Genomic DNA, 113,707 nt, shown 5'->3' with positions numbered 1-113,707 from the left:
TCATTTTCACCAATATCTCCCTGCGCTACAATAGTTCCTAACTCTGAAGCACTTAAATGTACATTTACATAAGCATCCAAATTACTTACATCGCTATAAGAAAAAGCAGAACCATCATCATAAGTAGTTAAATTTGTTACACTAACACCAGTGTCGCCAATTACAGGGTTAAAAGAAACTAAAATCCCACCTCCTTCTGCTGCTGTGTTTTCGTGAATATGTGCAGGATGTTCTCCTCCTGCAGGAGTTCCACTTAATTCTATGGTAGCTAAAACTTCTCCATTTACTCTTTCTGAAAAAGTAACATCACCAGAAATTCCTGCTACTGCTTTTTCGCCTAAATCATAAGTAATTGAATTTTTTATATCGTTTTGACCAATATCACCTTGGGCAACAATAGTTCCTAATTCATCTGAACTTAAGTGAACGTTAATGTAACCATCAAAATTTAGCAACTCATTGTAAGTAATTGGTGTACCATCATCTAGAGTGGTTATATTTATAGAACTGTTACCACTATCTCCATTTACAGGATCTAATGAAACTGCAATAGCACCACCTTCTGCTGCTGAATTTAAATGAATATGCGCTGGATGAATTCCACCAGAAGGAGTACCAGAAATATCTAAATTTATGTTGATAGAACCGTCTGCAATTTCTACAAATGTAGCTGTACCAAATATACCTGCTACATCTTTAGAGCCAAGGTCGTAAGTAATTGAATTTCCTGTGGGTTCATAAAATTTGTAGTCAAAATCATCATCACTACAACTAGAAAATATTAGTAGTGTTATGGTAAAGAGAATAAAGTTAATTTTTTTCATAATATTATTTGTTTAATTATTTTACCTCTAAGTTAAACAAAAATATTTACATCATTTCAATATTATTATTAAATTAACAAAATTTTAGTATAAGAAAACTATAAATTAAATAAGAATTAAGCGTAGTAATTGAAGAGAAAACTTAAAATTTAAGTTTGAATAAAAATATATTTGATTAATATAATTACTAAAAAGATAAACAATTTTAATATTAAAGAAAAACTTCTAAAGCTTTGTTATAGGCACTTTCAAAACTCATAGGTTTAATGTTGGTATCTGCGTTTTCTGCCGTAAAATAACTCAGTAATTTTTCAGTTGGCATATTGCCTGTCAATTCGTCTTTGGCCATTGGGCAACCACCAAATCCTTTCATGGCTCCATCAAAACGTAAACAACCCGCTTTATAAGCAGCATTTACTTTTTCAAACCATTTATCTGGAGTAGTGTGTAAATGTGCACCAAATTCTATTTCTGGATATTTTTGAATTAAATTCTTAAAAAGATAGTCAATTACTTCTGGTGTAGAACTACCAATAGTATCTGAAAGTGATAATATTTTTACACCCATCTTAGAAAGTTTCTCTGTCCACGCTCCAACTATTTCCACGTTCCAGGGATCTCCATAAGGATTCCCAAAACCCATAGATAAATACGCAACAACTTCTTTATTTGATTTATCAGCAATATTTAAAATTTCATTTAAAGTATCTATAGATTCTGCAATTGTTTTGTGCGTATTACGCATCTGAAAATTTTCTGATATTGAAAAAGGATATCCTAAATAATCGATTTCTTCGAATTTAGAAGCATCGTTTGCGCCTCTTAGATTCGCAATAATGGCTAATAATTTACTACTGGTTTTCGATAAATCTAATTTCGATAAAACTGCAGCAGTATCTCGCATTTGAGGTATGGCTTTTGGCGATACAAAACTACCAAAATCAATTGTATCGAAACCAACTTTTAATAAAGAATTGATATACAATGCCTTTTTTTCGGTTGATATAAAATGTGATTTTATACCTTGCATGGCATCTCTAGGACATTCTATGATTTTCACTTTTTTCATCAACTCAAATATACAATTGATATTTGATTTAATATCTTAAAGAAATGATATTCATAAATCAACTCAGTTAAAATTAGTTTTAAAATTAAATATTAGCAATATAATTACTTAAATCTACTTCTCTTTGTAGTTGCATTTTATTTTTACGATTCGTAAAAAGGATTGAGCAAAATCTAAATTCTTCTTTAGAAAATAAATATTTCTTGGATTTGGAAATGCATGAAAAAACATAAAGACAAAAGAGCGGATATTTCTGATGCAGGCATGATTTACTATTTATTTACAGGTGATGAAGATGGAAACCCAACTAAATTTCGAAACTTTTTGGGTAATAAAATTTAAAGAATATCCCCCACTTTTATATTTCTTTGAGTTTGTTGTTTATTAATGTGTTTTTGGTAAATTCGTTTTTTTTAATGAAGATACCAAAACACATTTTATTTGTAATTGTAGTTTCTCAATTTTGCTGTACATCTTTGTGGTTTGCAGGCAATGGAGTAATGAATAGCTTAGTAGAAACATTTCAATTGCAAGAAAATGCTTTAGGATATTTAACTTCTGCTGTTCAGTTTGGCTTTATTGCAGGTACTTTATTATTTGCTTTATTAACTATTGTAGATCGCTTTTCACCCTCTAAAGTTTTTTTTATAAGTGCCGTTTTAGGTGCATTATTTAATTTTGGGTTGATTTATGAAAATCAATCTTTATTAAGTTTATTGATTTTACGTTTTTTTACAGGATTTTTCTTGGCTGGCATTTATCCTGTAGGGATGAAAATAGCCACAGATTATTACAATACAGGTTTAGGAAAATCTTTAGGTTTTTTAGTGGGCGCTTTGGTTATTGGTACAGCTTTACCCCATTTATTAAAAGATCTTTTGGTAGATTATTCTTGGAAAAGTGTATTAATCTCAACGTCTACTTTAGCTACTTTTGGCGGATTAATAATGTTATTATTTGTAAAAAATGGTCCTTATAGAAAAGCAAGTAAAACTTTAGATTTAAAGGCCAGTTATGCGGTTTTTAAGAACCATAATTTTAGAAAAGCTGCTTATGGATATTTTGGACATATGTGGGAATTGTATACTTTTTGGGCTTTTGTACCTATTCTATTAAATATTTATAAAGATTTGCATCCGCAAGTACATTATAATATTTCTATTTTATCATTTATAATTATTGCTTTAGGCGGAATTTCTTGTGTTTTAGGAGGCTATATTTCAGAAAAATTCGGCGTACAAAAAACAGCATTTAATTTTCTGTTGCTTTCTTGTATTTGTTGTTTGATTTCTCCTTTTGCTTTTCAAATTTCAAACGAATATCTGTTTATTGCTTTTTTAATTTTTTGGGGATGTGTTGTTATTGCAGATTCGCCATTATTTTCGACATTGGTGGCACAAAATGCACCTCAAAAAGACAAAGGTACAGCCTTAACTATTGTAAATTGTATTGGTTTTTCGATTACAATTATAAGTATTCTAATTTTAAACAGCATTAACGCAAAAACTGATTCTAATTTTATTTTTATGATTTTGGCCATTGGTCCTATTTTCGGGTTAATTGCTTTAAGAAGAAAACAAGAAATAATTAAATTAAAAAAAAGAAAAAATATAAGCTTTTAAGGATATCAATACTCCTTTTTGTTTTCGAATATATTATATCAAAAAAATCTTATTTTAAATTAATAGTTGTTATTGATAAAGTCTAAAAAATTCTCATATTTATTTATAAAAAAACTCTTGAATTTCTTCAAGAGTTTTAAAATTATTTAATTTCTACTACAGATTAAGCATTTTGTTTTTTGATTAAGTTTAATGCAGAACCTTCTTTATACCAATCAATTTGTGCTTTATTGTATGTATGATTTAGTTTGATGGTGTCTTTACTACCATCTGCATGTACAATTTCTAAAGTCAATTGTTTATCTGGAGCAAACTCATTTAAATCGATAAAATTGAAGGTATCATCCTCTAGAATTAAATCGTAATCAGCCTCATTATCAAAGGTTAAACCTAACATACCTTGTTTTTTAAGGTTTGTTTCATGAATTCTTGCAAAAGATTTAACAATAACAGCAGCAACACCTAAATGTCTTGGTTGCATTGCAGCATGTTCTCTAGAAGAACCTTCACCATAATTATGATCTCCAACAACAATCGTTTTAATTCCCTCTTTTTTATAGGCTCTTTGTACAGCAGGTACAGCATCAAACTCACCTGTTAATTGATTTTTAACAAAGTTTGTTTTTTTATTGTACGCATTTACTGCTCCTATTAACGTGTTATTTGCAATATTATCTAAATGCCCTCTAAAACGCAACCAAGGCCCAGCCATAGAAATATGATCTGTTGTACATTTTCCAAACGCTTTAATTAACAATTTAGCACCTGTAATAGCATCTCCTAAAGGTGTAAAAGGCGTTAACAATTGCAATCTTTCTGAATCTTCTTTTACAGAAACTACTACTCCACTTCCATCTTCGTCTGGCGCTAAATAACCATTTTCTTTTACCTCAAAACCTTTTGGTGGTAACTCCCATCCAGTTGGTTCATCTAACATTACTTCTTCTCCATCTTCATTAATTAATTTATCTGTTAATGGATTAAAATCTAAACGACCAGCAATTGCAATTGCAGCAGTTAATTCTGGTGATGCCACAAATGCGTGTGTATTTGGGTTACCATCTGCTCTTTTAGCAAAGTTTCTATTAAAAGAGTGAACAATACTATTTTTAGGCGCATTTTTAGGGTCTGAATATCTTGCCCATTGTCCAATACAAGGTCCGCAAGCATTCGTAAAAATTGTTGCACCTAATTTTTCAAAAATCCCTAAAATACCATCTCTATCTGCAGTATATCTAACTTGCTCAGAACCTGGATTGATACCAAATTCAGCTTTAGTTTTTAAACCTTTATCTACAGCTTGTTGTGCAATAGATGATGCTCTTGATAAATCTTCGTAAGATGAATTTGTACAAGAACCAATTAATCCCCACTCTACAGTTAATGGCCAATCATTTGCATTGGCTTTTTCTGTCATGGCAGAACCAACAGTTGTAGATAAATCTGGCGTAAATGGTCCGTTTAATAAAGGTCCTAATTCTGATAAATTAATCTCTATTACTTGATCAAAATATTCCTCAGGATTTTCATAAACTTCTGCATCTGCTGTTAAATAATCTTTAATTTCATTGGCAGCTTCAGCAACATCAGCTCTATCAGTTGCTTTTAAATAACGTTCCATAGAAGCATCATAACCAAAAGTAGATGTTGTTGCACCAATTTCTGCACCCATATTACAAATTGTACCTTTACCAGTACAAGACATTGATGTTGCACCTGGTCCAAAATATTCTACAATGGCACCTGTACCTCCTTTAACAGTTAAGATTTCTGCAACTTTAAGAATTACATCTTTAGGAGCTGTCCAACCCGAAAGTTTACCTGTTAATTTAACACCAATTAACTTTGGAAATTTTAATTCCCAAGCCATACCAGCCATAACATCAACTGCATCTGCACCACCAACACCAATTGCAACCATTCCTAAACCACCAGCATTTACTGTGTGAGAATCTGTACCTATCATCATCCCTCCAGGGAATGCATAATTTTCTAAAACTACTTGATGAATAATACCTGCACCTGGTTTCCAAAAACCAATTCCGTATTTATTAGAAACTGATTCTAGAAAATTAAAAACCTCACTACTTGTACTATTTGCATTTTTTAAATCTTTGGCTGCACCTTCTTTTGCTTGAATTAAGTGATCACAATGTACAGTTGTAGGCACTGCAACTTTTGGTTTACCTGCTTGCATAAATTGTAACAAAGCCATCTGTGCAGTTGCATCTTGACAAGCTATTCTATCTGGAGCAAAATCTACATAATCTTTACCTCTAGTAAATGCACTTGTTGGTGTACCTTCCCATAAATGAGAATATAAAATCTTTTCTGACAATGTTAGTGGTTTGCCAGTAATTTTACGAGCTGCATCAACTCGTTCAGTCATACTTTCATAGACCTGCTTAATCATATCAATATCAAATGCCATAGGATTTCTTATTTTTTGTGTTTGTTAAAAATCTAAGATACAAAATAATGCCTTTTTATAAAAAGGTTAGGTATAAAATAGAATGATTATAATATAGGTAGGGTTTATGCAAAAAAAAGCCTAAATCATAGATTTAGGCTTTTAAAATATTTAGTTATAAACTTCTTAGTTTACCAATTGCTTTTGAGAAGGCTTAAATTTAGTTAATAAAATACCTTCTACAGCAGCTTCGTATTCTGCCATTGTTGGAGTTCTACCTAAAACTGTTGATAAAACTACAACTGGAGTAGATGATAATAAAGACTCACCTTTTTTCTCTCCTAAATCTTTTACAACTCTACCTTGAAATAAACGAGTTGATGTTGCCATAACTGTATCTCCTGGTTCTGCTTTTTCTTGATTACCCATACAAAGGTTACAACCTGGACGCTCTAAATACAACATATTTTGATATTTCGTTCTTGCTAAACCTTTTGGAGCGCTATCATCGAACTCAAAACCTGAATATCTTTGTAGAACTTCCCAATCTCCTTCTGCTTTTAATTCATCAACAATATTGTATGTTGGTGGTGCAACTACTAAAGGAGCTTTAAATTCTACTTTACCTTGTTGAGTTTCTATGTTTTTTAACATTTGAGCTAATATTTTCATATCACCTTTATGTACCATACAAGACCCTACAAATCCTAAATCTACTTTTTTAGTTCCACCATAATAAGATAATGGTCTAATATTATCATGAGTGTAACGTTTAGAAACATCTTCGTTATTAACATCAGGATCAGCAATCATTGGTTCAGCTATTTCATCTAAATCAATAACAACTTCTGCATAATACTTTGCGTTTGCGTCTGGTTTTAAAGCTGGTTTAATTCCTGTTTTAAGCTCAGTAATTCTTGTGTTAGCTTTATCAACTAAACCTTGTAGAACTTGCTTTTCATTATCCATTCCTTTATCGATCATAATCTGGATTCTACCTTTAGCTATCTCTAGAGATTCTATTAAAGTTTCATCCTCAGAAATACAAATAGAAGCTTTGGCTTTCATTTCTGCTGTCCAATCTGTAAATGTAAAGGCTTCATCAGAAGTAAGTGTCCCTATATGAACTTCGATAATTCTTCCTTGAAAAACATTTTCGCCACCAAATTGTTTTAACATTTGTTGTTGCGTTGCGTGTACCACATCTCTAAAATCCATATAAGATTTCATTGCACCTTTAAAAGTAACTTTAACAGATTGTGGAATTGGCATTGTAGCCTCACCAGTTGCTAAAGCTAAAGCTACTGTACCAGAATCTGCACCAAAAGCAACACCTTTAGACATACGAGTATGAGAATCTCCACCAATAATAATGTCCCAATCTCCTACTGTAATATCATTTAAAACTTTATGAATAACATCTGTCATTGGAAAATAAACTCCTTTTGGATCACGACCTGTGATTAATCCAAAATCGTTCATAAATTTCATTAACCTAGGAATATTCGCCTTAGATTTATCGTCCCAAACAGAAGCTGTATGACAACCAGATTGATAAGCACCATCTACAATTGGAGAAATTGTTGTGGCTGCCATCATTTCTAATTCTTGAGAAGTCATTAATCCTGTTGTATCTTGAGAACCAACAATATTAACTTCTACACGAACATCAGAACCTGCATGTAAAACTTTACCTGGAGTTGTACCTACAGCATTTTTATTAAAAATCTTTTCTACAGCAGTTAAACCTTGCCCTTCAATAGAAATTTCTTTTGATGTTGCATATACTTGTGGCGCTTCGATTCCTAAAACCTTAGCTGCAAAAGTTTGTAATTTTTTACCAAAAACCACGGCATAAGAACCACCAGCCTTAATAAACTCTTGTTTTTGAGGAGTTAAAGCCGTAGAAATATCTTTTAATACTGTTTTGCCATGATATAATTTCTTTTCTTTTGTATTGATTGTAAGCACTGTACCTGTAGCTACAGAATATACTTGTTTTAAAACTGGCTCTCCATCTTCATCTACAATTGTATTACCCTCTGCATCTTTTTGTTTTACCCAGTTTTGTAAATCTATACCAATACCACCTGTTACACCAACTGTAGTTAAGAAAATTGGAGAAATACCATTTGTACCAGCAATTACTGGAGCAATATTTATAAAAGGCACATAAGGACTAGATTTTACTCCTGTCCATAGTGCAACATTATTTACACCAGACATTCTAGAAGAGCCCACTCCCATTGTTCCTTTTTCTGCAATTAACATAACACGTTTGCCTGGGTGTTTTTCTTGCAATGCTAACAATTCATTTTGCATTTCTTTGTTATGCTCAAAAATACATTGTCCATGCAATTCACGATCAGATCTTGAATGTGCATCACCTCCTGGAGAAAGCAAGTCTGTAGAAATATCACCAACACCAGCAATGTAAGTTACCACATCTATTTCTTCTTCAATTTCTGGTAATTTGGTAAAAAACTCAGCTTTAGCATAACTTTCAATAATATCTCTAGCTATTTCGCTACCATTATTAAATGCTTCTTCTAATCTGCTTGTATCAGCATCGTACAAGAAAACTTGCGTTTTTAATACTTCTGCAGCTTCTTTTGCTTTACTGATATCATCTCCTAAAGCAATATCTAATAAAACTGCTACTGAAGGTCCACCTTTCATGTGTGATAATTGCTCTAAAGCAAAAGATGGAGAAATTTCTTTAACAACTTCTTGTTCTAATATAATTTCTTTTAAAAATTTCGATTTTACAACTGCAGCACTTGTGGTTCCAGGTAAAACATTGTATATAAAAAAGTTAAGAGAATCTTCTCTATATTCATTATCTAAATCTTTAATCTGTGTAATAATTGCACTTAGCAATTCTGCACCATCAATAGGTTTTGGGTGAAGTCCTAATTGTTTTCTTTCTTCAATCTCCTTCAGGTAGTCGTTGTAAATACTCATAAATAATATTATAGAATTCTTTTAGTTAATTTTTGTAGCTATTTATTTAATGTTTTATAAAACTAAAATTGTATCGCTGACAGTTTACAAATAAAGTTAATTTACATTAGAAAAAATAAGTTTACTCAAGCAAAATTACTGCATAAATATCGATTTTGAAAGATAAATAATAGATAGGTACAATTAATGAATAAAAAAAAACTATTTTTTTAATATGTACATATAATTCAACAAATTAGTAAGAAAGGTGAGAATTAAATAAAAAATATAAAGCAGACTAATAAGCCGAATTCTGTTCCTTTTTAAAAAAAAGGCTCTTATCATTTATCTAGTTCTAAAATTACTTTTAGAATCGATCTGCCTACCCTTTAGAATCGAGCGAGTAGCTCTCAAGCTCTAATATACATGACATTGCACCTCATAGAGTTTACCTGGTTTCACTACAGCCTAACTGTACTTGCTTTCTGTTGCACTTGTCCTCAACTTACGTTGGACGGATGTTATCCGCTATGAATACTCTTTGGTGTCCGGACTTTCCTCCTCGAAATAAATTCGAGACGATAAGATAAGTCTGCTATATATTTTTCATTTATTTTCTTTTTAACTTATAAAAAAACCCACTCAAATAGAATTTGAGTGGGAAAAATTGCTATGAAAAAGAAAAAGTGTTATTGATAAATCAACAACATTACAAATATATATTAAAAAGTTTTATAAAAAAACATTTTTAATAAAAAATGTACACTTTTTTTTTATTTTTAATACTTTTTAAGAAAACATGTCTTTTACCTTCTCAAAAAATGACTTGTCTGATTTGTTTGGGTTTGGTGAAAAATTATCATCATTTAACATTTTTTCAAAAAATTGATTTTGTTCTTTGTTCAATTCTTGTGGTGTCCAAACATTAATATGGATTAAGAAATCACCAGTTCCATAACGCTCTATGCTTGGTAATCCTTTGCCTTTTAATCTTAAAATTTTACCTGATTGCGTTCCTGGTTCAATTTTTATTTTCACTTTACCTGTAACTATTTCTACTTCTTTACTTGTTCCTAAAACAGCTTCCGAGAAGTTTATATACAAATCATAATGAATATTTGTACCTTCTCTTTTTAAAGTTTCGTGAGGTATTTCTTCAATTAAAACCAATAAATCTCCAGAAATTGAATTTTTACCAGGTGCATCATTTCCTTTGCCCCCTACTTTTAACTGAACTCCTTCTGTTACCCCTGCAGGAATATTAATTGGCACAGTTTCTTCTTTTACAACCATTCCTTGAGCATCTGCTCCATTTGGTTTAGAACTCATAATTTCTCCTGCACCAGAACAAGTTGAACACGTAGTTGCTGTTTGCATTCTACCTAAAATGGTATTTGTAACACGCATTACCTGACCTGTTCCATTACAAGTTGTACAGGTTTTATATTTTACACCATTGGCTTGTACTTTTCTACGAACTTTTACTTTTTTCTCTACTCCTTTGGCTATTTCTTCTAAAGTAAGTTTTACACGAATACGCATATTACTCCCTTTAACTCTGGCTTGTCTATGGCCTCCACCACCACCAAAACCACCAAAGCCACCACCTCCAAAGATGTCTCCAAATTGGCTAAATATGTCATCCATATTCATTCCACCACCACCAAAGCCACCACCACCTTGAGGACCATCAAAAGCAGCATGACCATATTGATCGTATCTTGCTTTTTTATTTTCATCACTCAAAATTTCGTAAGCTTCTGCAGCTTTTTTAAAGTTTTCTTCTGCAGTTGCATCACCAGGATTTTTGTCTGGATGATATTTAATTGCCATTTTTCTGTAAGCTTTCTTAATTTCTGCTTGAGATGCAGATTTAGAAATGCCTAATATTTCGTAAAAATCTTGTTTTGCCATTGTTTCTTAGTTTGCAGTTGTAGTTTTAAGTGAGCAGGCATTTTGTTGCTGCTTACTGTAAACTGAGTCCTAAATTACTGTCCTATTACTACTTTTGGATAGCGTATTACTTTATCGCCTAATTTGTATCCTTTTTCTACACAATCGATTATTTTTCCTTTTAAATCTTCTGATGGAGCAGGAATTTGTGTAATTGCTTCATGAATTTCAGCATCAAAAGTATCGCCAGCCTTAGTTTCTATTCTAGATAAACCTTTCTGCTCTAGTGTATTGTAGAATTTATTGTAAATTAATAAAACTCCTTTTCTTAATTCTTCTGCTTCTTTATCTTCTTCTATATGTGTCAGAGCTCTTTCAAAATCATCTACAACTGGCAGTAAAGATGTCATTAATTCTTGTCCTGCTGTTTTAAATAATTCAATTCTTTCTCTTGTTGTTCTTTTTTTATAGTTTTCGAATTCTGCAAAAAGGCGTAAAAACTTATCTTTTTCTGCCTGAACTAACTCTTCTGATGTTGGTTCTTCTTGCACAGATTCTGTTTCAATTTCTTGATTTTCTTCTACTTGTGCAGTTTCTTGCTCGTTTATTACTTCTTCTTCTTTTATATTTTCTTTCTTACTCATTTCTTTGTAATCGTTAAATTGTACACAATTTATTGTCAAAAATGTTGCCAACAAAAAAATAGTGTCAAATTGACACTATTAAGTTTTTCTAAATTTTAACGTGAGACCAATTCTCACCAGATTTAATTCTATGAATTTGCATATCTGAAACACCAAAACGTTTGGCTATCATTGTAATGCGTGTTCTATTATTTTTGAGTTGTTTTTTAATGATTCTAACTTTACCTTCAGTTAATTTACCAATTTTCTTACCTCTTTCTTTAACAATATTATCCCAATTTGGATGACTAAATTGATGCAGCTCTTTTTCTCTTTTTGTGGCCCATTTTAAGTTTTCTAAAACGTTATTTGTTTTATCGTAATCTAAATGAATTACATACAGTTGTTCTTCATTTTCTTTGGGTAAAAAATGTTGCGCAACTAGTTTGTGAACATATCTACTAGTAGTTTTTTTGTTAGCTTCTTGTATTAAAGATATTGTTTCATAACCATTAGTGTACGTCTGTTTCCTTAAAATTTCTTTACCACCAACACACTTTAAAATTCTACCATAGTTAGATATTTTAAATTTCATTTTCTTCGAAATCTTGTCATCAAATTTAATTTCTTTCCATTCCTCGTTCCATAAGTTTCTAATCATAATTTCTAAAGTTAAATTAAGTTAATAATAAAACTTTTTCACTTTCATTTTTTTTTATAAATCTTCTTCTAGGATTTTTAAATTTTTATAGTTTTTTATTTTAAATTCTTTCAATTTTTGCACCTATAGATTTTAAGCGTGCTTCTATGTTTTCGTAACCTCTATCTATTTGTTCTATGTTATGAATTATAGAAGTTCCTTTTGCAGATAATGCTGCTATTAACAATGAGATACCTGCTCTAATATCTGGAGATGTCATTGTAGTAGCTCTTAAACTACTTTCAAAATTTTGCCCAATTACAGTTGCTCTATGAGGATCGCAAAGAATAACTTTTGCGCCCATATCTATTAATTTATCAACAAAAAACAAACGACTTTCGAACATTTTTTGATGTATTAAAACGGTTCCTTTTGCTTGAGTTGCAATAACTAAAACTATACTCAATAAATCTGGCGTAAATCCTGGCCAAGGAGCATCTGAAACAGTTAAAACTGAGCCATCTATATAGTTCTGAATTTCGTAGGATTCTTGTTCTGGAATGAAAATATCATCACCTATTTTCTCGAATTCTATGCCTAATTTAGCAAAAACATTTGGAATTTGCCCTAAATTTTTCCAACTAACGTTTTTAATTGTTAATTCTGAACGTGTCATAACAGCCACACCTATCCAAGAACCAATCTCAATCATATCTGGTAAAACGCTATGCTCACATCCGCCTAAAGTTTTAACACCTTCTATAGTTAGCAAATTAGAACCAACTCCAGTAATTTTAGCTCCCATGGCATTCAACATTTTACACAATTGTTGAATGTAAGGCTCACAAGCAGCATTGTAAATTGTGGTTGTGCCTGTTGCTAAAACAGCTGCCATTAAAATATTTGCAGTTCCTGTAACAGAGGCTTCATCTAACAACATATCTGTACCCACTAATTCATCTGCTTCTACTCCATAAAAATGTTCTTCTTTATTATATCTGAAAATGGCACCTAAGTTTGTAAAACCCTCAAAATGTGTATCTAATCTTCTACGTCCTATTTTATCTCCTCCTGGTTTAGGAATATATCCTTTTCCAAAACGAGCCAATAAAGGGCCCACAATCATTATAGAACCTCTTAATGAGCTTCCATCTCTTTTAAAATCTGTAGATTCTAAATATGCTAAATTGATTTCATCTGCTTTAAAAGCATAAGAATTACTACTTAACTTTTCTACTTTTACACCTAATTCACCAAGTATAAAAATCAATTTATTCACATCAACAATATCAGGCACGTTATGAACTGTAACCTTTTCTGGAGTTAATAAAACAGCACAAAGTATTTGTAAAACTTCATTTTTTGCTCCTTGTGGAGTTATAGTACCTTTTAATTTATGTCCACCTTCAATTTTAAATGACGCCATTAATTAATATCTTTTTCTGTTTTTATGATTGTGATGTTGTTTCTTATTATTGGTCTTAGAATGATTTTGACCTTGAGAATTTCTTTTTCTTAATAAATTTTTACTGTCAGTTAATTCTTCTTCAGTACTTCTTAAATCTATTTTTCCATCAGACAAATCATATAAATGCTTATAAATTACAGCATCATCTACAGTATCTTTATTCCAATTAAGATAGCACTTTTTCATGTGATTGGCAATGGTAAACACTAAAGCTTCTTTTTTATCGCCTTCTTCCCAACTTAAAGCTACATCTATCATGGTTTGAATATTATTACCATAATAACGATATCTTGATGCTGATTTTGGGTAGGCTAAAGCTTCTGGTTTTTCTTGTAATTCTTCTTTTGATGGTTGAGGATAAGGAGATTCTACATCTAATTTAAACTCAGACATTATATATAATTGATCCCACAATTTGTGTTTAAAATCTGGAACATCTCTTAAATGTGGCTGTAAATTACCCATTACATCTACAATGGCTTTTGCCATTTTATCTCTTTCTTCTTTGCTTTCTAAAGCCACACAGTGATTTACCAATTTCTGAATATGTCTGCCATATTCTGGAATAATCATTAGTGTTCTTTCTGAATTGTATTCTAAATCGAATGTCATTTATATATTATTTGTGAAGATTCTTGATTAAAAACTAATGACAAGAATATACTAAATTTATTGTAGTTATTTTAATTGTTGCAAAATAACAATTTATTTTTGTTTTATAATTGATTTTTTAACCAATCACTTTTAATTTAGCAAATTGTAGCAATAATTTCTTTTTACCTACTGTACTAAACTTAATTTCTGCTTTTTTATTTGGCCCTTTACCTTCTAATGCAATTACCTCTCCAGCACCAAATCTATTATGCTCTACAATATTACCCACTGCAACAGCACTATCAAACAAATTGGTTTTAGCATTGGTAGCTTGAGTAACTTTTTTTAAGTTTTTAGGAATGATAATTTCTTTCTTTTTTGCCAAATCACGTTCCATTTTTTTACGTTGAATTGGTTTTTGAAAACGGATTCCTTTAGGAGCATCATCAAAAATACTTTTATCAACAAAACGATTTACACTTGGTTCTGGTACTTTTGGAGTAATATAATGCAAATATTGGTCGTCTATTTCTTCTAAAAAACGACTTGGTTCTGCATCTACCAATTTACCCCATCTATAACGTGTTTGTGCATAACTTAAATAAGCTACTTTTTCTGCTCTTGTTAATGCTACATAAAATAATCTGCGTTCTTCTTCTAACTCGCTTCTAGTATTCATGCTCATTGCAGAAGGAAATAAATTTTCTTCTAAACCAACAATGTATACATATAAATACTCTAAACCTTTAGATTGATGTATGGTCATTAAAGAAACGCTTGGTTTTTCTTCGTCTTTTTTAGAATCGAAATCTGTAGCCAAAGCAACATCTTCTAAAAATGTAGTTAAAGAAGCATCTGCGCCTTCTTCTATTTTATCTGTTATAAAATCTTTAATTCCGTTTAACAATTCTTGAACGTTTTCTACTTTACTAACAGCTTCTGGTGTACCATCTTTTTCTAAATCTTTAATTAATCTGGTTTCTTTTACAACAGTTTCTGCAATTTCGAAAGCATTTTTTGTTTGAGATTCTATTTGAAATCTTAAAATCATATTCATAAAATTCTGCAACTTATTCTTGGTGCTAGAATTTATTTTGATATCAATTTTATCGATATATTTTATGATTTCGAAAATGGATTTTTTGTAGTGATTTGCAGCTATAGTAAGCCTATCAATGGTTGTTGCTCCAATTCCTCTTGCAGGATAATTGATAATTCTTTTTAGTGCTTCTTCGTCATTTGGGTTGATTAAAATACGTAAATAAGATAAAATATCTTTGATTTCTTTTCTTTGATAAAATGAAATTCCACCATAAATTTTATACTCAATATTTTTCTTTCTTAATGCATCTTCTATAGCTCTAGATTGCGAATTTGTTCTATACAATACACAAAAATTATCTGGAGTTAATTGATGATTCATCATGTTTTCCCAAATGGATTGTGCTACAAAACGACCTTCTTCACCATCAGAAATAGTACGCATCACATTTATGGAATCTCCTGCATCATTAGAGGTCCAAACTTCTTTATCTAACTTGGTTTTATTTCTTGCAATTACAGAGTTAGCTGCGTTTACAATATTTTTTGTTGATCTATAATTTTGCTCTAATTTAAAGGTTTTTACATCAGGATAATCTTTTTGAAAATTTAAAATATTCTGAATATTAGCACCCCTAAAACTATAAATACTCTGAGAATCATCACCCACTACACAAATATTACCAAATTTATCTGCTAAAGCCCTAACAATGATATATTGTGAGTGATTTGTATCCTGATACTCATCAACCATAATATATCTAAATCTGTCTTGATATTTTGCTAAAACATCAGGAAAACGAGCCAGTAATTCATTGGTTCTTAACAATAAATCATCAAAATCCATGGCACCAGATTTAAAACATCTGTCTACATATTCTTTATAAATATCACCAACTTTTGGTCTGCTTGCGTGTAAATCTGCTTCTTGTAAATCAGAATTATTAAAGTATGCTCTAACTGTTATTAAGCTATTTTTGAATGATGAAATTCGTCCTAAAATTTGCTTGGCTTTGTAGCGTTCTTTATCCAAGTTCATTTCTTTAATAATTGCAGTTATTAAACGTACTGAATCTTGCGTATCGTAAATGGTAAAGTTGCTAGGAAAACCTAACTTGTCTGCTTCTGATCGTAAAATTCTAGCAAAAACCGAGTGAAAAGTTCCCATCCAAAGGTTTTTGGCTTCACTTTGGCCTACAACTCCTGCAATTCTTTCTTTCATTTCACGAGCTGCTTTATTGGTAAAAGTTAGCGATAAAATATTAAAAGAATCTACTCCAGATTGCATTAAATGCGCAATTCTATAGGTTAAAACACGTGTTTTTCCAGAACCTGCACCTGCTATAATTATCATTGGACCATCTTTTTGCAAGACAGCCTGTTTTTGCGCTTCGTTTAAAGTATTTAAATAAGTATTCAATGGTAAATTTTGAAAGAATTTAAAAACGTGAAATTAGCCAAACTATTCGTTTTTATAAAGTAACCTTGTTAGTTTTTATTCACAAATTATTTTACAAATATTCGTTCTAAAACCCGAATTAACAAGAATTCGTCTTAAAACCCGAATCTATTAAAATTCGTCTTAAAACCCGAATAATTTTGAAATTGAGGATAAAAAAAGTATTTTTACTAAAAATTTACAATGACAAGCATTTTAACCGGCGATATTATAAACTCTAGAAATGTAGCTACACAGCTGTGGTTACCGATCTTAAAAGATGCATTTAATGCTGTTGGAACATCACCTAAAACTTGGGAAATATACAGAGGAGATAGTTTTCAAATTGAAATTAATTCGATAGAAGATGCATTATTATTTGCTATAAAATTAAAAACAGCCTTAAAGAAAATTAAAAATTTGGATGTTAGAATTGCAATTGGAATTGGAGCAAAAAACGAAACTTTTAAAAACATTACAGAAGGAAATGGAGAAGCGTTTATAAATAGTGGGTTTGCTTTTGATAATCTTTTAAAAAAACAAAATTTAGCAATTAAATCTCCTTGGCCAGACTTTGATAACATCTTAAACACCTCTTTGGCTTTAGCTTTATTAACCATGGATAACTGGACCATAAATTCGGCTACTTTTGCAGAAATGTATTTAAAAAACCCAACACTTACTCAGAAAATTATCGCTAAAAAACTAAATATATCAGAAAGTAGCGCAAGTGAACGCAGAAAAAGAGCTGGTTTAGATGAAATTATGCAATTAGAACAGTTGTACAGAGATTTAATCAACAATAAAACTACAAATTAATGTTACTCTTTTTAAAATTCTTATTGGCACATATTTTGGGTGATTTTGTTTTTCAGTCAGAAAAATGGGTAACAGATAAAGAAAAAAAGAAAGTAAAATCTTTACGTTTATATTTTCATATTGGTGTGCACATTTTATCTTTATTGCTCATCCTTTTGTTTGATATACAACAATACTGGTTAGGTTTTCTGTTTATAATTACAACTCATTATAGTATAGATCTTTTAAAATTATATCTTCAGAAGAAAAAAACAAAGCGAATTTGGTTTTTTATAGATCAAATTTTACATCTTTTTATGTTGATGATTGCAGTTTCTTTTTACGAAGATTTTAATTTATCTCTAGAAAATATCATCACCAAAAAAACGTTATTACTACTAATTTTTATATTGATGGTTGTTTTTGTGTCAGCCATTATCATAAAAATAATAATAACACAATGGAATCCTGAAAAGAAAAAAGAAAACGACGATTCACTTGCCAAAGCTGGTAGATATATAGGTATTTTAGAGCGCTTATTTGTTTTTACTTTTGTAATTACAAATCATTGGGAAGGCATAGGTTTTTTATTAGCGGCAAAATCTGTTTTTAGATTTGGAGATTTAACATCATCTAAAGACCGAAAACTAACAGAATACATTTTAATTGGTACTTTATTAAGTTTTGGCTTTGCTGTCTTTTTAGGAATTTTATATTTGTATCTCTTAAATTTTATATAATTAAATGGAAGATAAAATCTTAGAAAGTATTGCATATATTTTGCCTGCAGCAGTTACAGGTTTTGTTGCTTATTATATGTTTAACGGTTTTTTAAAACAACAAAATACTGAAAAAAAATTAGCAATAATGGCAGAGAAAAAGAAAGAATCTTTGCCTATTAAATTGCAAGCTTACGAAAGAATGTTGTTGTTTTGCGAACGCATTAACCCTGTAAAAATATTGGTAAGAATTAAACCAATATCAGAAAATACCACAGATTATTTACAGTTATTAATTGCCAATATAGATCAGGAATTTGAACATAATTTGGTACAACAAATTTATATTTCTGATGAAGCTTGGACAGCCATTATTGCCACAAAAAGAGCCATAATTAATAAACTACAACAAGCAGCAGAAACATCAAATTCTGCAAATGATTTTAGAGAAAATGTATTAATTGATTATTCTAAAACATTACCACCCACAGAAACAGCCATCAGTTTTATAAAAAGTGAAGTAAAAAAACTCTTATAATCAAAAAGTCTTCTTAAATAAGAAGACTTTTCTATTTTATGATAAAAAAAACCATAAAAGAGGGGGATACTACAATACGATTCTCACTCCTATTTTTAAATTTCTACCTCTTGTAGAAAAACCTAAAATATCATCATAATCTTCGTTTAAAAGATTGGTAACTCCACCAAAAAAAGTAACAGTTTCATTTAACAACTTATAATTTGCTAAAAAATCTAACACTTGGTAACTTGGCAAAATAACATCTTCTCCAGCTGTTCCAAAACTTCCCCATCTATCAAATAGCGATCTTTCTCCTACATTTCTATAATTTAAATTAAAAAACGCATTTTTTAAAACAGAAATTCCAACTCCTAAATTCAATTTATTTGCTGCTATATAATCGTTAAAATCTTCAGTTTTATCTCTATCAACATAAGTATATGATGCGTTAATTGCTAAAAATTTAGCAGGCATAATTTTAGTATTTAGCTCAAATCCATTAGCATCAGAAGAACCATTTCCATATTTAAATGTTGTATTATCGTAAATAATTGCATCTTCTTCTTTTCTATTAAAATACACAGCATCAAACTGAATCCAATCTTGGTAATTTACTTCAAAACCCGCTTCAAAAGTTTTATTAGATTCTGGTTTTAAATCGATATTACCAGCAAAACCATCATACAATTGATACAAACTTGGTGCAATAAAAGCAGTGCTATAAGAAGTAATTAATTTTAATGAAGCTTGTTCATTTTTTAAAGCTTGATAAGCCAAATTACCATCGTAAACCAGGTGATTTCCGTACACATTATGTATATTTAATCTTGCACCAACATTAACACTTAAACCAAAATCAGCAATATAAACCACACTTGCATAAGGATCTATTGTATTAAAATTGGCTACATCTTTATCAATGGTTGCAAAAGGAGTTTCTGTTTGATTAGAGTGCTCTTGATAATTTAACCCTGAAATGAGTTGAAATTTTTCTGAAAATTCAAATTTGTTCACCAAATCTACATTAATACTTTTACCCGTAAATTGATAAAAATCTAAACTCCCAGCCCAAGAATTAAATTGATTTACTTCTCTTTTCACCTCATTTACAGAAGCTAAAAGATACAATTGCCCTTTATTATAATTAAAAGTTGGTTTAATTCCAAATCTAAATTGATTTTGATTTCCTTCGTTTACATCACTATCTGCATATGCACCAGCGTCAAAATCGTAATCAAAATCATCATAATTTAAAAAAGTTTCTACATAAAATTTATCACTAAAAGCGTAGCCCAATTTTACCAAAACGTTTTTGCTGTAAAAACCATCTTCTTCAAAAGTGGTATTTGCATCACTTTTAGCAGAAGACATACCATCTACTTTAGAAAGATTGATAGAACTTAAAAAATTAAATTTCCCTAATGTTCCATTTACAGAAATATTTTGATTGTTATCTGCAGATTTATCACCAGTATTATCAGCTGTTTTATTTGTGCCAAAACTAGTTTCTAAAGTGCCAGAAATAGAATTTTTAGAAGCTTTTTTTAAGATGATATTAATTACAGCTGTTGCAGCTCCAGAACCATATAAAGTAGATGAAGCACCTTTTAAAATTTCGATACTTTCTATTTGACTTACAGCTAACAAACGTAAATCAAACTCCTGATTAATAGCAGATTGATCTGTAACAGGCACACCATCTATTAAAACTAAAACTTGTCTACTTCTACCACCTCTAACATAAATACTTCTTGGTTCTGATGCATTAGAATTTACCCCTCTAACATCTATACCAACTACATTGTTTAGAATTTGAATTACATTTTTACCTGCATTTTGCTGCAATTCTTTTTGGGTAATTTTGGTAATTACTTTACCTGTGTTTTCTTTTTTTAACTTAAATTTAGTTGCAGTAACTACAACTTCTTCTAAAGTTTCTACGTTTTCTTTTTGCTTTTCTTTTTTTTGTGCAAAAAGAGTTGTGCTGGCAAAACTGAATGCCAAAGCACCAACAATTACTAATTGTTTTTTCATTTTAATGATTTAATTGAAACAATAAATCAGGTAAATTTTGTGTACGAATAGTTATTAGTACATAAACTTTTATCCCGAAAGTTTTTAACTCGTGATTTTTGGCAGGTCTCCTGACTTGCGTCTTGTAACAAACCTTCCCATTTTATTCTAAATACACTTTAGAAATCAAACAGTGGTTAAAGAATTGGTTACAAGCTTTATAGCTTACAGTTGCGGGTACAGTTCTGGTATTTCACCAGATTCCCTTTTAATTTGATGTAAAAATGAAGCTTACATCAAAACCAAAATCTTTGCAAATGTATAAGTATTCTTTTCAAGAATCTAATAAAATCGTTTTGAAATTTAATATCTTTAAACTTTAATAATATTTAGATTTATGAGAATTGAAAATGATTTAAAATTGGGATTTAAAGATGTAATGATTCGTCCTAAACGATCTACATTAAAATCGAGATCTCAGGTTACTTTAGAGAGAGAATTTAAGTTTTTACATAGTAATATCGTTTGGAAAGGTATACCAATAATGGCTGCAAATATGGATACTGTTGGTACTTTTGAAATGGCTAAAGAATTGGCAAAACACAAATTATTTACAGCCGTACACAAACATTATTCTTTAGAAGAATGGCGTAATTTTGCCACAAATTCATCCGAAGAAGTTTTAAAAAATATTGCTGTAAGTACAGGTACTGGAAAAGACGATTCTGAAAAAGTAAAAACCATTTTAAATGAATTTCCTCAAATAAACTTTATCTGTATTGATGTTGCGAACGGATATTCTGAACACTTTGTCAATTTTGTTCAAAAAATGCGTAAAAATCATCCGAATAAAATAATTATTGCGGGTAACGTTGTTACTGGAGAAATGGTAGAAGAATTGCTTTTATCTGGTGCAGATATTGTAAAAGTTGGTATTGGGCCAGGTTCTGTTTGTACAACTCGAGTTAAAACAGGTGTGGGTTATCCACAATTATCGGCTATTATAGAATGTGCTGATGCTGCTCATGGAATGGGAGGACAAATTATTTCTGATGGTGGTTGTAAAATTCCTGGTGATGTTGCCAAAGCTTTTGGTGGTAGTGCAGATTTTGTAATGCTTGGAGGTATGTTTGCTGGACACACAGAAAGTGGTGGTGAATTGATTGAAAAAAATGGCGAAAAATTTAGAGCTTTTTACGGAATGAGCTCAGAAACTGCTATGAATAAACATGCTGGAGGCGTTGCTAATTATAGAGCTTCTGAAGGTAAAACTGTAGAAGTTCCTTTTAAAGGTGATGTAAAAAACACAGTTATTGATATTTTAGGCGGAATAAGATCTACATGTACTTATGTAGGTGCAAAAAGATTAAAAGAATTAACCAAAAGAACTACTTTTATTCGAGTTCAAGAACAAGAAAATCAAGTATATTCTTAATGAAGAAAATTTTAGTTTTTACTATTTGGTTATTCGTTTTTGGTTCGTGTAAAAAAGAAGCTGTTAAGGTTGATGAAAATAATCAAACAGAAAGTAACATCAAATATGCAAAGGGTTTTGATATTGTTGATAAAAATGGAGTTAAAAAGTTAATTATAAAATCTGCTTATCAGAATTCTGATGAAATTTTTGAATATATCATTCAAAATAAAAAATCCAAAAAAGAGGAGATTGCAAATACACTCTCTACTCCTATTGAGAAAATTGTTGTTACTTCTACAACTCATATACCAATGGTTGAGTTGCTGAATGAAGAAACTGCAATTATTGGTTTTCCGTATTCAAAATATGTATCCTCAGAAAAAACAAGACAATTAATTGATGCTGGAAAAATTAAAGAAATTGGTAAAGAAAGTTCTTTAAACACAGAAATTCTGTTGAATTTGCAACCAGAATTGGTTGTAGGCTATAGTGTTTCTTCTGCTGATAAATCTTTAACCACCATAAAAAAAGCAGGAATAAAGGTAATTTATAATGGAGATTGGCTAGAAGAAACTCCTTTAGGAAGAGCAGAATGGATTAAGTTTTTTGGAGTTCTATTTGATAAGGAAAAACAAGCAGACAGTATTTTTAGAATTATTGAAACCAATTATATACAAGCTAAAAACATTGCTTTAAAATCAACCAAAAAACCAAGTATTTTATCTGGTGCAATAATGAGCAAAGATATTTGGAATTTGCCTGCAGGTGATAGTTTTGTAGCCCAATATTTAAAAGATGCCAATTGTAATTATTTGTGGCAAAACTCGTCTGGAAAAGGAAGCTTGTCTTTAAGTTTTGAACATGTTTTTGATAAAAGTGCAGATGCAGATTTTTGGATTGCTCCTGGCTACTTTTCATCCAAAGAACAATTACTTAGTAGCAATAAATTATACTCAAAATTTAAAGCGTTTAGACAAAATAACATCTATACTCCATCAACAAAAAAAGGAAAGACAGGTGGAGTTCTTTATTATGAATTGGCACCAACAAGACCAGATTTGGTTTTAAAAGATATTATAAAAATTACCAATCCTGATTTGTTACCAAATTATAAACTTACATTTTTTGAAAAAATGTTATAAATAAAAAACCCCAGAACTAAAAATTCTGGGGTTCTTTTCATATAAAATGGGGAACTTAAATATATACTTTTTTAAGACATACTAAATTAATGATTTCTAAAAAAACGCAGCGATTTAAGGGGGTAGTATTTGGGTAGTATTTGGGTAGTAGGCTTTATAAAGTCAATAAAAACCTAATTATTGAGATAAATTTAAAGCTTCTTTCCTGCTTTTAATATGTAATTTATCATAGATGTTTTTGATATGAAATTTTACGGTATTAATTGAAACATTAACTACTGTAGCAATTTCTTTATTTGATTTACCTTGTAATATTAAATCGAATATTTCTCTTTCTCTAACACTTAAAGACGCTAACTTTTCTTTATTTAATTGTTTGTTGCCTTTTGCCTTTTTATCTTTTAACATTTTAGAGAAATTTCTAATCTCTTTTTTCATGTAGATGTTTTTCTTTCTTAATAATTTTTCTCTTGAAAAAATGGCAAAACCAAATATTATAATTTGAAAAATACCACCAATTTTTATATTAAAACCATCTATAGAAAAAACAGTAATACCTAGATTTCTAAAAACAAAAGAATCTAAACCCGAAAACAATAAAATAGCAAAACCGAAAACAAATAACTTTGTAAAGTTATTTTTTTTAAATAAAATAAGTGCAGCTAGCCAATAGGTTAATAATAATAGAAAAACTAAAACATTTAATGCTATAAATACATTATGGTTCTTATTAAAATAGAAAACTATAACAAAAGCAATAATTAGAAAACCTAAGGTATAGGTGTAATATTTTAATTTCGGATATACCTCATCTAAATTTAAAAAATAACTGACAAATTTTGAGGAATAAAAAGAAATTAAAATATAATTTAATAAAATTAAAAGTTTAATATAACTAAAGTTAAAACCAAATAGAATTAAGCTTCCATCTAATAAAATAAACATTAATGTTATACTCATCAAAAAAAATGAATAATATAATAATGTTTTATCTTTAAAAAAAGAATAGTAAAATAACGAGTAAATTATAATTAAGAAAATGAATCCATAGAAAAACCCATTTAGTGTAATAATCAGTTTTTCTCTAAAATCTGAATCTACTTCTTTTTGCAATTCAAAAGGAAAATAAGAAACAAAATCTGAATTTACCTTAACATATAAATCATCTGTTCTTAAAAACTCAAAAGCTAAAAATCTTTCTTTTTCTAGAGCTTTAATTTCTCTAAAATTCTGATAAGCCTTAAAAAACTTAATTCTATGACTCTTAACTTTAAAAATATAAGTTTCTTTTGCTTCTGATTTCGGAATTTTAAACCAATAAGAAGCATCTGAATGTGGTTCTAGAATTAATTTTTCAATGGGTTTAAATTCTTTATCTACGATGGTTTTAGAATTTAAACTATTATCAAAGTCTTTAAAGTAAAAAACATCAGATTGAGCAAAAACCCAACTCGATACAAAGCATAAAACAATAAATATTTTAAATTTACCTAACAATTTCGACTAATTTTCTAAAACCTTATGAATAAAAAACCAATCAAATATAGTGAAACTATTGCTGTTGTTGCTCTTGTTGCTGTTGTTTTAATTTTAAAGAAAAATTAAATGCGGCCTTTGCATGTATTTTTGTAGTATCAAAAACAGGTACAGAAACATCTTCTTGCTGAATTAACAACGGGATTTCTGTACAACCTAAAATAACACCTTCTGCTCCTATTGCTATTAGTTTATCAATAATTTTTAAATAGGCTTCTTTGGATGATTTTTTTATTATTCCTGCAGACAACTCATCGTAAATAACATTATGAATTATATTTCGATCTTCTGCATCAGGTATTACAGCTGTTATTCCAAAAGACGATAAAATATCAATAAAAAAATCTTTTTCCATGGTATATTTTGTACCCAATAAAGCCACTTTTTTAAGTTTCTTTTCTATAATTTTTTTTGATGTGGCATCTGCAATATGAATTACAGGAATTTTAACCGCTTTTTGAACAGCTTCTATACACAAATGCATGGTATTTGCACAAATTAAAATACAAGTAGCACCAGATTTTTCTAGATTTCTACCAGCTTTTGCCATTTTTTCATCTAACAAATCCCATCTATTATTTTTCTGAAGATTTGCAATCTCACCAAAATCGAATGTATTAATAATAAGATCTGCAGAATGAGGTTTTCCTAAATTATTTGAATTTAAATCATTTAAAATTCTGTAATATAAAATGGTAGATTCTGGAGTAATTCCTCCTATTAATCCGATTTTTTTCATAGCTGATTTATTTAAAACAAACTTTGCTGCGTATCATCGTCAGTATTTTCCTTTTTCTTTTGAATTGCTTTCTTTAAAAGCTCGTTCTTTTTGTTTTCTTTGCTTTCTGCATCTATAGTTGCAGGTTTTTCAACAACAGGAACTTCTAATGGTAATTTATCTTCAATCACTTCTTCTTCAACCACTTCAACATCTTCCGCTTTTTCTTCTTCTGGTTCTTCGTAAGGTAATGATTCTAATAAATTTACATTTTTAATACGCTCTGTTGTTAATTGATTTCCAAGAGCTTTTATCCCTTTTACAGCAATAAATTCTTCGAAATTAACTTCTTCATTGACTAAACTTCTTTTAGAAAATTGTACTTCTGCAATTGGTCTATAATCTGTAGCAACAATTTCTAATTTAGATTTTGGATGTTCAGAAATAAAAAGTTCTTCTTTTTCTGGAGTTTCTATCAAAAAGCGTTTTACATAATATTTGGCTTTTTCACCATCAAAATAAATTGCAGAAATGGGTTTATTAGGCTTCCATTTTTCTAAAACAATCATATCATCATCAAAATGCATTGCCAAATCTGGTTTAACAGCTTTAGCTTTACCCTCTTGAGTTATGATTAACAGCTTATCTTCTGCTCTAAATTCACCCAACAAATCTCCTCTTTCATCAACATTTAAACGTTGTACAGTTTCATCGAACCAAATTTTACGTGGTTTTAAAGTTGATACTCCTGCAGATTTAAAATCGATACTTTTAATGGCAAACTTGGTAATAGTATTTCCACGAACACTTCTACCCTTTACAGCTAAATCAGCAAAATCGATGTCCCATTTTAGTTTTTTAATACTACCAACAGCTCTTAAATTTACGGTAACCACTTCTGCTTCTCCATTCGGATTTGCAGAAAAATATAACACTTTAGAACCTTTGCTGCCATTGGTTAAATCGTATTCTTTATCACGAGTTACAGCAGTAACCGCAAAACGTTTCATATAACTTGGGCCTCTTGTACCATCTTTATACATAAAATTATAAACGGTTCGTTTATCTTTCTTTTTAAAGACGGCAATGTGTATAATATCTTTACCTACAAAGGTTTTAGCATCAATTTTGGTCACCATCATTTTACCATCTCTTCTAAAAACGATAATATCATCAATATCAGAACAATCTGCTACAAATTCGTCTCTTTTTAAAGAAGTACCAATAAAACCTTCTTCTCTGTTTACGTACAATTTAGCGTTTTTCATAGCTACTTTTGATGCAACTATATCATCAAAAATTCTAATTTCAGTTTTACGCTCTTTACCTTTTCCGTATTTTTCTTTTAGGTTTTTAAAATAGTCGATTGCAAAATCAATAAGATGATCTAAATGATGCTTTACACCAGCAATTTTTTCTTCTAAACTTTCTATATGTTGTTTGGCCTTATCAATATCGAATTTTGATATTTTCTTGATTCTAATTTCTGTTAAACGAACAATATCTTCTTCAGTAATGGCTCTTTTTAAATGTTTAATATGAGGCTGTAAACCTTTATCAATCGCTTCAATTACACCTTCCCAAGTTTCTTGTTCTTCTATATCCCTATAAATCCTATTTTCTATAAAAATTCGTTCTAAAGACGAAAAATGCCATTGTTCTTCTAGTTCGTTTAACTGAATTTCTAACTCACGTTTTAACAATTCTACAGTTAAATCTGTGGAATGTTTCAACATATCAGAAACTCCTGTAAACACAGGTGTATTATTTTTAATAGTACACGCTAAAGGCGATATTGATGTTTCGCAATTGGTAAATGCATACAAAGCATCAATAGATTTATCTGGTGATACGTTTGGTGGCAAATGCACCAAAATTTCTACTTGAGCTGCAGTATTATCTTCAATCTTTTTTATTTTGATTTTACCTTTATCATTGGCTTTTAAAATGCTATCAATTAAAGAAGAAGTTGTTGTAGAAAACGGAATTTCATTAATCACCAACGTTTTTTTATCCAATTGCGAAATTTTTGCTCGAATACGCACCCTTCCTCCTCTTTTACCATCATTATAATTGGTAAAATCAGCAATTCCGCCAGTTAAAAAATCAGGCACAATTTTAAAACTTCTACCTTTTAAATATTTAATAGAAGCATCTATCAGCTCATTAAAATTGTGTGGTAATATTTTGGTTGATAAACCAACTGCAATTCCTTCTGCTCCTTGCGCTAATAATAAAGGGAATTTTACAGGTAAATCTATAGGTTCTTTTCTTCTACCATCATAAGACAATTTCCATTCTGTTGTCTTCGGATTAAATACAACTTCTAAAGCAAATTTAGACAAACGTGCCTCAATATATCTAGATGCTGCAGCTCTATCTCCTGTTAAAATGTTACCCCAGTTTCCTTGCATATCAATCAGCAATTCTTTCTGACCAATTTGTACCATAGCATCAGCAATAGAAGCATCTCCATGTGGATGATATTGCATAGTATGCCCAACAATATTGGCTACTTTGTTGTAACGTCCATCATCTAAATCTTTCATAGAATGCATAATTCTACGTTGTACAGGTTTTAATCCGTCTTCTAAAGATGGTACTGCTCTTTCTAAAATTACATACGAAGCATAATCTAAAAACCATTCTTTATACATACCAGTAACTTTGGTAATGGTTTCTTCTTGAGGCGAATCTAATTGTTCACCTTCGTTCGTTAATTCTTCTTCGTGTTCGTTCTCGTTTATTTCTTCACTCATTCTTTTTAAACGTTTAATTGTTTAATCGTTTAATTGTGTATTTGTTTCTTTGGGCATTCCCTAAAGGTCGGGCTTTACGTTATATCTTTTTTATGAAAATAAAAAAGGATGCCACTCCAATCCCTAACGCAGGCATACTTGCTAATTATTTGCAATTACGTTTATTATTTTTCTATCAATTTATTTTGTTTCTTTCAGACCTCACAGGTTTTATAAACCTGTGAGGTCTTCTAAATTTTTTATTTTTAAAACTATAAATTATAACCAAATTTATAAATTTTATGAACTACAAACTTGCTAAAACTCCTTTCCTATCGAAAGGATTTAGGATAAGACATCTAAACTTCTTCCTCAACATAATCTAGTTCCACTTTTAAATTTTGGATGATAAATTTCTGTCTGTCAGGTGTATTTTTTCCCATATAAAACTGCAGCATTTGCTCAATAGACATTTCTTTGTCTAACATTACAGGATCTAAACGAATATCATCACCAATAAAATGTACAAATTCATTAGGCGAAATCTCACCCAAACCTTTAAATCGTGTTATTTCTGGTTTTCCTCTTAGTTTTTCAATTGCCTCTCTTTTTTCTTCATCCGAATAACAGTAGAATGTTTGTTTTTTATTTCTTACTCTAAACAAAGGTGTTTCTAGAATATATAAATGTCCTTCTTTTATCAATTCTGGGAAAAACTGTAAGAAAAATGTGATTAATAACAAGCGAATGTGCATACCATCAACATCGGCATCAGTAGCAATTACAATATTGTTATAACGTAAATCCTCTAAACCATCTTCAATATTTAAAGCAGCTTGTAAAAGGTTGAATTCTTCATTTTCGTACACAATTTTTTTACTTAATCCGTAAGAGTTTAAAGGTTTTCCTTTTAAACTAAAAACCGCTTGTGTATTTACATTTCTTGATTTTGTTATAGAACCAGAAGCAGAATCTCCCTCAGTAATAAACAAGGTTGTTTCTAAATAATTTTCCTTTTTAATATCACCTAAATGAATTCTACAATCTCTTAATTTTTTGTTGTGTAAACTCGCTTTTTTTGCTCTATCTCTTGCTAATTTTCGAATTCCAGAAAGTTCTTTTCGTTCTTTTTCTGCTTGCAAAATTTTCTTTTGAAGCTTATCTGCAATTTCTGTATTTCTGTGTAAAAAGTTGTCTAGTTTTGTTTTAACAAAATCATTGATATAAGTTCTAACTGTTGGCAACTCACCTCCCATTTCTGTAGAACCTAATTTTGTTTTGGTCTGACTCTCAAACACGGGTTCCATCACTTTTATAGCAATTGCTGCTATTACTGATTTTCGAACATCAGAAGCTTCGAAATTTTTACCAAAAAAATCACGAATGGTTTTTACAATAGCTTCTCTAAACGCAGCTTGGTGTGTACCTCCTTGTGTAGTATGTTGCCCATTTACAAAAGAATAATACTCTTCTGAATATTGCGTTTTACTGTGTGTAATAGCAACTTCTATATCATCACCTTTTAAATGAATTATTGGATACAACATGTCTTCTGTGTTGTTATTATCCTCTAACAAATCTTTTAAACCATTTTTAGAAAAAAACTTTTCTCCGTTAAAAATAATGGTTAAACCCGGATTTAAATACACATAATTTTTAAGCATTTTGGCTACATATTCATTTCTGAATTTGTAATTCTTAAAAATGGTTTCATCCGGAATAAAAGAAACCTTAGTTCCTTTTCTGCGCGAGCTTTCTTCCAAAAACTCTTGGTTTTCTAAATTTCCTTGGCTAAATTCTGCTGAGGCAGATTTTCCTTCTCTAGAAGATTCTACTCTAAAATAAGAAGATAATGCGTTTACAGCCTTTGTACCTACACCATTTAATCCTACCGATTTTTTAAAGGCTTTAGAATCGTATTTACCACCTGTATTCATTTTAGAAACCACGTCAACCACTTTCCCTAAAGGAATTCCACGTCCATAATCTCGAACTGTAACCTTGTGTTCTTTAATGGAAATTTCAATGGTTTTCCCTGCCCCCATTACATATTCATCAATAGAATTGTCTAAAACTTCTTTAACAAGTATGTAAATTCCATCGTCTGCAGAAGAACCATCACCTAATTTACCAATATACATTCCAGGACGCATTCTAATGTGTTCTTTCCAATCTAAAGACCTGATATTATCTTCGGTATATTTTGTTTCTTGACTCATAAAATCTTTACTGTGATTAGGTTTGATGTACTGGACAATATAGCATTATCATCATTTAAATAAAACAGCAAAATCAATTAGTTATTAACATAATTTCAACGATTTTTTTGATATTATTTTTAAGTATTTTAACAGAAAATCCTTGGAAATAACACATCAAAAATCACAAAAAAAAACAATATGTTATATTTTTAAACAAAACATTAAATACTCAACATTTTAATTACTTTTGATGCGTAAATCAAATTAAAACAAAGTGGAAAACACACAACTTTTAGCGTTAGCAAATAAATACGGGAGTCCTTTATATGTTTACGATACAGATAAAATAGAATCGCAATACAACAGATTAACAAATGCTTTTAGTAGTGTTAAGAATCTGAAATTAAATTATGCTGTAAAAGCACTTTCAAACATAAATATTTTAAAATTCTTTAAAAATTTAGGTTCAGGTTTAGATACAGTTTCTTACCAAGAAGTGCAATTGTGTTTAACTACAGGAATAGAACCTCATGATATTATTTTTACTCCAAATGGAGTTTCTTTAAAAGAAATTGAGGAAGTTGCAAAATTAGGGGTTCAAATTAATATTGATAACCTTTCTATTTTAGAACAATTTGGTCAAAAGCATCCAGAAATTCCTGTTTGTGTACGTATCAATCCGCACATTATGGCTGGTGGAAATTCAAAAATTTCTGTAGGTCATATCGATTCTAAATTCGGAATCTCCATTCACCAAGTACCTCACATTAAACGTGTTGTAGAAAATACAGGAATGAATATTAACGGAATTCATATGCACACTGGTTCTGATATTTTAGATATCGACACTTTTTTACGTGCCTCTGATATTTTGTTTGATGTTGCTCGTCAGTTTAAAAATATCGATTTTATCGATTTCGGAAGTGGCTTTAAAGTTCCTTATAAAGAAGGAGATATTTCTACGGATATTGAGCAATTAGGTGTTCAATTATCAGAAAGATTCAACGAATTTTGTGCAGAATATGGTAAAGACATTACGTTAATGTTTGAACCTGGTAAATTCTTGGTTTCTGAAGCTGGTGTTTTCTTAGCTAAAGTAAATGTGGTGAAACAAACAACTTCTACAGTTTTTGCGCATGTAGATTCTGGTTTTAATCATTTAGTAAGGCCAATGATGTACGATTCTTATCATCACATCACAAACATTTCTAACCCAGAAGGAAGAGATCGATATTATTCTGTGGTTGGTTATATTTGCGAAACAGATACATTTGCATCTAACAGAAGAATTTCAGAAATTTCTGAAGAAGATGTTTTATGTTTCCACAATGCTGGTGCGTATTGTTTTTCTATGGCATCGAATTACAATTCTCGTTATTTGCCTGCAGAAGTAATGTTGGTTAATGGTCAAGATTATTTAATTAGAAAAAGACAAACAATTGAAGATATTTTAAACAATCAAGAAGTGGTTGAATTTTCTTCAAAAAAAAAGACTAAAAAAGCAGAAGTAACTGCTTAAATTTTATAAAATATTTTTCTATAAATCCACTAAAGAATTCATTTTTTTAGTGGATATTTTTTTACATTTACTCAACTATAAAAACCAATAACAATAATGAAAATTTTAGGAATAGGAAGTAATTATGTTACCGATTTAAAAGATATTGAAGAAAAAAAGAAAGGTAAAAAATTTATTTTCTCTAAACCAGAAACAGCATTGGCTGTAAACTGCGATGTTCCTTATCCAAGTAGTATTACCAACCAATTAATTTACGAAGTAGAATTGGTAGTAAAAATTGGCAAAGAAGGTAAAAACATCAGCAAAGAAGAAGCAAATTCTTACATTTCAGAAATTGCTGTGGGTATCGATTATACAGCTACTGATATTTTAAAAAATGCTAGAGAAACTAAACATCCTTGGGAATTTGCCAAAGGTTTTGATGGTGCTGCACCAATTTCTAGTTTTCAACCGGTTTCTGATTATAATTTAGGTGATATTGATTTTGATTTAAAAATTAATGGAGAAGAAAAACAAAAAAGCAATACAGCATATATGATTAACGATTTTGCTGATATTATTTCTTTTATTTCTGAATACATGACCTTACAACCTGGCGATTTAATTTTTACAGGAACTCCAGCTTTGGGTAAAGGAGAAATTTTTAAAGGAGATCATTTACAATGTTCTGTAAATGGAGAATTATTATTAGATTTTAAAATGATATAATTTTTTATTGATGAAAATCAGACTTTCTAAAATTGAGGATATTCCGCAAATTGCAACAATTATAAACGATGCAAAAGAACTTTTAGCATCTCTTCATATTGATCAATGGCAAAATGGCTATCCAAATGCTGAACAGGTAGAAAACGACATCAAAAATAATGAAAGTTATGTAGTTGTAAATGATGAAGGAACAGTGATAGCAACCTCAATGTTTACTTTAAGAAAAGAACCTACTTACAAAGAAGTTATTGATGGGAATTGGCTAATTTCTGAAGATGAAGTGTATGGCGTAATTCATAGAATGGCCATTAAAAAAGAATACAGAAAATTAGGTTTAGCAACTTTTCTTTTTGACGAATTCCATCAACAATTAAAAGACAAAAACATACAAAGTTTAAAGATAGACACACACGAAGATAATTTGGGTATGCAATCTTTAATCAAAAAATTGGGCTACAAATACTGTGGAATTATTTACACCAGTTACAACGCAAAACGTTTAGCTTTTGAGAAATTAATTTAAAACAATTACCAATAAAAAGACCCTTCAGCTTTTAAAAACCTGAAGGGTTTAAAGCAAAATAAAACTATATTTACAACCTCATAAATTCATTTTTATGAGGTTTCTTTTTTCAAAAAAATTAATTCAAAATGCAAATTCATCAGTATATCATTCAACAAACAAAAATTTCAGAAAAGTCTATACAAAACACCCTTTCATTATTAAACGAAGATGCTACAATTCCTTTTATATCAAGATATAGAAAGGAAATGACAGGAAATTTAGATGAAGTGCAAATTGGAGAAATTGTAAAATTTAAAGAAAGTTTTGAAGCTCTAGAAAAACGTAAAAAAGCCATTTTAAAAGCTTTAGAAGATCAAAATGTAATTACACAAGAACTAACTGAAAAAATCAATACATGTAGAGATTTAATTGCCTTAGAAGATGTGTATTTGCCTTATAAGAAAAAACGAAAAACCAAAGCCGAAACTGCACGTTTACAAGGCTTAGAACCTTTGGCTAAAATGATAATGAGTCAACGTGTAAATGATTTAGAATATACCGCTTCTAAATATATTAAAAATGATGTTGAAACTCTAGAAGATGCTATAGAAGGCGCTCGTTTTATCATTGCAGAATGGATTAACGAACGTACAGATATCAGAAACAACATCAGAAGAGAATTAGAACGTTTTGCCACCATTTCATCTAAAGTGATAAAAGCGAAAAAAGAGGATGAGAAAGCACAAAAATTTAAAGATTATTTTGATTGGAGCGAATCTTTAAACCGAATTCCATCTCATAGGTTATTGGCAATTTTAAGATCCGAAAACGAAGGTTTTATCCGAATTAAAATAGAAGTAGATTCAGAGCGATTATTGCAAAGAATTGAAAATAGAATTATCAGAACTCAAAATGAATGTGCTACACAAATTGAATTGGCAATCAAAGATGCTTATAAACGATTATTATTCCCATCTTTGGCTAACGAAGCTTTATCAAAAGCCAAAGAAAAAGCCGATGAAAATGCCATTTTAGTGTTTGCTAAAAACTTAAAACAATTGCTTTTAGGCGCTCCTTTAGGCGAGAAAAAAGTGTTAGCCATAGATCCTGGTTTTAGATCTGGTTGTAAAGTGGTGTGTTTAAATGCGCATGGTGATTTAGAACACAATGAAACTATTTTTCCTCACGAACCTCAAAATCAAAAGATTGAAGCCATAAAGAAAATTAGTTTTTTAGTAGATGCGCATAAAATTAAAGCCATTGCAATTGGTAATGGAACTGCTTCTAGAGAAACTGAACAGTTGATTAAAAAGATTCAGTTTAAAAATCCTGTGGATGTTTTTGTAGTCAGTGAAGCTGGTGCTTCAATTTATTCGGCTTCTAAAATTGCTAGAGACGAATTCCCTAATTACGATGTAACCGTTCGTGGTTCAGTTTCTATTGGTAGGCGTTTGCAAGATCCTTTAGCGGAATTGGTTAAAATTGATGCAAAATCGATTGGAGTTGGCCAATATCAGCATGATGTAGATCAAACAAAATTGAAAAAATCTTTAGACACCACAGTTGAAAGTTGTGTAAATACGGTTGGCGTAAACATAAATACTGCAAGTGAATCTTTGCTGAGTTATGTTTCTGGAATTGGGCCAAAATTGGCAGAAAATATTGTGAAATATAGAAATGAAAATGGTGCTTTTTCTACAAAAAATCAAATAAAAAAAGTGCCACGTTTAGGAGGAAAAGCTTTTGAGCAAGCTGCTGGTTTTTTACGAATTAAAAATGGGAAAAATCCTTTAGATGATTCTGCTGTGCATCCAGAAAGTTATTTTTTGGTTGATAAAATTGCGAAAGATTTAAAAACGAATGTGAATGATATTATTGGAAATAAAGAATTAATCCAACAAATTCAATTAAAAAATTATATCACAGAAACCATTGGTTTGCCTACTTTAAAAGACATTATTAGCGAGTTAGAAAAACCAGGTTTAGATCCAAGAGCAAAAGCTAAAGTGTTTTCTTTTGATGCAACTATTAAATCCATTGCTGATTTAAGAATTGGACAACTCTTACCAGGAATTGTAAATAACATTACCAATTTTGGTTGTTTTGTTGATGTAGGTATTAAAGAAAGTGGCTTAATTCACGTTTCTAATTTATCAGATTCTTTTGTAAAAGATGTAAATACAATTGTTGCTTTGCAACAACAAATTGTGGTAAAAGTATTAGAAGTAGATGTGGTTAGAAAACGAATACAATTGGCGTTGGTGAAGTAATTTTTAATATCTTTATAAAAAGAATTATAACAAATGGATTTTCAGACAACAAAAATAAAATTGGTTAAAGAAATATTGGATATTGAAACTCCTGAATTGATTGAAAAAATTATCACTCTTCTTAAAAAAGAAAAGAAAGATTTTTGGGATGATTTAACTCCTTCTCAACAAAAAGAAATAGATAAAGCTGATTTAGAAATTCTTAATGAAGAAACCACAGATTATGAAACTTTTATGGCTTCTCATAGAAAATGAATAGAAAAGTTATCATTTCTAAAACTGCTAGTAAAAAACTGGAAAAGCTTTTTAATTACTTAGTTATAAATTGGAATCTAAATGTAAAATTAAATTTTATTGAAAAACTAGATAAAAGTATTAACGCAATAAGATTAAACCCTGAAAGTTTTCCTGAATCACATAGAAAAAAAGGATTACACAAATTTGTAATTACAAAGCAGACTTCAATTTTCTATAGATTTGACACTAAAAAAATAATAATTGTAACAATTTTTGATACAAGACAAAATCCTAATAAGTTAAATAAAGATTTGTAAAAAATCTTAAATAATTCCTTATTTTCGACCTCGCAAAAAACATAAATGAAAGTCTGTATAGCCGAAAAACCAAGTGTAGCAAGAGAGATTGCTAATATTCTAGGAGCCAACACAAAACGTGATGGTTACTTTGAAGGTAATGGCTATGCTGTAACTTATACTTTTGGTCATTTATGCACACTTTTAGAGCCAAAAGATTACAAACCTCATTGGAAAAGTTGGGATTTAAATAACCTACCAATGCTTCCTGAACGTTTTGATACTAAGGTTACAGGCGATTCTGGTATTAAAAAACAATTCAATATTGTAAAATCCTTATTCGAAAAAGCAGATGTTGTTATTAATTGTGGTGATGCAGGAACAGAAGGAGAACTGATACAACGTTGGGTAATAAATCAATGCAATTACAAAGGCAAAGTACAACGTTTATGGATTTCTTCGTTAACAGAAGAAGCCATTAAAGACGGATTTAACAATTTAGAATCCGCAGAAAAATACGATAATTTATATTATGCAGGTTATTCTAGAGCAATTGGAGATTGGTTGTTAGGTTTAAATGCAACGCGTTTATACACTGTAAAATTTGGTGGGTACAAACAAGTTTTGTCTGTTGGTAGAGTGCAAACTCCTACTCTAGCCATGTTAGTAAACAGGTATTTTGAAATCAAAAATTTTAAACCACAACCTTATTGGGAATTACAAACTACCTATAGAAATACACTATTTAATTATGAAGATGGTCGTTTTCTTAAAAAAGAAGATGGTCAAGTATTGGCAAACAAAGTTGCTGAATCTGATTTTGAAATTGTTTCTGTTACCAAAAAGAAAGGTAAAGAATACGCACCTAAACTTTTTGATTTAACAGGTTTACAGGTCTATTGTAATAATAAATTCGGGTTTTCTGCGGATGAAACTTTAAAAATTGTTCAAAAATTATACGAAATGAAAGTGGTTACTTATCCAAGAGTAGACACTACTTTTTTACCTAATGATTTGTATCCTAAAATTCATGGAATTTTATCGAAATTAACCAATTATAGCGAACTTACGCAACCACTCTTAGGTAAGAAAATTAAGAAAACAAAGCGTGTTTTCGATGATAAAAAAGTCACAGATCACCATGCTATAATTCCAACAGGAATTCAAGGAAATTTGCAATACAATCAGCAACAAGTTTATGATATTATCACAAGAAGATTTATTGCTGTTTTTTATCCAGATTCTGATGTTTCTAACACATCTGTAATGGGTAAAGCTGCAGAAGTGCCTTTTAAAACTACAGGAAAGGAAATTATAAATAAAGGTTGGCGCGTTGTTTTTGAAAAGAAAGAATCTTCTATTAAAAAAGAAATAAATGTAGCTGCAACTCTACCCTCTTTTGTTAAAGGAGAAAAAGGAACTCATGAACCTTCGTTTTTAGAAAAAGAAACCAAACCACCAAGAAATTATACAGAAGCCAGTTTATTACGCGCCATGGAAACTGCTGGAAAACAAGTAGATGATGATGAAATGCGCGAATTAATGAAAGAAAATGGAATTGGAAGACCATCAACCAGAGCAAGTATTATTGAAACTTTATTTAGAAGAAAATATATTGAACGTAAGAAAAAACTTGTTTTACCAACACAAACCGGAATTGATTTAATAAATATTATTGATAACGAACTTTTAAAATCTGCTGAATTAACGGGTAGATGGGAAAAACGCTTAAAAGAAATTGAACGTGGCGAGTTTAATGCTGGAACGTTTATCAACAATATGAAAAAAATGGTTGATCAGTTGGTTTATGAAGTACGTTCTAATACTACTAAAAAACGAATTTCTTCTAATGTCAATTCGAGCGCAATAGAAAAGGTTCAAAAGATTTCTCCACAAGATCGAAATGACAAAAAAAAGAAGCAAGTAGCAGGAAAAACTTGCCCTAAATGTAAAACAGGTAAACTGTTAAAAGGTTCTACTGCTTTTGGTTGTTCTGAGTATAAAAATAATTGCGATTTAAAAATTCCTTTTAAAATTTATGATAAAAAAGTTTCTGAAAATCAGATTATAAGATTAATTGATAAAGGTTGTACTACCAATTTAAAAGGTTTTGTTTTAAATGATGAAAAAGTTGAAGGTTTAATTCGTTTTGATGATAATTTTAATCTGAAACTTGAACCTAAAAATAAGATTTCTCCACAAGGTCGAAATGACAAAAACAGTGCAGAGCAATCATCAGAAAAAATCTCTTGTCCAAAATGTGCAACAGGAACCATTTTAAAAGGTAAAACTGCTTACGGCTGTTCTGAATACAAAACAGGTTGCGATTTTGTGTTTACGTTTGAAAACATCAAAAAAATAGCCAATGGAAAACCATTGACTAAAGAATTGGTCTTACAAATATTAAAAAGTTAACTTTTTTATTTTTTGGAACTTTGTTTTTTTAATCATTTTTTAAAGGAATGAATTCCATCATATTCAGTAAAATCATTTGTTCAGAATAAGAATTCTAGTTCGCATCTTTTTCTGTAATTTGTAAAACGTTTAAAAATCCATGTACATTGCTTGTTCCAAGACCGCGAATATTTATATCGATTATTCCTTCATCATTAGGTAGAACATCAGTAATAGAAATTAATTCATATAAATTATTCTTGTGATTTACAGAAGCTGTAGCGTTATTGATACTTATTTCAGTAGCAGTTCCAATATAATTTCTAGAACAAAAAGCTATAAAATCATACGCCTTAGTTGTATCTAAATTAGAAAGCCTTAAGGTTGATGTTGATCCATTTGGTGTTTTAAAACAATCTCTTTCAGCTTCGTATGGAAAGTTTGCTAAAGGATCATCACTTGTACCAGAAAAGTGTGCATCATGGTTTTCAAACGGAGCGATAACTTCTATATCTATACCTGATTCTGAGGCTGTAGTAGTACTTAAATTTGTAAGTTTTGCTCCAGTAGATACTCCAATACCAGGATTGCTAAAGCTATTCCATGGAAAAACCAATTCGTACCCATTTACACTTCTACCAAAATCTATTTGAATTACCATTGCATTTGATACAACAATAACTTTATCAATTCTTTCTTGTAACTGCTCTTTAAAATTACCATTACTTAAAGCTGAAACCAATTGTTGTGCAATATTTAAGTCGCTTTGCGATTTAGAATTTTCTAAATTTTCTACAGCTACTTCAGCTTTTAATCTTGAAGAAATTAGACTTTCATATGCTGGATGGTATCCGACATTAATCAAAGCGTTGTTGTTGCCTAAATTTTTATAATTTATAGACTGTGAATGGTTGTCAAACCCTTGGTATTCTATACTTGAAATATTTGCATCAGCATCTATTAATAATGATAATGAATGTTCTCTAAAAGAATCATCAACATCCATAAAATCTAAAGAGAGTGTAACTATATTTTCTTTTTTAGATTGATTAATTTTAGTGTTTTTTGAACATATTAAATATTCATAAACCGAATCTATAGTTGCCATCCACATATTATCTAAGCCAGATGCACCATATCTAGAGGCTAACCCTTCCATAACCCATTTAAAAGACTCGAACCTCATAGAACCACCATTGGTAGTTTCATTTTCACCCAAGTTAACTCTGTGTGTTCCTAATGTAATCCACACGTGTTGATTATTGTCTGATTTGGCATTTGTTAATAATGTTTCTATAAAATCGAAATCGCTAGAAGTTCTGTTGATGGTATTATCTTTCCAAGTATCAAAATCTCTAGACAAACCTAAAGCAGGTTTTGTTATCCAATATTCTGCGTATCTGTTCGAACTATGACCAAATTCGTTATTAGGATTGTTGATATTATTCACCAATTTTAAATAGCCTTGTTCTGCCAATTCTATAGTTATTGGATCATAAAGCGGATCGTTACTTGGAGCTGTAAAATTTCGTAACTTTAAACCAAGTACTTCTTTTAACTTTTTGTAATTTTCGGTTATTTGAAAAAGTATTTCTTGATCTCTAATTTCAGGGTCATTATTAAAACCAGGTGATGTAAATTGATTTTGTGCAGACCAACTATGATTTGTTATTGAAAAATTTTTCACATAACTATCCTTCAACATAAATGCATTCATGTTACTAATTGGATTATCATCAAAATTAATTGAACTCATATTTACATTTAAAGTGGCCGAAAACGGAATATTATTTCCTGCCCCATCTGTATAAAATAACCCTGGATAATCAGGAATACTTCCTTCATTATGTATTATGGTTCCTCCAGTAAACATGGGTACAGCCACTCTATATTGGCCCACTAAACCATCATCTAAATCAAAACTAAACGCAAATTCTTTATCGTATTTGTAAAATGCCTTTTCAACATTTACATAGGTTGGTTCAGCATCAAAAGTGATTGTAATTTTTTTTGAATTTGTAGCATTCATCTGCGTTTCAGAAAAAAATATACCCGAATTTATACCTTGTGCATGCGCTACTGTAGTAAATAACCACAAAAAGAAAGCTATTTTTTTCATACTCTATAAAAAGTTTTTTATTGATACTACTAAAAAGTGAGTACCATCAAAAATAGTAGTAATAAGGTTTTTAGAGTTTGCATTCAAATCCATAATTGGAGTAATCTTATCAGGAAATAAAAATTGATTTCCGTAATCTAATGTCCATTGCCCAGTGGCATCTTGGTTAACCAAAAACATATAAGTTGCTCCTAATATCGGGCTTGTAGGATTCTGTAAAATGGTGTCTTCAGTTAATACAATTTTATATAGGTTACCTTCTGTACCACTCCAAGAAATACTGCCTCCACTTGAGTTTAATATGTTAATTTTATTGCTAATAACTCCTGATAATTGAGCAGTTGAACTAGCTTCTAAATAGGAATTTCCGGCGATACTATCTGCAGTTTTAGCATGCAAAGCAAAAGGTACACTTAATATTTGACTTGTTGCTGATATGCTATAATTTGCTCCACCTGTTAAATCAATTTCAGTTTTAATAAAATAAGTACCAACAGACCAGTTGATATTAGAAAAATCACCAGTTAAAACAGCCCCTTCTCCAATTTCTAAACTCACTAACCCATTATTATTGGTTGTAGGTGTTTGCGTTTCTACATATACAGGAGTACTTCCTTGTAAAATACTGATTTGCATACCTACTTGTTCACTTACAACTAAGGTATTATTGACATCTCTTAATACAGCTTGGTAACTCATTTTTTCTGGAGCTTGACCATAGGTAAATAAAGAATTTAAAATAACGATAACTACAAATACTATTTTTTTCATAATGATTTATTTCTTGATAATTTTCAGAGCTTTTAATAATAAATTAGATTTGGTAACTTTTAGCAGATAAACTCCATTAGAAATATCTTGTATTTCAATTGTTGTTTTTGTGTCAATAATTCGTCCACTCTTTAATTGTTTTCCTTGAAGATCAAAAAGAGCGTACTCCAATTTATCTTGAGGCGTATTAGATGTTTTTAAAACAAGTTCATCAGAAGTTGGATTTGGATAAGTGGTAAGCGTAAGGATCATAGATTTATCATCTAAAACACTGAGCACCTGAAATTCAAAAGGCTGTTGAACTCCTTGAGCAACTGAACCAGTATTACTAGAGGCAGTTGTATACACTAATTGACCAAGAGTAAAGGCTACAGAACCTGAATTACTACTATTAGTAATACCTGAAGATGTTATGGAAGTTTGTGAATATAAAAAAGGTGTTATACATAACAACACACCCAAAAAGATGTTTTTTTTCATAGCTTTTTCTTTTAAAATAACTTTTTTAATCTTTTCCTTAATACTAAAGAATAATGATCATTACAAAAATACTTTTTTTTAAAAAACAGGCAAATAAATAACTTTTTTAAGTTTAAAGGAATTCTATTATTTAGTTCATTCATCATTTAGATCTTTTATCTAAAAAAAATAAAAAGATAACGTCGACTTAAGTCATTTTCCATTCTACCTTAAACAAAGTAAAAATATTTTATCACAGTAAATAAATTGTACGGTTATCCGTAAAACTCAAATAAAATTCAAATAAAACTCAAATTACTAAGGGTCTCTATTGTTATTAACTTATAACAATCCATTCATCAAATAAACTTTTGAATAATTTTATGACTTGAGTGCTGCATAACTTTTCTGGTATAATATGTTGAAAATTAACTGAATCTCATTTTGAGCTATACATCATAAATTTTAAAAATAATCTCAAATAAACTACTCAAAAGCTTGATCTTTATATTACATTAGTAACTTCTTGAATAAAAAAATAATAAGCCAAACTTTTAATGGATTTTACAAACCCGCTAGTATATGGTGTTCCTTGTTTTTTAGCGCTCATTTTGGTGGAGCTAACTTACAGCAAACATCATAAAAAAAAGAAAAATATAGACCTTTATAAATGGAAAGATTTAACAGCTAGTTTAACTATGGGAATTGGCTCTACAATTATAGCTCCACTAACCAAAACCATTGCTGCTATTGTTCTTTTTAATTTTGTTTATGATGTTTTTAACCCTGTAATTGATGGTGTTAGAACTAATATTATGGGCTATGAATCTTTTGGATATGCTTGGTATATTTGGATAATTTGTCAGCTTTTAGACGATTTTAGTTATTACTGGTTTCATAGACAAAATCATAATGTTCGCTTTTTATGGGCTGCACATATTGTACATCATTCTTCAGATAATTTTAATTTAGGAACTGCTGTAAGAAATGGTTGGTTTACAATTTTCTACAAACCCTTTTTTTATATGTGGATTCCTGCTATAGGTTTTCCGCCAGAAATGTTAGTCGTTTGTTTAGGAATTGAAGCTTTATGGCAATTTCAATTGCACAGTGTGTATATTCCGAAGTTAGGTTTAATCGAAAAATTTATGAATACACATACCATGCATCAAGTGCATCATGCACAAAACATAGAATATATGGATAAAAATCATGGTGGATTTTTAAATATTTTTGATCGTGTTTTTGGCACTTGGAAACCACTTGACGAATCTATTGATATTAAATACGGAGTTACAAAACCACCAAATTCTTACAATCCGTTTGTAATTCTTACCCACGAATACAAAGATATTTGGTTAGATATGAAAAAATCTAAAAATTGGTATCATAAATTTATGTACGCTTTTGCAGCTCCTGGCTGGAGCCATGATGGAAGTACTTTAACCATAAAGCAACTACAGATGAAAATTAAAGAAGATAATAAATAGTGCTTTTTTTAAGCAAGTTTGTTGGCAAACAAGTTTAGCCCAGATTGAAACGACATCCTTTTTATGCTTAACTAAATTCAGTATAAGCTAGTGATACTAAATCTAGTGTTTATGAATAAACAGATGCTGTAATAAATTCAGCATAAAAAGATATAGTGGAAAGCTGGAAATAGCTTCTAAAAAAAATTAATCGATCATATTTTTTAAGTAAAATTTCTCTACTTTTTCTCTAGCCCAAGGTGTAGTTCTTAAAAATTTTAAGGATGATTTGTAAGTAGGATTATTTTTAAAAGCATTGATATTTAAGGCATAACCCAATTCTTCCCAACCATATTCTAAATACAATTCTTCTAAAATTGTGGCTAATTTTATGCCATGTAATGGATTGTTTGGTTGTTCTTTACTCATTATTTGTTATTCGAAATTTTTTCTATTTCATCAGAACTAAAAATATTTATAATCGGTTTTGTTTTGGCCAAAACTTGCATACAAGTTGCTATTTTTTCGGGATGAATCATTTTATATTTTTTTAATCTACCAAAAAACAAAGGATTTAAAACACGCATTATGGCTTTACCAATACTTTCTCCTAATCGAAATTCATCACGATTTCCACCAATGATAGATGGTCTTAATATATATGTATTTTGGATATTTTGATGCAAAACATCGCGCTCCATTTCTCCTTTAGTTTTGTTATAAAAAACACTGCTATTTGCATCTGCTCCCATAGAAGACATTACTACAAACGTAGGTATTTTATTTTGTTTGGCAATTTTTGCAGCAGTTACAGGAATTCCGTAATCAATTGCTTTGTACAACTTTTTATCTTTGGTTTTTGCAGCTGTGGTACCAATACAACAGAAAACTTCATCAGCAATAAAGTCTTCACTTTCTTTTTCTAAAGCTAATAAATCAACAATAAATTCTTCTATTTTTTCTGATTTATGGGCTACTGAATTTCTAGAAAATAATTTAATTTTCGAGTATTCTTTATCTGCTATTAATTTTTCTAGCAAAATAGAACCAGTTAAACCAGTTGCTCCTAAAAGAATTGCAGTTTTGCCCATTATTTATCTAAATTCGGTAAAATAAACTCATCTAAAACCGATTTTTTAGCCATCATTTTTTCAATTTCTTCTATGGTTCTTGGCGCTTCTGCAGATAAATTTACTGGTCCGTTTTTGGTAACCAAAATATCATCTTCAATTCTAATTCCTATACCCCAATATTTTTTATCACATGGACTACCCTCTGGAATATAAATTCCTGGCTCCATAGTAACCACCATATTTTCTTCAAATTCTTTATAATTTCCAGGATCATGTACATCTAAACCAATGTGATGTGAAGTTCCATGAGGAAAATAATTATGTCTTTCATCAACCGATTTTATAATTCCTAACTCAAACAAACCTTGATTGATAATTTTTCTTGCAGCTTGATTCGGAGCACTTATTTTTGCACCAATGGTATATAAAGCAATACCTGCTTCTTGGGCTTTATACACCAAATCGTAAATTTCTTTTTGGGCTTTTGTGAATTTTCCATTTGCAGGAATTGTACGTGTTACATCTGCTGTAAAACCTCTGTATTCTGCACCTAAATCCATCAAAACCAAATCATTGGCAACCTTAGTTTTATTATTTTCTATATAGTGTAAAATACAACCATTATTACCTGCACCAACAATAGACGGATATCCTTCGTATTCAGCACCGTATTTTTTGTAGACAAATTCATGAATTCCTTGCAATTCAGTTTCAGACATGTGTGGTTTCATTGCTTTCATCACCTCTATTTGTCCAACAGCAGAAATTCGCACTGCTTTGGTTAATAATTTTAATTCTGCTGCTGTTTTAATTTCACGCATTGAAGCCAAACTGGCTCCTAAAAAATTAAGATCGATATTGGTTTTAGGTTTTAAAGCCAGAGAAATTTTTTGCTTTATTTCATTTTTTAAAGCATCTGAATCTGCTGATTTATATTTATTTAACAATTCGTCATTTTTAATTTCTGATGAACGGTTTGCTAAACGATCTATTATGCTAATTACATTCGCACTACTTTCTACAGGAGTTTCAGCAACATTACTGTATGCATATTCTTTTAATCTTGATAAAAACATGTTTGGATCATATCCTGATTTTTGTTTAAAACTTTTAACCAAATCAAAAATATCTGCTCCACTTAAATCTCTGTAATCATCATTAAATTTTTCGATAAAAACTTTATCAAAATCTTTAAAGTTTAATTTGTCAGTTAAAAATTCGCTGGCATTTTTGGCAACTTTAAAACCCAATTCATTTTTTGCTCCTTCTACTCCCAAACGTTTTCCATTCCATTGCTCAGCTCTTGGATCTCTTTTTTGTACGTATAAAATTTCGTTATATGTATTTCCATTCACATCAGTTTGATCATCAGAAAACAAAACTAAAACTCCATTTGGTTCTCTATAACCTGTTAAATAGTAAAAGTTTGGATCTTGATGAAAAACATAATCTACATCATTGGCCCTATTTCTTAGCGGATTTGCAAAAACGACAGCAACAGAATTTGCTGGCATTTTAGAACGTAACAAATCACGTCTTTCTTTATGAAATTCTTTTGATAAAAAATCGGTTGGAGTTTGCGAAAATCCATGTAAGGAAATCATTAAAAAGAAAAGGAATAAAAATTTAAAAGGCTTCATGAGAACAAGTTTAATTTGGTTGTACTCTCAAATGTAATATTATTTATGATTCCGTTGAAAATATTAACAAATTATTAGTGATTGTTTATTGCGAATTTTTCAATAATTTAGCCCTTTATTAAAGAAATCTATAAATGAAAAATATTGCATTACATAAAGTTCACGAAAATTTAGGCGCAAAAATGGTACCTTTTGCTGGTTATAACATGCCAGTTTCTTACGAAGGTGTTACAGCAGAACATCTTACAGTTAGAAATGGAGTTGGTGTTTTTGATGTTAGCCATATGGGTGAATTTCTAGTTTCTGGAGAAAATGCTTTGGCTTTAATTCAGAAAATTACTTCTAATGATGCTTCTAAATTAGCCATTGGAGATGCACAATACAGCTGTTTTCCAAACACAGAAAACGGAATTGTAGACGATTTAATTTGCTACAGAATTAAAGAAGACACCTATTTATTAGTGGTAAATGCATCAAACATAGAAAAAGATTGGAACTGGATTACAAAATATAATGAAGAATTTGGTGCCGATTTAAGAGATTTATCCGAAGATTATTCCCTGTTAGCCATTCAAGGTCCTAAAGCAGTTGAAGCCATGCAATCTTTATCTTCTTTAGATTTAGCCGATATTCCTTTTTATAAATTTAAAGTTGGCGATTTTTCTGGTATTCAGCACGTTATTATTTCTGCAACTGGTTATACTGGTTCTGGCGGATTTGAAATTTATTGTAAAAACAATGAAGTTGAACAAATCTGGAACAAAGTTTTTGAAGCGGGTGCAGATTTTGGTATTAAACCCATTGGTTTGGCTGCAAGAGATACATTACGCCTAGAAATGGGATATTGTTTGTATGGTAATGATATTGATGATACAACATCTCCAATAGAAGCTGGTTTAAGTTGGATTACAAAATTTACCAAAGATTTTGTAAATGCAGAAGCTTTAGCCAAACAAAAAGCACAAAAACCTACAAAACGCTTGGTTGCTTTTGAGTTAAATGAAAGAGGAATTCCAAGACAAGGTTATGCTATTGTTGATGCTGATGGAACTGTAATTGGTAATGTAACTTCTGGTACAATGAGCCCAAGTTTAAGCAAAGGTATTGGTTTAGGCTATGTACCAACAGCATATATGAAACCTGGGACAGAAATTTTTATTCAGGTTCGTAAAAAAGCAATTTCATCTACCATTGTTAAATTACCATTTTATAAAGAAGCATAAGCTTAAAAAATATAATTTAAATTAAAAAAACTGTAAGGTTTTTACAAAGAGTTCGATTATATCATCGAACTCTTTAACATTAAAAAAACAATGAAAAAATTACTTATTCTATCAATACCCTTTTTATTTTTTATGTTTGGTTGTCAACAAAAAAAAGAAACCCCTAAAAAAGTTGTAGAAAAACCAATTGAGAAAAATCTTTCAGAAAAAATTGAAGATGCTCATCAAAAAAATACATTTTTAAAAAAAGAAGCAATTTCTTTTGATGCTGAAATCACCTTTGGTGGAAAAGAAATATTTAATGCTAATATTACTATTACAACTGGTTCTGATTTGGCAAAAATAACCTATAAAAATGGCGATGAAATCTTTGTAAAACAACAAGATATTTTTGTTTCTCCGAGTTTAAAAGAAAATCCTGGAGTTCGTTTTCATGCCTATACTTGGAACTATTTTTTCCTTTTTCCATATAAATTAAATGATGATGGAACAAAATGGGATTTCAATTACAAAACTCAAGAAACAAATACCACTTTAACAACAGCAAAATTAAGTTTTGAATCTAATGTTGGTGATGCTCCTGACGATTGGTACATTACCTATACAAATAAAGAAAATGTATTACAGCATGTTGCATATATTGTAACTTTAGGGAAAACAAAAGCTGCTGCAGAAGCAGATCCGCATGCCATAAAATACAATAATTATACTACTATTGATGGTGTTCCTTTTGCTACAAATTGGGAATTTTATGAGTGGAACAACAAAAAAGGCTTAACCAATAAAATTGGAAATGGAAATATTTCTAATATTAAATTTGTAAAAGACTTTAGAAGCAATTTTGCAGTTCCAGAAAATTACATCAAAAAATAAGTTAACTAATAGCTAGTTTAAAAACCTCACTTTGTGAGGTTTTTTTATTTTAAAAGAACTAATTTCGTTGGCAAAATTTTTCTAAATAAATTATGATAAATTGTTTATTAACGGGTGGAACAGGAATTGTTGGAAGTCATATTATTTTTGAATGGTTGCAAAAAGCCATTGTAGATAAAACTGTAAATCATCTTTTTGTGGTGATTAGAGATTCAGAAAAAACTGCTCAACAAAGATTAGAAGATATTTTACAAGATGAATCTCGTCCTAATTTTTTAAATCAATTTTCTTTAGAAGAATGTTTAGAGAAAATCACTGTTATTTCTGGTGATTTATCAACCCTAGAAAAAGAAACCTTAAATAGGTATCATTTTACGACGGTAATACATTGTGCAGGCTCTACAAACCTATTAAACACAAACGATTCTAAAGAAATTGTACACTCTCAAAATTACTTAGTTACCCAACATTTATTAGAGGTATTACCAAAATTTGTAAATCGATTTTTATACATAAGTACTGCTTTTTCTTTTGGTATACAAGATGATAAAGTAAATGATAGCATAGAAAATTATAAGGTAACCGATTTTAGAAATCCTTATGAAAAATCGAAATATGAGAGCGAACGTTTTGTAAAAGAAACCTGTAAGTTAAAACAAATTGATGCTCAAATTTTAAGACCAAGTATAATTTGTGGTCGTTTAATTGATAAACCTTTTTTTGAAACTCCTAAATATGATGTTTTTTATTCTTGGGCCATATTTTTAGATAAATATGCTAAAAAAGCCAAAGAGAATTTTAGAATTTGGGTAGATCAGAAAAGTGGATTGAATATTATTCCTGTAGATTTTGTATCAAAAGCAATATTATACGCATTTTTAACTCCAAGTATAAAGGAATTAAACATTGTAAATCCGAAGCAAATATTACATAAAAATTATGTGGGCGATGTTTTAGAGTCCTTTAACATCAACTCTTATCAATATGTAGATCAAAAACCTGAAAACCAAAATGGTTTTGAACAATTATATTACAAAAGTATTGGAGGAGTGTTCGAAAAATATGTATCCATACCAGATTTACAATTTAAATCTGAACAGATTGTTAAACTAATAGATCAATTGCAATTAGAGCTTACTTTGGGAGTGCATGAAAATTTTATGAACTTGATTAATTTTTCTGTAGAAAAGAAATTTCGAAAAAGTTATTAAAATCTAATGCTAAAAAAAGATGGAATTATAGTTTTACTTTAACTAATGCTCTTTCGCTTTCATTAGTTTTTACAACTTTTATGATTTTAGATACTAAAACATAAAAAGAAAAGAAAGCAATTGTTAATAAGGTATAATCAATAGATTGAGAAACTAAATCTTGAGAAGAAATAAAATTTGAAAGCTGCGTAAACATGAGTAGTAGTTTTTTGGTTTACTCAAAAATAGATTTAATCTAAGATGCAATTTTATTTTTTATACGAATGGTAATAAATCATCGTTAAAGTGAACTATTAAAGAGTTTTAATAAATATTACCAATTGCAAGTACTTTTTTTACAATCACCTAAAGGATTATCTACTATCCTTTAAAAGAAAATTTATAATAGTAAAAATTACATTTTAACTCTTGATAATGCTTTGTATCTATTTGCTATTTTAATAATATTGATAATTTTATCAACTAAAACAAAAAATGATACAAAAGCAATCATTAATAAAGTGTAATCTACAATTTGAGAAGTTAAAGCTTTTAAAGAAATTAGATTTATAATTTGAGTAAACATGGTAAAAAGTTTTTAAGGTTACTCAAAAGTAATATTTATCTAAATACGCTTCTCTATAAAACATATCAAGCACAATAAACTATAGATGAATGGAATTTTTATACAGTTTAAAAAAATTAAACGGTTAATCATCAATTACTTCATTCAAAAATAAGGCAGTTTAATTTGATTTTAAACGTTGAATCTGAAGTGCATAATATCACCATCATTAACAATATACTCCTTACCTTCTACTCTCATTTTACCAGCTTCTTTCACTTTCGATTCAGAACCATAGTTGGCATAATCTTCGTAAGAAATTGTTTCTGCTCTAATAAAACCTTTTTCAAAATCAGTATGAATTACTCCTGCTGCTTGTGGAGCTGTTGCACCAATAGGAATTGTCCAAGCTCTTACTTCTTTTACTCCAGCAGTAAAGTAAGTTTGTAAGTTTAATAATTTATACGCAGAACGTACCAATCTAGAAACACCAGCTTCTTCTAAACCAATATCTTCTAAAAACATTTGACGTTCTTCATAATCTTCTAATTCAGTAATATCTGCTTCTGTACCTACTGCTAAAACAATAACTTCTGCATTTTCGTCTTTAACAGCTTCTTTTACTTTATCTACATAATCATTACCAGAAACCGCTGAATTTTCATCAACATTACAAACATATAAAACCGGTTTTGCAGTAATAAATTGCAAAGATTGTACAAACTCAATCTCTTTTTCGTTAAAATCTAATGCTCTAACAGAAACACCTTGTAATAAAGTTTCTTCTATTTTTAAAAGAACAACTAATTCAGCTTGTGCTTCTTTATTTCCTGTTTTTGCTGTTCTTTTAACTCTTTCTAAACGTTTTTGAACCGTTTCTAAATCCTTTAATTGCAATTCGATATCTATCGTTTCTTTATCTCTTACAGGATCTACAGAATTATCAACATGAATAATATTATCATTATCAAAACAACGCAAAACGTGTAAGATTGCATCTGTTTCCCTAATATTTGCTAAAAACTGATTTCCTAAACCTTCTCCTTTACTAGCTCCTTTTACCAAACCAGCAATATCTACAATTTCTACAGTTGCAGGAACAACTTTTTCTGGGTTAACCAATTCTTCTAGTTTTTCCAAACGAGTATCTGGAACATTTACAACACCTAAATTTGGTTCTATAGTACAAAAAGGAAAGTTTGCACTTTGCGCTTTTGCGTTAGATAAACAGTTAAATAAAGTTGATTTTCCTACGTTTGGTAATCCTACAATTCCAGCTTTCATTTAATAATATTTTTGCGAGTGCAAATATAAACGAACTTTCATAAAACAATGAGTAATAGAAAAAAAACTGATCAATGAATTTAATAATACTCATATACTTGATTTTACATTATATGCAACAAAAACAAAATAATCAAAGCTTTAAATCACAACAAACAAACAATTCATTGTATTAAATTCATCAATTTTAACTTTTTGGTAAAAAAAATTGAATTTTAAAGAGTATATTTTTTATCACTATGTCTTTTTTAAAATAAGAACGCCTAAATTTTATTTAAAATTTAGTGTAAAACAATTCAATTTCTAATTAAAATTAAATTTTATGAAACAAAATCAAACATTAAAATTATTTACTATTATCTTATTTATGATTCCTGTAACATTCTTGGCACAGAATATTAAAGGAAAGGTTACCGACATTTCTGGTACTGGTTTACCGTTTATAAATATTATAGAAAAAGGCACTTCTAATGGTGTTGTTACAGATGATAATGGAGAATTCTCTATTAAAGTAAAAAACTTACCTACTACTTTTATAGTATCGTCTATGGGCTTTGAAACTAAAAATATTACAGTGAATAATACTTCTTTTTTATCTATTGTTATAAAAGAAGATAATGCTTTAGATGAAGTTGTAGTAGTTGGTTCTAGAAATTCTAAAAGAACTGCAGTAGATACTCCTGTACCTGTAGACATTATAGATGTACAGAAGTTAGCTACAACAAATGGAAAAGTTGAGGTAAATGATATTTTACAATTTGCTGCACCTTCTTTTAATGCAACAAAACAATCTGGTTCTGATGGAGCAGATCATATTGTACCAGCTTCTTTAAGAGGTTTAGGTCCAGATCAAACTTTGGTTTTAATTAATGGTAAAAGAAGACATCAATCTTCTTTAGTTAATATTTTTGGTACAAGAGGTCGTGGAAATTCTGGTACAGATTTAAATGCAATACCTGCAGCTGCCATTAAAAGAATAGAAGTTTTAAGAGATGGAGCTTCTGCACAATATGGTTCTGATGCCATTGCTGGGGTTATAAATATTGTTTTAAATGATAATACTGATGGTATTTCTGCAGGTGTAACTTATGGAGCTTACAGTACTGCTGTTGGCGGTAATTTTGCTCAAGAAATTTTTGATACTCAAGGTGGATGGGAACCAGAGTTATTTAATGTAGAAGGTAAAAACAGATTAGATGGTAAAGAAAAAAGTTTTGATGGTGAAACTGTTAAAATCGATTTAAACTACGGTGCTAAGATTAATGACTTAGGTGGTTTTGTAAACTTTACAACAGAATTTTTATCTAAAAACAACACTTTAAGACCAGGTTTTTCTTGGCGTAAAGGTTATGGTAGTGCAGGTTTAGATGGTTTTAATTTTATGGTTAACTCAATTATCCCTGTTTCTGATAAAACTGAAGTATATGTTTTTGGTGGTAGAAATTATAGAGATACAAATGCTTATGCATTTTCTAGAAGTAGTTTTGATGATGGTGATAATAGATCTGTACCAAGTATTTATCCTGATGGATTTACGCCAAGAATTACATCAATTATTGTAGATAATTCAATTTCTGGAGGTTTAAAACATACTTTAGATAATGGTTGGGAAGTTGATTTTAATAATACTTTTGGTATGAATAAGTTTCATTATTTTATTAAAGATTCTAATAATGCTTCTTTAGGTGATGCTTCTCCTACCGATTTTGATGCTGGTGGACACAGTTTATCTCAGAATACAACAGGAGTAGATTTTAGTAAATATTTTGAAGATTATGCTGATGGAATCAACTTTGCATTTGGTTTAGAATACAGAACCGAAAACTTTCAAATTTTTGCAGGTGAAGAATCTTCTTATGGTTTGTATGATGACAATGGAGTACTATTAACAAACCCAGCTATACAAACTGTAGCTACAGATTCTAATGGCGATGTTTTATCTGGTGGTTCACAAGGTTTTCCTGGTTATAGTCCAGATAACGAAGTAGACAGAAGTAGAACAAATTTAGGAGTGTATTTTGATACAGAAATCAACCTAAGTGAAGCTTTTTTATTAAGTGCAGCTTTACGTTATGAAAATTATAGTGATTTTGGTAGCACATTTAACTACAAACTTGCAACAAGATACAAAGTAAATGACAACCTTTCTTTTAGAGGTTCTGTTTCTAGTGGTTTTAGAGCACCATCTTTGGCACAAATTTATTACAACTTAAAATTCACAAATATTGTAGCAGGTACTTCTGTTCCTTCTTTATTATCAGCAAATAATAGTACAGTTACTAGAGCATTTGGTATTGGAGACTTACAAGAAGAAAAAGCAATTAATACTAGTATTGGTTTTACTTATAAGAAAAATGGCTTTACAGCAACAATAGATGCTTACTCTATTGCTGTTGATGATAGAATTATTTTAACAGATAACTTTACAGATCAAACTATATTAGGTCCTTTAAATGTAGATGCTGCACAATTTTTTGCAAATGGTGTAGATACTAAAACAAGCGGAGTTGATATTGTTTTAAATTACAAAACTACTTTTGGTAATGACCATAATATAAATATTGGTTTAATTGGTAATTTAAACGATCTAGAAATTAAAGAAATCCATAATGGAGATTTGAATCCGTTTACTTTTTTTAGCGGATTTTCACAAGCCTATTTAGAAGCTGCAGCACCAGATTATAAGTTTGGTTTAAACTTAGGATATTCTAAAAACAAATTCAATGCAAATGTTACTTTAACTAAATTTAGCGAAGTTCAATTACAAGATTTTCAATGGGTAGATGCACCACCAACTACACAAGCAGAAGCTGATGCTTTGTTTGCAGTTGCAACAGATACTTACGAGTCTTTAATTACAACAGATTTAAGTTTAGGATACAAAATTTCTGATAAAATTAATATAACTCTTGGTGCAAACAACCTTTTTAATATTTATCCAACACCACAATTTGATGGTTGGACAGATCAAGGTGGTTTAGCAGATTCAGTTCAAATGGGATCTGATGGAGCTTATTATTTTACAAGAATTAACTTTAGTTTGTAAGCATTTTAAATAGTCTCCCACAAAGAAGCCTGAACATAAAATGTTCAGGCTTTTTTATTTTAATACTTGCAAATTAAATTTACATGTAAGTTTTATATTTAGAAAATATAAATAGTGGCTGCCAGTTTGAATATATTATTTCACATAAACCTGAACAAGAAGCAAATAATAAAACATATATCAAAAAAAAACCTCGAAATTCATCGAGGTTTTGTTTCATATTATAAAATAATAAAATTAGTCATTATGCATAAATGCTTGTTTTTGTAATAAAAACTCTTCTGTTTCAACAACATCTTCATCTGGTACACAACAATCTACAGGACATACTGCAGCACATTGTGGCTCATCATGAAAACCTTTACACTCTGTACATTTATCTGGAACAATGTAGTAAATTTCGTCAGAAACTGGTTCTTGATCTTCATCAGCATTTGCTTCTTTTCCATTAGGTAAAACAATATTACCACTTAAATCTGTACCATCAGAATATTTCCAATCGTCTGCACCTTCGTAAATTGCTGTATTAGGACATTCTGGTTCACAAGCCCCACAATTTATGCATTCATCTGTTATTATAATTGCCATAATTTTCTTTTCTGTTTTTGTACCTTTGCTTTTGCAAAAATAAAGCCAAAATTATAGACAACCAAAATAAATGAATAGTATTCAAAATAGAATTACTGCATTTGCAAAATTAGGCCACTTTTTAAGTCAATTTTCTGTTGATACAATAAAAAAAGCTGATAATATTGAATATAATGAAATCTTTTTTGATGGATTTTTACATCAAATAAAAATAGCTCAAGAAAATAATTCTTGGTTTACCAAAGAAAACATATTATTCAGCTTAAATACCTGGTCTAAAGCACTAACAGAAAACAACTTAATTAATTTTACAAAAAACACATCATTTACAACTATTGTACCTAAAAAAGTAGCCATAATTATGGCCGGTAATATTCCTTTAGTTGGTTTTCACGACTTTTTATCGGTATTAATATCTGGTCATTCTGTGGTGGTAAAACAATCTACTAGCGACAAACATTTATTACCATTCTTAGCCAAGTATTTAGAATTTGTTGATGAAACTTTTAAAGGTAAAATTACATTTACAGAAGAAAAACTAACCAATTTCGATGCTGTTATAGCAACAGGAAGCAATAATACTGCGCGTTATTTTGAGTATTATTTTAAAAATAAACCCAATATAATTCGAAAAAGCAGAAATTCTGTGGCTGTTATTAAAGGTGATGAAACAATTGAGGATTTTACAAAACTATCTGATGATGTTTTTCAATACTTTGGTTTGGGTTGTAGATCTGTATCTAAATTATATGTACCTAAAGATTATAATTTTGAAACCTTTTTTAACGGGATGTTTGCAAAAAAAGAAATCATTAATAATGCAAAATATGCCAATAATTACGACTACAACAAAGCCGTTTATTTAATGAGCGAATTCGATTTGTTAGAAAATGGTTTTTTAATGATAAAAGAAGATGAAAGTTATGCATCACCAATTGCTACACTTTTTTACGAATATTATGATAATGAAATCGATTTAAAAATAAAATTACATCAAGAAAGAGAACAAATTCAATGTATTGTTGCTAAAAACTTTTTAGAAAATGAAGTTGCTTTTGGGCAAACTCAACATCCAAAGTTAACAGATTATGCAGATGGCATTAATACCTTAGAATTTTTATCAAATATATAATTGGTTTTTAGTTGATGGTTTTGGGGTTTTGATAATACTAATCAACCTTAAAACTTTGAAACTCGAAACTTTGAAACTTTATAACTTAAAAAAATGAAAAAACATAATTTTAGTGCAGGTCCTTGTATTTTACCACAAGAAGTATTACAAAAAGCATCTGAAGCTATATTAAATTTTAATGATGATAATTTGTCATTAATAGAAATTTCTCACAGAAGTAAACCTTTTGTAGCAGTTATGGAAAAAGCGCGTTCTTTGGCTTTAGAACTTTTAGGATTAGAAAACAAAGGATACAAAGCATTATTTTTACAAGGTGGTGCAAGTACCGAGTTTTTAATGGTAGCTTACAATTTATTAAACAAAAAAGCTGCGTATTTAAATACAGGTGCCTGGTCTGATAAAGCTTTAAAAGAAGCAAAATTATTTGGTGAGGTTGTAGAAGTTGCATCATCTAAAGACAAAAAATTCTCATACATTCCTAAAGGATTTAACATTCCAGAAGATGCAGATTATTTTCACTGTACAAGTAATAATACTGTAGCTGGTACTCAAATTAAGCAATTTCCTGAAACCAATGTTCCTTTGGTTTGCGATATGAGTTCAGATATTTTTTCTAGAAAATTAGATTTCGAAAAGTTCGATATCATTTATGCTGGTGCACAAAAAAATATGGGGCCTGCAGGTACAACTTTAGTTATTATTAAAGAAGATGTATTAGGTAAAGTAGAAAGAGAAATCCCTTCTATGTTAAACTACCAAGTGCATATAGACAAAGATAGTATGTTTAATACACCTCCTGTTTTTGCAGTATATGTTTCTATGCTAACCTTACAATGGTTAAAAGATGTAGGTGGTATTGAATATATAGAAGAAGTTAACAATAAAAAAGCGGAGTTATTATATGCTGAAATAGATAGAAATCCGCTTTTTAAAGGAATTGTTGCTAAAGAAGACAGAAGTACTATGAACGCTACTTTTAATTTAGTTGATGAAAGCCACAAAGAAATTTTCGATAAACTTTGTGCAGAAGCTGGAATTAACGGAATTAATGGTCACAGAAGTGTGGGTGGTTACAGAGCAAGTATGTACAATGCTTTGCCTCTATATAGTGTACAGGCTTTGGTGGATGTAATGCAAGCACTAGAAAAAAAGGTTTAAAGTTTCGAATTTAATATTCAAAAAAATTGAGTATTACATAAACTTTGAACTCTAAATTTTAAATTTTGAACATTTTTAAAGAATGAAAATATTAGCAAATGACGGAATTTCTAAAAGCGGAATAGACGCTTTAGAAAAAGGAGGTTTTACAGTTTTAACCACTAAAGTAGCTCAAAATCAATTAGAAAATTATATTAACGAACACAATATCGATGCAATTTTAGTGCGAAGCGCAACACAAGTAAGGCAAGAGTTAATAGAAGCTTGTCCATCTTTAAAGTTAATAGGAAGAGGTGGTGTTGGTATGGACAATATTGATGTAGAATATGCTATAGACAATGGTTTACACGTTATAAACACACCAGCTGCATCTTCTAGTTCTGTTGCAGAATTGGTTTTTTCGCATTTATTTGGAATGGTTCGTTTTTTACATTCTTCTAACAGAGAAATGCCTTTAGAAGGCGATACTCGTTTTAAAGAATTAAAAAAAGCTTACGCACAAGGTACTGAGTTAAGAGGTAAAACTTTGGGTATTATTGGTTTTGGTAGAATTGGTCAAGAAGTTGCAAAAATTGGTTTAGGTTTAGGCATGAATGTTATTGCAACAGACGAACTTATAGAAACTGCACCTATAACTTTAGATTTTTTTAACGGCCAAAAATTATCTTTTCAGATAGAAACCATTGATAAAGACGAATTATTAAAAGCTGCAGATTTTATTACTTTGCACGTGCCTGCACAAGACGATTATATTATTACTGAAACCGAATTCGATAAAATGAAAGACGGAGTTGGTATTGTAAATGCTGCAAGAGGTGGAATTTTAAATGAAGTAGATTTGGTGAAAGCCATAGAAAGTGGTAAAGTGCAATTTGCTGGTTTAGATGTCTTTGAAACAGAACCTACACCTGCAGTTCAACTTTTAATGAATCCAGAAATTTCTTTAACACCTCATATTGGTGCTGCAACCATAGAAGCACAAGACAGAATTGGCTTAGAATTGGCCAAACAAATTATTGAATTATTAAGAAATTAAAAAAGACGATACAATTTTAAAACAATACAACTTAAAAATTGTATCGTTTTTCATTTTATAATTTAAAAATGATACAAGAAAATTTACAAAAAATAAAAGCAACTTTACCAGAAAATGTAACTTTAGTGGCCGTTTCTAAAACCAAACCTATAGAAGATTTACAAGTTGCATACAATGCTGGTCAGCGAATTTTTGGAGAAAATAAAATTCAAGAAATGGTTGATAAATATGATGCATTACCCAAAGACATTAAATGGCACATGATTGGTCATTTACAGAGTAATAAGGTAAAGTATATGGCACATTTTGTAGATTTAATACATGGTGTAGATAAATTTAAAACACTAAATGTAATTAACAAAGAAGCAAAAAAACACAATCGTATTATAAATTGTTTATTGCAAGCTAAAATTGCAAAAGAAGATACTAAATTCGGTTTGTCTTTTGCTGATATTGAAGCCATTTTATCATCAAAAGAAATTGAAGATTTAAAAAATATTAAGATTGTTGGTTTAATGGGAATGGCTACGTTTACTGATGATACTGATCAATTAGTAGCAGAATTTTCATCACTTAAAAACTTTTTTAATCAACTTAAAACAAATTACACAGATTTAAAAACACTTTCTATGGGAATGAGTGGCGATTATAAAATAGCCATAGAAAATGGAAGTACAATGATAAGAGTTGGTAGCTCAATATTTGGTCATCGTAATTATATTAAGTAAATTTAAAAAAAATTAAAGAAAAAGAATTTGTACGCTATTTTAGATATTGAAACCACTGGTGGTAAATTTAATGAAGAAGGCATTACCGAAATTGCTATTTATAAATTTGATGGCCACCAAGTTATAGACCAATTTATATCATTGGTTAATCCTGAAAGAGAAATTCAACAATTTGTTGTAAAACTCACAGGGATAAACAGTAAAATGCTAAAAAATGCGCCCAAGTTTTTTGAAATTGCTAAAAGAATTGTAGAAATTACCAAAGATTGTATTTTAGTAGCTCACAACTCAGCTTTCGATTATCGTATTTTAAAAACAGAATTTGAACGATTAAGTTTCGATTATCAAAGAAATACTTTATGTACTGTAGAATTAAGTAAAGAACTCATCAAAGATCAACCTTCTTATAGTTTAGGCAAATTAACAAGATCTTTAGGCATACCCATAACAGATAGACATAGAGCCAATGGAGATGCTTTAGCCACCATTCAATTATTTAAATTATTATTAGAAAAAGACACCAAGAAAGAGATTATTCAAAATTCTATTAAATATTTTGATAGAAGAATTGAAAAAGAAAAGCTTAAATCTTTAATTGAAGAAATTCCGCGTGTATCAGGTATTTTTTTTATTCACGATACTAATGGAAAAGTAATTTTTATTGGTAGAGGAAAAAATATAAAACTAGAAATAAATAAGCTTTTTTTAAAAACCACCAAACGTGCTTTAAAAATTCAAGAAAGAGCGTCTTCTGTAACCTTTAACAAAACTGGTAATGAGCTTTTTACACGTTTAAAATATTATTTAGCTTTAGAATCTATATCGCCAAAATTTAACTTTAAAAAGAAGTTTAAAATTACCGAAGACAACTTTAATAACGATAACTTTATTATTATTGATAAAGGCAGAGAATTAGAAGAAAATGCTATAATTTTAATAGAAAACAATACAGTTTGTTGCTATGGTTACACCAATTTAGCTTATCAAGAAAATAATATCGATATTTTAAAATCGGTATTAACTAATATCGAAAACAAAGAAATTTCTAAAACTATTATTAAAAATTATTTAGATAAAAATAAGGTTCAAAAAATTATTAGGTTATAAAAATTAAAATGAAAAAGTTACCCCTAGTATTACTATTATTCTCCTTTTTAGTAATACATGCCCAACAAGAAAAATCATCTAAAATGGAACAAACTACTTTAGATGAATTAAAAATGACGGTTTATGAAAAAGATTCTACAGCAGCAGCAGTAGTTTTGTATGAACATGCCAATGTTTATTTAGATCCAAAAAACGATTATAAAACAAGAACAGATTATTATTATAGAATAAAAATTTTAGATAAAACTGCGTTTGATGAAGCTAATGTTGCTTTAGAATTATACAAAGATCAAAAAGTTTTAGATATAAGAGCCATTACCTATAATATTACTGATATTGGAAGCATAGAAAGAACTGGGTTGTCTAAAGACAAAATTTTTGCGGTAAATGAAACCGAAAACTGGACCACACATCGTTTTACGCTGCCCAATATAAAAGTAGGTTCTGTTATCGAATATTCTTACAGCATAATTTCTCCTTATTCAGGCATAAAAGATTGGTATTTTCAATCTAATATTCCAAAAATAAAAAGTGAATATGATGCCGCTTTTCTAGGGAATTACAAATATAATATTAGAATTGTCGGTTTTTTAAAATTAGATAAAAACGAACCTTCTATTAAAGAAAACTGTATAGATATAGATGGTTTAGGACCTGGTTCTTGTAGAGTATATTCTTTTGGTATGGATCATATTCCTGCTTTTAAAGAAGAAGATTACATGCTAAGTAAAAAGAATTATATATCTCGTATTTCTTTTGATTTAGAATCGTACACAGATCCTAGAGGCACAATTGAAAAGTATACAACAACCTGGAAACAAGCAGATAAAAAACTTAGAAAAATATTTTTAAACAACCAAACATCTAAAAAAAGTTTCTTTAAAAAACAATTACCTCAAGAAATTTTTACACTCGATAATCCTTTAGAAAAAGCAAAAAGAATCTATACGTTTTTACAAGATCATTATACTTGGAATGATAAATATTGGAATGCTGAAGATGAAAAAGTAAAAAAAGCTTTCGATAATAAAGTCGGTAGTGCAGGAGAAATAAATCTATCTTTATACAATGCCTTAGTTGCTGCAGATATTAAAACAGATTTAATAATATTATCAACCAGAAAAAACGGAGTGCCAACCACTCTTTATCCTGTAATTTTTGATTTTAATTACGTAATTGTAAAAGCAACTATAGATGATAAAGAGTATTTACTTGATGCTACTGATAAATTTTTGCCTTTTGGCGAGGTTCCTTTTAGAACTTTAAACGGACAAGCTAGAATTATAAATTACAAAAAAGAAAGTAATTGGATTAACATTAAACCAAAATACAGATCAACCAACAATACAACTGCAAGGTTAACTTTAAACGAAGAAGGTGAATTTTCTGGCTATTTGTTAATTAGAAAGCAAGGCTATTTAGCCAAAAAACAAAGAGAAAAACTAAATGTTTTGTCTAAAGAAGATTATTTAGACGAATTTGAAGAAGACAATCCAGATGTAGAAGTAGAAGATTACAAAGTGATTGGTTTAGACGATTTGGATAAACCTTTACAAGAAACTTTTGGTTTAAACATTTTAATGAACGAGGACTTAACTCAAAAAACAAGAATAAATCCTTTTCTTTTTGATCGATTAAAAGAAAATCCGTTTACGTTAAAAGAAAGAAATTATCCTGTAGATTTTGGTTATGCCAGTAAAAATAGGTTTTCATTAAGTTTGCAAATACCAGACTCTTATAAAATTACGCAATTGCCCAAAGAAGTGGCAATTTCTTTACCCAACAAAGGAGGATTATTTACTTTAAAAATTGTAAAAAAGGATAATATTGTTAACATTTATACTAGAATTAACATCAACAAAAGTAGGTTTACACCAGAAGAATATTTTGCTTTAAAAGAGTTTTTTAATCAAATTGTAATTGCCGAAAACTCTTACATTACTATAGAAAAAAAATAGTTTTCTTTTAAATTGATTATACCATTAACCTATTTTATGTTATTTTAGCCCTCGATAGCAAACTATGAGTTTAGAGCAATTAATTTTACAATTTCAGAAAAAGGATGTTAAAGCCTATGAAAAACTATACAATATGTATTGTGATAGTATTTCTGGAGTTGTAAATAATATTGTTAAAAATGATGATGTTACTCTAGAAATTACCCAAGATGTTTTTATAAAAGCTTGGCACAAAGCAGATACTTATTCTGCAAAAAAAGGACGATTTTTTACGTGGTTATTAAATATAGCTAGAAATGCAGCCATAGATTATACGCGATCTAAAAAATATAAACAGTCTAAACAAAACCTTAATGCCGATTTTTTCGTAGATATATTAGAAACCAGTAGTAGTTTAGACAAAAGCACTAATACAATTGGTTTAAAAGAATTTGTAACTAAATTAGGTGATAAATGTAAAGCTGTAATTGAGTTGATATACTTTAAAGGTTTTACACAAAAAGAAGCATCAGAAGAATTAGAAATGCCTCTTGGTACCATAAAAACAAGAAATAGAACTTGCATTGGCGAATTACGTACAATGTTAGGAGAATAAAAATGGATAGTAAAGGATACATAGCATCTGGAATTTTGGAACTTTATGTTGCAGGCTCCCTTTCTGAAAAAGAAAATCAGGAAGTATATGAAGCTATGCAAAAATATCCTGAAGTAAAAGCAGAAGTAGAATCTATAGAAAAGGCTATTGTACAGCTCACCGCTTTTGCCAAAAAAGACAATTCTTATGATTTTGAAACTATAAAAAATCAGCTAATTGATAAAGAGCCAAAAGTTATTCCGATTTCGAAACCAAAAACAAATTGGTTGCAATATTCTGGTTGGGCAGCTTCTTTATTAATTGGTAGTATTTTAATTTTTACACTTTCTAAAAACAATCAATTAAAAGAACAAATTGCATCAGAAAAAGAATTGTTAGAAGCACAAATTGATAGTGCATCTACTAATTTAGCGGCTGCTGAAAAACTGATTGAAATTTTTAGAGACAAAGACATCATTTCTGTACCATTAGCTGGGCAAACAGTTTCGCCTACTTCTTATGCCAAAGTATATTGGGACAAAAAAACAAACTCTATTTACCTAGATGCTAAAGGTTTACCAGAACCACCAAAAGGAAAAGTTTACCAAGTTTGGTCTTTAAAATTAAGTCCTTTAACACCTACAAGTTTAGGTACTTTAGACAGTTTTACTGCGGATAATAATAAAATCTTTACCATTACAAATGCAAACGAATCTGAAGCATTTGGTATTACTTTAGAGCCAGAAGGTGGTAGCCTCTCTCCTACTTTAGAGCAATTGTACACGTTAGGTGCAGTTTCATCTTAAATTTTTTTTTCACTTTTTTATTGTTGATTATAATGTCATTTTTAGAATGATTTTATACTACATAAAAATCAATTATGATTTCTTAAAATCTTTATATCAAAATTACTATTGCAACTTAGTTGCGTTAATTGGATTTTAGGTATATTTGTTCGTAAAATTTAGAATCAAATAAATATGGAAAAAAGAAAAGTATTTGATGTTGTAATCGTTGGTGGAAGTTATGCTGGTTTATCTGCAGCAATGACATTAGGAAGATCTTTAAAAACTGTTTTAATTATTGATAGTGGTAAACCTTGTAACAGACAAACACCATATTCGCATAATTTTATTACTCAAGATGGTGTAAAACCTAAAGAACTCTTTGAAAAAGCAAAAAGTCAAGTTTTAAAATACAATACCGTTCAATTTTTAAATGATTTGGTAATTTCTACTTCTAAAATTTCTAAAGGATTTGAAATAGAAACCAAGTTAAAAGAAAAAATTATGGCAAAAAAAGTCCTTTTTTCAACAGGAGTTAAAGATATAATGCCAAATCTAAAAGGGTTTAAAGAATCTTGGGGAATTAGTATTTTACATTGCCCTTATTGCCATGGTTATGAAGTTGCCAACAAAAATTTAGGAATTATCGCCAATGGTAAAACTGCATTTGAACTTTGTACTTTGATCCAAAATTGGTCTAAGAATTTAACATTATTTACCAATGGAAAATCAGAATTAACAGAAGAACAAATCGAACTTATATCAAAATTAAAAATTACAATTGTTGAAAAAGAAATTGAAGAATTAATTCATTTAAATGGTAACATAGAAAATATTTCTTTTAAAGACGGTTCTAAAACTAAAATCGAAGCAATATTTTCTAGAGTTCCTTTTATTCAACATTGTAAAATACCAATTGAATTGAGTTGTAAAACATCAGAATCAGGACATTTTGAAGTCGATTTTTTTCAGAAAACAAACATTGATGGAGTTTATGCTGCTGGGGATAATTCATCTCCTTTTAGAGCTGTTTCTATTGCAACATCTTCTGGAACAATTGCTGGTGCTGCAATAAATAAGGAATTGATAAATGAAAGTTTACCTATTTAAAGAGTAGATTTATAAATTAAAAATGCCTATTACAAATTGCAATAGGCATTTCATCTAAAATCAAACTAACCAAACTTAATTTAAATTTTATAAGTTAAAAAATGCCCATTACAATGAAGTAACAGGCACTTCCATCCAACTAAACTAACCAAACAACAGGTTAATTTTAATAATATTTCTTTCTCTTATTCTAATTTCTTTTTCAATTTTCAATGTATTCATACTAAAATTGATATGTAATTGTTGCTTTTGCAAAAAATGGTGTACCAGGTGTAAAATGTATTTCTTCTACAGAATTTACCTCATTTTGTAATCTACTTTCTGTTGCAAATTGTGTTTCATTCCAAGCTACATCAAAAAGGTTTTCTATAGCAACACCAAAGGTTACATCATTTACTTTGTAATTCACATTTAAATCGCTCACAAAATAACCTTCTGCAATTATACTATTGTCTTCGTTTGCAGCTCTATCTCCTAAATATCGATATCTTAATCCGCCTGAAAAATTACCAAGATTTAAAAAAGATATTCCTCCAGACATCGTAAAATTCGGTGCTAGAGGAATATAATCTTCCCCAACTATGTTTTCTAAGCTTTTTGCTTTTGTATAAGTTGCATCTGTATCAAAATAAATATTATTAGTTAACTGATATCTTATTCCTAAATCAACACCAAAACGTTCAGATTTTCCTGATGGTTCTACAATACCAGCATCACCTACGTACACAAATTCTTCTTCAGAAAATAAATACCACAAAGCAGTATTTAGAACCAAATTTTTAGAAGGTTTCCATACATTCCCAAAATCTACACCATAAGCTCTTGGTAAAACTTTATCAGCATTTTGTTGTAAAACCACTCTTGCATCATTAGAATGGAATCCAATTCCAGATTTTAAAAACCATTGTAAATTATCGTTTTGAGTGTATAAAAAATTTAACTTCGGATTTACAATTGCCTTAGTTTTACTCAATGTTTCGTAAGTTGTACTTAAATTATCATTGTATAAAAACTTAAAATAATCGAACCTTAATGCTGGTGATATTTTAAATTTACCAATTTCAAATTCTGAATTAAAAAATGCATAAGCATTGGTTTGCTGCACATCACCAAACTGAATTCTATTTAAAACCTCACTCCTATTTTTTGTGTGCGATAATTCATTGTCTTTAATATTATCAAAACGTAAACCTAAACCTTTGGTAAATTTTGCCTCTACATTTCCATATTTTTTTTCGGTGATGATTTTTGCATTCATCCCAAAGATATTTCTATCCTCAAATTGTTTTATTTGATCTCCATTTATAGGATCTTCCAAGAAAAAAGTAAAGTTAGAATACAACTCAAAATTATAATTTGAATAAAATGCATTGGCTTTAAAAATAGAGCTATCATCTAAAGTTTTTTGCAACTGTACATTTATATTAGATCTAGAAGTAAAACCACCTTCAGTATCATCAATAGCACCAAAACGAGTAATGTTACCATTTGCAACTTCTCTTTCTGGTATTTGTCCAGAAGCATCCCAAGCACTTGTAAAGTGTGATGCTGTTAAAGTCAGCTTGTCTTTTCCGTTTAAATACGTGTTGTATTTTGCAAATAAATTTAGTCTGTTAAAGTTTTGTGACGATTCAAATGGGCCATCAAACTCAATATATTCTAGAGCTACATAAGCATCATCATTTTTTGCATTTTCTAATAAATTGAACATTGCAACAGTTCTTAATGAGTTAAAATCTCCATAACCCACAGAAATCATATTTTTATTTATGGCAGTTTTTGTCGCAAAATTTACATAACCAGCTGTGTTAAAATCACCTTGATTTGCATAATAAGGTCCTTTACCAAAATCGATATTTTTAATGGTTTCTGGAATTACAAAATGCAAATCTGAATAACCTTGACCATGTGCATGCGAAACCATATTTATAGGCATACCATCTACAGAAAGGGTAATATCTGTTCCATGATCTATATCAAAACCTCTTAAAAAAATTTGTTCAGCTTTCCCTCCTCCTGCATGTTGACCAATAAATAAACCTGGCACTTTTCTTAATATTTCTTGCGAATTATTTACCGGGTTTAATTGTAAATCTACTCTTGCAATAGTTTGTAAAGCATTTATTTCTTTACGCAAAACCAGTTCTTCTAATTGAAAAGTTTTGGTTGTTAAAGTGATTGTTATTCCATTTTTTATATGGTTTGGCATCACTTTAAATGTCATTTTTTCGTATCCAAGAATACTAACTTTAATGCTAGTATTAATCTGTATTTTGTCTAACGTAAAATTTCCATTTTCGTTGGTATGTGTATGTGTATTAGATGCTTCGTTTACCACATAAACATTTTCTAAAGGCTCATTAAACGGATTTATAATTTTTCCTTTTAAAGTTTGTCCTATAGTTTGCAAACTGAAGATAAAAACCACGAATAATATGAATCTATTTTTCATTTTTTTATAAAATTTTTCGCGAATCTATATGTTTTTCACCTCAATTTCTGTTAAAGGACCTAACTCATAAACACTTTCTAATAACTCATTTTTTATCTCTTTAGCTTCTAGTATTTTACCATTATGTTTTAAAATAAAAGCAGTGTGTAACAAAGCTTCTGGCTCAAAAGTTTTACCAATAACATGTTTTTCTGAAATCTGTAATGCTTTTTTAGTTTCACCATTTTTATAATAAGCCCAAGCCAATAAATCGTAAGATTGTGCTGTAGGTCTTTCTTTAACCTCTTTTTTTGCAATTTCTATGGCTTCCTTCTTTTTATCATTACTATCAGCAAATAAAATAACGTTGTATTTGGCATACATTGCACCATATTTTTCGTTAGAAACAGCTTCTAAATATTTTTTGGTTTGCTTTTCTTTTTCAGCAACATTCCCCATAAAATCTGCAATTTCTAGCTTTAATAAAAAGTAATCTGGAGAAGTGTTTTCTTTTTGAATTGCATTTAAAATTCTTAAGGCTTCTTCTGGATTTCTCTCATAAGAATACACAATCCATGCAATTCCTTTTTTTGCGTAAGTATTGTTTGGGTTAATTTTTAATGCATTTATATAAGCATTATAAGAATCTTTAATTCTACCTGCATGTCCATAATAATCTGCAAGATTTGTGTAGTTCCACTGAATTAAAGTTTTATTATTGGTAGATTTTGCAATTTTTAAAGCACTTTCTAAAAATTTAATGGCATTATCTAAATTTCCTAAATGATCATTGTATTTAGAAAGTCTTATTAAATAATCAAAATTATTAAAGTTTTTTACTTTGGATAAATATGTAGCTACTTCATTATAATTTCCTAATTCTAGATGTACATCAACCAACATAAAATGGGTCTGCTTTAAATTTTCTCCATTTTTTTCAGCTTTAGTTAATAAGTCTAAAGCTTCTTTAAAACGATGTTGAGAAATATAATTCCTTGCTAAACTTCTTAAATAGCCAGCGTTATTAAAATTTGTTTTTTGGTTAGCGGCTAATAAATTTTCTTCGGCTTCTTTAAGTTGATTAATATTACCTGTTAATTTAAAAATTTGAGCATTTGCACTAGCTATTTTTGAATGATAAGGATATTGATTAGGTGATTTTTCTAACTTGTTTGCCCAAAAATTTAATTCTTTATTTATACTTTCTAAGGCGCTGTTTTTATTTAATTCTAAATACGCTTGGTATTCATATGGATTTGTTATTTGTTTGGTTTGTTCTTTATTGCAACTGATTGTTATATAAAAAGTTACAAATACTAAAATAAGTTGGATGTATTTCATGATTTGTAGTTTTAAGTTAGTATTTTAATAACTGGCGTATTTTACTACGCCAGTATTTTTTTTAGGGGTTGATTTTATTTTGAATCGAATTTGGGGGGAATTCGTTTAAGAGAATTTTAACCTATAATTCTACCAAGGAGCTGCTAAATAAGGGAAAGAAGTTAAAAACTCTTTGTCATTGGCATCTACATTATCATTAGATAAACTTGGGTTTTCGGAGAAATCTTCTCCACCAAAAATCAATAATAATTCAACAGTAATTACATCATCTGCTAAAGCTCTACCTGTTAAAACGTTTGTACCATCATAAAATGTTGTAGTACCATCTAAAGACACATTTAAAACGTCTGTAGCTAATAAACCTGTAAAAGTAGCAGCGTCTAAACCTAAAGCATTTGCATCACCATCATTTGCATAAGCAGGACTTAAACCTGTTAAATTAGTTTGAAACATCGATTGAAACATTGCTCCTTGTTCAGAAGGTATTGTTGTGTTAAAAGCATCTTTACTTGCTGCAGAAACAAAAACTGTGTTTACTGCTGGTCTACCCATTTGATCTTCTTGAACGTAAGTTCCTGAGAAATCTACACTCATTTCCATCATATCAGAATCATTATCATTACAGCTCACCATTAGTAAAGAAAAGGCTGCAATTGCTAAATATTTTATTTTTGAAATTTTCATAATATTATTGTTTAAATTATTTGTTAGTTTTTTATTGTTTTGATTTTGCTTCTACCCAAGTATTAATTGTACCAGAGCCACCTATTGCACTTTTTGGCACTTCTACTACAATAGACATTACATTTGTACCCGCAAAAGTATCTGAACCAGGACTGTTAAAACCAGTCGCATTTCCTGCTATAATTTCGCCATATTGAGCAAAATCCATAAAGAAAGGGTCATCTCTTGGACCTGCAAAAAATTTCATTCCATTTTGATTGGCAACAATTGCAGATGATGATGATATTGCTACTTCAGATTTTGTAGCCATTTCATTAATTGTACTATTTAATCCAGGGTTTGAAGGTGCATAAGGACCAAAGAAATACATTTTTCCATCTCTTGGTATTGCTTGTATAACTAAGTCTTCTACTTTATCATCATTAGTATCAATATTAAATTCTACCATAACATTTTCACTAAAAGAAGCTGATGTTGTTGCATCCGGACTTAATAATCCTTGTACGTTTGCTACAAATACTAAATTGTTTGTGTCTTCTCCTTGAAAAGCATAAAAGTCTGTAATGTCTGCTGATGTTCCACTTACTGCAGGTGCATCTATATGATCTGCTGCAATTGTAATTAAACCGATTATCGCTACGAAAACGGTTGCTACTAAAATTTTTGTTTTTTTCATTGTGTGAGTTTTAAGTTATTTTTAATTGAATCTCACATATACTTACGAGGTAATTGTAATTACGGTTTTAAAAAAGTTTGTTTTTTTTCAAAAAAAAATCAAATTCCTTATAAACAAAGAGAAAATGAGGTAAAAAAAATTATAAATCCACTAAATATTTGTAGTATTGTATCAGAAATTTTAATAAAAATTGAAGAATTCTACTAAAAATAAATCTTGGAAATTTCGCCTTCATGAAATAATTTATGAAGCAGATACTCCAGAAGGCAAATTATTTGATGTTATTTTATTGATTGCCATTATTGCTAGTATACTATTGGTAATGCTAGAAAGTGTCGAAAGCTTTGATGCAAAATATCATAATGCCTTATATATTGGTGAATGGATTTTTACCATTTTGTTTAGTATTGAGTATATTTTAAGAATCATTTCTATAAAAAAACCACTCAAATATGTTTTTAGTTTTTATGGTATCATCGATTTTTTATCAACCATCCCCATTTACTTTTCTTTTATTTTTGTTGGTTCTCAAGGTTTATTAGCTTTAAGAGCTTTACGTTTGCTTAGAGTTTTTAGAATTTTAAAATTAGCCAGATATATTGGTGCTTCTAATAAATTACTTTTAGCTTTAAAAGCGAGTAGAGCTAAAATTGCTGTTTTTCTATTTTTTGTTTTAATTGTTTGTATCATTTTAGGAACAGTAATGTATATGATAGAAGGTGCTGAAAATGGTTTTACAAATATTCCGAAAAGTATTTATTGGGCAATTGTTACTTTAACTACTGTTGGCTTTGGAGACATTGCTCCACAAACTCCTTTAGGGCAATTAATTGCAAGTGTTATTATGATTTTAGGTTATTCTATTATTGCAATTCCCACAGGTATTGTGAGTTCAGAAATGTCTAAAACTGCTCACGAACATCATACAAATACGCAATCTTGCCCAAATTGTTTAAAAGATAATCATAAAGAAAACGCCACTTTTTGTTATCATTGTGGTAGTATTTTAAACGAATGACAAAACATAAAAACACCTTAATTACTATTGTTGGTCCTACTGCCATTGGTAAAACAGCTTTAAGTATTCTATTGGCAAATCATTTTAAAAGTGATATTATTTCTTGCGATTCTAGACAGTTTTATAAAGAAATGACCATAGGAACTGCTGTGCCAGAACCAGAAGAATTGGCGGCTGCAAAACATCATTTTATACAAGACAGAAGTATTTTTAACGACTATAATGTGGGGCAATTTGAAAGAGATGCTTTAACCAAATTAGAAAATCTTTTTAAAGAAAATCCTGTACAAATTATGGTAGGTGGCAGTGGATTATATGTTGATGCTGTTTTAAAAGGTTTAGATTATTTTCCTGAAGTGGATAAACAAATCAGAATAGATTTAACCAAAGAATTAGAAGAAAAAGGAATTGAGTCTTTGCAAGAAAAGCTAAAAAAGTTAGATCTAGAAACATATAATACTATTGCTTTAGATAATCCGCATAGAATTATGAGAGCATTAGAAATTTGTATTGGCACAAACACACCTTATGCTACTTTTAAAAACAAACCCAAAGCCCCAAGAAATTTTAATAGTATTAAAATTGGGTTAACAGCAGATAGAGAAATTATTTATAGTAGAATTAACCAAAGAGTAGATTTAATGATAGCAAATGGTTTGTTAGAAGAAGCCAAAGCATTACATCAACACAAAAACCTTAACGCCTTACAAACTGTGGGTTACAGAGAATTATTTTCTTTTTTTGAAGGCGATTTTACAAAAGAATTTGCCATTTCTGAAATTAAAAAAAATACAAGACGCTTTGCTAAAAGACAGATAACTTGGTTTAAAAAAGACAGTGAAACTTTTTGGTTTGATTATAAAACTGACATCAATACAATTATTAAAACCATAGAAGAAACGTTAGTTTCAGAAAGTTAAATTTTTAACTTTTTTTATGATCAACTCACTTTCGTAAATCATTCACTTTTATATCTTTGTTTCACATAAAATTACAATCATGAAATCAAAAATTACAATTCTATTTATTGCTTTTATTAGTACATTATCAATTGCACAAACCAAAACTGGTACAATAAATAGCGATTATATTATAAATATTATGCCAGAGGCCAAAATTGTTGTTAAAAAAACCCAAGAATATGGTGCAAGATTAGATTCTTCTTTTTCTATTAAAATGAAAGAATATCAAGATAAAGTTGCCGATTTTAAAGAAAAAGAGAAAGAAATGGGCGATTTAATGAAAAAAACAATGATTAAAGAATTAACAGGTTTAGAGCAAAACATGAATCAATACCAAAATAATGGTAAAAAGTTAATGCAATTAAAACAAAACGAGTTAATGAGACCTTTGTATAAAAAATTAAGCGACGCTATAAAAGTTGTTGTAAAAGAACAAGGATATACTCATATACTAACAATTTCTGGTAACGAATTTGCTTATGTTGATGAAAAATATGATATCACTAAATTAGTAATGGCTAAATTAGGTGTTAAAGAACCAGAAGTAAAAGAATAATTTATTCTTTTAAACAATATTTAAAAGTCTCATTTTTATGAGACTTTTTTTTATTTTTATATAATACTTTCTACTTTAAATTACACTTAAATTATATGAACCTTGATACATCTATTCTATCACAAATTTTTAAAAATGTTTCATTTTCTTCGGATGAAAAAAAGAGTATTGAAAGCAAATTAGAAAAACTTACTTTAAAAAAAGGGATAACAATTCTAAAAGCCGGTGATATAGTAACTAATCAATACTATGTTTTTGATGGATGTTTAAGAACCTATTTTATAGACAATTCTGGTAAAGAACATACTTTACAATTTGCTATAAATGATTGGTGGATTAGTGATTACACTGCTTTTTTTACATCTACAAAAGCAATAATGCATATAGAAACCATCCAAAATGCTACGCTATATAAAATATCAAAAGAAAATATGGAGATTCTTTATAAAGAAATTCCTCAATTAGAAACTTTTTTCCGGAAAAAAATGGAAAGGGCTTTTACTAGTTTTCAAAAAAGAATTTTGGCTAGTTTATCTCAATCAGCCAAAGAAAGATACCTTTCATTTATAACTACTTATCCTAATATAGAACAGAATGTAAAAAACTTTCATATTGCTTCATATCTAGGAATTACTACAGAAAGTTTAAGTAGAATTAGAAAAGAAATAGCGCAAAATTAATTTATTACCATACATCAATTTTTAGGGTTTCATTTGTATGTAATTTTGTTGTCATAAAGAAAAACAACAGTATCAAATGAAACAAATATCAACAATTATTATAGCAATAGTTTTGTTATCTGCTTGTGCAAAAAGCACAAAAGAAAGTAAATCTGTTTCAGAAAAATTTAAGATTAACTCAGAAAAAAGCACTAAAATGAAAAACGTATTATTTGTACTAACAAGTCACGATGAATTAGGTAACACAGGAGAAAAAACTGGTTTTTGGATAGAAGAATTTGCAGCTCCATATTATTTATTAAAAGATAAAGGCATTGCAATTACAATTGCTTCTCCTAAAGGTGGCCAACCTCCAATTGATCCAAAAAGTAATGAAGCAGATTTTCAAACGCCTGCAACTGTAAGGTTTAATAATGATGCAGAAACTAAAGAAATTTTATCGAAAACTTTAAAATTAGAAACCATAAACCAAGAAGATTTTGATGCTGTTTTTTATCCTGGTGGTCATGGTCCTTTATGGGATTTAGCTGAAGATAAAAATTCAATTAACTTAATAGAAAGCTTTTACAACAACAATAAACCTGTTGCTGCTGTTTGTCATGCTCCTGCAATTTTTAAAAACACAAAAAAAACTGATGGAACTTATTTAGTTGATGGTAAAAAAGTAACCGGTTTTACAAATACAGAAGAAGAAGCTGTACAATTAACTTCTGTAGTGCCGTTTTTAGTAGAAGATATGCTAAAAAATAATGGCGGTATTTACTCTAAAAAAGCAGATTGGAGTGCTTATGCTATAGAAGATGGATTGTTAATTACAGGTCAAAACCCTGCTTCTTCTGAATTAGTTGCAGAATTTTTATTAGAAAGATTAAAATAAGAATTTAAAATTTATAAAAATAAAGCCTCTACTAATAATGAGGCTTTATTTTAGGTTCTAAACCCTTATTAATTGGTGAAATTTATATAGAGTCACCAAAAAAAACTAACATAATACTGATAATATTATTCTATAATTTTCTTTAAAATACTGAACACTTTTTTTTCGATTACATCTACAGAACCATCAGCAAAAAACACATTTTTAATATCTCTAATTAAATCGTCTTTTTCGTTTTGACTAAATTTATTTTCTGATAAATACTGCTGAATTTTATTTAAGTTTTGTTCATCAGAATCTACAACAACTTCTGTATGAATTCTATGATATATTTTTTTATCAACTCTAGATAAAATGTATTTTTCTTCTTCTTCTGACTCAAAAAAATTACAATGTGCAGCATACAAAAGCACATAAGCTTCAAATTCTTTTTTTGTCCAATCTAATTTTTCCATTATTTTTCTATTGGTAAATTATTTGTAGAACCCCATTCTGTCCAAGAACCATCATAAACAGCACAATTTTTATAACCTGCAATTTCTGCACCTAAAGCTAAAACTGAAGCCGTAATTCCTGTTCCACAAGAAAAAATAAATTCTTTATTTTCTGGGTTTACGGTTTTAAAAATTGATTTTAATTCCTTTTCCGATTTTAGTTTTCCATCAATTAATACATCATTAAAAGGCAAACTCACTGAATTGGGTATATGCCCACCTTTTACATTTGCTCTTGGTTCTGGAGTAGTTGCATAAAATCGACCTTTAGATCTTGCATCAGCAATTAATTGATTTTTATTGTTGATGGCTTCTAAAACATCATTAGTAAATTTTAATTTTTCAGGTTTATAATTAGCTGTAAAATCACCTTTATTTAGCTGCTTTTTATGTGGTTTTTCTATAGGATATTCTTTTGTTACCCAATCTGGAAAACCACCATCTAAAACGGCAATATTAGTAAAGCCCATTAATTGAAACAACCACCAAACTCTTGGTGATGAATAAATACCCAAATCGTCGTAAACAACAATACAGCTCTCTTTATTTATGTCTAAATTTTGAGCTTTTTGTTCAAATTCTTTAGCTGATAAAACGGTGTTTGGAAAAGGAGCATTTACATCAGAAAACACATTTTTAATATCAAAAAAAACAGCATTTTTAATTTGATATTTTTTTGTAATAACCTCTTTTTTTAGAGCAGTTACCTTGGGTAAAGTTGCATCTAAAACAATTAAGTTTTCATGTTCTAAATGATTAAATAACCATTCTGAAGAAACTAAAGGTTTATCTATTTTTAAAGACATTTTACTTTACAGCTTCATAATTATCATCCCAATTTTTTGGTTTAGGATCGTGTAATTTATCTAAAGATTTTGCTACAATCATTGCCACAGTTGCATCACCAGTAACATTTACAGTTGTTCTACACATGTCTAAAGGTCTATCTACAGCAAAAATTAAGGCAATACCAATTGGTAGCAATTCTGCAGGAAAACCAATTGTTTCTAAAACGATAACCAACATTACAATACCTGCACTTGGCACAGCAGCACTACCAATAGAAGCTAAAACTGAAGTTCCTATAATTATCAATTGATTGCTTAAAGTTAATCCTTCTGGCCATAAAACCTGCATAATAAATACAGCTGCTATACCTTGATACAAACTAGTTCCATCCATATTTACAGTTGCTCCAACAGGTAAAACAAAACCAGAAACTTCTTTATCTACACCTAAATGTTCTTCTACACGCTCCATAGTTACTGGTAAAGTTGCAGCACTTGAACTTGTAGAAAAAGCAAGTAATTGTGCTGGACTTATTTGTTTTAAAAACCAAGCTGGTGATTTTTTTGTATACACAGAAACTAATAAAACATAAAAACCTATCATTATCACTAAACCTCCAACCACGCACAATGCGTAAGCCAATAATTTTACTAAAATTTCTGTATCATCAAAAGCAATAATAACATTTGCCAGTAAAGCAAAAACGGCATAAGGTGCAAAAAGCATAATTAAGTCTACCATTTTCATTACCACTTCATTTAAAGAATCAAAAAAGTCTGTTAATGGTTTTGCTTTTTTTTCTGGAATTAATAATAGACTAATTCCTACAAATAAGGCAAAAAAGATAATTTGCAACATACTTGCTTCTGTAAATGCTTTAAAAATATTACTCGGAAAAATATCTACTAAAGCTTGTAGTGGACCTGAATCTTTTTGAACAGAGGCTTTTGCTAACTTATCAGAAACCCCACTAGACGTTTCGTACTTTGCTTTAATTTTTTCTATAGTATCAGCAGGCATTCCATTACCAGGTTTAACCGTATTTACAATTCCTAAACCAATAATAATTGCAACTAGGGTTGTAAAAATATAAATTGAAATGGTTCTGAAACCCATTTTTTTAATTTTAGAAATATCTTTTAAGTCAGATATTCCTTTAATTAAGGAAGCTAAAATAAGTGGTACTGCAATTAATTTTAAAAGATTGATAAAAATAGTTCCGAAAGGTTTAATCCAATCTGTTACAAAATCCTTACCAACATCAATAGAATTCATTATGAAACCAAATATGATTCCTAAAACCATTCCTATTAAAATCTTCCAATGCAAAGCGAGTTTCTTCATATAGTTATTTAGAATTTAAAAAATAAGCTGAAAGATAAAAAAATATTTAAAAATAAAGTGACTTTATTATTATATTGTGTCTTATTTTTAGTGAACATATAAATTAATTATTAAAAACATAAAATGGCAGGAATATTAGATTTATTAAATAGTGATTTAGGAAAGCAAATTGTTTCGGGTGTTGCAGGTGCTACAGGTAACGATTCTAGTAAAACAAGTAGTGTATTAACAATGGGTTTACCTGTGTTAATGAAAGCTATGGAGAGAAATGCAGCTACCCCACAAGGAGCAGAAGGTTTAATGGGTGCGTTAGCTAGCAAACACGATGGAAGTATTTTAGACAACCTTGGTGTTTTGTTTGGTGGTGGTGTAGATGAAAGTGTAAAACAAGATGGAGCAGGAATTTTAAATCATGTTTTAGGTGCTAAGCAACAAGGTGTAGAACAAGTTATTAGTCAAAAAGCAGGATTAGATGCAGGTTCTGTTGCTAACATTTTAAAAGTTGCTGCACCGATTTTAATGGGAGTTTTAGGTAAAGAAAAACGCAATCAAAATGTAAGTTCTTCTGGAGATTTAACTGGGCTTTTAGGTGGTTTACTTGGTGGTAGTTCTGCTGCAAACGACCAAAGTTTTATAGAAAAAGTTTTAGATGCTGATGGTGATGGAAGTGTAATTGATGATGTTGCTGGAATGTTTTTAGGAGGAAGTAATAAACAATCTGGAGGAATTGGTGGAATGCTAGGTGGTCTTTTCGGAAAATAATAGAATTGGAAGTGAAAAAGGTTTTATGATGGTGGAAGGTTGAAGTGAAAAGAAAAACAAATTAAAAAAACTCAAAATCGATGATTTTGAGTTTTTTTTATGATTTTTTTTAAACTTCACTTTTATAACAAGACTTGTAAATATCTTCATAAACAGGCAAAATATTCTGTAAAGAAAAACGTCTTGTAAACTCTCTTGCATTTAATTTAAAACACTCAAGAATATCATCGTCTTTTAAAATAGAAATCGCATTTTTCGCCATGTCTTCTACATCTCCCAAATTACTTAAAAAACCGGTTTCTCCATGTAGATTCACTTCTGGTAAACCACCTGTATTTGTAGAAATAACTGCATTTTTTGCAGCCATTGCTTCTAAAGCTGCTAAACCAAAACTTTCAGTTTCAGAGGGTAGTAAAAACACATCAGAATAACATAAAATTTTATCGATTTCTGTACTGTTTCCTAAAAAGAATACTTTATTCCTAATTCCAAGTTTTTTTGTTAAAAGTTCTGCTTTTTTTCTTTCTGGCCCTTCTCCAATCATCAATAATTTAGAAGGGATTTCTTTTTGAACTTCATAAAAAATTTTAATAACGTCTTCTACCCTTTTTACAGGTCTAAAATTACTAATATGAGTTAAAATTCTTTCATTAGGTGCTGCCAATGCTCCTCTTTGGCACTCATCTTCTTCTGCTTTGCTGTATTTTTCTACATCAATAAAATTGTAAACTACTTGTATTTTTTTATTGATATTAAAAAGTTGATTGGTAGTATCTTTTAAGTTATTAGAAACTGCAGTTACCACATCAGAATTATTAATACTAAATTCTACAGCAGTTTTGTAGGTAGGATGACTACCCACCAATGTTATATCTGTGCCATGTAAAGTGGTTACTACTTTTACATAAATGCCTTTTTCTTTAAGCATTTGTTTTGCCATATAAGCTGCATAAGCATGTGGTATTGCATAATGTACATGCAAAACTTCTAACTCATATTTTTTTACAACTTCTACCATTTTTGTAGATAAAGCCAACTCGTAAGGCTGATATTCGAACAAAGGATATTCTTCTACTAAAACTCTATGAAAATGTAATTTATGTGATAAATAATCTAAACGAACTGGTTGATTATAAGTAATAAAATGTACTTCATGACCTTTATCTGCCAAAGCCATTCCTAACTCTGTTGCTACTACTCCACTTCCTCCAAAAGTTGGATAACATACAATACCTATTCTCATATTTTTATTGAAGGTTTAAAATTTATTAGTTGTAAATATAAAGTTAATCTTACAGTTCAAATCAAAATAAAAACATAAAAAAACCGCAACTTAAATTGCGGTTACTTTTATTAAGCGTAAAAGTTTTAATTTTTTATAATTTTTTTTCGATATCCATTATTTGTATGAAATAAATATATTCCTTTTGTTATAGCTTCTAAATTAATTGTCTTTGATTGTTGCTTTGTATGATATTCTTCAGACATAATTGTTTTTCCTTGCAGGGTTGATAGGTTCCAGATAAAATCTTTATCACTTTTAATTGTTAGTTGATTTTCTATTGGATTAGGATAAATATTAATAAGGTTACTTTTTTTAAACTTATTTACATTTAAAGCACTAGTTTCTGAAGAGTATAAATCATTATAATGATTTAAATAGATGGTATCATCAATATTAAATAATACATTAGGAAAAGCAAAGGTATTGTCTGTTAATCCTGTGGTATCACCAAATTCAAAATTAGGTGTTTCTTGATCTGAATACAAAAACAAAGCTGGTGAGTTAAAGCCTGTATTGTAAATTACAATAACTTTATTATCAATTGCAAATATGTCTACAATGTATTTATTATCCGTAAAGGGAACTAATGTTTCTGCATTTGTGTTTTGCCAAGTTTTACCTTCATCATCAGAATAAAATACAGCCGTTTTATTTGTTAAACTAGATAATGATGCTCCTAAAAATAATCTACCTTTATTATTACTAACCAATATGTTGGCATAAAAAGTACTTGGCAAGCCTGTTGTTTCAATTGTCTGCCAAGTAACCCCATTATCTATACTTTTGGTTATATATTCATTACTTGCGGCTAAATAACTTGGATTCAGAGAGAACCATGTATCATTTAAAGAAGTAAGACTAAAGTTAACTTTGCTTGCTGACGTAGTTAATGGCTTCCACGATTGTTCATCATTTTTTTTGTAGTAAGCTGAGTTTATAGTTAAATTATTATAGGCTACAATATATTCATGACCTATTTTTTTTAAAGTAAAAGCATCTTTATGTCTACTATTTATTCCGTAAAAATGAGGTAAACCTATTGTATCTAAAACCCAAGTATTTCCATTGTCTTTAGAGTGATAATACAAATAGTCTGATGATGGTAATTTTAAAGATGCAAATACCCTATCTTTAACTCCTACGTATTGGGCAACAGAACCGTAATCTTCTGTTAGAATACCTTTGGGTTCACTCCAGGTAGCTCCTTTGTCTTTAGAATAAATAAAGCTATTGTAATAAGTGCTACCATCACTTCCAGATGCATAAATGGTATCATTTAAATTTCCAATAACCATATTTCCTATTATATCTCCTTTCTCATTTACTTTGTAATCTTTCCAATTTTGTGCAGAAAAAGAAATACTAATTGAAAGAAATAGAATTAGTAGTTTTAGTTTCATTTTAATTTGTTTCATTTTAAAGAGTTTTATGTTGTTTATACAAAAAACCTTTATTTTTAAACAAAAAAAAATACGACAAATGTCGTATTTTAATAATTTTGGTCGATTATTTTTTAATAATCTCCTAAAGTTGCAGGGTTTTGAGCTAAAGCACTTTCTAATTGCTCATCATTTGGTGCTTTACCATGCCAAGCATGTGTATGCATCATAAAATCTACTCCATTCCCCATTTCTGTATGTAATAAAATACAAACTGGTTTTCCTTTTCCTGTTAATGATTTTGCTTCTGCTAAGCCAGCTAAAACAGCTTCAATATCGTTTCCTTTTTCGATGTCTAAAACATCCCAACCAAAAGCTTCAAATTTTGCTCTAATACTTCCCATTGGTAAAACTTCGTCTGTAGCACCATCAATTTGTTTTCCATTTAAATCGATAGTTGCAATTAAATTATCAACTTTTTTTGCTGATGCATACATAATTGCTTCCCAGTTCTGTCCTTCTTGCAATTCTCCATCACCATGTAAGGTATACACTAATTTGTCATCACCATTTAACTTTTTAGCTTCTGCAGCGCCTAGAGCAACAGACATTCCTTGCCCCAAAGAACCAGAAGCAATTCTAATACCTGGTAAACCTTCGTGTGTTGTTGGGTGCCCTTGTAAACGTGAATCTATTAATCTAAATGTGTTTAGTTCTTCTACAGGAAAAAATCCACTGTGTGCCAAAACACTATAATAAACTGGAGAAATATGACCATTAGATAGAAAAAATAAATCTTCGTTTTTACCATCCATAGTAAAATCTGTAGAATAATCCATTACTTCTTGATACAAACAAGTAAAAAACTCAGCACAGCCTAAAGATCCACCTGGATGACCAGAATTTACTTTATGAACCATTCTTAATATATCTCTACGTACTTGTTGTGTAAAATCTTGTAATTGTTGTGTTGTAGGCATTGTATTCTTTTAATTTTAACGACAAAAATACAAAAGTGATTGAATTAGTAGAGGATTAAATTAAATATTTATTTAAAAATTGTGAAATAGCTATTACAAATGCAAATCTTGTAATTTTAATGAAACAAATTTTAAGTAAAGTCTCTATATTTTTAATAAAATAAAATCGATTTTTAAATTTAAAACCTATTTGATTCAATGAATCAAATAGGTTTTAAATATTTGCCTACTTTAACAGCTTTTCGGCTTTTTTTATTCATTAAAAAAATATTTCAATTTTTTAATTAAGAATTCGAAACTCGGCTTAAATTCAAATTAAAACATTTTATAAAATATTAATTAAAGAACATTCTTTTTCAATTAACTTTCCCTTTGTTTACATAAACTGCAAACATTTTCTGTTGACACAAAAGTAAAGTTCATCTCAAGAAAACACTAATGATTACACACGATATTTATGAAAATCGTGTGATTTAATAATTTATTCTTTAATTTTGTAGTTCATAAATTTAGTATGAAAAACAAATACCCCTATCTACTATTTTTTTTGCTGTTTTTTTTGTTTTATAAACTAGATGCACAAAATAAAAATGCTTTATTAGACTCTAGTTTTACTTTTATATCTGATAAGTATTATGAATATAAAACCGTAGATCCTATAAAAGCAAAAACTTATGCCGATATTTATTTAAACAAAGCTAAAAAAGAAAAAGACACTATTAATAGTATAGATGGATACTACTATTTAGGTGAGGTTTTTAAAAATGATTCAATTTATTTAAATTATTTAGATGATTTAATTTTAAAAACAGAAAAGAAACCTACAAAAATGTTTCCTGCATATGCATATATGAATAAAGGTAGGTATTATTTTGAATACAGAGAAAATGATAAATCTTTAAAAAATTATCTTTTAGCTTTACAATATTGCAATAAAAACGATAGTCTAAAGTTTATTATAAATCAAAGGATTGGACTTTTAAAAATAAAAAACAATGATGTTTTAGATGGAAAAAAACATTACTTAAGTTCTTATAATTATTATAACCAAAACAACCCAAAAATTGATAATGACAACTATTTCTCTTTACTAGAGAATTTATCTGTACTTTATATTAAAACAAAGCAGTATGATTCTGCACTTTATTATAATAAAAAAGGTATAGATTTTGGAACAAAAATGAAAGATTCAATATTTATTGGGTACTCATATCGTACCCAAGGACAAATAAGTTTTAAACAGAAAAAATTTAAATCTGCTATTAATAGTTTTAAAAAAGCACTACCTTTATTTATAGACTATGAAGATTATCCTAACTTATCTTCAATATATAGTTTTTTAGCTAAATCTTACTCAAAATTAAATCAGCCAGAAAATGCTTTGTTATACAATCTAAAAATAGATTCTTTATATCAAAAAACAAATATTACATTATCTTCTCAAAAAAACAGTTACAATTTTTTAATAAATTATTACAAGAATAAAAACGATCTAAAAAATCAATTAAAGTACATCGAAAAATTAATAAAAGTAGATAGCATTCTGTATATTAGAAGTAAAAATCTTGCCAAAACATTTACAGAAGATTACGATAACCCCATATTAATGGCTGAAAAAGAACGAGCTATTAAAAAACTAAAAGAAGAAGCTCATACTGCTAACATCATTAAAATTGTTTTAACCAGTATTGCTTTATTTGCTTTAATTTTAATGATTTATCAATATCAAAAAAGAAGAAGCCTAAAAAGACGCTTTTACGAATTACAAAAAGAGCTATCTATTAAAAAAGAAAACACTGAAGATAAGATTATTAAAATTAAAAAAATAGCGGTTCCAGAAGAAGTTATTACCAAAACTTTAAAACAATTAAAGGATTTTGAAACTCAAAAAGAGTTTACGAATATTTCGATTACCTTAAATTCATTAGCTAAAATTCTAGGAACTAATTCAAATTATCTATCAAAAATAATCAATCATTATAAAGGTAAAAGTTTTTCTGCTTATTTAAATGAGTTGAGAATTAATCATACTCTAGATATTTTACAAAGTGATGCTACCATTCAAAAATATACCATTAAAGCCATTGCAAACGAAGTTGGTTTTAAAAATGCGGAATCATTTTCTAATGCTTTTTATAAAAAAACAGGTTTAAAACCTTCTTATTACATTAAAGAGTTGAATAAAAAAGAAGCCGTTTAATGTTTTTTATGGTTACATAAAAAAAGCTCATCTATGTTTTTTGCTTCATCTTTTTAGCTGCAGGAAATAAAACATTGTTTAAAATTAAACGATAACCAGGTGATGTTGGATGCAAATCTAATTCCGTTTTTGGATCTCCTACTCTATGCGTATAATCTTCAGGATCATGACCTCCATAAAAGGTAAACATTCCTTTGCCTTTTGTGCCATGAATATATCTTGCCTCTCTATTTGTTTTATTTTCACCTAAAACCAAAACATTCGATTTTACAGTATTTCTATCAAAAGAAGTGGTTTGGCCCATAAAACCTTTTACCAATATTGTATGATTTTGTGTAAGCATTGTGGGCACTGGATCCCATTTTGCCGAGAATTCTATCAAAGAAAAATAATCTGACGTTTTTGGTATTCTGCGTTTACGCGTCATATCTATTGAAGAAAACTCGTATTTAGTCGGACTTCTTTCTAATTCAAAATTGGTAAATGCAAAAGTTTTATTAAAGTTGATTTTATCTTGATAGTTAAGAGTTGTGGCATCACCATCGAACATGGCTTCTGCAATATCTACATCTTCTGCAGCCAAAGCAATATCAAAACTATCTGTTGCAGAACACATTGCAAACATAAAACCACCACCAATTACATAATCTCTAATTTTTTTAGCAACAGCTAATTTTTCTTCAGATACTTTATTATACCCTAATTCTTTGGCTAATTTTTCTGCATTTATTTTTCCTTTAATATACCAAGGTGCAGCTCGAAAAGAGCCATAAAATTTTCCATACTGCCCTGTAAAATCTTCATGATGCAAATGCAACCATTCATAAATTAACAATTTATCTTCTAAAACATCCTTATCATAAATAACATCAAAAGGAATTTCTGCATAAGTTAACACCATAGTTACAGCATCGTCCCAAGGCATTTTATCTTTAGGTGAATACACTGCTATTTTAGGTGCTTTTTCTAAAGTAACTGCTTCTTGATTTGATGATGGTGAAGAAATTTCTTGCAAAATTAATTGTGATTTAGCATCAGAAATTATTTGATAAGATACTCCTCTAATTTTGCATTCGTTTTCTATGGCCTTGTTATTTTCTATTAAAAAAGCGCCTCCATCATAATTTAATAACCATTTCGATTTTAAGCCAGCTTCTAATCCAAAATAAACAATTCCGTAAGCTTTTAAATGATTTTTTTGATTATCATGATTCATAGGCACATATATAAATGATGCCCAAGTTGCTGTTGAGAATAAAAAAATTAAAAATAAAAAAAAGTGTTTTTTCATATCAAAAACTAAAATACACAATTACTTTAAAGCAATTGTGTATTTCTATTATTTAATGTTGATTAACGACTAAAATGGCACATCATCCCCATCATCACCAAAAGCATCTTTTGGGTCTACCCCACCTTCTCCTGCAAAAGGATCATCAGGAAAATCTGTATTCATAGACGATTGAAATTCTGAACTAAAACCTTCTTCTAAATCTGAGAATTTTGCCAAATGCCCAGTAAATTTTAAACGAATATTATCCAAACCACCATTTCTGTGTTTTGCCACAATAAATTCTCCTTGTCCTTCACAAGGTGTGTGTTCATCATCATCCCATTCTGTCATTCCATAATATTCTGGTCTAAAAATGAAACTTACAATATCTGCATCTTGCTCAATGGCACCAGATTCACGTAAATCTGATAAAAGAGGTCTTTTAGATCCTCCACGAGTTTCTACTGCCCTAGATAACTGCGAAAGTGCAATTACAGGTACAGATAATTCTTTGGCTAAGGCTTTTAAGTTTCTAGAAATTGTTGAAATTTCTTGTTCTCTGTTTCCACCACCTTTTCCATTTCCTCCAGCTGTCATTAACTGTAAATAGTCAATTACTAAAATTCTTACATTATGTTGCGATACTAAACGTCTTGCTTTTGCACGTAAATCGAAAATAGATAAAGAAGGAGTGTCATCAATAAAAATAGGCGCATCAGACAAACGTTTTACTTTAACATTTAGTTGTTCCCATTCATGTGGTTCTAAATTTCCTTTTCTTAATTTTTCTGATGTTAATCCAGTTTCTGAAGAAATCATTCTAGTAATTAACTGTACAGAAGACATCTCTAAAGAAAATACAGCAACTGCATGATTAAAATCAATGGCCATATTTTTTGCCATAGAAATTACAAATGCCGTTTTTCCCATACCTGGACGTGCTGCAATAATAATTAAATCTGATGGTTGCCAACCAGAAGTTAAAGCATCTAATTTGGTAAAACCTGTTGCCAAACCAGACATACCTTCTTGATTACCAATTTCTTGAATTTTCTTTAAGGCTTGTTTTACCAAAGAACCAGCATCTTCTGAACTCTTTTTTAAGTTACCCTGTGTTACTTCGAATAATTTACCTTCGGCTTCATCTAACAAATCGAAAACATCTGTAGATTCGTCATAAGAACTTTCTATAATTTCTGAGGAAATCGAAATTAATTTACGCTGAATGTATTTTTGTAAAATGATTCTTGCGTGGAACTCAATGTGCGCAGAAGAAGCTACTTTTTGAGTTAAACGAATTAAAAAGAAATCGCCACCAACCATTTCTAGTTTACCATTCTTTTTTAACAAATTAGAAACGGTTAATAAATCAATGGGTTGAGAGTTTTGAAACAATTCATAAATTGCAGCATAAATTTCTTGATGTCTAGCATCATAAAAAGCGTCAGAATGTAAAATATCAATTACATCATCTATCCCTTTTTTATCAATCATCATTGCACCTAAAACAGCTTCTTCTAACTCAACTGCTTGAGGTGGAATTTTACCTTTTTCGAGGCTAATAATTTTAGATTTATCAATCTTTTTTCCTGCTATCGTATTCGTTTTTTCCATTACTACAAATGTACTTTTTTACAGATTATAATGTAATATTTTAACAATTTTCTTTTTGAACAAAATTTGAATATAAATTGTTATTAGTGTGTTAATAACTAATTTGTATTTAATTTGTTTCACTATTTTTACATCCATGAAATGGAATAAAAAACACCTAATTCTTACATTTTCTTTACCATTACAAATGCTTTTGATGCAATGGGTTGCTAAAAACCCAGCTATGATTGAAAAGTATTATTCTAATGGCATTTATCCCTATATATCTTCATTTTTTAGAATACTTTTGGGTTGGATTCCTTTTTCTGTTGGCGATTTATTAATTGCTTTTGGTGTATTTCTAATTTTTCGATTTTTGTTTTTATTGATAAAAAATCGATTCAAAAATTTTATTCCAAAAATAATTCACTTTACAGCCATTTTATCCGTAATTTATTTCTGTTTTTATCTTTTCTGGGGATTAAATTATTACAGAGAACCTTTGGCAAAAAACCTAAATTATAAGCAACAAAAATATACTACAGAACAACTTGCAAAAGTTACCAAACATATTATTAAAAAACTGAATGAAAATCAATTTAAAATCACACAAAACGATACTTTAAAAGTTGATAATCCGTATCAACCAAAAGTAATGTATCAATTAGCCATTAATGGTTATAATAATTTAGCTGTCGATTTTCCGCAATTAAAATATCAATTTTCATCCGTAAAAAGTTCATCAATGAGTTTATTACAAACTTATAATGGTACTTCTGGTTATTTAAATCCGTTAACTGGCGAGGCTCAAGTAAATGATAAAATACCAAAAACAAGTTATCCTACTACAACTTGTCATGAAATGGCGCATCAAATTGGTTTTGCTGCCGAAAATGAAGCTAATTTTGTTGGTTTTTTAGCTGCCAATTATAATGATGATGCGTATTTTAAATATGCTAGTTATAGAATGGCTTTTGGCTATTGTATTTCAGAAATTAGAAAACGAGATCCTGAACTATCCAAAGAACTTTGGCAAACTGTACATAAAGGAATTATTAAAGATTTTAACAACAGTTATTTATTTTGGCAAGCTTATAAAAATCCTTTTGAACCACTTGTTAAAAAAGGATATAATGCCTATTTAAAAGCCAACAAACAAGCCAAAGGCGTAGAATCTTACAACTATGTTGTAGATCTTTTAATCTCTTATTTTGAGTCTGCAAAGGTGAATTCGTTTTCTTAAAACTTTGTTAAAAATATTATGCTTTAACATTTTACAAAATGCTTATCAATAAATTTAGCCTAAATTCAAATTACACACACATGAAAAAACTATTATCCTTACTCTTTTTCCTGTCGCTTTCAGTCACGCAAGCACAAGATTATTTTCCTACGGATGAAGGAGTAAAAACAACTGAAAATTCAACCTATGCATTTACCAATGCAACTATTTATGTAACTCCAACAGAGGTTATAAAAAAAGGTACTTTATTAATTAAAGATGGTAAAGTTATTGGTGTTGGTAAATCTGTAAAAATCCCTGTGGGGACAAAAACCACAGATTTAGCTGGTAAAACAATTTACCCTTCTTTTATTGATATTTATTCTGATTTCGGAATAACTAAACCAAAAAGAGAAAGAGGTAGATTTGGAGGATCGCAATATGCAGCTGAAAGAGAAGGTTATTATTGGAACGATCATATTAGACCAGAAACTGACCCAATAGATGAATTTAAATTCGATGCCAGAAAAGCAAAAGGTTTAATAGAAGCTGGTTTTGGTGTTGTAAACACTCATTTACAAGATGGTATTGTACGTGGTAATGGTTTATTAATAGCTTTAAATCCAAATTCTACAGATGCGTACAGAATTTTAGATACTAAATCTGCTCAATATTTATCTTTTCAAAAAAGTGCAAAATCTAAACAAATGTATCCAAGTTCTAGAATGGGTGCAATGGCTTTATTACGTCAAGTATATAATGATGCAGATTGGTATGCAAAAGGTAATATGAAAAATAAAGATTTAGCTTTAGAAGCTTTTAACGACAACAAAAATCTTGTTCAAATCTTTGAAACTGGTAACCATTTAGATGCTGTTAGAGCAGATAAAGTTGGAGATGAATTTTCTGTTCAATACACTATTGTTGGTTCTGGAGATGAGTACGAACGTGTTGCAGATATAAAAGCTACCAAAGCTAATTTTATTATTCCTATAGATTTTAGTGTTGCTTATGATGTTTCTAATCCGCTTTTGGCGCAACAAATTTCTTTGCAAGATATGCGTAAATGGAATCAAGAACCTTCTAACTTAAGTGTTCTTGCTAAAAATGGGGTAAATTTCGCTTTAACAACACATAAATTAAAATCAGTAAAATCTTTCCATAAAAATTTACAAAAAGCCATTAAATATGGTTTTGATAAAGAAAAAGCCTTAGCTGCATTAACTACAATTCCTGCAAGTATTATTGGTAATTCTTCTATTGGAAACTTAAAAACAGGAAGTTATGCAAACTTTATCATTACTTCTGGTGATGTTTTTGATGCCAAAACAACAATGTTCGAAAACTGGGTACAAGGTGCTAAAAATGTAATTAATGATATGAATATCAAAGATATTACAGGTACTTATATGCTTTCTGTAAACGATCAAAATTACGATTTAACCATTTCTGGTAAAGGTGCTAAACAAACTGGAACCGTTAAAATGGGCGAAGAAAAAATAAAATCCAAATTTTCTTTTAAAGACGATTGGATTGCTATTACTTTAAACGAAAAAAGTGGTTATACCAGATTAATGGGTAAAATCATTAATGCATCTAACGTAATGCAAGGAACTGCTTACGATACAGAAGGCAATGAAACAAGTTGGTCTGCAAGTAAAAAAGTGGTAAAAGAAGATGCAAAAAAAGGTGGTAAGAAAAAGAAATCTAATGAGGCTGTAACTGTATTACCTGTTAGTTATCCTAATATTGGTTTTGGAAACTTTGTACAACCAAAAACTGAAACAATTTTAATTAAAAACACAACAGTTTGGACAAGCGAAGATGAAGGAATCTTAGAAGATACTGATGTACTTTTAGTTGATGGAAAAATAGCCAAAATTGGAAAAGGTTTAAAATCTAACAAAGCAACTGTTATCGATGGTACAGATAAACATTTAACTGCTGGTATTGTAGATGAGCATTCTCATATTGCAACTTCTGCAGTTAATGAAGGAGCACAAAACTCATCAGCAGAAGTAACCATAGAAGATGTTGTAGATCCTACAGACATTAACATTTATAGAAACATTTCTGGGGGTACAACTTCTGCTCAGATTTTACATGGTTCTGCAAATCCTATTGGTGGTCGTTCTGCAATTATCAAACTAAAATGGGGAGAAAATGCTGAATCTATGATTTATGAAGATTCTCCGAAATTCATAAAATTTGCTTTGGGTGAAAACGTAAAACAATCTAGAAGTAGAAATGGTACTCGTTTTCCACAAACAAGAATGGGTGTTGAGCAGATGTTTATAGATTACTTTACAAGAGCTAAAGAATATGATGCATTAAAGAAAAGTGGAAAGCCTTATAGAAAGGACGAAGAAATGGAAACTTTAGCAGAAATTTTAAACGGAGAGCGCTTTATTTCTTGTCACTCTTATGTGCAATCAGAAATTAATATGTTAATGAAAGTTGCAGAAAAATTCGATTTTAGAGTAAATACTTTTACTCATATTTTAGAAGGATATAAAGTTGCTGATAAAATGGCAGAACATGGAGTTGGTGGTTCTACTTTTTCTGACTGGTGGGCTTACAAATACGAAGTTAATGATGCAATACCTTACAATGCTGCAATTATGCACAATGCTGGTGTTACAGTTGCTATTAATTCAGATGACAGTGAAATGTCTCGTCGTTTAAATCAAGAAGCTGCTAAAACCATTAAATACGGTGGAATGACTGAATTAGAAGCTTGGAAAACAGTTACGATAAATCCTGCTAAATTATTACATATAGACGATAAAGTGGGTAGTATAAAAGTTGGCAAAGATGCTGATGTTGTTTTATGGAGCAATCACCCAATGTCTATTTATGCTAAAGTAGAAAAAACAATTATTGATGGAAAAGTATTTTTTGATAGAGCTGAAGATGCAAAAAAACGTAAAGCAATTAAAGAAGAAAAAAGTACTTTAATTAATATGATGTTAAAAGAAAAATTGGGTGGAGGCCAAACCAAAGCACCAATGATTAGAAAAGACAGAAACTTTGAATGTGATACTTTAGAAGAACTTAAAAGCTAGAAATGATGAAAAAAATAATATATAGTTTACTATTTTTCTTTGTATTAGGAAACGTAAACGCACAACAAACTCCAGCTGACAAACAAAGCACTGCCATTTCTATAGAAGGAGCAACTGCACACCTAGGAAATGGAAAAGTAATAGAAAACTCATTAATTATGTTTAATGAGGGTAAAATTACTTTTGTTGGCTCTGCAATGATGAAAATTGCAAGACAAGGAAAAGTAATAAAAGCAGAAGGCAAACACATTTACCCTGGTTTTATTGCTGCAAACTCAACTTTAGGTTTAGTAGAAATTGATGCTGTAAAAGCCAGTGACGATCAAAGAGAAATTGGTATTGCAAATCCGCATATTAGAAGTTTAATCGCTTATAATGCAGAAAGTAAAGTAGTTGAATCTATGAGACCAAATGGAGTTTTAATGGCGCAAATTACACCAAGAGGTGGTACTATTTCTGGAACTTCTTCTATTGTACAATTAGATGCTTGGAACTGGGAAGATGCTGCTATTAAAGTAGATGATGCTATCCACATGAATTGGCCTGGTAGTTTTACAAGAGGTAGATGGTGGTTAGGAGAAGATCCTGCTTTAAAAGCAGATACTAAATATCCTGCAAACATCGATAAAATTAAAACCTATTTTTTAGATGCTAAAAATTATTTAGCAGGTAGCAAAGAAAAAGTTCATTTACCATATCAAGCTATGGAAGGTCTTTTTAATGGATCTCAAAAATTATTTATCCACACCAGTGGAAAAAGAGAAATTACTGATGCTATTACAATAACTAAAGAATTAGGGATAGATAATATTGTTATTGTAAATGGCGAAGGTGCAGAAACTGTTACTGATTTATTGGTAAAAAATAATGTTCCTGTAGTGTTACAAAGACCACACAGAAATCCTAATTCAGAAGATGATGCTTACGATTACACCTATACAATTGCTAAAACATTAACAGAAAAAGGTGTTGTAGTTAGTTTAGGTATGGAAGGCCAAATGGAACGTATGAATACAAGAAACTTACCTTTTTATGCTGGTACTTTTTCTGCACATGGTTTAGATAAAGAAGTTGCTTTACAGCTTATAACCTCTAATTCTGCCAAAATTTTAGGAATAGATAACATTGTAGGTACTTTAGAAGTTGGTAAAGATGCTACTTTATTTATTTCTGAAGGTGATGCTTTAGATATGAGAAGTAATCAATTAACAAAAGCCTATATTCAAGGTAGAGATATTAGTTTAGAATCTCATCAAACCGAACTTTGGAAACGTTATTCTAAGAAATACAAAACAGAATAGAAATTCTAATCATAAACTAAAAAGGCTCGCAATTGCGAGCCTTTTTGGTCTAAACAAATTAAATTCTCTTTCATAGTAATTTAACCTATAAAAAATTCAAGCTTTAATTACTACATAGCAAATATTCATTTTAATAGACTTTTGAACAATACCTACAAATAGGTATATTTGCCATGATGAAAGAAATTACTAGCGTTCAAAATTCATATATAAAGAATTTAATAAAACTTCAAGAAAAGTCTAGAGAGCGTAAAAAACAAGGTTTATTTATTGTTGAAGGAAAACGCGAAATTACACTAGCTATACAATCTAAATATACTTTTGATACGGTTCTTTTTGATGAAAATCTGATATCAGAAAAAGAACTTTTAACTCTTTTTAATTCAAATATTCAACGCATTAAAATTGCAAAAGAAGTTTATCAAAAATTAGCTTACAGAGACTCTACAGAAGGCATTATTGCAGTTACTAAATCCAAAGATTTTTCGTTAAAAAACATCACTTTTAAAAATAGAAATCCTTTAATTTTAATTGCAGAAGGCATTGAAAAACCTGGCAATATTGGAGCTTTATTAAGAACTGCAGATGCTGCAAATGCAGATGCTGTTTTTATAGCCAATCCAAAAAGCGATTTGTACAATTCTAATATTATTCGCTCAAGTGTTGGTTGTATTTTTACAAATCAAATTGCTACAGGAACATCAGAAGAAATTATTACTTTTTTACAAGAAAATAATATTGATATTTATGCAGCAACTTTGCAGAATTCTAACGAATATCATAAAGAAAATTACACAAAAGCATCTGCTATTGTTGTGGGCACAGAAGCCACTGGTTTAACTGAAATTTGGCGAGAAAAAGCAACACAAAACATCAACATACCTATGCAAGGCAAAATAGATTCTATGAATGTTTCTGTTGCTGCTGCAATTGTTATCTTTGAAGCCAAAAGGCAAAGGGAATTTAAATAAAATTTAATAAATCAGCATTTTATTAATATTAAAAAAATTTAATTTTCTAAATAGAATTAAAAAATCAAGTAATATTTATTATTTTGTTGAACAAAATTTATAAAAACTAAAATTATTAAATGAAAATACTAGGATTTGATATTGGAGGATCAGGAATAAAAGCCGCAATTGTAGACACTAAAACAGGAGAATTAATTTCTGACAGACACAGAATAGACACTCCAAAACCTGCTACTCCAGAAGCTGTTGCAGCTGTAGTTAAAGAAATGGTAGATTATTTCGATTGGAAAAAAGCTGTTGGTTGTAGTTTTCCTACCACAATTGTAGATGGGCAATGCATTCATTCTGGTAATTTAAGTGAAAAATGGTTAAATGTTAAGGTTGATAAACTTTTTAAAAAAGCAACCAAACTCCCATTTTATGTTAGTAATGATGCTGATTTAGCTGGTGTTGCAGAAGTTAGTTTAGGTGCAGGTAAAGATGAAAAAGGAGTAACTATAGTAATTACAATTGGTACAGGTATTGGTTCTGGTTTATTTTACAACGGAGTGTTAATTCCTAATTTAGAATTGGGTAAAATGTTACATTCTAATGGAAAAATCATAGAATTTTATGCAGCGGATTCTATCAGAAAAAAAGAAGATTTAACACTAAAACAATGGGCTTTACGTTTTGATGAATTACTAAATTATGTTAGAATTGTATACTCACCAAGTTTAATAATTTTAGGAGGTGGAATTAGTAAAAAATACGATCAGTTTAAAGAATATTTAGAAACTGATGTTAAAATAAAAGTAGCTGAATTTAGAAATAATGCTGGTATTATTGGTGCTGCTATGTATGCGCATAAAAATCTAAAAGACTAATGCAGCCCACTACTCTATTCTATATTTTAATTTCAATAATTGTTATCAGTTTTATTATTGATAAAATTTTGGACACTTTAAATGCCAAACATTTTGATGATAAAATACCTGAAAAATTAGCAGATGTCTATGATAAAGATGAATATAAAAAATCGCAAGCCTACAAAAAAACCAATGAAAAATTTTCTAACTTAACATCAACATTTTCAATTGTTTTAACTTTAATTTTCTTTTTTGTTGATGGTTTTAAATTAGTTGATAATTTTGCTAGGAGTTATACAAATCATCCTATTTTAGTTGCCTTAATTTTCTTTGGTGTGATAATGTTAGGTTCTGATATTTTAACAACTCCTTTTTCATATTACAAAACTTTTGTAATTGAAGAAAAATTTGGTTTCAACAAATCAACCAAAAAAACATTTTGGTTAGATAAGATAAAAGGCTGGTTAATGTCTTCGATTATTGGCGGTGGAATTTTAGCACTCATCATTTGGTTTTATCAATTTGCAGGAGAAAATTTCTGGATTTACGCTTGGGTTTTAGTAGCCGTTTTTTCTTTGTTTATGAATATGTTTTATGCAAAATTGATTGTTCCTCTATTTAATAAACAAACTCCTTTAGAAGAAGGTGAATTAAAATCTGCGATTGAAAAATATGCACAAAAAGTAGGATTTACGCTGAATAATATTTTTGTAATTGATGGTTCTAAACGATCTACCAAAGCAAATGCTTATTTTTCTGGTTTTGGTTCACAAAAAAGAATTACACTTTTTGATACCTTAATTAATGATTTAGAAACTGATGAAATTGTGGCAGTTTTAGCACATGAAGTTGGGCATTATAAGAAAAAACACATCATCTTTAATTTGTTTTCATCAATCTTACTTACTGGATTCACTTTATTTATTTTATCACTTTTTATCAATTCATCTGTTTTATCAGAAGCATTAGGTGTTTCAATTACTAGTTTTCATATTGGGTTAATCGCTTTCGGAATTCTTTACTCGCCAATATCAGAAATTACAGGTTTATTTATGAATTATATGTCTCGTAAATTTGAATATCAAGCCGATAATTTTGCAAAAGAAACTTTTGCTAGTTTACCTTTAATTACTTCTCTTAAAAAATTATCGAAAAATAGTCTTAGTAATTTAACACCACATCCTGCATATGTTTTTATGCATTATTCGCATCCAACTTTATTGCAAAGAATTCTAAATTTAGAAAAGTAATTCTTTGGCTGTTAAATTTTATTTGTTAAATTCACTAAAGTTTTAATCTAAGTCTTTCATCGAGTTTATGGAGTATAATGCAACACCAGAAGAAGAGAATAAGGAAATAGCAAATCGTTACAAAGATTTGCTAAAAGGTACTTATGAGGTGTTATCTAAAGAAGATAAAGAACTCATAAGAAAAGCCTTTGAAATTGCAGTAGATGCACATTCTAAACAGCGCAGAAAAACAGGCGAACCTTATATTTACCATCCAATTGCTGTAGCCAAAATTGTAGCTATGGAAATCGGTTTGGGAGCCACTTCTATTGCTGCTGCTTTATTGCACGATGTTGTAGAAGATACACATTATACTTTAGATGATATGGAGCAATTGTTTGGAGAAACAATTGCAAGAATTGTAAACGGACTAACCAAAATATCTCGTTTAAATAAAGAACAAGACGCCTCTATACAAGCAGAAAATTTTAGAAAAATGCTTTTAACATTACATGATGATGTAAGAGTTATTCTAATAAAAATTGCAGATAGACTCCACAATATGCAAACTATGGATGCAATGCCTGCTCATAAACAGGTTAAAATTGCATCAGAAACCATATATATTTATGCTCCTTTAGCACATAGATTAGGTTTATATAATATTAAACAAGAATTAGAAGATCTTGGATTAAAATATACAGAACCAGAAGTTTATAATAGTATCATCACCAAAATAAAAGAGAGCAAAGAAGAGCAACAAGATTACTTAAATCGTTTTGCAAAAACCCTCGAAAACGGATTAGATAAAGAAAATTTTACCTACGAAATTAGAGGTAGATTTAAATCTATTTTTTCAATTCGACGAAAAATGCAAAAGCAAAATGTTACGTTCGATGAAGTTTTTGATAAATATGCCATAAGAATTGTTTTTAAACCAATTTCTGAAGATGAAAAACACGATGCTTGGAAAATCTATTCTATTGTAACGGATAATTTTAGACCAAATCCTGCACGTTTAAGAGATTGGATTTCTCAACCAAAAACTACGGGTTACGAAGCATTACACATTACTGTTATTGGTCCAGATGCAAAATGGGTAGAAGTGCAAATTCGATCTGAAAGAATGAACGAAATTGCAGAAAAAGGGTATGCTGCTCATTTTAAATACAAACAGAATCAAAAAAACGAAAGTGGTTTAGAAGCCTGGTTAAATAAATTAAAAGAAACTTTAGAAAATCACAATATGAATGCTGTTGATTTTGTAGAGGATTTTAAATTAAATTTATATGCCAAAGAAATTTATGTTTTTACACCCAAAGGTGATTTAAAATCGCTACCAAAAGATGCTTCTGCTTTAGATTTTGCCTTTTCTATTCACACAGATATCGGTTTAAAATGTAGAGGAGCAAAAGTAAATGGAAAACTAGTGCCATTAAGCCACGTATTAAAAAGTGGAGATCAGATTGAAGTAATTACAAGTTCTACCAACAAACCAAATGCAAGATGGTTAGATTTTGTAATAACTGCAAGAGCAAAAACTAAAATTAGAGCGGCTTTAAAAGAAGAAGAAAAAGCAATTGCAGAAGAAGGCAAAGCTATTTTAACAAGAAAACTACGACATTTAAAAATACCTTTTAACGAAAAAACAATCAATGAATTAGTTGTTTACTTTAAATTAAAAACAAGTTTCGATCTGTTTTATAGAATTGGTAATGGTGCATTAGACAATACACAATTAAAGGCTTTTGTAAATCAAAGAAATAGTACAATACTTAATTTCTTTAAAACAAAATTAAGACGAAGTCCTTCTCACGAAGATATTAAAGAAAATGCAGAAGAAGTTACTAACAAATACGATGCATTAGTTTTTGGTAAAGAAGAAGAAAAATTAGATTATACACTTTCTAAATGTTGTAGTCCTATTCCTGGAGATCAAGTATTTGGTTTTTTAACCATAAATGATGGTATTAAAGTGCATAAAAAAAACTGTCCGAATGCAATTTCTCTACAATCGAATTATGCATATCGAATTATGCAAGCCAAATGGATAGACTCTACAAAACAAGACTTTAAGGCTGTTTTACAAATGAGTGGTGTAGATAATGCAGGTCTTGTAAATAGCGTAACTCGAATTATTTCTAACAGCAATGGCGTTAATTTACAACGTATAAATATTTCTGGTGATGAAGGTATTTTTGACGGAAAAATATCTTTAAATGTTAAAAATAGCTCTCAATTAAACAATTTAATCAAACGCATTTTAAAAGTAGAAGGCGTTAAAAAAGTAGAGCGTGTTAATAGAATGTAAATATCATTCTTAGAAAAGTGTATTTTAATTAAGAAATAACTGTAAATTTGTTTTTTCGTAAAAGTTAATACAATGAGTAATTCTCTTGAAAATCAAGAAGTAGTTAAAAAAGTTTTCACCTCCTATTTACAAGAGCATAAGCACAGAAAAACACCTGAACGCTATGCTATACTACAAGAAATATACGATGCAGAAGAGCATTTTGATATAGAATCTTTATATATTAAAATGAAAAACAAAAACTATAGAGTTAGTAGAGCAACTTTATACAACACTATAGATTTGTTATTAGACTGCGGTTTGGTGCGTAAACATCAATTCGATGGGCAAACTATGGCTCGTTACGAAAAAAGTTATTTCGATAAAAACCACGATCACGTAATATTTACAGATACTGGTGATGTAAAAGAATTTTGCGACCCAAGAATTCAAATTATCAAAAAAACTATCGAAGAAATCTTTGAGATTGATATTCACAATCATTCCTTATATTTTTACGGAACAAAAAAGAAATAAACAGTTTTTAAACTAAATAATAAAGATTAACTAACAAACAACTAAATAATTACACAAAAATATAATGGCTGTAGATTTATTACTAGGATTGCAATGGGGAGATGAAGGTAAAGGTAAAATTGTAGATGTTTTAACCAAAAACTACGATATCATTGCACGTTTTCAAGGAGGTCCAAATGCTGGACATACTTTAATTTTTGATGGATATAAACACGTTTTACACACAATTCCATCAGGAATTTTTCATAAAACTGCCTTAAATGTTGTAGGTAATGGAGTGGTTATAGATCCTGTAATCTTTAAAAAAGAATTAGAAAACCTAGATAAACATAATATCGATTATACATCTAAATTATTAATTTCTAGAAAAGCACATTTAATATTACCTACACACAGATTGTTAGATGCTGCCTCAGAAACTTCTAAAGGTAAAGCTAAAATTGGTTCTACTTTAAAAGGAATTGGCCCAACTTATATGGACAAAACTGGTAGAAATGGAATGCGAGTTGGTGATTTAGAATTAGATAACTGGAAAGAAAAATACGATGCTTTAACAGAAAAGCATATTAAAATGCTAGAATTCTTTGATGTTCAAATAGAATATAATTTAGAAGAATTAGAAGCAGAATTCTGTAAAGGAATTGAAAAATTAAAAACTTTAGAATTTATTGATAGCGAAGCATTTTTAAATCAAGCAATAAAAGATAAAAAAACCATATTAGCAGAAGGTGCTCAAGGTTCTCTATTAGATATCGATTTTGGTACTTACCCATTTGTAACATCATCTAACACAACTGCAGCAGGTGCTTGTACAGGTTTAGGAGTTGCGCCAAATAGAATTGGCGATGTTTTTGGTATTTTTAAAGCCTACACAACTAGAGTTGGCTCTGGTCCTTTTCCTACAGAATTATTTGATGAAGATGGAGCTACAATGGCTAAAGTTGGTCATGAATTTGGTGCAACAACTGGTAGACCAAGAAGATGTGGTTGGTTAGATTTAGTAGCGTTAAAATACGCTGTAGATGTTAATGGAGTTACCCAATTAATGATGATGAAAGGTGATGTACTTTCTGGTTTCGATACTTTAAAAGTTTGTACTTCTTACAACTATAAAGGCATAGAAATTACACATTTACCATACAACATAGAACCAGAAAATGTATCTGTAAATTATACTGAATTTAAAGGTTGGAAAGATGATTTAACTAAAATGACTTCTGCTGATGAATTACCACAAAATTTAATGGATTATATTTCTTTTATAGAAAAAGAAACTGGAGTTCCTGTAAAAATTGTTTCTGTTGGTCCTGATAGAAAACAAACAATTAACAGATAATTCTAATAAAATAAAAGCAAAAAAAAGCATCTTTAAATAATTTAAAGATGCTTTTTTTATTGGTCTAAAACTTATTTTAAATTCTCTATTTGCACTGTAATTCCTTGCAATTTATTTTGTTCTGCTGATAAAGCACTTAGCAAAGCTTCTTTTTGATCTTTAAAAGCTTCTTTTCTTTCTAATAAAATTGCATTGTAATATTCAATTCCTTTTTCTAAATTATTTTTAAATTTTAATAAATACCTCAATTGCTTTTTATCAATTGTAGTTTTTATTTCATTCAATTTTTCTTGTAAATGATTCACGTATAAAGACAATTCTTTAATAAATACATTTGGCCTATCTTTTCTAGAAACTGAATTTGATCTACCATAAATGTGATCAGTAATTCCGTTTAAACTCATAATTTTATCAAAATAAGCCATATTAGGTCCAGGACAAACAGAAACCCCATCCCCTATTTTTTTGGTATCTAAATTATTTAAAATAAGTGTAGACGTACTTAACCCTACACAAATACAAGATTTCTCTACAATTTTATCAAATGCTTTCTTTTTTTCTTCGGTATTTAAATCTAAACTATCTAATTGTTTTAATTTTAAATGTTGATATTCTCTAGATGCCACACACAAACCAGATTCTTTAAATTCTTTATTCAATTGAATAAATTTATTTGGGCAAGATGTACCTGGTCTGTTTTTATCAATAAATTCCTGTTTTTGAATGTCTTTTGTATTTCCTTTCAAGGTATTAAAAGGTACACCTAAAGGTGATGTATTACTCAAATACAAATCATTTTCTTTGGCTTTTATAAGTTTGTCCATTGTTTTATCATCTACACTTGTAGCTTCTGGCACTAATAAAAAAGGGCTTCCCCAACCTACAGAATCTAAATCGTATTCCTTTAACAAAAAAGAATGTTCTTCTTCATTACCTACTCCACCTTGTGCTGTAATTTTTAATTCCAAATCGTTTTTTGGTATTGTTTTTTGGGCATCTTTTAAAGCATCAAATAATAAAATTTTAGTTTGTTCTTTTAAGGTTTCTTTATTTTCTTTAAACTCTTTTAGCACAGGCCCCATTAAAAAACCATCAGTTGCAAAAGCATGTCCACCACAATTTAAACCAGATTCTATTCTGTATTCTGAAACCCATAATCCTTTTTTAGCTAAAAATTTACCTTGAATAAAAGCAGATCTATAATCGCTAACTTTAAGGATTATTTTCTTTTTGATGATGCCATTTTCATCAGGAAAAAAATCGTTAAACTTACTGATATAAGTATATAACTTAGGATTCATTCCTGCAGAAAGTACTAAAGACGATGCCAATTTACTTTCGGCAAAACCACGCAAAGCAGCATGAGCATCATTATATTCTACAGGTAACATTTCTTTGTTTAGGTAGTTTTCTTTATCAACTTTTGTCATGATATTTACATCAATACTCCCCTTTTTTAAATTTTTGTTAGCCCATTCTTTTAATTTGTTAAAATCGACACCTTCTTCAGTAAGTTTTAAAAAATCTTTTTTAACATCAGAATATTCTGGCAACATATTGATGTACGTTTTTAAAGCTGAACTTTTTTCTGATGTTATATTTTTAAGTTGATTAAACTTTTGCTCTGTTTGCTCGTGCAATAAATTAAGATAAGATGTTATTCTTTTTGCTCTAAAATCATCCACTTTATCAGATATTTCTTGATATGGAATTTGAAACTTTTCGCTATAAAGTTTGCGCATTTTTTCTACTAAAATATCATCAACCAAAGAAATTACAGAGTCTATGCCATATTGTGCTACTTTTAAGGGCGAATCTATTGTAAAACCTATTCCCATTACAGGAATATGAAATGAATGTACGTTTGTCATTTTTTAATTTAGTTGTTTAATTAATTTGCAATATATTTCTATTAAACCCCGTAAAAGATGACTAATATCATAAGAAAATGAAAAATTGACCCTCTTAAAAAGCGCCTTATTAAATTTTAACTTTTAGTTTTCTTTAGTAATCAACTATATTCTTTTCGTTATTTTTGTGGCAAAACAAATCACTTGAAAAAATTATTTTTTTTATATCTTATCTTTTCTTCTTTAACTGCACTTTGTCAAGAAAAAATTGATGGAAAAGAGAAACCAAAAAGAAAAATTCAATACAAAGCTGAAATTCAAGAAGCTGACGAAGAAAAATATCCTGGAGCTACAGTTCTTATTGGTAATGTAGAAATGCAGCACGAAGGCATTGATTTAACTTGCCAACAAGCATTGTATTATAGAAAACAGAATTTTTTTAAAGCTATTGGTAATGTGTTTATTAAACAAGGAGATACCATTACACAAACCAGTGATTATGCAGATTATGATGCCAATTCTAAACAAGCACTTTCTTGGGGTAATGTGGTTTTAACAGACCCAACAATGACTTTAACTACAGATACTTTACAGTTCGATCGTTTAAATCAGAAATTATATTACCAAAGTTATGGAACCATAAAAGATGAAACCAACACTCTAAAAAGTAAAAATGGAAATTATTATTTAAATGATAAAAAATTTACAGCAACAACTAGAGTTACAGTGGTAAACCCAGAACATCACTTAGAATCGAATCATTTAGATTATTACACCAATTCTGGTTTAACTTATTTATACGGACCATCAACCATAACAAATACGCAAAACGAAAATAAATTATATTCAGAAAAAGGATTTTACAATACCAAAACAGATATTTCTCATTTTACAAAAAATGCAAAACTATTTCTAAAAGAAAGAACCATAGAAGGTGATAGTTTGTATTACGATAAAAATAGAGGTTTTGCTTCTGCCACCAATAATATTCAAGTAATTGACACCGTTCAAAATTTTATTTCTCGAGGAAATTATGCTGAATTATTTGAGAAAAAAGATTCACTCTATATTATAAAAAGAGCAGTCGCCATTTCTATTATCGATAAAGATTCGATGTTTATTCATGGTGATACTTTGTTGGTTACTGGTAAACCTAAAAAACGTATTGTTAGAACCTATCATAATGTAAAAATTTTTAAATCTGATTTACAAGGTAAATGCGATTCTATACATACAAATCAAGAAACTGGTTACACAAAAATGTATAGAGATCCTGTTATTTGGTCTGAAAAAAATCAAATAACTGGAGATAGTATTTATTTACAATCTAACCTAGAAACTGAAAAATTAGACTCCTTAAAAGTATTTAATAACGCCTTTATTATTTCTAAAGATTCTTTAGCCGAAGATAATTATAATCAAATTAAAGGTAGAAATATGTATGGTAAATTTTTAAACGGAAAACTTAAAAATTTACTTGTAAAAGGGAATGCAGAATCTGTGTATTTTAATAGAAATGAAGAGACTAAAGTATTAGAAACCATTACCAAAGAAATTTCTAGTAATATAGAATTTGTTTTAGAAGAAGGAGAAGTACAATCTATAAAATATTTAAAAGAGTCTGATGGCAAAACCTATCCTCCCTCTAAATTACCAGAAGATGTAAAAAAATTAAAAGGTTTTATTTGGCGAGAAGATGAACAACCCAAAACTAAAAACGATATTTTTATAATAGATAAAAATATACCTAAAAGAGATCCTTTAGAGAAAAAATCTAAAGAAAAATCGAAAGCTATTTTAAAAGAAAAGAAAGGTAAAAAGGAAAAAAAATCTCCAAATACATTAAAACAGTAGTAAATTGAAATCAGATTTTTTTAAATATCAAGCACAAACTTCTCCCTATCCATTTGCCCTAGAGGTTTCTTCTGCAAAGGGTAGTTACATTTACGATACATCAGGTAAGAAATACTTAGATTTTGTAGCTGGAGTATCTGCAAACAGCTTAGGCCACAATCACCCAAAAGTATCAAAAGCAATTAAAAATCAAGTTGATACTTATACACATGTTATGGTTTATGGTGAGTTTATTCAAAAACCACAAGTAGATCTTTGCAAACTACTTGCCCAAAATTTACCACAAGAATTACAATCGGTTTATATTACAAATTCAGGTACAGAAGCTACAGAAGGTGCCATAAAACTAGCCAAAAGAGTTACAAATAAAGCAGAAATAATAGCTGCAAAACACTCTTATCATGGTAATACACAAGGTGCAATGAGTGTTTCTGGAGTAGAAAAACAAAATGCTGCTTTTAGACCTTTAATTCCTGGCATTCAATTTATTGAGTTTAATAATTCTATAGAGTTAAGTAAAATCACTAAAAAAACTGCTGCTGTAATTTTAGAAACCATTCAAGGTGGAGCTGGTTTTATTGAACCCAAAAATGATTATCTAGTAAAAGTTAAACAACGTTGCAAAGAAGTTGGTGCTTTATTAATTTTAGATGAAATACAAACAGGAATTGGAAGAACTGGAACTTTTTGGGGATTTGAAAATTATAAGGTAATTCCAGATATTATTATTACAGGTAAAGGTTTAGGTGGTGGCATGCCAATTGGTGCATTTATTGCTTCTTTTGAGCACATGAGCTTACTTAAAGATAATCCTAAATTAGGTCATATTTCTACGTTTGCTGGGCATCCAGTTATTGCAGCTGCAGCAGTTGCTACTGTTACTGAAATTTTAGATAAAAATTTAATTTCAGAAAGTATAAGAAAAGAAAATATCATCAGAAAAAAACTACAACATACTGCTATTAAAGAAATTAGAGGAAAAGGGCTAATGCTGGCTGCAATGGTTGAAACTAAAGAATTAGCTACTAAAATTATTCACAAATGTTTAAATAATGGACTAATTTTATTCTCGCTATTGTTTGAAGGTAAAGCTGTAAGAATAACACCTCCTTTAACAATTTCTGATGAAGAACTTGAAACTGGTTGCAACATAATTTTAGAAACCATTGAAGAAGTAATTTAAGTTTTACACTTCTTTTTACTCCCACACAAACCCTATTTTACCAAAATGGAATCTGACAAACAAACAACAAAAAAATTACAGAAAGCTACTGCACAAGCTATACAGCAATTTACAATGATTGCTGAAGGAGATAAAATTATGGTGTGTTTGTCTGGTGGTAAAGACAGCTACACTTTATTAGATATGTTGTTGTATTTTCAAAAAGTTGCACCCATTTCTTTCGATTTAATAGCGGTTAATTTAGATCAAAAACAACCGAATTTTCCTGAAGAAATATTACCCAATTATCTCACCAATTTACAAGTAGACTACAAAATTATTGAAAAAAATACCTATAAAATTGTGATGGATAAAACTCCTGAAGGTAAAACAACCTGTAGTTTATGTTCTCGCTTACGAAGAGGCACGTTATATGAAGCTGCCAAAGATTTAGGTTGTAATAAATTGGCTTTGGGTCATCATAGAAACGATATTTTAGAAACTTTTTTCTTAAACTTCTTTTTTGCAGGAAAAATGGAAACAATGCCTCCAAAATTTAAAAATGATACAGGTGATTTAATCGTATTAAGACCTTTGGCTTTTTGTAAAGAAAGTGATATTGAGCAATATGCAAATGCTAAAAATTTTCCGATAATACCTTGTAATTTATGCGGCTCTCAAGAAAATTTACAACGTAAAAAGGTAAAACAAATGATAGAAGATTGGGAAACTGATTTCCCCAATAGAAATGCAATAATGATGAATGCATTACAAAATGTTTTTCCTTCGCATTTGTTAGATCAGAATTTGTATAATTTTGATAATTTAAAAAGTAAAGTTTCTAAAAATACACTTTAAGTTATAAAAAACAAAAAAAATCTAATTGATAGCAATAAACAATTAAGAGAAAATCAGTTTAAAAGAATAAAGACATAAAATTTTGAGTATCAATAAAAATAATAATTTCAAAATAAACCCAAATTTTAAAAAATAACTGTTATTTTTGATAAAATGTTTTGCTTTAAGCTAAACATTTTAACATATATTTTAACTTATTATCCCCCAACTATGCTTCTAGAAGATTTCAAATCCCTTGGAAATTACTATAGAATACGAAATAATAATGTTTTTGTTATAGATATAGGAAATCATGACAAAACCATTGTTTTTATTAGTGGTTATCCATTAATTTCTTACGACTTTCATAAAATTATACTTCAATTATCAGAATTTTATAGAATTATAATTCATGATCATTTTGGATTTGGCTTAACAGAACTACCAAATTCTTATTGCTTTTCAATTATAGATCAAGCCGATGTTTGCATTGAAGTTTGGAAAAAATTAAAACTTAAATCTTTTCAAATAATTGCTACAAATCATGGTGGTAAAGTTGCCAAAGAAATTCTATATAGAAATAATGCAAAGCTTTTACCATTTAAAATTACGGCTATAACTTTAAATAACAGTTGTAATAACAATTATTTTATAAAGTTAAAAACAATTAGCAATCTTATCAATAATGATAAACTCTCGAAATACAAAGAGGTTTTAAAAAACTATAATAGAAAAACTTTTTTTGACAATAACGATTTAGAGAAAAAATTAGATGAAAAAGTAGTTAGAATTTGGCAAAAATTTAATGAAATGGAAGGCCAAAAAGAAACTCTAGTTTTAAGTAGTTTTAATGATGAAACTTATCTTTATTGGCACAGATGGGTTAAAGCTTTAAAAGAATCTAAAATTCCGATAAAAATATTTTGGCAAAAAGATGATGTTGAAAACATGAAAGACTTATTGTTGAATTTAGCCACAACTCAACCCAAAAACGTAGAAATTATTGAAAACAAAAAATGCTTAGTTATCGAAAATAATCCCTTAAGATGGTTATTAATGATATTAAAATCAGTAGATATTACTACTTACAATTATCTTAAAACAGTTTTCGTAAATTATTAATTAAATCACAAAAAATTATGCAACTAAAAGAATGGGAATCCAAACACAAATCTATAGAAATAGGTGATGAATATCTATCTTATTTAGATACAGAAACTGAAAAAGACATTATAATTATTTTTCATGAATTCGGTTCGAGTTCTTATACTTATCACAAAATTATAGCCCAATTAAAAGAGCAATATCGAGTAATTATTCCAGATTTAATAGGGTTTGGGTTATCTTCTAAACCTCAGTATTATTACAATTCAATTTTAGATCATGCTCAAATTTTAATTGATTTTATATCTCAATTAAACATTGAGAATTTTTCTGTTTTGGCTCATGGTTTTGGAACTTCTGTTTTCTGTGAAATTTTAAATATTATTGAATCTAATGCACTAGCTTTAGAAATAAAAAATATTTTTTTACTGAATGGAAGTTTAACTATTGAGACTACAAAGAATCTATCTTTTCAAACAATTATAGAGAACGAAATTACTTCTAAGTTTATAAAAATAACCATTTCTTATGAGTTCTTTAAAAAGTATTTTAAAGAATCATTAGGCAAAAATGATACAATTTCAGAAGATGAATTTAAAGTTTTATGGCAACTACAAAATTTGAATAATGGTGCAAGAATTATAAAATTTATAGATTATTGCATTAGAGAAAGAAAACTGTACAGCGAAAAATGGATTTCTATTTTAAAATCTTATAACAGTCAGATTCATATTATTTGGGGAGAAAATGATATTCTAAGCAGTTTGTCTTCTGCAGAAATTCTAAAAAACGCATTAAACCTTCCTAAAATGTATACCCTACAAAACTGTGGACATTTTCCGATGTTTGAAAAACCTGAACGTTTTTCTGAATTAATTTTAAAGCTAAAATCTGAAACAGAATGTGTTTCTTAATTAGCATTGCTTTTTAAATCTGCAAAAAAAAGGCAAACAAGTTTAGCCCTGATTGCAGCATTTGTTTGAGCTCTTTTTATTCTTTTTCTGAATAAAAAAGCGAGTGCGAAAAGCAGGTTTCAGCTTCTAAAAAAAATCTACTCTTCTTCGTCAGTGGTGTTTTTTCTTGGCTTAATTTTTCTAGAACCTTCGTACAATTCGTACTTTACAAACTTACAATCTAAATCTCCATTTTTTAAGGCAATTCGTTTAGATGTTCTTAAACCTACAGATTTTAAAGCATCTGTATCTGAAGTAATTAGCCAAGCTGTAGAACCTGGATAATTGTGTTTTAGAGTATCTCCAATTTTTTTATAAAACTCGTGTGTGTCTATGTTTAAACGCTCGCCATAAGGTGGATTGAACAAAATTGTTGTGTTACCAAAAACTTCTTTTGTAGAGTTAAAAAAGTTTACATGATGTACGCCAATAAACTCTTCTAAATTTGCAGAAATTACATTGGCTTTTGCTTTTTGAACGGCTGATGGTGCTTTATCAAAACCCATTATTTTAAAATGCGAAGAACGAATTTTCTTTAACAATGAATCTTGAATAGTAAAATACAAATCTTCGTCGTAATCTTTCCAATGTTCAAAAGCAAAGAGTTTTCTATTGATGTTTGCAGGAATGTTATTGGCAATCATAGCAGCCTCTATTAAAATTGTACCTGAACCACACATTGGGTCTATAAAATTTTCATCGCCAGTATAACCTGATAACAAAATCATACCTGCAGCTAAAACTTCGTTAATTGGTGCAATGTTTGTTGCTGTTCTATATCCTCTTTTGTGCAAAGAATCTCCAGAAGAATCTAAAGAAACCGTTAACCAATCTTTTTGAATGTGAACATGAACTTTTACATCTGGGTATTTTAAATCTACATTTGGTCTTTTATGATATTTATGTCTAAAATAATCTGCAATTGCATCTTTAGATTTTAAAGAAATATAATGCGAGTTGCTTGTAAAATTCTTAGAATTTACAACTGCACCAATAGCAAAAGTACCATCAGCATCTAAATAATTTTCCCATTTTATTTTCTGAATAGCTTCGTATAAATCTTCTTCATCGTAGATTTTACACGTTTTTATGGGTTTTAAAATTCTTACAGCTGTTCTTAAAGCAATATTTGCTTTGTACATAAAACCTTTATCGCCTCTAAAAGAAACACTTCTTATGGCTTCTTTTACATCTTGTGCGCCTAATTTCTTCAGTTCATCTGCCAAAACACCTTCTAAACCAAAAAGTGTTGTTGCTGTCATTTTAAAATCTCTATTCATATTGCAAAGTTACTATTATAAGTTGGAAGAATGAAGTTGCATTTTGTAAGTTTAATGTACAATTTAGACTACAAATATGGTTTTTGCTTTACATATGGCAATTAACATTAACTATAACAAATAAATAAAATATATAATTGCTTAAAACAAGTTACTGATATTTACAAATTTGGTTTTATGACAAATAAGATTTAGTTACTTTTGCAGATTAAGAGACATATGAAACAGAAAGATTGGTTTACAGATTGGTTTAACACGCCTTATTATCATATTTTGTACAAAGACAGAAATGATAAGGATGCACAGTTGTTTATGAAAAACATTACTGAATTTTTAGCGTTACCAAAATCGACTCATATTTTAGATTTACCTTGTGGTAAAGGACGTCATTCTGTATTTTTAAACTCACTGGGATATAAAGTTACTGGTGGCGATTTAGCTGTAAATAGCATTAACATTGCGAAAAAATTTGAAAATGATACTTTAAATTTTAAGGTGCATGATATGCGTGAACCTTTTAATAATAAATATGATGCTGTTTTTAATTTGTTTACCAGTTTTGGTTATTTTGAAGACGATAATGAAGATCTTTTAATTTTAAAAAACATTAAAAACGGAATTAAAAATAATGGTTATTTTGTTTTCGATTTTTTAAATGCTGATTTTGTTAAAAAAACTTTAGTACCTAAAGAAACTAAGGTTGTAGATGATATTACTTTTCATATTACCAGAGAAATTAAAGATGGTTTTATTTTGAAGAATATTTCTTTTTTTGCTGATGATGAACAACATTCTTACACAGAAAGAGTAAAATATTTAGATATAAATAAGATGAAATCCTATTTTAACAAAGTAGGTTTTACCATTACAAATGTTTTTGGAGATTATCATTTAAATGATTTTGATACGCAAACTTCCAATAGATTAATTTTAGTTGCCAAGTGAATTACATCTTATTAATTTTATCTGTTTTTGCTGGGGCTTTTTTAGTATTATTTGTTAAACCTAGCAAAAAAATCGTTCGTTTATTGGTAGCTTTTAGTGGTGCTTATCTTTTATCTGTAACTATTTTGCACTTATTACCAGAAGTTTACTCAGAAAATCCTAATGTAAAATCCGTTGGAATTTTTATTCTAATTGGTATTATTTTACAATCGGTTTTAGAATCTTTTTCTAAAGGTGCAGAACATGGGCACATACACATGCACTCAGACACCAAAGAGTTCCCAGCCATGTTATTTATTAGTTTGTGTTTCCATGCATTTTCTGAAGGTTTACCTATACATCATTCAGGAGACAATTTATTGTGGGCAATTGTTGTGCATAAAATACCGATTGCAATTGTACTTACCACATTTTTAATCAACACAAAATATTCTAAAAAAATAGTTTTTTCTTTTCTTTTTTTCTTTGGATTAATGAGTCCTTTAGGAGTTTTATTAGGTGATAAAATTCCATTTTTTACAGCATACCAAACAGAGATAACAGCTTTAATAATAGGTGTTTTCTTACATATTTCTACAATTATTCTTTTTGAAAGTACCGAAAATCATAAATTTAACTTACAAAAGTTTATTGCCATACTTTTTGGAATTATTCTAACCCTATTTACACTGTAGTTTTTACTTTTAATTGGTTTAAAAATACCTAGTAATAGGTACTAAATTTGCCAGCTAATACTTTATCTTTATAAGCAACTAAAACTACTATAAATGAAAATTTTAAAAGTTCTATTGCTTACAATCTTGTTTTTTTCTTGTTCAGTAAGCAAACAGAATAGTGATGACGAAGATCCTAAAAAACTTATTGAATATTTTAACACAAGTATTCATTCTAAAAAACATCAGGTAGTTCATCTTGGTACAATTACAGACAAAACAAATAACGAAATTCCGCATGCATTATTAATTAGGTTTAATGCCAAAAGAAATGGTATGTTTTCTAGCCAATTTACGTTAAATGACATTGAATTTAATCTTGTTAACTTCACAACAAAAGATCCTAAATTAATTATAGAAAAAATAAGGTATTTTAAAGACGATAAAAAGTTTCTACTTACTGTAAAAATAGATGATAAAAAAAGTATGCTTGAAAATAATCCTTTAGATAAAAATTCTGATGATTATTTTTTAAAAAATGAAAATAACAAAACATTCTTTTCGGATACTATTATGATTAAAAAAGGAACTGTTTTAGATTTTCATATAGATTTTACAAATGAACTTGCTACAGATATTGATAAAGAAACTCCTGAAATTGAATGCAAACTAAGGATAAATTAACTTTAAAGTATTTGTTGTTTTTAAGTATCCTATTTCTTAGTAACAACTCATTTTGCCAAAAGAAAGAGAAAGATAGCTTGCTGTATAAAAATTTCTATAATGCATTAAATACCTATAATTTTATAGAAGCTTCAGAAAATTTATCTAAAATTACTAGTAAAGATTCTATTTTTAACTATAATTCCTTTATTGTAAACTTCTATTTAAATGGTAAAAAAACAGATAAATTAGAGGCTGAATATTTAAAACAAACACCAAACAAAGACCTTAAATTAAGTTATACAGATTACCTAAATTATTCTAGTAAAAATAACGATTCAATAATTTACAATAATTACTTAGAAGTTTTAACCACTGCCAAACAGCAAAAAGACACTTTACAAATAAACGAATCTTTAAGACGAATTTTATATTATTTTTTTAAGAGAAACAACTCGTTAAATTATAATAAAGTAGATAAATATTTAAGCGAATTTAAAGCAATAAAAACTTCTGATTGGGACAATTTTTGGTACGAATATTTAAACAATGGATTTAATATTTCTAAAGCCTACTTTACTAAAACTCCTTATCCAAAAGCACAAAACTTTAAACAATGTTTATTCTATGCCGAAAAAACAGAAAACCTATTTGCAAAAATAAAAGCAAATCAGATAATCGGAGCCACATATACCTTAACTGGAAATAAAAATAGAGACAGTGCTTCTTATTATTTTAATAGAAGTAAATTGTTGTTGTTAAAAGAAAACAGCTTCTTTTTTAAAGAAATTCTAAGTCAGATTTATTTTAATTTTGGTAGAATAGAATATGATAAAAAGAACTTTGCGAAAGCCATTCAACTTTTTAAAAAAGCAAAAGAAAATAAACAATATGCAAACCAAAGCAAACTAAAATATTATTTATACATCTCTAAAGGTTTTGAAGAAAATCAACAAAAAGATAGTGCTTTTTACTACTTAAAAATTCATAATAAATTAAAGGATAGCCTTAATTTATTAAATCAATCTATTGCTATATCAGATATTAAAGAAAAGTACAACACTTTAGAAAACGAAAAACAAATTCTTCAATTAGAAAAAGAAAATTTACTAATTGAATCTAAAAGAAAACAGAATTTAAATCTTTTAATCATAGCATTATTAACTATTATTACTGGTAGTTTTATTTACATACTTACCCTTAAAAACTCGAAAAGAAAGCGAAAACTTGCAGAGCAACAAAAGGAATTAGAAACTCAGAAAAACTTAACCCTTTTAAAAGAACAAGAAATAACTACCATAAATGCAATGGTAGATGGTCAAGAAAAAGAACGCAAACGTATTGCAGAAGATTTGCACGACAATTTAGGTTCTGTTTTAGCTACTTTAAAATTGCATTTCGAAAATTTAAAAATCAACAGAGAAAAAAAGAAAATAGATCAAAACGAATTATTTAAAAAAACCGAGAATTTAATTGATGAAGCTTATTTAAAAGTACGCAGAATTGCCCATGCAAAAAATGCAGGTGTTATAGCAAATCAAGGTTTATTGTTAGCCATACAAATGATGGCAGAAAAAATATCATCAGCAGATAAAATTCAGATAGATGTTATTCATTATGGTTTAGACAAACGTTTAGAAAATACTTTAGAAATTACGCTTTTTAGAATTATTCAAGAGTTGGTTACCAATATTATAAAACATGCAGAAGCTAAAAATGCAACCATCAATATTTCTTTATATGATAAAAACTTAAATATTATTATTGAAGACGATGGAAAAGGTTTTGATATTAAAAAGGTAAATTTAAATAACGGAATGGGGATCAGTTCTATAAAAACTAGGATTGAACATTTAAATGGTACTTTTAAAATAGATTCTACCTTAGGAAAAGGAAGCTCTCTAATTTTAGACATTCCTGTAAATTAACTTGTTAAGTTATAATTTTTACCTATATTTAACTACCTATAATTACTTATATCTAGGTATATAGATTGCTACAAATATTTTTGATATTTGGAAAATAACTAACCAAACAAAAACTTAAAGAATGGATTTTAGAACATCAATTGAATTAGATTCAACAGAAAAACAATTAGTATTAGCTTCATTTGAGCTCGGCACCTTTTATTGCGTTTATGCATCATTTACAAACATTGGAAAAGATAAATACAAAATCGAATTTTCAATTGTAAATTATAAAGGACCTGTAAAAATTAAAATTAATAATATTGTTGAGGTTGTTGATAAAACAAGCGGTTGTAAACACATTAAAATATTTACATCTACCCAAAAAGGAACAGATTCTATAGAAACAGAATTAAAAAAGGAACAATATTTAATTTGTCAGAGAGTAAGCGCAAAAGAGACAGAATTATCACCTTTACTAGTTTCTGAATATGAGCTTCCTAATATTACCCACACTTATAAAACTCCATATGAAATAGAAACAATTGAGGCTGAGTCTTATATTGCTCAAATAAAAAGAGAAATTAAAAACTTTGAATCAATAAAATCTGCAAACCCAAAATTATGTATTGTTGGAAATAATAAATTAATATAAGTTTGTATTTCAATTTATTTTACCTTTTTATATTATTAAATATTTCTTTTACTACTCAAAAAATAAGGAATAGTATTAATGATAGAGATCTATTAGCTATTTTTTTTGAAAATATTCAACAGTTAAAAATCAATAAAGCCTCCGAAGTAATAGTTAAGATAGAAAATACAGATTTAAAAAATAAAATTAAAATTTATTTCGAAATTAAAAAGTGTAATGGTTTTGAACAACACAACGCAGATGATATTATAAAAAATATTGTTATAAAAAATAGGAGAGAAAATCTTGAATTATTATTAGATTTATTAATTCTTTCTGAAAATGAAATTTCTTACAAAAATGATAGATTAAAAGCCTTTGATTATGCGTATAAAGGATTAAAACTTTCTAAAAAATTAAATTTCGAATTTTTAGAAAGAGAGTTTTTAATTTTAATATTAAATATATTCAAAAATGGTATTATAAATAACGATGATAATGTAGAAAAATATTTAGATCAACTTTTTAAATTAAGTAAAAATAACAAGGTATACCTTTTTAAATATTACGTTTACAAAATTTATTTAAATGAAATAGGTTTGTTAAAAACAGATCGTAAATCAAAAATTGAAAAAAGAACTGAAATAAGTCTTAATTGTTTTAAAAAATTAGATAGTTTAATTATTCTTTTCGATAAAAATAACAGTATAAATATAGAATATTATCATCTAAAAGCACTCATACTCTCTTATAATAATACAGAACTATCATTATCCAATTTAAAATACGAGCTTAAATTATTAGAAAATAAAAAGGATATATTTTTTAATAAGTACAAGTACGAAAATTTAAAAGAATTGGCCAGAAAGTTAGCTGAAAAAAAACAATTTTTAGAAGCCATTAATTATTTAAATCAAAGTAAAAATTTTGAAAGTAAAATAACACCTTTAAGAAATAAATTTGTCTATAATTTATATATCAGTGAAATGTATTATGGTTTAAACAAAAAAGATTCTGCGTTTAAAGCTATGAAATTAGGTTTTCAAAATAGTATTTCCTTAAATTTTAAAAATCAAAACAATCTTATTTCTTCCTTAGAAATCAAGAATAAAACAGTAGAAAAAGAAAAGCAAATTCTTGAACTCGATGCTAAAAGAAGACAAAATTTAAGTTTTTCTATTGTTACATTAATTTCCTTTATTCTTATTAGTATAATTGGCACATTAGCGCTTAAAAACTCAACAAAAAAAAGAAAACTAGCTGAACAAGAAAAAATATTAGAAACTCAGAAAAACCTAACCCTTTTAAAAGAACAAGAAATAACTACCATAAATGCAATGGTAGATGGCCAAGAAAAAGAACGTAAACGTATAGCAGAAGATTTGCACGACAATTTAGGTTCTGTTTTAGCTACTTTAAAATTGCATTTCGAAAATTTAAAAATCAACAGAGAAAAAAAGAAAATAGATCAAAAAGAACTTTTTAAAAAAACCGAGAATTTAATTGATGAAGCTTATTTAAAAGTACGCAGAATTGCCCATGCAAAAAATGCAGGTGT

The 113,707-nt window shown here is 29.2% G+C and carries 93 protein-coding genes, 1 other RNA gene, 1 pseudogene and 1 riboswitch; of the genes and pseudogenes, 55 read left to right on the top strand and 40 right to left on the bottom strand.

The window, feature by feature from the left end:
• Together ACWYN7_RS12280 and ACWYN7_RS12275 are read right to left on the bottom strand one after the other, a co-directional pair.
• Positions 1-824 (bottom strand): annotated as a pseudogene (locus ACWYN7_RS12280) (hypothetical protein); the annotation flags it as partial.
• A gap of 211 nt (positions 825-1,035) precedes the next feature.
• The gene (locus ACWYN7_RS12275; RefSeq protein WP_462860269.1) at positions 1,036-1,893 is read right to left on the bottom strand and encodes a hydroxymethylglutaryl-CoA lyase; all 858 of its coding nucleotides are present in this window, start codon (positions 1,891-1,893) and stop codon (positions 1,036-1,038) included.
• 219 nt (positions 1,894-2,112) lie between these two features.
• Here ACWYN7_RS12275 and ACWYN7_RS12270 point away from each other — a divergent pair, with 219 nt between their 5' ends.
• Positions 2,113-2,235: a hypothetical protein gene (locus ACWYN7_RS12270; protein ID WP_462860268.1), complete on the top strand. Its 123-nt coding sequence runs from the start codon at positions 2,113-2,115 to the stop codon at positions 2,233-2,235.
• Positions 2,236-2,309: 74 nt separating this feature from the next.
• Positions 2,310-3,515 (top strand): MFS transporter, encoded by a 1,206-nt coding sequence (locus tag ACWYN7_RS12265; RefSeq protein ID WP_462860267.1) that lies wholly within the window; start codon positions 2,310-2,312, stop codon positions 3,513-3,515.
• 163 nt (positions 3,516-3,678) lie between these two features.
• On the opposite strand, the gene ACWYN7_RS12260 is transcribed toward ACWYN7_RS12265, so the two are convergent.
• The 9 genes from ACWYN7_RS12260 to ACWYN7_RS12220 form a co-directional block, all read right to left on the bottom strand.
• Entirely contained in the window at positions 3,679-5,946 is a 2,268-nt protein-coding gene (locus ACWYN7_RS12260) for an aconitate hydratase (RefSeq protein WP_462860266.1), read from the bottom strand.
• A 165-nt stretch (positions 5,947-6,111) separates the two neighbouring features.
• Positions 6,112-8,889: a bifunctional aconitate hydratase 2/2-methylisocitrate dehydratase gene (locus ACWYN7_RS12255; protein ID WP_462860265.1), complete on the bottom strand. Its 2,778-nt coding sequence runs from the start codon at positions 8,887-8,889 to the stop codon at positions 6,112-6,114.
• A gap of 265 nt (positions 8,890-9,154) precedes the next feature.
• An RNA gene (gene rnpB / locus ACWYN7_RS12250) (RNase P RNA component class A) lies at positions 9,155-9,467 on the bottom strand.
• Positions 9,468-9,657: 190 nt separating this feature from the next.
• On the bottom strand, positions 9,658-10,782 hold the full coding sequence (dnaJ, locus tag ACWYN7_RS12245) for a molecular chaperone DnaJ (RefSeq protein ID WP_462860264.1): 1,125 nt from the start codon (positions 10,780-10,782) through the stop codon (positions 9,658-9,660).
• Positions 10,783-10,856: 74 nt separating this feature from the next.
• Positions 10,857-11,405 (bottom strand): nucleotide exchange factor GrpE, encoded by a 549-nt coding sequence (locus tag ACWYN7_RS12240; protein ID WP_462860263.1) that lies wholly within the window; start codon positions 11,403-11,405, stop codon positions 10,857-10,859.
• 88 nt (positions 11,406-11,493) lie between these two features.
• Positions 11,494-12,045, bottom strand: coding sequence for an HNH endonuclease (locus tag ACWYN7_RS12235; RefSeq protein WP_462860262.1), 552 nt, complete (start codon positions 12,043-12,045; stop codon positions 11,494-11,496).
• Positions 12,046-12,145: 100 nt separating this feature from the next.
• Complete coding sequence (gene murA, locus ACWYN7_RS12230; protein ID WP_462860261.1) at positions 12,146-13,450, bottom strand: UDP-N-acetylglucosamine 1-carboxyvinyltransferase; 1,305 nt, start codon at positions 13,448-13,450, stop codon at positions 12,146-12,148.
• 3 nt (positions 13,451-13,453) lie between these two features.
• Positions 13,454-14,104, bottom strand: a complete 651-nt coding sequence (locus tag ACWYN7_RS12225; RefSeq protein WP_462860260.1) for a DUF4290 domain-containing protein — start codon at positions 14,102-14,104, stop codon at positions 13,454-13,456.
• Positions 14,105-14,222: 118 nt separating this feature from the next.
• The gene (locus ACWYN7_RS12220; RefSeq protein WP_462860259.1) at positions 14,223-16,547 is read right to left on the bottom strand and encodes an ATP-dependent helicase; all 2,325 of its coding nucleotides are present in this window, start codon (positions 16,545-16,547) and stop codon (positions 14,223-14,225) included.
• 222 nt (positions 16,548-16,769) lie between these two features.
• On the opposite strand from ACWYN7_RS12220, the gene ACWYN7_RS12215 reads away from it, so the two are divergent.
• Genes ACWYN7_RS12215 through ACWYN7_RS12205 form a run of 3 tightly spaced genes read left to right on the top strand, consistent with a single transcriptional unit; the run spans position 16,770 to position 18,620 of the window.
• Positions 16,770-17,384: a transcriptional regulator gene (locus ACWYN7_RS12215; RefSeq protein ID WP_462860258.1), complete on the top strand. Its 615-nt coding sequence runs from the start codon at positions 16,770-16,772 to the stop codon at positions 17,382-17,384.
• The gene (locus tag ACWYN7_RS12210; protein ID WP_462860257.1) at positions 17,384-18,103 is read left to right on the top strand and encodes a DUF3307 domain-containing protein; all 720 of its coding nucleotides are present in this window, start codon (positions 17,384-17,386) and stop codon (positions 18,101-18,103) included. The genes ACWYN7_RS12215 and ACWYN7_RS12210 overlap by 1 nt, the downstream gene beginning before the upstream one ends.
• A gap of 4 nt (positions 18,104-18,107) precedes the next feature.
• Positions 18,108-18,620: a DUF7935 family protein gene (locus tag ACWYN7_RS12205; RefSeq protein WP_462860256.1), complete on the top strand. Its 513-nt coding sequence runs from the start codon at positions 18,108-18,110 to the stop codon at positions 18,618-18,620.
• 69 nt (positions 18,621-18,689) lie between these two features.
• Here the strand turns inward: ACWYN7_RS12205 and ACWYN7_RS12200 are convergent, their stop codons facing one another.
• Positions 18,690-20,636 (bottom strand): TonB-dependent receptor plug domain-containing protein, encoded by a 1,947-nt coding sequence (locus ACWYN7_RS12200; RefSeq protein WP_462860255.1) that lies wholly within the window; start codon positions 20,634-20,636, stop codon positions 18,690-18,692.
• Positions 20,637-20,719: 83 nt separating this feature from the next.
• Positions 20,720-20,937, bottom strand: a riboswitch (cobalamin riboswitch).
• A 75-nt stretch (positions 20,938-21,012) separates the two neighbouring features.
• On the opposite strand from ACWYN7_RS12200, the gene guaC reads away from it, so the two are divergent.
• Positions 21,013-22,050 carry a GMP reductase gene (gene guaC / locus ACWYN7_RS12195; protein ID WP_462860254.1) on the top strand — a complete coding sequence of 346 codons (1,038 nt, stop codon included), beginning with the start codon at positions 21,013-21,015 and terminating at the stop codon, positions 22,048-22,050.
• Positions 22,050-23,174: an ABC transporter substrate-binding protein gene (locus tag ACWYN7_RS12190; RefSeq protein ID WP_462860253.1), complete on the top strand. Its 1,125-nt coding sequence runs from the start codon at positions 22,050-22,052 to the stop codon at positions 23,172-23,174. Before guaC ends, ACWYN7_RS12190 begins: the two co-directional genes overlap by 1 nt.
• 177 nt (positions 23,175-23,351) lie before the next feature.
• On the opposite strand, the gene ACWYN7_RS12185 is transcribed toward ACWYN7_RS12190, so the two are convergent.
• From ACWYN7_RS12185 to ACWYN7_RS12170, 4 genes are all read right to left on the bottom strand, one after another.
• Complete coding sequence (locus ACWYN7_RS12185) at positions 23,352-24,671, bottom strand: LuxR C-terminal-related transcriptional regulator (protein ID WP_462860252.1); 1,320 nt, start codon at positions 24,669-24,671, stop codon at positions 23,352-23,354.
• A 55-nt stretch (positions 24,672-24,726) separates the two neighbouring features.
• Positions 24,727-25,449: an aspartate/glutamate racemase family protein gene (locus ACWYN7_RS12180; protein WP_462860251.1), complete on the bottom strand. Its 723-nt coding sequence runs from the start codon at positions 25,447-25,449 to the stop codon at positions 24,727-24,729.
• Positions 25,450-25,460: 11 nt separating this feature from the next.
• Positions 25,461-28,187, bottom strand: coding sequence for a DNA gyrase/topoisomerase IV subunit A (locus tag ACWYN7_RS12175; protein WP_462860250.1), 2,727 nt, complete (start codon positions 28,185-28,187; stop codon positions 25,461-25,463).
• A 338-nt stretch (positions 28,188-28,525) separates the two neighbouring features.
• Positions 28,526-30,385 (bottom strand): DNA topoisomerase IV subunit B, encoded by a 1,860-nt coding sequence (locus ACWYN7_RS12170; RefSeq protein WP_462860249.1) that lies wholly within the window; start codon positions 30,383-30,385, stop codon positions 28,526-28,528.
• A gap of 256 nt (positions 30,386-30,641) precedes the next feature.
• Between ACWYN7_RS12170 and lysA the strand changes: the two genes are divergently transcribed.
• The 7 genes from lysA (at position 30,642) to ACWYN7_RS12135 (ending at position 38,317) form a co-directional block, all read left to right on the top strand.
• Positions 30,642-31,886 (top strand): diaminopimelate decarboxylase, encoded by a 1,245-nt coding sequence (lysA, locus tag ACWYN7_RS12165; protein ID WP_462860248.1) that lies wholly within the window; start codon positions 30,642-30,644, stop codon positions 31,884-31,886.
• A gap of 96 nt (positions 31,887-31,982) precedes the next feature.
• A complete protein-coding gene (locus ACWYN7_RS12160; RefSeq protein WP_462860247.1) occupies positions 31,983-32,594 on the top strand; it encodes a fumarylacetoacetate hydrolase family protein in 612 nt (203 codons plus the stop codon).
• Between the two features lie 10 nt (positions 32,595-32,604).
• Entirely contained in the window at positions 32,605-33,117 is a 513-nt protein-coding gene (locus tag ACWYN7_RS12155) for a GNAT family N-acetyltransferase (protein WP_462860246.1), read from the top strand.
• A gap of 128 nt (positions 33,118-33,245) precedes the next feature.
• A complete protein-coding gene (locus ACWYN7_RS12150; RefSeq protein WP_462860245.1) occupies positions 33,246-35,369 on the top strand; it encodes a Tex family protein in 2,124 nt (707 codons plus the stop codon).
• 33 nt (positions 35,370-35,402) lie between these two features.
• On the top strand, positions 35,403-35,624 hold the full coding sequence (locus ACWYN7_RS12145) for a hypothetical protein (protein ID WP_462860244.1): 222 nt from the start codon (positions 35,403-35,405) through the stop codon (positions 35,622-35,624).
• Positions 35,621-35,923: a type II toxin-antitoxin system RelE/ParE family toxin gene (locus tag ACWYN7_RS12140; protein WP_462860243.1), complete on the top strand. Its 303-nt coding sequence runs from the start codon at positions 35,621-35,623 to the stop codon at positions 35,921-35,923. Before ACWYN7_RS12145 ends, ACWYN7_RS12140 begins: the two co-directional genes overlap by 4 nt.
• 45 nt (positions 35,924-35,968) lie before the next feature.
• Entirely contained in the window at positions 35,969-38,317 is a 2,349-nt protein-coding gene (locus ACWYN7_RS12135) for a DNA topoisomerase 3 (protein ID WP_462860242.1), read from the top strand.
• Positions 38,318-38,411: 94 nt separating this feature from the next.
• On the opposite strand, the gene ACWYN7_RS12130 is transcribed toward ACWYN7_RS12135, so the two are convergent.
• From ACWYN7_RS12130 to ACWYN7_RS12120, 3 genes are read right to left on the bottom strand one after another with little or no spacing between them, the layout of a single operon-like run.
• Positions 38,412-40,415: a hypothetical protein gene (locus tag ACWYN7_RS12130; RefSeq protein ID WP_462860241.1), complete on the bottom strand. Its 2,004-nt coding sequence runs from the start codon at positions 40,413-40,415 to the stop codon at positions 38,412-38,414.
• 3 nt (positions 40,416-40,418) lie between these two features.
• The gene (locus tag ACWYN7_RS12125; RefSeq protein ID WP_462860240.1) at positions 40,419-41,186 is read right to left on the bottom strand and encodes a hypothetical protein; all 768 of its coding nucleotides are present in this window, start codon (positions 41,184-41,186) and stop codon (positions 40,419-40,421) included.
• 6 nt (positions 41,187-41,192) lie between these two features.
• A complete protein-coding gene (locus ACWYN7_RS12120) occupies positions 41,193-41,666 on the bottom strand; it encodes a T9SS type A sorting domain-containing protein (protein ID WP_462860239.1) in 474 nt (157 codons plus the stop codon).
• A 536-nt stretch (positions 41,667-42,202) separates the two neighbouring features.
• Between ACWYN7_RS12120 and ACWYN7_RS12115 the strand changes: the two genes are divergently transcribed.
• Positions 42,203-43,135 (top strand): sterol desaturase family protein, encoded by a 933-nt coding sequence (locus ACWYN7_RS12115; RefSeq protein WP_462860238.1) that lies wholly within the window; start codon positions 42,203-42,205, stop codon positions 43,133-43,135.
• A 186-nt stretch (positions 43,136-43,321) separates the two neighbouring features.
• Here ACWYN7_RS12115 and ACWYN7_RS12110 read toward each other — a convergent pair whose 3' ends face one another.
• From ACWYN7_RS12110 to ACWYN7_RS12100, 3 genes are read right to left on the bottom strand one after another with little or no spacing between them, the layout of a single operon-like run.
• On the bottom strand, positions 43,322-43,543 hold the full coding sequence (locus ACWYN7_RS12110; RefSeq protein ID WP_015480085.1) for a VF530 family protein: 222 nt from the start codon (positions 43,541-43,543) through the stop codon (positions 43,322-43,324).
• Entirely contained in the window at positions 43,543-44,205 is a 663-nt protein-coding gene (locus ACWYN7_RS12105) for an NAD(P)H-binding protein (protein WP_462860237.1), read from the bottom strand. Before ACWYN7_RS12105 ends, ACWYN7_RS12110 begins: the two co-directional genes overlap by 1 nt.
• Positions 44,205-45,827 carry an aminopeptidase P N-terminal domain-containing protein gene (locus tag ACWYN7_RS12100; protein ID WP_462860236.1) on the bottom strand — a complete coding sequence of 541 codons (1,623 nt, stop codon included), beginning with the start codon at positions 45,825-45,827 and terminating at the stop codon, positions 44,205-44,207. Before ACWYN7_RS12100 ends, ACWYN7_RS12105 begins: the two co-directional genes overlap by 1 nt.
• A 134-nt stretch (positions 45,828-45,961) precedes the next feature.
• Here ACWYN7_RS12100 and gcvT point away from each other — a divergent pair, with 134 nt between their 5' ends.
• The 3 genes from gcvT (at position 45,962) to ACWYN7_RS12085 (ending at position 49,134) form a co-directional block, all read left to right on the top strand.
• The gene (gcvT, locus tag ACWYN7_RS12095) at positions 45,962-47,050 is read left to right on the top strand and encodes a glycine cleavage system aminomethyltransferase GcvT (RefSeq protein ID WP_462860235.1); all 1,089 of its coding nucleotides are present in this window, start codon (positions 45,962-45,964) and stop codon (positions 47,048-47,050) included.
• Positions 47,051-47,140: 90 nt separating this feature from the next.
• A complete protein-coding gene (locus ACWYN7_RS12090) occupies positions 47,141-47,923 on the top strand; it encodes a hypothetical protein (RefSeq protein WP_462860234.1) in 783 nt (260 codons plus the stop codon).
• Positions 47,924-48,015: 92 nt separating this feature from the next.
• Positions 48,016-49,134 (top strand): SDR family oxidoreductase, encoded by a 1,119-nt coding sequence (locus ACWYN7_RS12085; RefSeq protein WP_462860233.1) that lies wholly within the window; start codon positions 48,016-48,018, stop codon positions 49,132-49,134.
• Positions 49,135-49,159: 25 nt separating this feature from the next.
• Here the strand turns inward: ACWYN7_RS12085 and ACWYN7_RS12080 are convergent, their stop codons facing one another.
• From ACWYN7_RS12080 to ychF, 3 genes are all read right to left on the bottom strand, one after another.
• Complete coding sequence (locus tag ACWYN7_RS12080; protein ID WP_462860232.1) at positions 49,160-49,330, bottom strand: hypothetical protein; 171 nt, start codon at positions 49,328-49,330, stop codon at positions 49,160-49,162.
• Positions 49,331-49,528: 198 nt separating this feature from the next.
• Positions 49,529-49,699, bottom strand: a complete 171-nt coding sequence (locus ACWYN7_RS12075; RefSeq protein ID WP_462860231.1) for a hypothetical protein — start codon at positions 49,697-49,699, stop codon at positions 49,529-49,531.
• 171 nt (positions 49,700-49,870) lie between these two features.
• Positions 49,871-50,962 carry a redox-regulated ATPase YchF gene (gene ychF / locus ACWYN7_RS12070; RefSeq protein WP_462860230.1) on the bottom strand — a complete coding sequence of 364 codons (1,092 nt, stop codon included), beginning with the start codon at positions 50,960-50,962 and terminating at the stop codon, positions 49,871-49,873.
• A 322-nt stretch (positions 50,963-51,284) separates the two neighbouring features.
• On the opposite strand from ychF, the gene ACWYN7_RS12065 reads away from it, so the two are divergent.
• Positions 51,285-54,008 (top strand): TonB-dependent receptor, encoded by a 2,724-nt coding sequence (locus tag ACWYN7_RS12065; RefSeq protein WP_462860229.1) that lies wholly within the window; start codon positions 51,285-51,287, stop codon positions 54,006-54,008.
• A gap of 237 nt (positions 54,009-54,245) precedes the next feature.
• Here the strand turns inward: ACWYN7_RS12065 and ACWYN7_RS12060 are convergent, their stop codons facing one another.
• Positions 54,246-54,596 (bottom strand): 4Fe-4S dicluster domain-containing protein, encoded by a 351-nt coding sequence (locus tag ACWYN7_RS12060; protein WP_462860228.1) that lies wholly within the window; start codon positions 54,594-54,596, stop codon positions 54,246-54,248.
• 70 nt (positions 54,597-54,666) lie between these two features.
• On the opposite strand from ACWYN7_RS12060, the gene ACWYN7_RS12055 reads away from it, so the two are divergent.
• The 9 genes from ACWYN7_RS12055 to ACWYN7_RS12015 all read left to right on the top strand — a co-directional run bounded on the left by ACWYN7_RS12055 (position 54,667) and on the right by ACWYN7_RS12015 (position 64,184).
• A complete protein-coding gene (locus ACWYN7_RS12055) occupies positions 54,667-55,728 on the top strand; it encodes an acyl-CoA reductase (RefSeq protein ID WP_462860227.1) in 1,062 nt (353 codons plus the stop codon).
• A gap of 93 nt (positions 55,729-55,821) precedes the next feature.
• The gene (gene serC, locus ACWYN7_RS12050) at positions 55,822-56,886 is read left to right on the top strand and encodes a 3-phosphoserine/phosphohydroxythreonine transaminase (protein ID WP_462860226.1); all 1,065 of its coding nucleotides are present in this window, start codon (positions 55,822-55,824) and stop codon (positions 56,884-56,886) included.
• Between the two features lie 82 nt (positions 56,887-56,968).
• On the top strand, positions 56,969-57,922 hold the full coding sequence (locus tag ACWYN7_RS12045; protein ID WP_462860225.1) for a D-2-hydroxyacid dehydrogenase: 954 nt from the start codon (positions 56,969-56,971) through the stop codon (positions 57,920-57,922).
• 68 nt (positions 57,923-57,990) lie between these two features.
• Entirely contained in the window at positions 57,991-58,650 is a 660-nt protein-coding gene (locus ACWYN7_RS12040; protein ID WP_462860224.1) for a YggS family pyridoxal phosphate-dependent enzyme, read from the top strand.
• Between the two features lie 27 nt (positions 58,651-58,677).
• Complete coding sequence (locus tag ACWYN7_RS12035) at positions 58,678-59,757, top strand: 3'-5' exonuclease (protein WP_462860223.1); 1,080 nt, start codon at positions 58,678-58,680, stop codon at positions 59,755-59,757.
• 8 nt (positions 59,758-59,765) lie between these two features.
• Positions 59,766-61,715, top strand: coding sequence for a hypothetical protein (locus ACWYN7_RS12030; protein WP_462860222.1), 1,950 nt, complete (start codon positions 59,766-59,768; stop codon positions 61,713-61,715).
• 64 nt (positions 61,716-61,779) lie between these two features.
• A complete protein-coding gene (locus ACWYN7_RS12025) occupies positions 61,780-62,310 on the top strand; it encodes an RNA polymerase sigma factor (RefSeq protein WP_462860221.1) in 531 nt (176 codons plus the stop codon).
• A gap of 2 nt (positions 62,311-62,312) precedes the next feature.
• Positions 62,313-63,095, top strand: coding sequence for an anti-sigma factor (locus ACWYN7_RS12020; protein ID WP_462860220.1), 783 nt, complete (start codon positions 62,313-62,315; stop codon positions 63,093-63,095).
• Positions 63,096-63,269: 174 nt separating this feature from the next.
• Positions 63,270-64,184, top strand: a complete 915-nt coding sequence (locus tag ACWYN7_RS12015) for an NAD(P)/FAD-dependent oxidoreductase (protein ID WP_462860219.1) — start codon at positions 63,270-63,272, stop codon at positions 64,182-64,184.
• 223 nt (positions 64,185-64,407) lie between these two features.
• Here ACWYN7_RS12015 and ACWYN7_RS12010 read toward each other — a convergent pair whose 3' ends face one another.
• The 4 genes from ACWYN7_RS12010 to ACWYN7_RS11995 all read right to left on the bottom strand — a co-directional run bounded on the left by ACWYN7_RS12010 (position 64,408) and on the right by ACWYN7_RS11995 (position 69,316).
• Positions 64,408-66,636, bottom strand: coding sequence for a TonB-dependent receptor (locus ACWYN7_RS12010; RefSeq protein WP_462860218.1), 2,229 nt, complete (start codon positions 66,634-66,636; stop codon positions 64,408-64,410).
• A 24-nt stretch (positions 66,637-66,660) separates the two neighbouring features.
• A complete protein-coding gene (locus tag ACWYN7_RS12005) occupies positions 66,661-67,956 on the bottom strand; it encodes a tetratricopeptide repeat protein (RefSeq protein ID WP_462860217.1) in 1,296 nt (431 codons plus the stop codon).
• Between the two features lie 129 nt (positions 67,957-68,085).
• Positions 68,086-68,640: a DUF4331 family protein gene (locus ACWYN7_RS12000; RefSeq protein WP_462860216.1), complete on the bottom strand. Its 555-nt coding sequence runs from the start codon at positions 68,638-68,640 to the stop codon at positions 68,086-68,088.
• 31 nt (positions 68,641-68,671) lie between these two features.
• Complete coding sequence (locus ACWYN7_RS11995; RefSeq protein WP_462860215.1) at positions 68,672-69,316, bottom strand: DUF4331 family protein; 645 nt, start codon at positions 69,314-69,316, stop codon at positions 68,672-68,674.
• 190 nt (positions 69,317-69,506) lie between these two features.
• Here ACWYN7_RS11995 and ACWYN7_RS11990 point away from each other — a divergent pair, with 190 nt between their 5' ends.
• From ACWYN7_RS11990 to ACWYN7_RS11970, 5 genes are all read left to right on the top strand, one after another.
• Positions 69,507-70,334: an ion transporter gene (locus ACWYN7_RS11990; RefSeq protein ID WP_462860214.1), complete on the top strand. Its 828-nt coding sequence runs from the start codon at positions 69,507-69,509 to the stop codon at positions 70,332-70,334.
• Complete coding sequence (miaA, locus tag ACWYN7_RS11985; protein ID WP_462860213.1) at positions 70,331-71,254, top strand: tRNA (adenosine(37)-N6)-dimethylallyltransferase MiaA; 924 nt, start codon at positions 70,331-70,333, stop codon at positions 71,252-71,254. Before ACWYN7_RS11990 ends, miaA begins: the two co-directional genes overlap by 4 nt.
• 79 nt (positions 71,255-71,333) lie before the next feature.
• Positions 71,334-71,852, top strand: a complete 519-nt coding sequence (locus ACWYN7_RS11980) for an OmpH/Skp family outer membrane protein (protein WP_462860212.1) — start codon at positions 71,334-71,336, stop codon at positions 71,850-71,852.
• 95 nt (positions 71,853-71,947) lie between these two features.
• The gene (locus ACWYN7_RS11975; RefSeq protein WP_462860211.1) at positions 71,948-72,532 is read left to right on the top strand and encodes a Crp/Fnr family transcriptional regulator; all 585 of its coding nucleotides are present in this window, start codon (positions 71,948-71,950) and stop codon (positions 72,530-72,532) included.
• A 76-nt stretch (positions 72,533-72,608) separates the two neighbouring features.
• Positions 72,609-73,409 carry a type 1 glutamine amidotransferase domain-containing protein gene (locus ACWYN7_RS11970; protein ID WP_462860210.1) on the top strand — a complete coding sequence of 267 codons (801 nt, stop codon included), beginning with the start codon at positions 72,609-72,611 and terminating at the stop codon, positions 73,407-73,409.
• Positions 73,410-73,534: 125 nt separating this feature from the next.
• Here the strand turns inward: ACWYN7_RS11970 and ACWYN7_RS11965 are convergent, their stop codons facing one another.
• The 3 genes from ACWYN7_RS11965 to ACWYN7_RS11955 are packed head-to-tail and all read right to left on the bottom strand — an operon-like array spanning position 73,535 to position 76,036.
• The gene (locus tag ACWYN7_RS11965) at positions 73,535-73,864 is read right to left on the bottom strand and encodes a hypothetical protein (RefSeq protein WP_462860209.1); all 330 of its coding nucleotides are present in this window, start codon (positions 73,862-73,864) and stop codon (positions 73,535-73,537) included.
• Positions 73,864-74,709, bottom strand: coding sequence for a sulfurtransferase (locus ACWYN7_RS11960; RefSeq protein ID WP_462860208.1), 846 nt, complete (start codon positions 74,707-74,709; stop codon positions 73,864-73,866). The genes ACWYN7_RS11965 and ACWYN7_RS11960 overlap by 1 nt, the downstream gene beginning before the upstream one ends.
• A gap of 1 nt (position 74,710) precedes the next feature.
• Complete coding sequence (locus ACWYN7_RS11955) at positions 74,711-76,036, bottom strand: dicarboxylate/amino acid:cation symporter (RefSeq protein WP_462860206.1); 1,326 nt, start codon at positions 76,034-76,036, stop codon at positions 74,711-74,713.
• Between the two features lie 123 nt (positions 76,037-76,159).
• Between ACWYN7_RS11955 and ACWYN7_RS11950 the strand changes: the two genes are divergently transcribed.
• On the top strand, positions 76,160-76,798 hold the full coding sequence (locus tag ACWYN7_RS11950; RefSeq protein WP_462860204.1) for a DUF937 domain-containing protein: 639 nt from the start codon (positions 76,160-76,162) through the stop codon (positions 76,796-76,798).
• A gap of 109 nt (positions 76,799-76,907) precedes the next feature.
• Here ACWYN7_RS11950 and bshA read toward each other — a convergent pair whose 3' ends face one another.
• From bshA to ACWYN7_RS11935, 3 genes are all read right to left on the bottom strand, one after another.
• Positions 76,908-78,041 carry an N-acetyl-alpha-D-glucosaminyl L-malate synthase BshA gene (gene bshA / locus ACWYN7_RS11945; protein ID WP_462860203.1) on the bottom strand — a complete coding sequence of 378 codons (1,134 nt, stop codon included), beginning with the start codon at positions 78,039-78,041 and terminating at the stop codon, positions 76,908-76,910.
• 125 nt (positions 78,042-78,166) lie between these two features.
• Complete coding sequence (locus ACWYN7_RS11940; protein WP_462860202.1) at positions 78,167-79,498, bottom strand: T9SS type A sorting domain-containing protein; 1,332 nt, start codon at positions 79,496-79,498, stop codon at positions 78,167-78,169.
• A gap of 98 nt (positions 79,499-79,596) precedes the next feature.
• Complete coding sequence (locus tag ACWYN7_RS11935; protein ID WP_462860201.1) at positions 79,597-80,442, bottom strand: transketolase; 846 nt, start codon at positions 80,440-80,442, stop codon at positions 79,597-79,599.
• Between the two features lie 559 nt (positions 80,443-81,001).
• On the opposite strand from ACWYN7_RS11935, the gene ACWYN7_RS11930 reads away from it, so the two are divergent.
• Positions 81,002-82,642: a helix-turn-helix domain-containing protein gene (locus tag ACWYN7_RS11930; protein WP_462860199.1), complete on the top strand. Its 1,641-nt coding sequence runs from the start codon at positions 81,002-81,004 to the stop codon at positions 82,640-82,642.
• 31 nt (positions 82,643-82,673) lie between these two features.
• Here ACWYN7_RS11930 and ACWYN7_RS11925 read toward each other — a convergent pair whose 3' ends face one another.
• Complete coding sequence (locus ACWYN7_RS11925) at positions 82,674-83,858, bottom strand: asparagine synthetase B (protein ID WP_462860271.1); 1,185 nt, start codon at positions 83,856-83,858, stop codon at positions 82,674-82,676.
• Between the two features lie 144 nt (positions 83,859-84,002).
• The gene (gene dnaB, locus ACWYN7_RS11920; protein WP_462860197.1) at positions 84,003-85,529 is read right to left on the bottom strand and encodes a replicative DNA helicase; all 1,527 of its coding nucleotides are present in this window, start codon (positions 85,527-85,529) and stop codon (positions 84,003-84,005) included.
• Between the two features lie 136 nt (positions 85,530-85,665).
• On the opposite strand from dnaB, the gene ACWYN7_RS11915 reads away from it, so the two are divergent.
• The 9 genes from ACWYN7_RS11915 (at position 85,666) to ACWYN7_RS11875 (ending at position 98,307) form a co-directional block, all read left to right on the top strand.
• Positions 85,666-86,751 (top strand): DUF3810 domain-containing protein, encoded by a 1,086-nt coding sequence (locus ACWYN7_RS11915; RefSeq protein ID WP_462860195.1) that lies wholly within the window; start codon positions 85,666-85,668, stop codon positions 86,749-86,751.
• An 80-nt stretch (positions 86,752-86,831) separates the two neighbouring features.
• Entirely contained in the window at positions 86,832-89,795 is a 2,964-nt protein-coding gene (locus ACWYN7_RS11910; RefSeq protein WP_462860194.1) for an amidohydrolase family protein, read from the top strand.
• 5 nt (positions 89,796-89,800) lie between these two features.
• Positions 89,801-91,096, top strand: coding sequence for an amidohydrolase family protein (locus ACWYN7_RS11905; protein ID WP_462860193.1), 1,296 nt, complete (start codon positions 89,801-89,803; stop codon positions 91,094-91,096).
• Positions 91,097-91,272: 176 nt separating this feature from the next.
• Positions 91,273-92,067 carry a TrmH family RNA methyltransferase gene (locus ACWYN7_RS11900; RefSeq protein WP_462860270.1) on the top strand — a complete coding sequence of 265 codons (795 nt, stop codon included), beginning with the start codon at positions 91,273-91,275 and terminating at the stop codon, positions 92,065-92,067.
• Between the two features lie 119 nt (positions 92,068-92,186).
• Positions 92,187-92,933 (top strand): polyphosphate--glucose phosphotransferase, encoded by a 747-nt coding sequence (gene ppgK / locus ACWYN7_RS11895; RefSeq protein WP_462860192.1) that lies wholly within the window; start codon positions 92,187-92,189, stop codon positions 92,931-92,933.
• Positions 92,933-94,165, top strand: a complete 1,233-nt coding sequence (locus ACWYN7_RS11890) for a M48 family metallopeptidase (protein ID WP_462860191.1) — start codon at positions 92,933-92,935, stop codon at positions 94,163-94,165. Before ppgK ends, ACWYN7_RS11890 begins: the two co-directional genes overlap by 1 nt.
• A gap of 67 nt (positions 94,166-94,232) precedes the next feature.
• Positions 94,233-96,455: a RelA/SpoT family protein gene (locus ACWYN7_RS11885; RefSeq protein WP_462860190.1), complete on the top strand. Its 2,223-nt coding sequence runs from the start codon at positions 94,233-94,235 to the stop codon at positions 96,453-96,455.
• Positions 96,456-96,527: 72 nt separating this feature from the next.
• Complete coding sequence (locus ACWYN7_RS11880; RefSeq protein WP_462860188.1) at positions 96,528-96,971, top strand: Fur family transcriptional regulator; 444 nt, start codon at positions 96,528-96,530, stop codon at positions 96,969-96,971.
• A 64-nt stretch (positions 96,972-97,035) separates the two neighbouring features.
• Entirely contained in the window at positions 97,036-98,307 is a 1,272-nt protein-coding gene (locus tag ACWYN7_RS11875) for an adenylosuccinate synthase (protein WP_462860187.1), read from the top strand.
• A 71-nt stretch (positions 98,308-98,378) separates the two neighbouring features.
• Here ACWYN7_RS11875 and ACWYN7_RS11870 read toward each other — a convergent pair whose 3' ends face one another.
• Positions 98,379-100,178: a hypothetical protein gene (locus tag ACWYN7_RS11870; protein ID WP_462860186.1), complete on the bottom strand. Its 1,800-nt coding sequence runs from the start codon at positions 100,176-100,178 to the stop codon at positions 98,379-98,381.
• Between the two features lie 183 nt (positions 100,179-100,361).
• Between ACWYN7_RS11870 and ACWYN7_RS11865 the strand changes: the two genes are divergently transcribed.
• From ACWYN7_RS11865 to ACWYN7_RS11845, 5 genes are all read left to right on the top strand, one after another.
• Positions 100,362-102,011: an OstA-like protein gene (locus tag ACWYN7_RS11865; protein WP_462860185.1), complete on the top strand. Its 1,650-nt coding sequence runs from the start codon at positions 100,362-100,364 to the stop codon at positions 102,009-102,011.
• A gap of 4 nt (positions 102,012-102,015) precedes the next feature.
• Positions 102,016-103,194, top strand: a complete 1,179-nt coding sequence (locus tag ACWYN7_RS11860; protein ID WP_462860183.1) for an aspartate aminotransferase family protein — start codon at positions 102,016-102,018, stop codon at positions 103,192-103,194.
• A gap of 45 nt (positions 103,195-103,239) precedes the next feature.
• Positions 103,240-104,031 (top strand): tRNA 2-thiocytidine(32) synthetase TtcA, encoded by a 792-nt coding sequence (ttcA, locus tag ACWYN7_RS11855; RefSeq protein ID WP_462860181.1) that lies wholly within the window; start codon positions 103,240-103,242, stop codon positions 104,029-104,031.
• A gap of 210 nt (positions 104,032-104,241) precedes the next feature.
• On the top strand, positions 104,242-105,132 hold the full coding sequence (locus ACWYN7_RS11850) for an alpha/beta hydrolase (RefSeq protein ID WP_462860179.1): 891 nt from the start codon (positions 104,242-104,244) through the stop codon (positions 105,130-105,132).
• A 17-nt stretch (positions 105,133-105,149) separates the two neighbouring features.
• Positions 105,150-106,028, top strand: coding sequence for an alpha/beta fold hydrolase (locus ACWYN7_RS11845; RefSeq protein WP_462860178.1), 879 nt, complete (start codon positions 105,150-105,152; stop codon positions 106,026-106,028).
• Between the two features lie 137 nt (positions 106,029-106,165).
• On the opposite strand, the gene ACWYN7_RS11840 is transcribed toward ACWYN7_RS11845, so the two are convergent.
• The gene (locus tag ACWYN7_RS11840) at positions 106,166-107,347 is read right to left on the bottom strand and encodes a THUMP domain-containing class I SAM-dependent RNA methyltransferase (RefSeq protein ID WP_462860177.1); all 1,182 of its coding nucleotides are present in this window, start codon (positions 107,345-107,347) and stop codon (positions 106,166-106,168) included.
• Between the two features lie 219 nt (positions 107,348-107,566).
• On the opposite strand from ACWYN7_RS11840, the gene ACWYN7_RS11835 reads away from it, so the two are divergent.
• The 6 genes from ACWYN7_RS11835 to ACWYN7_RS11810 all read left to right on the top strand — a co-directional run.
• Positions 107,567-108,292: a class I SAM-dependent DNA methyltransferase gene (locus ACWYN7_RS11835; protein ID WP_462860176.1), complete on the top strand. Its 726-nt coding sequence runs from the start codon at positions 107,567-107,569 to the stop codon at positions 108,290-108,292.
• Positions 108,289-108,966, top strand: coding sequence for a ZIP family metal transporter (locus ACWYN7_RS11830; RefSeq protein ID WP_462860175.1), 678 nt, complete (start codon positions 108,289-108,291; stop codon positions 108,964-108,966). The genes ACWYN7_RS11835 and ACWYN7_RS11830 overlap by 4 nt, the downstream gene beginning before the upstream one ends.
• 93 nt (positions 108,967-109,059) lie before the next feature.
• On the top strand, positions 109,060-109,629 hold the full coding sequence (locus ACWYN7_RS11825; RefSeq protein WP_462860174.1) for a hypothetical protein: 570 nt from the start codon (positions 109,060-109,062) through the stop codon (positions 109,627-109,629).
• Between the two features lie 77 nt (positions 109,630-109,706).
• Entirely contained in the window at positions 109,707-111,536 is a 1,830-nt protein-coding gene (locus tag ACWYN7_RS11820) for a sensor histidine kinase (RefSeq protein ID WP_462860173.1), read from the top strand.
• A 121-nt stretch (positions 111,537-111,657) separates the two neighbouring features.
• Positions 111,658-112,170, top strand: a complete 513-nt coding sequence (locus ACWYN7_RS11815; RefSeq protein ID WP_462860172.1) for a hypothetical protein — start codon at positions 111,658-111,660, stop codon at positions 112,168-112,170.
• A 2-nt stretch (positions 112,171-112,172) separates the two neighbouring features.
• Positions 112,173-113,707 (top strand): histidine kinase (locus tag ACWYN7_RS11810; protein WP_462860171.1); only part of this gene is annotated, 1,535 nt, incomplete at its 3' end.

The organism is Polaribacter sp. M10, from assembly GCF_054968445.1.
Note: the sequence above shows the minus strand (reverse complement) of the source record. Positions and strands in the feature narration are given on the sequence as shown.

Coding starts and splice junctions, on each gene's coding strand:
- ACWYN7_RS12275 (WP_462860269.1), bottom strand. CDS start 1,893: ATGAAAAAAGTGAAAATCATAGAATGTCCTAGAGATGCCATGCAAGGT.
- ACWYN7_RS12270 (WP_462860268.1), top strand. CDS start 2,113: ATGAAAAAACATAAAGACAAAAGAGCGGATATTTCTGATGCAGGCATG.
- ACWYN7_RS12265 (WP_462860267.1), top strand. CDS start 2,310: ATGAAGATACCAAAACACATTTTATTTGTAATTGTAGTTTCTCAATTT.
- ACWYN7_RS12260 (WP_462860266.1), bottom strand. CDS start 5,946: ATGGCATTTGATATTGATATGATTAAGCAGGTCTATGAAAGTATGACT.
- ACWYN7_RS12255 (WP_462860265.1), bottom strand. CDS start 8,889: ATGAGTATTTACAACGACTACCTGAAGGAGATTGAAGAAAGAAAACAA.
- dnaJ (WP_462860264.1), bottom strand. CDS start 10,782: ATGGCAAAACAAGATTTTTACGAAATATTAGGCATTTCTAAATCTGCA.
- ACWYN7_RS12240 (WP_462860263.1), bottom strand. CDS start 11,405: ATGAGTAAGAAAGAAAATATAAAAGAAGAAGAAGTAATAAACGAGCAA.
- ACWYN7_RS12235 (WP_462860262.1), bottom strand. CDS start 12,045: ATGATTAGAAACTTATGGAACGAGGAATGGAAAGAAATTAAATTTGAT.
- murA (WP_462860261.1), bottom strand. CDS start 13,450: ATGGCGTCATTTAAAATTGAAGGTGGACATAAATTAAAAGGTACTATA.
- ACWYN7_RS12225 (WP_462860260.1), bottom strand. CDS start 14,104: ATGACATTCGATTTAGAATACAATTCAGAAAGAACACTAATGATTATT.
- ACWYN7_RS12215 (WP_462860258.1), top strand. CDS start 16,770: ATGACAAGCATTTTAACCGGCGATATTATAAACTCTAGAAATGTAGCT.
- ACWYN7_RS12210 (WP_462860257.1), top strand. CDS start 17,384: ATGTTACTCTTTTTAAAATTCTTATTGGCACATATTTTGGGTGATTTT.
- ACWYN7_RS12205 (WP_462860256.1), top strand. CDS start 18,108: ATGGAAGATAAAATCTTAGAAAGTATTGCATATATTTTGCCTGCAGCA.
- ACWYN7_RS12200 (WP_462860255.1), bottom strand. CDS start 20,636: ATGAAAAAACAATTAGTAATTGTTGGTGCTTTGGCATTCAGTTTTGCC.
- guaC (WP_462860254.1), top strand. CDS start 21,013: ATGAGAATTGAAAATGATTTAAAATTGGGATTTAAAGATGTAATGATT.
- ACWYN7_RS12190 (WP_462860253.1), top strand. CDS start 22,050: ATGAAGAAAATTTTAGTTTTTACTATTTGGTTATTCGTTTTTGGTTCG.
- ACWYN7_RS12180 (WP_462860251.1), bottom strand. CDS start 25,449: ATGAAAAAAATCGGATTAATAGGAGGAATTACTCCAGAATCTACCATT.
- ACWYN7_RS12175 (WP_462860250.1), bottom strand. CDS start 28,187: ATGAGTGAAGAAATAAACGAGAACGAACACGAAGAAGAATTAACGAAC.
- ACWYN7_RS12170 (WP_462860249.1), bottom strand. CDS start 30,385: ATGAGTCAAGAAACAAAATATACCGAAGATAATATCAGGTCTTTAGAT.
- ACWYN7_RS12160 (WP_462860247.1), top strand. CDS start 31,983: ATGAAAATTTTAGGAATAGGAAGTAATTATGTTACCGATTTAAAAGAT.
- ACWYN7_RS12155 (WP_462860246.1), top strand. CDS start 32,605: ATGAAAATCAGACTTTCTAAAATTGAGGATATTCCGCAAATTGCAACA.
- ACWYN7_RS12150 (WP_462860245.1), top strand. CDS start 33,246: ATGCAAATTCATCAGTATATCATTCAACAAACAAAAATTTCAGAAAAG.
- ACWYN7_RS12145 (WP_462860244.1), top strand. CDS start 35,403: ATGGATTTTCAGACAACAAAAATAAAATTGGTTAAAGAAATATTGGAT.
- ACWYN7_RS12140 (WP_462860243.1), top strand. CDS start 35,621: ATGAATAGAAAAGTTATCATTTCTAAAACTGCTAGTAAAAAACTGGAA.
- ACWYN7_RS12135 (WP_462860242.1), top strand. CDS start 35,969: ATGAAAGTCTGTATAGCCGAAAAACCAAGTGTAGCAAGAGAGATTGCT.
- ACWYN7_RS12130 (WP_462860241.1), bottom strand. CDS start 40,415: ATGAAAAAAATAGCTTTCTTTTTGTGGTTATTTACTACAGTAGCGCAT.
- ACWYN7_RS12125 (WP_462860240.1), bottom strand. CDS start 41,186: ATGAAAAAAATAGTATTTGTAGTTATCGTTATTTTAAATTCTTTATTT.
- ACWYN7_RS12120 (WP_462860239.1), bottom strand. CDS start 41,666: ATGAAAAAAAACATCTTTTTGGGTGTGTTGTTATGTATAACACCTTTT.
- ACWYN7_RS12115 (WP_462860238.1), top strand. CDS start 42,203: ATGGATTTTACAAACCCGCTAGTATATGGTGTTCCTTGTTTTTTAGCG.
- ACWYN7_RS12110 (WP_015480085.1), bottom strand. CDS start 43,543: ATGAGTAAAGAACAACCAAACAATCCATTACATGGCATAAAATTAGCC.
- ACWYN7_RS12105 (WP_462860237.1), bottom strand. CDS start 44,205: ATGGGCAAAACTGCAATTCTTTTAGGAGCAACTGGTTTAACTGGTTCT.
- ACWYN7_RS12100 (WP_462860236.1), bottom strand. CDS start 45,827: ATGAAGCCTTTTAAATTTTTATTCCTTTTCTTTTTAATGATTTCCTTA.
- gcvT (WP_462860235.1), top strand. CDS start 45,962: ATGAAAAATATTGCATTACATAAAGTTCACGAAAATTTAGGCGCAAAA.
- ACWYN7_RS12090 (WP_462860234.1), top strand. CDS start 47,141: ATGAAAAAATTACTTATTCTATCAATACCCTTTTTATTTTTTATGTTT.
- ACWYN7_RS12085 (WP_462860233.1), top strand. CDS start 48,016: ATGATAAATTGTTTATTAACGGGTGGAACAGGAATTGTTGGAAGTCAT.
- ACWYN7_RS12080 (WP_462860232.1), bottom strand. CDS start 49,330: ATGTTTACGCAGCTTTCAAATTTTATTTCTTCTCAAGATTTAGTTTCT.
- ACWYN7_RS12075 (WP_462860231.1), bottom strand. CDS start 49,699: ATGTTTACTCAAATTATAAATCTAATTTCTTTAAAAGCTTTAACTTCT.
- ychF (WP_462860230.1), bottom strand. CDS start 50,962: ATGAAAGCTGGAATTGTAGGATTACCAAACGTAGGAAAATCAACTTTA.
- ACWYN7_RS12065 (WP_462860229.1), top strand. CDS start 51,285: ATGAAACAAAATCAAACATTAAAATTATTTACTATTATCTTATTTATG.
- ACWYN7_RS12060 (WP_462860228.1), bottom strand. CDS start 54,596: ATGGCAATTATAATAACAGATGAATGCATAAATTGTGGGGCTTGTGAA.
- ACWYN7_RS12055 (WP_462860227.1), top strand. CDS start 54,667: ATGAATAGTATTCAAAATAGAATTACTGCATTTGCAAAATTAGGCCAC.
- serC (WP_462860226.1), top strand. CDS start 55,822: ATGAAAAAACATAATTTTAGTGCAGGTCCTTGTATTTTACCACAAGAA.
- ACWYN7_RS12045 (WP_462860225.1), top strand. CDS start 56,969: ATGAAAATATTAGCAAATGACGGAATTTCTAAAAGCGGAATAGACGCT.
- ACWYN7_RS12040 (WP_462860224.1), top strand. CDS start 57,991: ATGATACAAGAAAATTTACAAAAAATAAAAGCAACTTTACCAGAAAAT.
- ACWYN7_RS12030 (WP_462860222.1), top strand. CDS start 59,766: ATGAAAAAGTTACCCCTAGTATTACTATTATTCTCCTTTTTAGTAATA.
- ACWYN7_RS12025 (WP_462860221.1), top strand. CDS start 61,780: ATGAGTTTAGAGCAATTAATTTTACAATTTCAGAAAAAGGATGTTAAA.
- ACWYN7_RS12020 (WP_462860220.1), top strand. CDS start 62,313: ATGGATAGTAAAGGATACATAGCATCTGGAATTTTGGAACTTTATGTT.
- ACWYN7_RS12015 (WP_462860219.1), top strand. CDS start 63,270: ATGGAAAAAAGAAAAGTATTTGATGTTGTAATCGTTGGTGGAAGTTAT.
- ACWYN7_RS12010 (WP_462860218.1), bottom strand. CDS start 66,636: ATGAAAAATAGATTCATATTATTCGTGGTTTTTATCTTCAGTTTGCAA.
- ACWYN7_RS12005 (WP_462860217.1), bottom strand. CDS start 67,956: ATGAAATACATCCAACTTATTTTAGTATTTGTAACTTTTTATATAACA.
- ACWYN7_RS12000 (WP_462860216.1), bottom strand. CDS start 68,640: ATGAAAATTTCAAAAATAAAATATTTAGCAATTGCAGCCTTTTCTTTA.
- ACWYN7_RS11995 (WP_462860215.1), bottom strand. CDS start 69,316: ATGAAAAAAACAAAAATTTTAGTAGCAACCGTTTTCGTAGCGATAATC.
- miaA (WP_462860213.1), top strand. CDS start 70,331: ATGACAAAACATAAAAACACCTTAATTACTATTGTTGGTCCTACTGCC.
- ACWYN7_RS11980 (WP_462860212.1), top strand. CDS start 71,334: ATGAAATCAAAAATTACAATTCTATTTATTGCTTTTATTAGTACATTA.
- ACWYN7_RS11975 (WP_462860211.1), top strand. CDS start 71,948: ATGAACCTTGATACATCTATTCTATCACAAATTTTTAAAAATGTTTCA.
- ACWYN7_RS11970 (WP_462860210.1), top strand. CDS start 72,609: ATGAAACAAATATCAACAATTATTATAGCAATAGTTTTGTTATCTGCT.
- ACWYN7_RS11965 (WP_462860209.1), bottom strand. CDS start 73,864: ATGGAAAAATTAGATTGGACAAAAAAAGAATTTGAAGCTTATGTGCTT.
- ACWYN7_RS11960 (WP_462860208.1), bottom strand. CDS start 74,709: ATGTCTTTAAAAATAGATAAACCTTTAGTTTCTTCAGAATGGTTATTT.
- ACWYN7_RS11955 (WP_462860206.1), bottom strand. CDS start 76,036: ATGAAGAAACTCGCTTTGCATTGGAAGATTTTAATAGGAATGGTTTTA.
- ACWYN7_RS11950 (WP_462860204.1), top strand. CDS start 76,160: ATGGCAGGAATATTAGATTTATTAAATAGTGATTTAGGAAAGCAAATT.
- bshA (WP_462860203.1), bottom strand. CDS start 78,041: ATGAGAATAGGTATTGTATGTTATCCAACTTTTGGAGGAAGTGGAGTA.
- ACWYN7_RS11940 (WP_462860202.1), bottom strand. CDS start 79,498: ATGAAACAAATTAAAATGAAACTAAAACTACTAATTCTATTTCTTTCA.
- ACWYN7_RS11935 (WP_462860201.1), bottom strand. CDS start 80,442: ATGCCTACAACACAACAATTACAAGATTTTACACAACAAGTACGTAGA.
- ACWYN7_RS11925 (WP_462860271.1), bottom strand. CDS start 83,858: ATGAATCATGATAATCAAAAAAATCATTTAAAAGCTTACGGAATTGTT.
- dnaB (WP_462860197.1), bottom strand. CDS start 85,529: ATGGAAAAAACGAATACGATAGCAGGAAAAAAGATTGATAAATCTAAA.
- ACWYN7_RS11915 (WP_462860195.1), top strand. CDS start 85,666: ATGAAATGGAATAAAAAACACCTAATTCTTACATTTTCTTTACCATTA.
- ACWYN7_RS11910 (WP_462860194.1), top strand. CDS start 86,832: ATGAAAAAACTATTATCCTTACTCTTTTTCCTGTCGCTTTCAGTCACG.
- ACWYN7_RS11905 (WP_462860193.1), top strand. CDS start 89,801: ATGAAAAAAATAATATATAGTTTACTATTTTTCTTTGTATTAGGAAAC.
- ACWYN7_RS11900 (WP_462860270.1), top strand. CDS start 91,273: ATGAAAGAAATTACTAGCGTTCAAAATTCATATATAAAGAATTTAATA.
- ppgK (WP_462860192.1), top strand. CDS start 92,187: ATGAAAATACTAGGATTTGATATTGGAGGATCAGGAATAAAAGCCGCA.
- ACWYN7_RS11890 (WP_462860191.1), top strand. CDS start 92,933: ATGCAGCCCACTACTCTATTCTATATTTTAATTTCAATAATTGTTATC.
- ACWYN7_RS11885 (WP_462860190.1), top strand. CDS start 94,233: ATGGAGTATAATGCAACACCAGAAGAAGAGAATAAGGAAATAGCAAAT.
- ACWYN7_RS11880 (WP_462860188.1), top strand. CDS start 96,528: ATGAGTAATTCTCTTGAAAATCAAGAAGTAGTTAAAAAAGTTTTCACC.
- ACWYN7_RS11875 (WP_462860187.1), top strand. CDS start 97,036: ATGGCTGTAGATTTATTACTAGGATTGCAATGGGGAGATGAAGGTAAA.
- ACWYN7_RS11870 (WP_462860186.1), bottom strand. CDS start 100,178: ATGACAAACGTACATTCATTTCATATTCCTGTAATGGGAATAGGTTTT.
- ttcA (WP_462860181.1), top strand. CDS start 103,240: ATGGAATCTGACAAACAAACAACAAAAAAATTACAGAAAGCTACTGCA.
- ACWYN7_RS11850 (WP_462860179.1), top strand. CDS start 104,242: ATGCTTCTAGAAGATTTCAAATCCCTTGGAAATTACTATAGAATACGA.
- ACWYN7_RS11845 (WP_462860178.1), top strand. CDS start 105,150: ATGCAACTAAAAGAATGGGAATCCAAACACAAATCTATAGAAATAGGT.
- ACWYN7_RS11840 (WP_462860177.1), bottom strand. CDS start 107,347: ATGAATAGAGATTTTAAAATGACAGCAACAACACTTTTTGGTTTAGAA.
- ACWYN7_RS11835 (WP_462860176.1), top strand. CDS start 107,567: ATGAAACAGAAAGATTGGTTTACAGATTGGTTTAACACGCCTTATTAT.
- ACWYN7_RS11825 (WP_462860174.1), top strand. CDS start 109,060: ATGAAAATTTTAAAAGTTCTATTGCTTACAATCTTGTTTTTTTCTTGT.
- ACWYN7_RS11815 (WP_462860172.1), top strand. CDS start 111,658: ATGGATTTTAGAACATCAATTGAATTAGATTCAACAGAAAAACAATTA.